At 35.6% G+C, this 115,343-nt stretch carries 107 protein-coding genes and 1 other RNA gene (2 of these 108 only partly in view); 68 read left to right on the plus strand and 40 right to left on the minus strand.

Translation table 11 applies throughout. The features are described from left to right. From BUE24_RS02000 to BUE24_RS23565, 5 genes are all read left to right on the plus strand, one after another. Positions 1 to 1,774, plus strand: partial view of a M16 family metallopeptidase gene (locus tag BUE24_RS02000; protein WP_073313191.1) — the 3' portion only. Its footprint begins 1,208 nt before the window's first position; only the last 1,774 of its 2,982 coding nucleotides appear in the window; its start codon lies beyond the left edge, outside the window; its stop codon occupies positions 1,772 to 1,774. Positions 1,775 to 1,893: 119 nt separating this feature from the next. Further along, entirely contained in the window at positions 1,894 to 2,640 is a 747-nt protein-coding gene (fabG, locus tag BUE24_RS02005; RefSeq protein WP_073313194.1) for a 3-oxoacyl-[acyl-carrier-protein] reductase, read from the plus strand. Positions 2,641 to 2,678: 38 nt separating this feature from the next. After that, positions 2,679 to 4,709, plus strand: coding sequence for a vWA domain-containing protein (locus BUE24_RS02010; RefSeq protein ID WP_073313196.1), 2,031 nt, complete (start codon positions 2,679 to 2,681; stop codon positions 4,707 to 4,709). A 21-nt stretch (positions 4,710 to 4,730) separates the two neighbouring features. Then, complete coding sequence (locus tag BUE24_RS02015; protein ID WP_073313199.1) at positions 4,731 to 5,546, plus strand: prohibitin family protein; 816 nt, start codon at positions 4,731 to 4,733, stop codon at positions 5,544 to 5,546. Positions 5,547 to 5,734: 188 nt separating this feature from the next. Continuing rightward, complete coding sequence (locus tag BUE24_RS23565) at positions 5,735 to 9,529, plus strand: T9SS type A sorting domain-containing protein (protein ID WP_084549356.1); 3,795 nt, start codon at positions 5,735 to 5,737, stop codon at positions 9,527 to 9,529. A 147-nt stretch (positions 9,530 to 9,676) separates the two neighbouring features. Here the strand turns inward: BUE24_RS23565 and BUE24_RS02035 are convergent, their stop codons facing one another. Together BUE24_RS02035 and BUE24_RS02040 are read right to left on the minus strand one after the other, a co-directional pair. Further along, entirely contained in the window at positions 9,677 to 10,207 is a 531-nt protein-coding gene (locus BUE24_RS02035; RefSeq protein WP_073313202.1) for a hypothetical protein, read from the minus strand. A gap of 12 nt (positions 10,208 to 10,219) precedes the next feature. Next, positions 10,220 to 11,143, minus strand: coding sequence for an OmpA family protein (locus BUE24_RS02040; protein WP_073313206.1), 924 nt, complete (start codon positions 11,141 to 11,143; stop codon positions 10,220 to 10,222). A gap of 341 nt (positions 11,144 to 11,484) precedes the next feature. On the opposite strand from BUE24_RS02040, the gene hisG reads away from it, so the two are divergent. The 23 genes from hisG (at position 11,485) to pdxH (ending at position 34,956) form a co-directional block, all read left to right on the plus strand. Beyond that, positions 11,485 to 12,342 carry an ATP phosphoribosyltransferase gene (gene hisG, locus BUE24_RS02045; RefSeq protein WP_073313209.1) on the plus strand — a complete coding sequence of 286 codons (858 nt, stop codon included), beginning with the start codon at positions 11,485 to 11,487 and terminating at the stop codon, positions 12,340 to 12,342. A gap of 24 nt (positions 12,343 to 12,366) precedes the next feature. Beyond that, positions 12,367 to 12,786, plus strand: coding sequence for a GNAT family N-acetyltransferase (locus BUE24_RS02050; RefSeq protein WP_073313212.1), 420 nt, complete (start codon positions 12,367 to 12,369; stop codon positions 12,784 to 12,786). A 28-nt stretch (positions 12,787 to 12,814) separates the two neighbouring features. Next, the gene (hisD, locus tag BUE24_RS02055; RefSeq protein WP_073313215.1) at positions 12,815 to 14,104 is read left to right on the plus strand and encodes a histidinol dehydrogenase; all 1,290 of its coding nucleotides are present in this window, start codon (positions 12,815 to 12,817) and stop codon (positions 14,102 to 14,104) included. 10 nt (positions 14,105 to 14,114) lie between these two features. Continuing rightward, positions 14,115 to 14,954 carry a DUF3667 domain-containing protein gene (locus tag BUE24_RS02060; RefSeq protein WP_170864528.1) on the plus strand — a complete coding sequence of 280 codons (840 nt, stop codon included), beginning with the start codon at positions 14,115 to 14,117 and terminating at the stop codon, positions 14,952 to 14,954. Between the two features lie 9 nt (positions 14,955 to 14,963). Next, a complete protein-coding gene (gene hisC / locus BUE24_RS02065) occupies positions 14,964 to 16,013 on the plus strand; it encodes a histidinol-phosphate transaminase (RefSeq protein ID WP_073313220.1) in 1,050 nt (349 codons plus the stop codon). Positions 16,014 to 16,052: 39 nt separating this feature from the next. Continuing rightward, positions 16,053 to 17,189, plus strand: a complete 1,137-nt coding sequence (hisB, locus tag BUE24_RS02070; protein ID WP_073313222.1) for a bifunctional histidinol-phosphatase/imidazoleglycerol-phosphate dehydratase HisB — start codon at positions 16,053 to 16,055, stop codon at positions 17,187 to 17,189. 35 nt (positions 17,190 to 17,224) lie between these two features. Then, a complete protein-coding gene (gene hisH, locus BUE24_RS02075; protein ID WP_073313224.1) occupies positions 17,225 to 17,806 on the plus strand; it encodes an imidazole glycerol phosphate synthase subunit HisH in 582 nt (193 codons plus the stop codon). Next, entirely contained in the window at positions 17,803 to 18,531 is a 729-nt protein-coding gene (gene hisA, locus BUE24_RS02080) for a 1-(5-phosphoribosyl)-5-[(5-phosphoribosylamino)methylideneamino]imidazole-4-carboxamide isomerase (RefSeq protein WP_073313227.1), read from the plus strand. Before hisH ends, hisA begins: the two co-directional genes overlap by 4 nt. A gap of 2 nt (positions 18,532 to 18,533) precedes the next feature. Beyond that, entirely contained in the window at positions 18,534 to 19,052 is a 519-nt protein-coding gene (locus BUE24_RS02085) for a DinB family protein (RefSeq protein WP_073313230.1), read from the plus strand. Next, positions 19,052 to 19,807, plus strand: a complete 756-nt coding sequence (gene hisF / locus BUE24_RS02090; protein WP_073313233.1) for an imidazole glycerol phosphate synthase subunit HisF — start codon at positions 19,052 to 19,054, stop codon at positions 19,805 to 19,807. The genes BUE24_RS02085 and hisF overlap by 1 nt, the downstream gene beginning before the upstream one ends. A 96-nt stretch (positions 19,808 to 19,903) precedes the next feature. Next, positions 19,904 to 20,500, plus strand: coding sequence for a bifunctional phosphoribosyl-AMP cyclohydrolase/phosphoribosyl-ATP diphosphatase HisIE (gene hisIE / locus BUE24_RS02095; protein ID WP_073313235.1), 597 nt, complete (start codon positions 19,904 to 19,906; stop codon positions 20,498 to 20,500). A gap of 99 nt (positions 20,501 to 20,599) precedes the next feature. After that, the gene (locus tag BUE24_RS02100; protein ID WP_244548104.1) at positions 20,600 to 23,410 is read left to right on the plus strand and encodes a T9SS type B sorting domain-containing protein; all 2,811 of its coding nucleotides are present in this window, start codon (positions 20,600 to 20,602) and stop codon (positions 23,408 to 23,410) included. A gap of 3 nt (positions 23,411 to 23,413) precedes the next feature. Further along, complete coding sequence (locus BUE24_RS02105; RefSeq protein WP_073313237.1) at positions 23,414 to 24,328, plus strand: PorP/SprF family type IX secretion system membrane protein; 915 nt, start codon at positions 23,414 to 23,416, stop codon at positions 24,326 to 24,328. Then, entirely contained in the window at positions 24,329 to 26,407 is a 2,079-nt protein-coding gene (locus tag BUE24_RS02110) for an OmpA family protein (RefSeq protein ID WP_073313241.1), read from the plus strand. 119 nt (positions 26,408 to 26,526) lie between these two features. Continuing rightward, complete coding sequence (locus BUE24_RS02115) at positions 26,527 to 27,243, plus strand: hypothetical protein (protein ID WP_073313244.1); 717 nt, start codon at positions 26,527 to 26,529, stop codon at positions 27,241 to 27,243. A 153-nt stretch (positions 27,244 to 27,396) separates the two neighbouring features. Continuing rightward, the gene (locus BUE24_RS02120) at positions 27,397 to 28,758 is read left to right on the plus strand and encodes a TlpA family protein disulfide reductase (protein WP_073313247.1); all 1,362 of its coding nucleotides are present in this window, start codon (positions 27,397 to 27,399) and stop codon (positions 28,756 to 28,758) included. A gap of 218 nt (positions 28,759 to 28,976) precedes the next feature. Continuing rightward, positions 28,977 to 30,776, plus strand: a complete 1,800-nt coding sequence (gene rpsA, locus BUE24_RS02125; protein WP_073313251.1) for a 30S ribosomal protein S1 — start codon at positions 28,977 to 28,979, stop codon at positions 30,774 to 30,776. A 146-nt stretch (positions 30,777 to 30,922) separates the two neighbouring features. After that, positions 30,923 to 31,462: a bifunctional pyr operon transcriptional regulator/uracil phosphoribosyltransferase PyrR gene (pyrR, locus tag BUE24_RS02130; RefSeq protein ID WP_073313253.1), complete on the plus strand. Its 540-nt coding sequence runs from the start codon at positions 30,923 to 30,925 to the stop codon at positions 31,460 to 31,462. A 37-nt stretch (positions 31,463 to 31,499) separates the two neighbouring features. Then, complete coding sequence (locus tag BUE24_RS02135; protein WP_073313257.1) at positions 31,500 to 32,429, plus strand: aspartate carbamoyltransferase catalytic subunit; 930 nt, start codon at positions 31,500 to 31,502, stop codon at positions 32,427 to 32,429. A 3-nt stretch (positions 32,430 to 32,432) separates the two neighbouring features. After that, on the plus strand, positions 32,433 to 32,765 hold the full coding sequence (locus tag BUE24_RS02140; protein WP_073313260.1) for a ribonuclease Z: 333 nt from the start codon (positions 32,433 to 32,435) through the stop codon (positions 32,763 to 32,765). Between the two features lie 52 nt (positions 32,766 to 32,817). After that, entirely contained in the window at positions 32,818 to 33,279 is a 462-nt protein-coding gene (locus BUE24_RS02145; protein ID WP_084549357.1) for a thioredoxin family protein, read from the plus strand. Positions 33,280 to 33,336: 57 nt separating this feature from the next. Next, positions 33,337 to 34,242, plus strand: a complete 906-nt coding sequence (locus BUE24_RS02150) for a ribonuclease Z (RefSeq protein ID WP_073313263.1) — start codon at positions 33,337 to 33,339, stop codon at positions 34,240 to 34,242. Between the two features lie 69 nt (positions 34,243 to 34,311). Beyond that, entirely contained in the window at positions 34,312 to 34,956 is a 645-nt protein-coding gene (gene pdxH / locus BUE24_RS02155) for a pyridoxamine 5'-phosphate oxidase (RefSeq protein WP_073313266.1), read from the plus strand. 1 nt (position 34,957) lies between these two features. On the opposite strand, the gene BUE24_RS02160 is transcribed toward pdxH, so the two are convergent. Next, positions 34,958 to 37,159, minus strand: coding sequence for an OmpA family protein (locus tag BUE24_RS02160; RefSeq protein ID WP_073313269.1), 2,202 nt, complete (start codon positions 37,157 to 37,159; stop codon positions 34,958 to 34,960). Positions 37,160 to 37,542: 383 nt separating this feature from the next. Here BUE24_RS02160 and BUE24_RS02165 point away from each other — a divergent pair, with 383 nt between their 5' ends. From BUE24_RS02165 to BUE24_RS02180, 4 genes are all read left to right on the plus strand, one after another. Then, positions 37,543 to 38,028 carry a SixA phosphatase family protein gene (locus BUE24_RS02165; protein ID WP_073313272.1) on the plus strand — a complete coding sequence of 162 codons (486 nt, stop codon included), beginning with the start codon at positions 37,543 to 37,545 and terminating at the stop codon, positions 38,026 to 38,028. A gap of 2 nt (positions 38,029 to 38,030) precedes the next feature. After that, positions 38,031 to 40,133 (plus strand): polyphosphate kinase 1, encoded by a 2,103-nt coding sequence (gene ppk1, locus BUE24_RS02170; RefSeq protein WP_073313274.1) that lies wholly within the window; start codon positions 38,031 to 38,033, stop codon positions 40,131 to 40,133. A gap of 5 nt (positions 40,134 to 40,138) precedes the next feature. Further along, entirely contained in the window at positions 40,139 to 41,038 is a 900-nt protein-coding gene (locus tag BUE24_RS02175) for a Ppx/GppA phosphatase family protein (protein WP_073313276.1), read from the plus strand. A 64-nt stretch (positions 41,039 to 41,102) separates the two neighbouring features. Then, on the plus strand, positions 41,103 to 41,660 hold the full coding sequence (locus BUE24_RS02180; RefSeq protein ID WP_073313297.1) for a porin family protein: 558 nt from the start codon (positions 41,103 to 41,105) through the stop codon (positions 41,658 to 41,660). A 52-nt stretch (positions 41,661 to 41,712) separates the two neighbouring features. On the opposite strand, the gene BUE24_RS02185 is transcribed toward BUE24_RS02180, so the two are convergent. After that, positions 41,713 to 42,354, minus strand: a complete 642-nt coding sequence (locus tag BUE24_RS02185) for a Crp/Fnr family transcriptional regulator (protein WP_073313299.1) — start codon at positions 42,352 to 42,354, stop codon at positions 41,713 to 41,715. A 249-nt stretch (positions 42,355 to 42,603) separates the two neighbouring features. Here BUE24_RS02185 and BUE24_RS02190 point away from each other — a divergent pair, with 249 nt between their 5' ends. From BUE24_RS02190 to BUE24_RS02215, 6 genes are all read left to right on the plus strand, one after another. Beyond that, positions 42,604 to 43,149, plus strand: a complete 546-nt coding sequence (locus tag BUE24_RS02190) for a YybH family protein (RefSeq protein WP_073313302.1) — start codon at positions 42,604 to 42,606, stop codon at positions 43,147 to 43,149. 130 nt (positions 43,150 to 43,279) lie between these two features. Beyond that, positions 43,280 to 44,557, plus strand: coding sequence for a type III PLP-dependent enzyme domain-containing protein (locus BUE24_RS02195; RefSeq protein ID WP_073313306.1), 1,278 nt, complete (start codon positions 43,280 to 43,282; stop codon positions 44,555 to 44,557). Between the two features lie 3 nt (positions 44,558 to 44,560). Continuing rightward, positions 44,561 to 44,839: an acyl carrier protein gene (locus BUE24_RS02200; RefSeq protein WP_073313309.1), complete on the plus strand. Its 279-nt coding sequence runs from the start codon at positions 44,561 to 44,563 to the stop codon at positions 44,837 to 44,839. Between the two features lie 46 nt (positions 44,840 to 44,885). Continuing rightward, positions 44,886 to 46,451, plus strand: a complete 1,566-nt coding sequence (locus tag BUE24_RS02205) for a class I adenylate-forming enzyme family protein (protein WP_211483301.1) — start codon at positions 44,886 to 44,888, stop codon at positions 46,449 to 46,451. Between the two features lie 3 nt (positions 46,452 to 46,454). Next, positions 46,455 to 47,351, plus strand: a complete 897-nt coding sequence (locus tag BUE24_RS02210; protein WP_073313313.1) for an alpha/beta fold hydrolase — start codon at positions 46,455 to 46,457, stop codon at positions 47,349 to 47,351. Further along, positions 47,338 to 48,066, plus strand: coding sequence for a DUF6733 family protein (locus tag BUE24_RS02215; RefSeq protein ID WP_073313315.1), 729 nt, complete (start codon positions 47,338 to 47,340; stop codon positions 48,064 to 48,066). Before BUE24_RS02210 ends, BUE24_RS02215 begins: the two co-directional genes overlap by 14 nt. Before the next feature lie 41 nt (positions 48,067 to 48,107). Here the strand turns inward: BUE24_RS02215 and BUE24_RS02220 are convergent, their stop codons facing one another. The 4 genes from BUE24_RS02220 to BUE24_RS02240 all read right to left on the minus strand — a co-directional run bounded on the left by BUE24_RS02220 (position 48,108) and on the right by BUE24_RS02240 (position 51,713). Continuing rightward, positions 48,108 to 48,689: a MiaE family protein gene (locus BUE24_RS02220; RefSeq protein ID WP_073313318.1), complete on the minus strand. Its 582-nt coding sequence runs from the start codon at positions 48,687 to 48,689 to the stop codon at positions 48,108 to 48,110. A gap of 186 nt (positions 48,690 to 48,875) precedes the next feature. Next, positions 48,876 to 49,553: a hypothetical protein gene (locus BUE24_RS23660; RefSeq protein WP_139241894.1), complete on the minus strand. Its 678-nt coding sequence runs from the start codon at positions 49,551 to 49,553 to the stop codon at positions 48,876 to 48,878. A 12-nt stretch (positions 49,554 to 49,565) separates the two neighbouring features. Beyond that, complete coding sequence (locus tag BUE24_RS02235) at positions 49,566 to 49,775, minus strand: hypothetical protein (RefSeq protein WP_139241895.1); 210 nt, start codon at positions 49,773 to 49,775, stop codon at positions 49,566 to 49,568. A gap of 120 nt (positions 49,776 to 49,895) precedes the next feature. Beyond that, entirely contained in the window at positions 49,896 to 51,713 is a 1,818-nt protein-coding gene (locus tag BUE24_RS02240) for a DNA polymerase III subunit gamma/tau (protein ID WP_073314407.1), read from the minus strand. Between the two features lie 106 nt (positions 51,714 to 51,819). Here BUE24_RS02240 and rnpB point away from each other — a divergent pair. Together rnpB and bshA are read left to right on the plus strand one after the other, a co-directional pair. After that, positions 51,820 to 52,121, plus strand: an RNA gene (gene rnpB / locus BUE24_RS02245) — RNase P RNA component class A. 149 nt (positions 52,122 to 52,270) lie between these two features. Continuing rightward, positions 52,271 to 53,398 carry an N-acetyl-alpha-D-glucosaminyl L-malate synthase BshA gene (bshA, locus tag BUE24_RS02250; protein ID WP_073314409.1) on the plus strand — a complete coding sequence of 376 codons (1,128 nt, stop codon included), beginning with the start codon at positions 52,271 to 52,273 and terminating at the stop codon, positions 53,396 to 53,398. A 34-nt stretch (positions 53,399 to 53,432) separates the two neighbouring features. Here the strand turns inward: bshA and BUE24_RS02255 are convergent, their stop codons facing one another. Further along, the gene (locus BUE24_RS02255; RefSeq protein WP_073313330.1) at positions 53,433 to 53,921 is read right to left on the minus strand and encodes a hypothetical protein; all 489 of its coding nucleotides are present in this window, start codon (positions 53,919 to 53,921) and stop codon (positions 53,433 to 53,435) included. A gap of 78 nt (positions 53,922 to 53,999) precedes the next feature. Beyond that, positions 54,000 to 54,812 (minus strand): DUF1338 domain-containing protein, encoded by an 813-nt coding sequence (locus BUE24_RS02260; RefSeq protein ID WP_073313333.1) that lies wholly within the window; start codon positions 54,810 to 54,812, stop codon positions 54,000 to 54,002. A gap of 159 nt (positions 54,813 to 54,971) precedes the next feature. On the opposite strand from BUE24_RS02260, the gene BUE24_RS02265 reads away from it, so the two are divergent. Beyond that, positions 54,972 to 55,457: an Lrp/AsnC family transcriptional regulator gene (locus BUE24_RS02265; protein WP_073313354.1), complete on the plus strand. Its 486-nt coding sequence runs from the start codon at positions 54,972 to 54,974 to the stop codon at positions 55,455 to 55,457. Continuing rightward, the gene (locus tag BUE24_RS02270) at positions 55,447 to 58,374 is read left to right on the plus strand and encodes an FAD-binding and (Fe-S)-binding domain-containing protein (protein WP_073314411.1); all 2,928 of its coding nucleotides are present in this window, start codon (positions 55,447 to 55,449) and stop codon (positions 58,372 to 58,374) included. Before BUE24_RS02265 ends, BUE24_RS02270 begins: the two co-directional genes overlap by 11 nt. Here the strand turns inward: BUE24_RS02270 and BUE24_RS02275 are convergent. Further along, positions 58,364 to 59,662, minus strand: a complete 1,299-nt coding sequence (locus tag BUE24_RS02275; RefSeq protein WP_084549359.1) for an esterase-like activity of phytase family protein — start codon at positions 59,660 to 59,662, stop codon at positions 58,364 to 58,366. The genes BUE24_RS02270 and BUE24_RS02275 overlap by 11 nt on opposite strands. Before the next feature lie 48 nt (positions 59,663 to 59,710). Continuing rightward, positions 59,711 to 60,562 (minus strand): UDP-2,3-diacylglucosamine diphosphatase, encoded by an 852-nt coding sequence (locus tag BUE24_RS02280; protein ID WP_073313357.1) that lies wholly within the window; start codon positions 60,560 to 60,562, stop codon positions 59,711 to 59,713. A 196-nt stretch (positions 60,563 to 60,758) separates the two neighbouring features. On the opposite strand from BUE24_RS02280, the gene gndA reads away from it, so the two are divergent. The 4 genes from gndA to BUE24_RS02300 all read left to right on the plus strand — a co-directional run bounded on the left by gndA (position 60,759) and on the right by BUE24_RS02300 (position 66,742). Continuing rightward, the gene (gene gndA / locus BUE24_RS02285; protein WP_244548105.1) at positions 60,759 to 62,723 is read left to right on the plus strand and encodes an NADP-dependent phosphogluconate dehydrogenase; all 1,965 of its coding nucleotides are present in this window, start codon (positions 60,759 to 60,761) and stop codon (positions 62,721 to 62,723) included. 3 nt (positions 62,724 to 62,726) lie between these two features. Further along, positions 62,727 to 64,070 carry a GntP family permease gene (locus BUE24_RS02290; RefSeq protein WP_073313359.1) on the plus strand — a complete coding sequence of 448 codons (1,344 nt, stop codon included), beginning with the start codon at positions 62,727 to 62,729 and terminating at the stop codon, positions 64,068 to 64,070. A gap of 181 nt (positions 64,071 to 64,251) precedes the next feature. Further along, on the plus strand, positions 64,252 to 65,316 hold the full coding sequence (gene aroC / locus BUE24_RS02295) for a chorismate synthase (RefSeq protein ID WP_073313362.1): 1,065 nt from the start codon (positions 64,252 to 64,254) through the stop codon (positions 65,314 to 65,316). Between the two features lie 100 nt (positions 65,317 to 65,416). Then, positions 65,417 to 66,742 carry a dicarboxylate/amino acid:cation symporter gene (locus BUE24_RS02300; RefSeq protein ID WP_073313364.1) on the plus strand — a complete coding sequence of 442 codons (1,326 nt, stop codon included), beginning with the start codon at positions 65,417 to 65,419 and terminating at the stop codon, positions 66,740 to 66,742. 7 nt (positions 66,743 to 66,749) lie between these two features. On the opposite strand, the gene BUE24_RS02305 is transcribed toward BUE24_RS02300, so the two are convergent. Further along, complete coding sequence (locus tag BUE24_RS02305) at positions 66,750 to 67,631, minus strand: LysR family transcriptional regulator (protein ID WP_073313367.1); 882 nt, start codon at positions 67,629 to 67,631, stop codon at positions 66,750 to 66,752. An 87-nt stretch (positions 67,632 to 67,718) separates the two neighbouring features. Between BUE24_RS02305 and BUE24_RS02310 the strand changes: the two genes are divergently transcribed. Further along, the gene (locus tag BUE24_RS02310) at positions 67,719 to 69,191 is read left to right on the plus strand and encodes a pyridoxal phosphate-dependent decarboxylase family protein (protein WP_244548106.1); all 1,473 of its coding nucleotides are present in this window, start codon (positions 67,719 to 67,721) and stop codon (positions 69,189 to 69,191) included. A gap of 83 nt (positions 69,192 to 69,274) precedes the next feature. Beyond that, on the plus strand, positions 69,275 to 69,679 hold the full coding sequence (locus tag BUE24_RS02315) for a hypothetical protein (protein ID WP_073313370.1): 405 nt from the start codon (positions 69,275 to 69,277) through the stop codon (positions 69,677 to 69,679). Here BUE24_RS02315 and BUE24_RS02320 read toward each other — a convergent pair. Further along, positions 69,676 to 71,559, minus strand: a complete 1,884-nt coding sequence (locus tag BUE24_RS02320; RefSeq protein ID WP_073313373.1) for a DUF4139 domain-containing protein — start codon at positions 71,557 to 71,559, stop codon at positions 69,676 to 69,678. The genes BUE24_RS02315 and BUE24_RS02320 overlap by 4 nt on opposite strands. Positions 71,560 to 71,800: 241 nt before the next feature. On the opposite strand from BUE24_RS02320, the gene BUE24_RS23800 reads away from it, so the two are divergent. Next, complete coding sequence (locus tag BUE24_RS23800) at positions 71,801 to 71,974, plus strand: hypothetical protein (protein WP_170864529.1); 174 nt, start codon at positions 71,801 to 71,803, stop codon at positions 71,972 to 71,974. Positions 71,975 to 72,459: 485 nt separating this feature from the next. Here BUE24_RS23800 and BUE24_RS02325 read toward each other — a convergent pair whose 3' ends face one another. The 3 genes from BUE24_RS02325 to gcvT all read right to left on the minus strand — a co-directional run bounded on the left by BUE24_RS02325 (position 72,460) and on the right by gcvT (position 74,914). Beyond that, positions 72,460 to 72,873, minus strand: coding sequence for a thiol-disulfide oxidoreductase DCC family protein (locus BUE24_RS02325; RefSeq protein WP_073313377.1), 414 nt, complete (start codon positions 72,871 to 72,873; stop codon positions 72,460 to 72,462). Positions 72,874 to 72,931: 58 nt separating this feature from the next. After that, positions 72,932 to 73,747, minus strand: coding sequence for a sugar nucleotide-binding protein (locus tag BUE24_RS02330; protein ID WP_073313380.1), 816 nt, complete (start codon positions 73,745 to 73,747; stop codon positions 72,932 to 72,934). Positions 73,748 to 73,831: 84 nt separating this feature from the next. Further along, positions 73,832 to 74,914, minus strand: a complete 1,083-nt coding sequence (gene gcvT, locus BUE24_RS02335) for a glycine cleavage system aminomethyltransferase GcvT (RefSeq protein WP_073313382.1) — start codon at positions 74,912 to 74,914, stop codon at positions 73,832 to 73,834. A 229-nt stretch (positions 74,915 to 75,143) separates the two neighbouring features. Between gcvT and BUE24_RS02340 the strand changes: the two genes are divergently transcribed. The 7 genes from BUE24_RS02340 to BUE24_RS02370 all read left to right on the plus strand — a co-directional run bounded on the left by BUE24_RS02340 (position 75,144) and on the right by BUE24_RS02370 (position 83,754). Then, entirely contained in the window at positions 75,144 to 75,560 is a 417-nt protein-coding gene (locus tag BUE24_RS02340; protein ID WP_073313385.1) for a DUF3052 family protein, read from the plus strand. Between the two features lie 62 nt (positions 75,561 to 75,622). Next, positions 75,623 to 76,027, plus strand: coding sequence for a lipocalin family protein (locus tag BUE24_RS02345; protein ID WP_073313388.1), 405 nt, complete (start codon positions 75,623 to 75,625; stop codon positions 76,025 to 76,027). A gap of 217 nt (positions 76,028 to 76,244) precedes the next feature. Next, positions 76,245 to 76,820 (plus strand): RNA polymerase sigma-70 factor, encoded by a 576-nt coding sequence (locus BUE24_RS02350; protein ID WP_170864530.1) that lies wholly within the window; start codon positions 76,245 to 76,247, stop codon positions 76,818 to 76,820. A gap of 58 nt (positions 76,821 to 76,878) precedes the next feature. Further along, positions 76,879 to 77,853, plus strand: a complete 975-nt coding sequence (locus BUE24_RS02355; protein WP_073313390.1) for a FecR family protein — start codon at positions 76,879 to 76,881, stop codon at positions 77,851 to 77,853. A 140-nt stretch (positions 77,854 to 77,993) separates the two neighbouring features. Then, the gene (locus BUE24_RS02360; RefSeq protein WP_084549361.1) at positions 77,994 to 81,467 is read left to right on the plus strand and encodes a SusC/RagA family TonB-linked outer membrane protein; all 3,474 of its coding nucleotides are present in this window, start codon (positions 77,994 to 77,996) and stop codon (positions 81,465 to 81,467) included. A gap of 13 nt (positions 81,468 to 81,480) precedes the next feature. Next, a complete protein-coding gene (locus BUE24_RS02365; protein WP_073313392.1) occupies positions 81,481 to 82,968 on the plus strand; it encodes a RagB/SusD family nutrient uptake outer membrane protein in 1,488 nt (495 codons plus the stop codon). A gap of 198 nt (positions 82,969 to 83,166) precedes the next feature. Continuing rightward, positions 83,167 to 83,754, plus strand: coding sequence for an NUDIX domain-containing protein (locus BUE24_RS02370; protein ID WP_073313395.1), 588 nt, complete (start codon positions 83,167 to 83,169; stop codon positions 83,752 to 83,754). Here BUE24_RS02370 and BUE24_RS02375 read toward each other — a convergent pair. The 4 genes from BUE24_RS02375 to BUE24_RS02390 all read right to left on the minus strand — a co-directional run bounded on the left by BUE24_RS02375 (position 83,747) and on the right by BUE24_RS02390 (position 87,512). After that, positions 83,747 to 84,904: a peptidase MATCAP family protein gene (locus BUE24_RS02375; protein WP_073313398.1), complete on the minus strand. Its 1,158-nt coding sequence runs from the start codon at positions 84,902 to 84,904 to the stop codon at positions 83,747 to 83,749. The genes BUE24_RS02370 and BUE24_RS02375 overlap by 8 nt on opposite strands. Before the next feature lie 79 nt (positions 84,905 to 84,983). After that, positions 84,984 to 85,814 carry an N-formylglutamate amidohydrolase gene (locus BUE24_RS02380; RefSeq protein ID WP_073313401.1) on the minus strand — a complete coding sequence of 277 codons (831 nt, stop codon included), beginning with the start codon at positions 85,812 to 85,814 and terminating at the stop codon, positions 84,984 to 84,986. Next, positions 85,807 to 86,838, minus strand: coding sequence for a glutathione synthase (gene gshB / locus BUE24_RS02385; RefSeq protein WP_073313403.1), 1,032 nt, complete (start codon positions 86,836 to 86,838; stop codon positions 85,807 to 85,809). Before gshB ends, BUE24_RS02380 begins: the two co-directional genes overlap by 8 nt. Before the next feature lie 89 nt (positions 86,839 to 86,927). After that, positions 86,928 to 87,512, minus strand: a complete 585-nt coding sequence (locus tag BUE24_RS02390; RefSeq protein WP_073313406.1) for a hypothetical protein — start codon at positions 87,510 to 87,512, stop codon at positions 86,928 to 86,930. Positions 87,513 to 87,609: 97 nt separating this feature from the next. Here BUE24_RS02390 and BUE24_RS02395 point away from each other — a divergent pair, with 97 nt between their 5' ends. Beyond that, complete coding sequence (locus tag BUE24_RS02395) at positions 87,610 to 88,494, plus strand: M28 family metallopeptidase (protein WP_073313409.1); 885 nt, start codon at positions 87,610 to 87,612, stop codon at positions 88,492 to 88,494. Positions 88,495 to 88,527: 33 nt separating this feature from the next. Here BUE24_RS02395 and thrC read toward each other — a convergent pair whose 3' ends face one another. From thrC to thrA, 4 genes are read right to left on the minus strand one after another with little or no spacing between them, the layout of a single operon-like run. Next, the gene (gene thrC / locus BUE24_RS02400; RefSeq protein ID WP_073313410.1) at positions 88,528 to 89,817 is read right to left on the minus strand and encodes a threonine synthase; all 1,290 of its coding nucleotides are present in this window, start codon (positions 89,815 to 89,817) and stop codon (positions 88,528 to 88,530) included. An 11-nt stretch (positions 89,818 to 89,828) separates the two neighbouring features. After that, entirely contained in the window at positions 89,829 to 90,197 is a 369-nt protein-coding gene (locus BUE24_RS02405) for a RidA family protein (protein WP_073313412.1), read from the minus strand. Then, complete coding sequence (locus tag BUE24_RS02410) at positions 90,197 to 91,126, minus strand: homoserine kinase (RefSeq protein WP_073313414.1); 930 nt, start codon at positions 91,124 to 91,126, stop codon at positions 90,197 to 90,199. The genes BUE24_RS02405 and BUE24_RS02410 overlap by 1 nt, the downstream gene beginning before the upstream one ends. A gap of 5 nt (positions 91,127 to 91,131) precedes the next feature. Next, a complete protein-coding gene (gene thrA / locus BUE24_RS02415; protein ID WP_073313417.1) occupies positions 91,132 to 93,576 on the minus strand; it encodes a bifunctional aspartate kinase/homoserine dehydrogenase I in 2,445 nt (814 codons plus the stop codon). 350 nt (positions 93,577 to 93,926) lie between these two features. On the opposite strand from thrA, the gene BUE24_RS02420 reads away from it, so the two are divergent. Both BUE24_RS02420 and BUE24_RS23805 read left to right on the plus strand, forming a co-directional pair. Continuing rightward, positions 93,927 to 95,459, plus strand: a complete 1,533-nt coding sequence (locus tag BUE24_RS02420; RefSeq protein WP_073313419.1) for a bifunctional ADP-dependent NAD(P)H-hydrate dehydratase/NAD(P)H-hydrate epimerase — start codon at positions 93,927 to 93,929, stop codon at positions 95,457 to 95,459. 210 nt (positions 95,460 to 95,669) lie between these two features. Beyond that, entirely contained in the window at positions 95,670 to 95,840 is a 171-nt protein-coding gene (locus BUE24_RS23805; RefSeq protein WP_170864531.1) for a hypothetical protein, read from the plus strand. Between the two features lie 49 nt (positions 95,841 to 95,889). On the opposite strand, the gene BUE24_RS02425 is transcribed toward BUE24_RS23805, so the two are convergent. The 3 genes from BUE24_RS02425 to xerD are packed head-to-tail and all read right to left on the minus strand — an operon-like array spanning position 95,890 to position 98,683. Continuing rightward, positions 95,890 to 96,837 (minus strand): leucine-rich repeat domain-containing protein, encoded by a 948-nt coding sequence (locus tag BUE24_RS02425; RefSeq protein WP_073313422.1) that lies wholly within the window; start codon positions 96,835 to 96,837, stop codon positions 95,890 to 95,892. After that, the gene (locus BUE24_RS02430; RefSeq protein ID WP_073313424.1) at positions 96,830 to 97,783 is read right to left on the minus strand and encodes a hypothetical protein; all 954 of its coding nucleotides are present in this window, start codon (positions 97,781 to 97,783) and stop codon (positions 96,830 to 96,832) included. The genes BUE24_RS02425 and BUE24_RS02430 overlap by 8 nt, the downstream gene beginning before the upstream one ends. A gap of 3 nt (positions 97,784 to 97,786) precedes the next feature. Further along, positions 97,787 to 98,683, minus strand: a complete 897-nt coding sequence (gene xerD, locus BUE24_RS02435) for a site-specific tyrosine recombinase XerD (RefSeq protein ID WP_073313427.1) — start codon at positions 98,681 to 98,683, stop codon at positions 97,787 to 97,789. Between the two features lie 165 nt (positions 98,684 to 98,848). Here xerD and BUE24_RS02440 point away from each other — a divergent pair, with 165 nt between their 5' ends. The 6 genes from BUE24_RS02440 to BUE24_RS02460 all read left to right on the plus strand — a co-directional run bounded on the left by BUE24_RS02440 (position 98,849) and on the right by BUE24_RS02460 (position 102,117). Further along, positions 98,849 to 99,439, plus strand: a complete 591-nt coding sequence (locus BUE24_RS02440) for a porin family protein (RefSeq protein WP_073313429.1) — start codon at positions 98,849 to 98,851, stop codon at positions 99,437 to 99,439. Between the two features lie 237 nt (positions 99,440 to 99,676). Continuing rightward, positions 99,677 to 99,997 (plus strand): porin family protein, encoded by a 321-nt coding sequence (locus BUE24_RS24440; RefSeq protein ID WP_425290156.1) that lies wholly within the window; start codon positions 99,677 to 99,679, stop codon positions 99,995 to 99,997. After that, positions 99,924 to 100,217: a hypothetical protein gene (locus BUE24_RS23665; RefSeq protein WP_139241896.1), complete on the plus strand. Its 294-nt coding sequence runs from the start codon at positions 99,924 to 99,926 to the stop codon at positions 100,215 to 100,217. The genes BUE24_RS24440 and BUE24_RS23665 overlap by 74 nt, the downstream gene beginning before the upstream one ends. A gap of 121 nt (positions 100,218 to 100,338) precedes the next feature. Next, a complete protein-coding gene (locus BUE24_RS02450; RefSeq protein ID WP_073313432.1) occupies positions 100,339 to 100,968 on the plus strand; it encodes a porin family protein in 630 nt (209 codons plus the stop codon). After that, entirely contained in the window at positions 100,965 to 101,381 is a 417-nt protein-coding gene (gene aroQ, locus BUE24_RS02455; RefSeq protein ID WP_073313435.1) for a type II 3-dehydroquinate dehydratase, read from the plus strand. The genes BUE24_RS02450 and aroQ overlap by 4 nt, the downstream gene beginning before the upstream one ends. A gap of 4 nt (positions 101,382 to 101,385) precedes the next feature. After that, the gene (locus BUE24_RS02460; RefSeq protein WP_073313437.1) at positions 101,386 to 102,117 is read left to right on the plus strand and encodes a Dph6-related ATP pyrophosphatase; all 732 of its coding nucleotides are present in this window, start codon (positions 101,386 to 101,388) and stop codon (positions 102,115 to 102,117) included. A 69-nt stretch (positions 102,118 to 102,186) separates the two neighbouring features. Here the strand turns inward: BUE24_RS02460 and lpdA are convergent, their stop codons facing one another. The 5 genes from lpdA to BUE24_RS02485 form a co-directional block, all read right to left on the minus strand. Then, positions 102,187 to 103,578 carry a dihydrolipoyl dehydrogenase gene (gene lpdA / locus BUE24_RS02465; protein ID WP_073313440.1) on the minus strand — a complete coding sequence of 464 codons (1,392 nt, stop codon included), beginning with the start codon at positions 103,576 to 103,578 and terminating at the stop codon, positions 102,187 to 102,189. Positions 103,579 to 103,763: 185 nt separating this feature from the next. Beyond that, positions 103,764 to 104,261, minus strand: coding sequence for a hypothetical protein (locus tag BUE24_RS02470; RefSeq protein WP_073313443.1), 498 nt, complete (start codon positions 104,259 to 104,261; stop codon positions 103,764 to 103,766). A gap of 27 nt (positions 104,262 to 104,288) precedes the next feature. Next, positions 104,289 to 104,684 (minus strand): peptide-methionine (R)-S-oxide reductase MsrB, encoded by a 396-nt coding sequence (gene msrB / locus BUE24_RS02475; protein WP_073313445.1) that lies wholly within the window; start codon positions 104,682 to 104,684, stop codon positions 104,289 to 104,291. Beyond that, positions 104,684 to 105,172, minus strand: coding sequence for a peptide-methionine (R)-S-oxide reductase MsrB (gene msrB / locus BUE24_RS02480; RefSeq protein WP_073313448.1), 489 nt, complete (start codon positions 105,170 to 105,172; stop codon positions 104,684 to 104,686). Before msrB (BUE24_RS02480) ends, msrB (BUE24_RS02475) begins: the two co-directional genes overlap by 1 nt. A 71-nt stretch (positions 105,173 to 105,243) precedes the next feature. Further along, on the minus strand, positions 105,244 to 106,104 hold the full coding sequence (locus BUE24_RS02485) for an alpha/beta fold hydrolase (protein WP_073313450.1): 861 nt from the start codon (positions 106,102 to 106,104) through the stop codon (positions 105,244 to 105,246). 175 nt (positions 106,105 to 106,279) lie between these two features. Between BUE24_RS02485 and BUE24_RS02490 the strand changes: the two genes are divergently transcribed. Continuing rightward, entirely contained in the window at positions 106,280 to 107,800 is a 1,521-nt protein-coding gene (locus BUE24_RS02490) for a DEAD/DEAH box helicase (RefSeq protein WP_073313452.1), read from the plus strand. Here the strand turns inward: BUE24_RS02490 and BUE24_RS02495 are convergent. From BUE24_RS02495 to BUE24_RS02515, 5 genes are read right to left on the minus strand one after another with little or no spacing between them, the layout of a single operon-like run. Beyond that, entirely contained in the window at positions 107,797 to 108,837 is a 1,041-nt protein-coding gene (locus tag BUE24_RS02495; protein ID WP_073313455.1) for an NADP-dependent oxidoreductase, read from the minus strand. The two genes, BUE24_RS02490 and BUE24_RS02495, sit on opposite strands and share 4 nt — an antisense overlap. 12 nt (positions 108,838 to 108,849) lie before the next feature. Next, entirely contained in the window at positions 108,850 to 109,545 is a 696-nt protein-coding gene (locus BUE24_RS02500) for an aspartate/glutamate racemase family protein (protein WP_073313458.1), read from the minus strand. A gap of 14 nt (positions 109,546 to 109,559) precedes the next feature. Next, the gene (locus tag BUE24_RS02505) at positions 109,560 to 110,354 is read right to left on the minus strand and encodes a PhzF family phenazine biosynthesis protein (protein WP_073313461.1); all 795 of its coding nucleotides are present in this window, start codon (positions 110,352 to 110,354) and stop codon (positions 109,560 to 109,562) included. Next, positions 110,354 to 110,956: a short chain dehydrogenase gene (locus BUE24_RS02510; protein WP_073313464.1), complete on the minus strand. Its 603-nt coding sequence runs from the start codon at positions 110,954 to 110,956 to the stop codon at positions 110,354 to 110,356. Before BUE24_RS02510 ends, BUE24_RS02505 begins: the two co-directional genes overlap by 1 nt. A 41-nt stretch (positions 110,957 to 110,997) precedes the next feature. Continuing rightward, complete coding sequence (locus BUE24_RS02515; RefSeq protein ID WP_073313465.1) at positions 110,998 to 111,306, minus strand: ArsR/SmtB family transcription factor; 309 nt, start codon at positions 111,304 to 111,306, stop codon at positions 110,998 to 111,000. A gap of 260 nt (positions 111,307 to 111,566) precedes the next feature. On the opposite strand from BUE24_RS02515, the gene BUE24_RS02520 reads away from it, so the two are divergent. After that, positions 111,567 to 112,781 (plus strand): class I SAM-dependent rRNA methyltransferase, encoded by a 1,215-nt coding sequence (locus BUE24_RS02520; RefSeq protein ID WP_073313467.1) that lies wholly within the window; start codon positions 111,567 to 111,569, stop codon positions 112,779 to 112,781. A gap of 58 nt (positions 112,782 to 112,839) precedes the next feature. Here the strand turns inward: BUE24_RS02520 and BUE24_RS02525 are convergent, their stop codons facing one another. Together BUE24_RS02525 and BUE24_RS02530 are read right to left on the minus strand one after the other, a co-directional pair. Beyond that, positions 112,840 to 113,247 (minus strand): DUF2541 family protein, encoded by a 408-nt coding sequence (locus BUE24_RS02525; RefSeq protein WP_073313470.1) that lies wholly within the window; start codon positions 113,245 to 113,247, stop codon positions 112,840 to 112,842. A 142-nt stretch (positions 113,248 to 113,389) separates the two neighbouring features. Next, on the minus strand, positions 113,390 to 114,223 hold the full coding sequence (locus BUE24_RS02530; protein WP_073313473.1) for an OmpA/MotB family protein: 834 nt from the start codon (positions 114,221 to 114,223) through the stop codon (positions 113,390 to 113,392). A 337-nt stretch (positions 114,224 to 114,560) separates the two neighbouring features. Here BUE24_RS02530 and BUE24_RS02535 point away from each other — a divergent pair, with 337 nt between their 5' ends. Then, a protein-coding gene (locus BUE24_RS02535) for a peptidoglycan DD-metalloendopeptidase family protein (RefSeq protein ID WP_084549365.1) crosses the window boundary here: on the plus strand, positions 114,561 to 115,343 show its 5' portion. 198 nt of this gene lie beyond the right edge of the window; only the first 783 of its 981 coding nucleotides appear in the window; it begins with the start codon at positions 114,561 to 114,563; its stop codon lies beyond the right edge, outside the window.

Here is a 115,343-nt window from a genome sequence, read left to right on the forward strand (position 1 = left end):
TGGTACACCAAAAAATGGACAAACTTTGGATGAAGTAAAAGATCTGATCTTAGGAGAAATAGAGAAACTGAAAAAAGGAGAGTTTGAAGATTGGATGATGTCAGCGGTAATTAATGATCTTAAATTGTCTCAAACTAGAGAGTATGAGAATAATACTGCATTAGCAAGTGCGTATTATAACGCCTTTATTCATCATCAGAATTGGGAAGATAGGGTAAAGTTCCTTGATGATCTTAAAAAAATTACTAAGCAAGAATTAGTTGATTTTGCAAATAAATTCTATCAGGATAATTATGTAGTCACTTATAAGCGTAAAGGAGAAGATAAAAATGTTACTAAGGTAGAAAACCCAGGGATCACTCCGGTTGAGCTGAATAGAGATAAACAATCTAAGTTTGTTTCTGATTTTTACGAGATTGAAACATCTCCATTACAACCAAAGTTTATTGATTATAAAACAGCCATTAAGCAAACTAATACAGAGAATGGTTTAGAGGTGTCTTATATCAAAAACCCAAACAACGATCTATTTAGTTTGAATATCATCTTTGATATGGGTAAAGATAATGATCGTAAAGCCTCTCTTGCGGCAGGATACCTTGATTATTTGGGGACAGATAAATATTCTCCGGATGAGCTTAAGAAAGAGTTTTATAAGTTAGGGATTAATTATAACGTAAGTGCTGGTTCTGATATCACTTATGTTGGATTGTCTGGACTTAAAGAGAATTTGGATGCTGGTTTAGCGCTTCTTGAGCACCTTTGGGGTAATGCTGTAGCAGATCAAGAAACGTATAATAAATATGTAGATAAAATAGCTAAGGCTCGCGATGATAACAAAACTCAAAAAGGAAATATCTTGTGGAATGGTTTGATGAACTACGGGATTTACGGAGATAACTCTGCTTTACGTAATATTTATACCATTGCAGAACTTCAAGAAATAGATCCAAATGAGTTAGTAACAAAGGTGAAAGAGCTAAAAGGATTTAAACATCGTATTTTCTATTATGGTAAAGATGTTGATGCGGCTATTGCTTCATTGAATAAAAACCATGTTTTGAACGGAGATCTTGCAGATTATCCTGAAGAAACGACCTATCTGGAAAAAGAAACAGGAGGAAATGTATACTTTGTAGATTATGATATGGTGCAAAGTGAAATGGTATTCTTGGCCAAAGGATCACAATTTGACCCATCAAAACTAGCTGCTTCTAGACTTTTTAATTCCTATTTTGGTAGTGGTTTGTCTTCTATTGTTTTCCAAGAGATTAGAGAGTCCAAATCATTAGCATATTCTGCATTCTCTGCCTATTCGAACGCATCAGAGAAAGATAAATCTAACTATATCTATGCGTACATCGGTACACAAGCGAATAAAATGCCTGAGGCTGTGGATGCAATGATGGATTTAATGACCAATATGCCAGAAGCAGAAAAACAATTTAATGCAGCCAAAGAAGCAACACTAAAGAAAATTGCTGCAGAAAGAATTACAAAATCTAATATTTTCTGGAGTTATGAAGGTCTTAAGAAAAGAGGTATTGATAACGATAATCGTGAGGAGATGTATAATACCATCAAAAATATGACTCTTGAGGATCTGAAAAAATTCTTTAATGAAAATATTAGCGGAGAGACATATAATGTGTTAGTGATTGGTAATAAGAAGGATGTAGATATGAAAGCGCTTTCTAAACTTGGAAAGGTCCAGGAAATGGATGTTGATTTCTTATTTAATTACGAGAAGAAAAAAGAAGATATTAAATTATAATATCATAGCATTATAGATTGCAAACCCCGTGATAAAACACGGGGTTTATTCTTGGTCAGCAGTTTGTAATTCTTATATTTGATATCACAATATATAAACAACAAAATTTTATAGCGCTAATGAATCTCTTACAAGGTAAAACAGCAATTATTACTGGGGCTACTCGTGGTATAGGAAAAGGAATAGCTGAAGTTTTTGCTCAAAATGGAGCAAACGTGGCTTTCACCTACAGTTCTTCTGTAGAAGCGGCCAAAATATTAGAAAAAGAACTAAACGACTTAGGAGTTAAGGCAAAAGGATATCAAAGTAATGCTGCTGATTTTGAGCAAGCGCAAGAGTTGGTAAAGGATGTGTTAGAAACTTTTGGAAGTATTGATGTTCTTGTCAATAACGCTGGTATTACCAAAGATAATTTATTGATGAGAATGGGAGAAGAGGATTTTGATAAAGTGATCGAAGTAAACCTGAAAAGTGTTTTTAATATGACCAAAGCAGTACAACGTACTATGCTTAAGCAAAGAAAAGGAAGTATTATAAATATGAGTTCGGTTGTTGGTGTAAAAGGAAATGCCGGACAAGCAAACTATGCAGCTTCTAAAGCCGGGATTATAGGCTTTTCTAAGTCAGTTGCACTCGAGTTAGGTTCGAGAAACATAAGAAGTAATGTGGTGGCACCTGGTTTTATAGAAACTGAAATGACACAAAAGCTTGATGAGAAGGTAGTAGAAGGGTGGAGAAATGCTATTCCTTTAAAAAGAGGTGGTACTCCAGAGGATATTGCTAACACATGTCTGTACTTGGCAAGTGATCTAAGTGCTTATGTTACAGGGCAGGTGTTAAATGTGGATGGAGGAATGCTTACCTAAAAATGAGTGAGGTAAGATAAGAACTGTAATGTCTTTCAATGCAAACAGAAACAATTTTATTGATCATAGCGGCCTTTATAATCTCTTTGATTGTATCGTTATATCAGTATTTATATAAAGCAAAGAGTACAACCAAAAAGAGTGTATTCTTTGCTTTTTTACGTTTTTTAAGTGTGTTTGCAATTTTATTGTTGTTGATCAATCCGTCTTTCAGAAAAAAAACCTTTTTTACGGAAAAGCCAAAATTGGTTGTTGCTATAGATAATTCATCGTCTATAGCTTATCTCAAACAAGAACAACAGGTAGTCTCCTTTGTAGAGCGTATAAAAAATAGTAAGGAAATTAATGATCGTTTTGATATTAATTACTATTCTTTTTCTGATAATTTAAAAGACTCTCTACGGCTAAGTTTTGATCAAAAACAAACGAATATCTCCAGAACTCTTGAGGATTTAAGTCAGATTTATAAAAGTTCGACTGCACCAACGATATTGGTAACAGATGGAAACCAAACGTATGGTAAAGATTATCAATACAGTAGTTCTAGATATAAGCAACAAGTATATCCTGTTATCGTTGGAGATACTATTACAGTAACAGATACTAAAATTGCACAATTAAATGTCAATCGATATGCTTATTTAAAAAACAAATTTCCTGTAGAAGCTATACTCACATATTCTGGAGATCAAAGTGTGAGTTCCAGATTTCAAGTATCCTTAGGAAATGCAGTAGTATTTAGTCAAAATATTACATTTACAGAAGAAGAAAACTCCAAAGTTCTCAATTTTACCTTGCCAGCCACTCAAGTTGGAGTAGTGCAATACAATGCCAGATTGATTCCTTTAGAAAATGAAAAGAACAAAGTAAATAATGCCAAAGCCTTTGCGGTTGAAGTAATTGATCAAAAAACTAATGTATTGCTTATCAGTGATATGGTACATCCTGATTTGGGAGCAATCAAAAAAAGTGTTGAAAGTAATGAAAGACGAAGCATTACGATCCAGCGAACATCTGAAGTAAAAAACATAGATGATTATCAGTTAATTATTCTATATCAACCCAATAGTAGATTCAGAGGGGTTTACGAAAAAATAAGTACTGCGCGAAAGAATTATTTGACTATTGTAGGGTCTAAAACAGATTGGGTATTTTTGAACAAAACACAAAATAAGTACTATCAGGAGATCACCCGGCAGACAGAATACTATATCCCAAGGTTTAATCCTAATTATAGTACTTTTTTGTTTGATGATATAGGTTATGAAGGGTACCCACCATTGATTGGTAATTTTGGAGAGATTAGAATTTCTTCAAATCACGATGTGCTATTGTATCGTGCCATTGGGAATATCCAAACCGAAGAACCTTTATTAGCTACTATAGAAGAGGACGGTATTAGAGAGGCTATACTTCTTGGAGAAGGTTTTTGGAGATGGAGAGCTCAGAATTTTCTGGATACCAAAAACTTTGAGAGTTTCGACGATTTCTTTTCTAAGCTGATTCAATATTTGGCAACAAACAAACCAAAAAGTAGATTGAATACCATTTCAGAATCCTTCTACTATGGTAATGCAAATATTAAGATCAAAGCAGAATACTTTACGAAGAACTACGAGTTTGATAATAGAGGAAGCTTACAAATTAGTTTGAAAAATAAGGATACCGAGGAGACTCAAACCATTCCAATGCTACTGAAAAATAATTTGTACGAAGTAGATTTGAGTAACCTGAAAGCTGGAAATTATGATTTTACGGTAACTGTTTCTGGAGAAAATATTTCACGATCAGGAAGTTTTACAGTGTTAGAATATAATGTAGAACAACAATTTTTGAATGCACATGTAACAAAGTTGAAGCAGGTAGCTACTAATACTAAAGGAAAGTCATACTTTATAGGGCAAAACGAAAAATTAATTCAGGATTTAATTCAAGATCAACGTTATCAACCTATTCAAAAAAGCAAAGAAAATGTGGTATCTTTAATTGACTGGAAATATCTTTTGGTCATTATCATCCTGTTACTAGGGATAGAATGGTTTGCACGTAAGTATAACGGACTTATTTAAAATTAAAAACTCAAAATTATTATGGAAAAATTACCAAAAATAGGATTACCAATATTGATCCTTATTGTGTTAAGTATCGTTTTTATCTCTAAGTCTACTGTGACTATTGGTTCTGGAGAGGCTGGAGTATTATATAAGACTTTTGGGGGAGGTGTTGTAACAGAAAAGCCGCCATTAGGAGAAGGGTTTCATCTTGTGGCTCCTTGGAACAAAGTGATTGTTTATGAAGTAAGACAGCAAGAAGTATTTGAGAAAATGCAAGTATTATCATCTAATGGATTAGAGATTAAATTGGATGCCTCGGCGTGGTTCCAACCTGATTATGAGAAATTGGGACTATTACACCAGCAAAAGGGAGAGAATTATGTAAATAGAGTGCTGTTACCAACAATTAGATCTGCTGCTCGTAGTGTTGTAGGTAGATATACTCCAGAACAATTGTATTCTAGTAAGAGAGATGCTATTCAAAAAGAAATTTTTGAGGAGACCAAAAAGATTGTAGGCAATCAATTCATACAGCTTAATGAAGTTTTGGTTCGTGATGTAACTTTACCTCCTACGATAAAAGAAGCGATAGAAAGAAAGTTAAAGCAAGAGCAAGAAGCATTGGAGTATGAATTTAGACTAGAAAAAGCAAGGAAAGAGGCTGAAAGACAAAAAATTGATGCTGAAGGTAAAGCAACGGCCAACAGAATTTTGAATGAATCACTTACCGATAAAATTCTAAGAGAAAAAGGAATTCAGGCTACTTTAGAACTTTCCAAATCACCTAATGCAAAGGTAGTAGTGGTAGGGTCCGGAAAAGACGGAATGCCTTTAATTTTGGGAAATCAGTAGATATATAGTACACAAAATTCAGTTGTCAATTTGATAACTGAATTTTGTTATTTTCAATATATCTGATTTTAATTCGGGGATTTTATTAAATTCGCAATTCATATGTTAAGAAATGGGGTTTAAGGTGTTAATATTTGGTTAATTACCGTAATTCTTTTACTTTTAAGCCATAAACTCAACTTATTAATATGAAAAGAAAATTATTTCGCCCCATTGCACTGGGCCTAGGCTTGGTGGTTACACTTCTTATTTATACACTAACCGCCCCAAAAACAGAAAAATCCCAAAATCAAAATGATGACATTGTAAATTTGAGAGCACAACATGCAGAGCATTTGTCAAACAGTCCTTTCAAAAACACCTTACAATTATCAAAAAAAGAACGTAAAGCTCAAGGCTTACCTCCTAATAGGTATTTTGAGCAAATGTGGGAGTTAACGATGAACCCAAAAAGTGGTCGTACTCACCCAGAGAACATTTTTTCTCTTCAAGAACAGCTAAAAGCGAAATTTGCAAAAAGAGCTCCTGGAGATGATCCTAACAATCCATGGATAGAAAGAGGTCCTAATGATATAGGAGGTAGAACTCGTGCTATCATGTTTGATCCTAATGATTCATCCAACCGTCGAGTATTTGCTGGTGGTGTAAGTGGAGGTCTTTGGGTAAATGATAATATTACCTCGTCTACGTCTCAATGGAGTAGAGTACAAAATGTGCCAGGAAATCTATCAGTTACTTCGATTACTGTAGATCCAAGAAACTCCAATATCTGGTATGTAGGTACAGGAGAGCAATATACTGCTGGAGATGTGGTAGGTAACGGTGTTTATCGATCTACAGACGGTGGTAATAGCTGGCAGGCACTTAGTATTCCTGCTGCCGGAGCTGCTACTTTTAGTTTTAATGCAAATAACTTATTCCTTTCAGGGTTGTTTTATGTAAATGACGTTGTAGCTTGGAATAATACATCACAGAATCGTACCGAATTATTTGTTGGAGTTGGTGCTCATGTGTATGGAGATGCTAGTAACCCTTCAAATTGGTTAGGTTTACAAACTGCAGGTTTATATAGATCTGTAGATGGAGGTTCTACCTGGAGTCGTATTGAGTCTTCAAACTTAGCATTTGACTTCCAGGGAACGAACTATTATATGATCCCTAATGATTTTGAAGTAGGAGCAGATAATACATTATGGATGGGAACCATCACAACTCCAGGTATTGGAGGTGGAGGTGGAGGAAGAGTCTTCAGTTCTACTAATGGTGGTACTTGGACCGAAGCAGCTGCCTCTCCTTTAACAGATTCTAATCGTGTAGAAATTGAGGTTTCTGCAACAGATGCTAACAAATTGTATGCACTTACACAAGGATCTACAGACCCAGTACATATTTATAGAACAACAAATAAATTTGCTTCGGTTACTGAAACTGCGCTACCTAATGATGCAGATGGTGGTATCCCAGCAAACGATTTTACCAGAGGACAGGCATTTTATGATTTAATGATCGAGGCTGATCCTAATAACGATGATATTGTTTATGTAGGAGGTATTGATTTATTTAGATCTACCAATAGTGGTAACTCTTGGAGTCAAATTTCAAAATGGTCTAACAATTCTGGGTTAGCAAGTCTTAGTGTATCACTTGTACATGCTGATCAACATGCAATGACCTTCAGACCAGGAAACTCTAACCAAGCGATTTTTGGTAATGATGGTGGAGTATATTATGCATCTGATTTATCTCGAGGTTCTACTTCAAGTGTATTTGGAGCTAGAAATAGCAATTTCAATGTAACACAGTATGTAAAAGCAGGTATCGGTCCAAACGGAACAAATGATGTTACTGGTATTTTTACTGCAGGTGCGCAGGATAACGGTTCTCAAGCGTTTAGAAATGCTTCAGCCGGAATTAATGGTTCAGAAGAATTATCTGATGGAGATGGATTCTATACGTTTGTAGATAAAGATGGGCAGTACATGACTGCAACTTTTACAAATAACGTAATTTATAGATATAACTTACCATGGGATGGTAGAGGAAGAAGACAAGGTGGAGCGACTACTATTCTTAATGAAAGAACAACAGGAGATTTCGTAAACCAAATGGGATACGATAGTGATGCTAATTTCTTATTATCGAATGCATCTTCAGGTGGTTCGTTCTCGATCAAAACTATCGACGTTGCTCGTAATCGTAACGATAATATTACCAATACTGTTTTAACAGCAAAACCAACGGCATTTATTGCTTCTCCTTTTGCTAATAATACTTGGTATGTAGGAGCAGCAGATGGAAAATTATTCAGACTTACTAATGTTGGTTTGGGTACAGCTTCTTGGACAGAGATTACTACACCATTTGTAGGTTCGGTTTCTTCGGTAAGATTAGGAGCTACTGCAAATGATATCATGGTATCTATCCATAACTATGGTGTAACCAGTGTTTGGTTCTCTAATGACGGAGGAGCAAATTGGTTGAATAAGGAAGGTAACTTACCAGATATTCCAGTTAGAGATATCCTTCAAAATCCATTAGATAGAAATGAAGTCATCCTAGCTACACAATTAGGTGTTTGGGTAACAACTAACTTTAATGAAGCTAACCCAAACTGGGAGCAAGCGTATAATGGAATGAGTGACGCAAGTGTAACTTCATTTGATTATTGGGCTAAAAATGGAAATGATAATGATAATGTAATAATTGCATCTACTTATGGTAGAGGAGTGTTCACTGGATCATTTACATCTAATGCAGTTGCAGATACACAAGTCCCAAGTACTCCAACAGGTTTATCAGCTTCAAATATCGCTGAAACTACTTTGACTTTAAGTTGGAATGCTGCTACGGATAACGTTGGAGTTGTAGGGTACGATATCTATCAAGGAAACTCTGTTTTAGGATCAGTTACTGGAACAACTGCTAATATCACTGGGTTAACAGCGAATACTGCATATCAATTCAGAGTAAAAGCTAAAGATGCTGCTGGTAATGAGTCTGGTTTCAGTAATACAGCTTCTGCTACCACAACTGGTGGATCAACAGGAGGTTCTGGTTGTGTGTCAGGAATTTCTTCATTCCCATACAACGAAGGATTCGAAAACACGATTGGATCATGGAGCCAATCTACAGCAGATGACCTAAATTGGACTGTAGACGCAAGTGGAACTCCATCTAGAGATACAGGACCATCTTCTGCTACTCAAGGAAGCTTCTATATTTTTGTTGAGGCTTCTGGTAACGGAACAGGTTTCCCAAATAAACAAGCAATAATTACTTCCCCTTGTTTTGATCTATCTGGACTTAGTGCTGCTACGTTCTCATTCAGCTATCATATGTTTGGAGCTAATGATATGGGGAGTATTTCGTTAGAAGTAAGTGACGATAACGGTTCTTCTTGGACAAGTGTTTGGAGTGAGACGGGTAACAAAGGAAACTCTTGGTTAAATGCAAGTGTGGACTTAGCATCCTACGTTGGAGAAAGTATTCAAGTACGATTTAATAGAATTACAGGTGGTACATGGCAAGCGGATATCGCTATAGACAATGTTTCTATATCTTCTGGGGGAGGAACATCTACACCACCAGCAGATATTTGTGCGGGAGTTGCAGAATATGATAGTTCAAGAGCTTACAGTGCCGGAGACCAGGTAACATTTAGAGGATCGTTGTATGAAAGAACAACTACAGGTTGGATTAACTTGGGTACTTGTGGTTCGACTACAGCAGCGGTAGCCGGTACTTTTGTGGATCTTAATGATTTTGATATGTCATTAGCAATTACCTTGTATCCAAACCCGGCTAAGAATAACTTATTCATAGCAAGTGCAAACACCAATACTAAAGCATACAGCATCTTTAACACGCTAGGGCAACTAGTTGACGAAGGAAATGCTGAAAATGCTATTGATGTTTCACAACTTCAAAATGGATTATATACTATAGTAATTAATGGACAAACTCAACGATTTATTAAAAACTAACATATAGTGTACTAATTATAGTAGGAAAGCCTTGAATACTTGTATTCAAGGCTTTTTCATTTGTACTCATTTATCTTCTGAAATGAGGAATAAAAAAAGCCTTCATGTATCATGAAGACCCAGCGAAATAGGTAATGGTTAGTGTTACTATTTCTGCTTTAATTTTTCTGCTTGTTTGGTCCAATGATCTCTCTCAATTCGACCGGGGAAAAATTGAATAAGTTGTGTAACTGTTTCAATATCCTCGGCGGTAAATCGGCTAATTTGATCAAACGTGTAAATCCCTATTCCGTTTAATTTTTCCTCAATAAATGGACCAATACCACTTATTAACTTCAAATCATCCTTTTGAGAAGCATCTGCTTCACCAAAACTAGCAAAATTCAATTTAGGTTGCTCTCCTGTATGAGCTGGTGTACTCGAAATAGGAATACCACCTTGATCTCTGGTTTTAATCGCTTTAATTTCAGTTTCTGAAGAAGCTTTGTTCGAGAATGTCGATTTGGCTTTAGTATATTCGGCATTTTTCAATATCGAATTTTGTCGTTGACATTCTTCGAGTTCAGCTTTGTATTTATTTTTTAGTGCCCATCGGGATAATAGCCATCCTAACAAAAATGCTAGGAATAGTAGTAAAAGCAGACACCACCAATTGGCTTCGTTTAAAAATTCTAACATAGTTGTGGTTATTTAATTTACAATGATTTCTATTCTTCTGTTTTTTGCTCTGTTTTCTTCACTGGTATTAGGAACAATAGGATTAGATTCTCCTTTTGAAGTAGCCTTTACCTTATTAGCGTCGATTCCTTGAGATATTAAATACTGTCGTACATTATTGGCGCGCTGTTGTCCAAACCAGAGATTAGCTTCCTCGTCTCCAACATCATCGGTATGCCCAATCACGCGTACGCTTTTATCTGGATATTTGTTGAGATAGCTCTTCAATTCCAGAGTGTAGTTAGATAACGTAGCATCAGGTTTGAATGTCTTCTCACCAAAATTGGAATATAAGGTTCTGTTAGCTACACTTTTCTCTACTTCAACAGTACGTTCTTCGGTTAATGTTTTAAAAAGTAATGAAATACCTCCTGTATGATTACCATCAGCATTGTATTCATAATCTTTTACCTCGCTAGAAGTACTTATTCTATCAGAATTAATCCCTGATTTTATGAATAAGTCTTTCATAAAAGTGGCTCGAGCCAATCCAAGTTCATCTTCTGTGTTGTTTTCCTCTGAGGTTTCATAACCAGTAATCAAAAGTTCTTTGTTTTGATTTTTTCCGAGATAATCCGCAACCAAATCGCCAATATCAGCAACGGCATCTGGTATAAATACATCACCGTTTTTGTTATTGATTTGAAGTTGACCTTTGAGAGTTAGTGCATCTTGATCGTCATCATCTTTGATAACAAAATTGAGTTTCTGTTGTTCGATAGCGGCAATGCTATCTTCGTAAGCTTTCCTTGCAGCAGCTTCGCGTTCGAGTCTAATTTTCTCCTCGTTTTTTAGGTTTTGTCCGGTTTCCCGAGCGCACCAATCGCAAGAATAATACCACCACATTGCCAGCCATGCGAATAGCAAAAAGATAAGAAATGAAATGATTTTTTTCATAAGTTGTTGATTAGTATTGTCTTTTAAAGTTATAAAAATGTTTATAATCAACCTATTACGCCAAATAATTATTGAAGATTTATGCTGATAAAAAGATTAATAACAAAAAATTAAGTTGAAATGCATTTTGAAAACATATTTTTTTATAAATTCGCGAAGTATTAGAAAACAATGAGAAACATATTTATACATCATCACCATTCAAACATATTCGCTCAGGCGTGGTAGGTTTGGTATGTGTATATAACAAATAAATAAAAACCCGTTTGAGCAATTCAAACGGGTTTTTTGTTTTCTATCAACTCGTTTGGTTTGATCTAACACAACAACAAAAAATTAAAATGTCAAAAATTAAAATTGCTATTCAGAAAAGCGGTCGGCTTAATGAAGACTCTGTAAAAATTCTAAAAGATTGCGGTATTTCAATTGATAATGGGAAAGATCAATTAAAAGCACAGACTCGCAATTTTCCTATGGAGGTAATGTTTCTTCGAAACGGAGATATCCCTCAATATTTAAGAGATGGAGTAGTGGATATTGCTATTATAGGAGAAAATGTGCTGATAGAAAAAGGACAGGATATTTCTATAGCTGAACGTTTAAATTTTTCTAAATGTAAAGTTTCTCTGGCGGTACCCAAAGAATTTGAATACAATTCTATTCAGGATTTGGATGGTAAAAAAATTGCAACTTCTTACCCCAATACAGTAAATCAATTCCTGGCACAAAAGGGAATCACTGCAGAGCTTCACCAGATATCTGGATCTGTAGAAATTGCACCTAATATTGGTCTTGCAGATGCAATCTGTGATATCGTGTCTAGTGGTAGTACCTTGTTCAAAAACAATCTAAAAGAGGTAGAAGTAATGTTAACTTCTGAGGCAGTACTAGCAGTTTCTCCAAAAATTTCTGAGGAGTCTAAAAAGATTTTGGAAAAACTACAATTCAGAATACAAGCAGTTCTAAAAGCACGAAATTCAAAATACGTACTGTTGAATGCTCCTAATGAGAAAATAGAAAATATCGTTAAAATATTACCTGGAATGCGAAGTCCAACGGTATTACCATTGGCGGAAAAAGGATGGAGTTCGATACATACCGTAGTAGAAAAGAATAAGTTCTGGGATATCCTCGACGAACTAAAATCTGAAGGAGCTGAAGGAATATTGGTTTGCCCAATAGAAAAAATGGTGCTTTAATAATCACAATAGACTTAGATCATCATGTACACCATTTCCTTAATACCAAATAGCAATATAGATAGTATACTACCACTCCTACAAGAGTTGAATCCTAAAGTGGAATTGAAAACCTTAAAGGCTCGTTTAGACGATATGCTACAATCTAATTATGAGTGTGTTGGGGTTTATGATCAAAATAAATTAATTGGTGTTTCTGGTTTGTGGTTCTTAACCAAGTATTATGTGGGGAAACATGTAGAACCAGATAATGTTTACATTCTTCCAGAATACCAAGGCAAAGGAATCGGAAAGTTATTGATGAATTGGATATTTGATTATGCCAGAAGTAAAGGATGCGTAGCTTCCGAACTAAACTGTTATGTAAATAATACTTCTGGACAGAAGTTTTGGTTGGATCAAGGTTATGAATTGATAGCCTATCACTATCAAAAACAATTATAAATTCGACCAATTAATAGTAAAAGAACAAATGAAAAAAATATATAATCCAGAAATAAAAGAGTGGGGAGAACTATTAAAACGACCTACTCAAACTATAGCAGATATTGAAGACACTGTCTTGCAGATTTTTGATGAAGTAAAAGCTGAAGGGGATGAAGTTATTAATGCGTATACTCAAAAATTTGACAAGGTGGCTATCCAAAACATCTTGGTTACTCCTGCTGAAGTGGAAGAAGCAAAGATGCTGATCGATGAGGAACTCAAAACGGCTATATTATTGGCAAAATCCAATATCGAAGCATTTCATAATGCACAAAGAACAGAGCGAGTAGCAGTAGATACGACTGATGGAGTTTCTTGTTGGCAGGAAAAGAGGGCAATACAAAAAGTAGGACTTTATATTCCTGGGGGAACAGCCCCTTTATTTTCAACGATTTTGATGCTCGCTGTTCCGGCAAACTTGGCAGGATGCAAAGAGATTGTGTTGTGTTCTCCACCAAATGCTGAAGGTAAAATCCACCCCGCAATATTATTTACTGCAGATTTGTGTGGTGTAACAACAATCTGTAAAGCAGGTGGAATTCAAGCCGTAGCAGGGATGACGTTTGGAACCCGATCTATTCCTAAAGTTTATAAAATTTTTGGTCCGGGTAACCAGTTCGTTACCGTAGCCAAACAACTGGCAACCAAATTTGGTGTGGCCATAGATATGCCTGCTGGCCCTAGTGAATTATTAGTGGTAGCTGATGATAGTGCAAATCCTGCTTTTGTTGCTTCGGATTTATTGAGCCAAGCAGAGCACGGTAAGGACAGTCAGGTTATTTTGGTATCTACTTCAAAAAGTATGATCGAATTGGTAGAAAAAGAAGTGGCAGGGCAATTAGAAAAGTTACCGAGAAAAGAGATTGCAACGGCAGCTATAGAAAACTCTAAATTGATTTATGTAGAAAATGATCAAATAGCCTTGGACTTAATTAATGAATATGGGCCAGAACACTTTATTGTTTGTGTAGCGAATGAAGATTTCTATGTAGATCAGATCGTTAATGCAGGATCTGTTTTTATTGGTAATTATACACCAGAGAGTGCAGGGGATTACGCTTCTGGAACCAATCATACCTTGCCTACAAATGGCTATGCAAAGCAATATAGCGGTGTGAACCTGGATAGCTTTATGAAATCCATGACATTTCAAAAAATATCAAAACAAGGAATAAAGAACATAGGAAATGCTATTGAGTTGATGGCTGAAGCAGAGGGGCTTCAAGCACACAAAAATGCAGTCACTTTGCGACTACAAAGCCTATCAGAAAATTAAAATTATTGGGATGAATTGTAAAAATTGTGGACATCAATTAGAAGAAGGATTAGGGTACTGTAATAATTGCGGAGCCAAGGTGATTAGTGAAAGGATTACTTTGAAACAATTGCGAAACGATTTTTTTAATGATGTTTTGGGATTGGATAATCTGTTTTTAAGAACCATAAGAATTTTTGTAGTAGCACCATATCAGGTGATTTTGGATTATGTTGCTGGTACAAGAAAACGATACATTAATCCATTTGCTTTTTTAGCGATTGTAGCCGCGATTTCAACATTTGTATTTAATACTTTTTCAGAGGAGTACATTAGTCGGATAGATTTAACTCAAGATGAATCGATGTATGAAGACATATTTGCCATGATCAATCCAGGAAGGGATAAAAACTCTGCAGAATATCAACAAGAGTATATTGAGTATAGAGATTCTTCTATTGAAGCAAGTAGAAACATGTATACCTTATTATTACGTTATTTTAATATTTCGGTGTTCTTGTTTACACCGGTATATGCTCTTTTAGCTTTTTTGGTGTTTGGCAGCAAACCATTTAATTATGGAGAACATTTGGTAGCAAATGCCTACCTGGTGGCCTTTGGGTTGTTGATAGGAACTTTGTTTTTCTTGGCTTCTGTCGCAATACATCCATCTATATATATGTATAGCTCGATTATCACCATTGCATATTATTTGATTAGTTATAAAAAAATAGCAGAACTATCCATTAAAGGAATCCTGTTTAAATTTTTAAAATTCATTTTATTGAGTATTGGGTTTTTAATCGTGATTGGTTTTGTAGCTGTTATACTAGGGTTTTTAGGAGCATTAATTTATAATAAGTTATCGTAAAATACGACAATGAAAAAAATAGAATTTGATATAAACAGAATTGTAAGAGATAATGTAAAAGGCTTACTGCCTTACTCATCAGCAAGAGATGAATATGTTAGTGATGGGTCAGATATGATTTTTTTGGATGCCAACGAAAATCCTTACGAAAATGGAGTGAATCGTTATCCGGATCCTCAGCAGCGCAGTCTTAAAGATGCTTTGGCAACTCAAAAAGGAGTGTCGAGTAATCATATGTTGTTAGGTAATGGCAGTGATGAAGTGCTGGATCTTATTTTTAGGGCATTTTGTGAGCCAAAAAAAGATAATATCATCACATTACCACCGACATATGGGATGTACAAAGTATTAGCTAATACCAATGATATAGAGGAAAAAAGAGTGTTGTTAACAGAGGATTTTCAGCCTGATCTACCCGGAATTTTTGGTGCTGTAGATGAAAATTCGAAGATCATCTTTTTGTGTTCACCCAATAATCCTACAGGAAACTCTTTTGATCCTAAAAAAATAGAAACTATTCTAGAATCATTCAATGGTTTGGTAGTAGTTGACGAAGCTTATATTGATTTTTCTAAAAAGGAAAGCTGGGTGTCAAATCTTACAAAGTATCCCAATTTGATAGTTACACAAACTTTATCTAAGGCTTATGGTCTTGCTGGGATACGTTTAGGGATTTGCTATGCCTCTGAAGAGATTGTCCAAATTTTAAACAAAATAAAACCGCCTTATAATGTCAATGAATTGACACAGCAAAGGGCTTTGGATCGTGTATTGGATCAGAAAAAAGTAAAAACAGAGATCAGCAATATCCTAGAAGGAAGAGAAAGCCTGGTTAGGGCTCTGTCAGCTGTAGCTTTTGTAGAGACTATATATGATACCGATGCTAATTTTGTTTTAGCAAAAGTTGATGATGCTGACAAGCGATATGCGCAATTATTAGCAAAAGGTATCGTAGTTAGAAATAGAAGCACACAACCTTTATGCGAAAATACCCTGCGGTTTACAGTAGGGACTGAAACAGAAAATAAAAAATTAATTAAAACCTTGCAAAACTTGTAAAGTAACATTTCAGATTTAAGCTTTACATTATATCTAGACATGAAAAAGAAAGTATTATTTATAGATAGAGACGGAACAATCATAAAAGAAACAGTAGACGAGCAAATAGATGCATTCGAAAAGATGATCTTTTACCCAAAGGCATTTACTTATTTGGGGAAAATTGCTAAAGAACTGGATTATGAGCTAGTAATGATTACCAATCAAGATGGTTTGGGGACAGATGTGTTTCCAGAAGATACCTTCTGGCCAGTACATAATTTTATTTTGAAGTCTTTTGAAAACGAAGGAGTAGTATTCAATAAAGTGTTTTTGGATAGAACATTCCCGCATGAGAATGCCAATACCAGAAAACCAGGTACTGGGTTACTTACGGAATATTTTTCGGATGATTATGATCTGGAAAATTCCTTCGTGATAGGAGATCGCCTTACCGATATGGAATTAGCCAAAAATCTAGGCGCCAAAGGGATATTTATAAACGATAATACCAACTTGGGAACTGGAGAAATAACCATCAATACAAAAGAGCTTGACGAGTATATTGCTTTAGAAAGTAATGATTGGCAACGTATTTACGAGTTTCTAAAATTAGAGGATCGCGTCGCAGAAATTGCTAGAAAAACCAATGAGACGGATATTTTTATTCAGTTGAATTTGGATGGTACTGGAAAGAGTGATATCTCTACTGGATTAGAATTTTTTGATCACATGTTAGATCAGATTGCTCGCCATGGGCAAATGGATTTGGTCATCAAAGTCAAAGGAGACCTGGAAGTTGATGAGCATCATACTATTGAAGATACTGCTATTGCATTGGGAGAGGTTTTCTCAAAAGCGCTAGCGGATAAATTAGGTATCGAACGTTATGGGTTCTGTTTGCCAATGGATGATTGCCTGGCACAGGTTGCTATTGATTTTGGAGGACGGAACTGGTTAGTTTGGGAGGCAGATTTCAAAAGAGAAATGATCGGTAAAATGCCAACAGAGATGTTTTTCCATTTCTTTAAGTCTTTTACAGACGGTGCAAAAGCAAATTTAAATATCAAAGCCGAAGGGGTGAACGAACACCATAAGATTGAAGCTATTTTTAAAGCTTTTGCCAAAGCCATTAAAGTGGCGGTAAAAAGAGATCCGGAAAAAATGATTTTGCCAAGCACAAAAGGAATGTTGTAAAACAAAACAAGCTGTATAATCTTTTTGATAAACACATGAAAATAGTAATTATAAACTACGGGGCTGGAAATATTCAATCTATAAAGTTTGCAATTCAACGATTGGGATATGAAGCAGTTTTAAGCAATGATCCCGAAGAGATACAACAAGCCGATAAGGTAATTTTTCCTGGGGTAGGAGAAGCAAGTAGTGCTATGCAAAAGCTTAAAGAATCTGGGTTAGATACTTTGGTTCCAAAATTGAAACAACCCGTATTAGGTATTTGTTTGGGGATGCAGTTAATGTGCAACTATACCGAAGAAGGAGACACCAGGGGGCTAGCAATTTTTGATACCAATGTGTTACGATTTAACCACGGGGTGAAAGTGCCTCAAATTGGCTGGAATCAAATAGAAGAATTGAAATCACCATTGTTCAAAGATGTTACTGAAAAGGAATACATCTATTTGGTGCATAGCTATTATGCACCTATTACTGAAGAGACGGTAGCACAATCCACTTATGGAATAGCTTACAGCACTGCATTACAGAAAAATAACTTTTATGGAACCCAATTTCACCCAGAAAAGAGTAGTGATGTTGGTGAACAAATATTAAAGAACTTCTTAGAATTATGAGAATTATACCAGCTATAGATATTATCGAGGGCAAATGTGTTCGTCTTTCAAAAGGCGATTACGCAACCAAAAAGATATATAACGAAAATCCACTTGAAGTTGCAAAAATGTTCGAAGACCACGGAATACAATATTTGCACTTAGTAGATTTGGATGGAGCCAAATCAAAACATATTGTAAACCACAAAGTCTTAGAACAAATCGCAACCAAAACCAATCTGAAAATTGATTTTGGAGGAGGATTAAAAACAGACGAAGATCTTAGAATAGCCTTCGAAAGTGGTGCGAATCAAATCACAGGAGGGAGTATTGCGGTAAAAGATCCAGATACTTTTACCTCTTGGTTACAGCGTTTCGGAGAAGACCGCATTATTCTGGGTGCCGATGCTCAAAATGAGAAAATAGCTGTGAGTGGATGGCTGGAAGAAAGCAACAAGGAGTTGATTCCTTTCATCAAAGAGTATCGAGAAAAAGGAATTACTTATGTGATTTGTACGGATATTAGTAAAGATGGAATGTTGCAAGGGCCTTCTTTTGATCTTTATGAAAAAATCTTAAGTGAAACCGAAGGAGTGAAATTGATTGCTTCTGGTGGTATTTCTGATTTTGAAGAACTCCCTAGACTAGCTGAACTAGGAAGCGAGGGAACTATCATCGGTAAGGCGATTTATGAGAATAAAATTAGCCTTACTCAATTAGAAAATTTCATTCTTTCAAGAGCATAAATATGGAAGAGAAAGTCGCAAAAGAATTCGTAGAACAGATCATCTATAGATGGGATGAAAGTACAAGAATGATCGGATTAAGTTTTGAACAACTTGATAAAGAAGATATTTGGAAAAAACCAACATCAAACTCAAATAGTGTTGGTAGCCTCATACTTCATTTGTGTGGTAACATTACCCAATATGCAATTTCTTCTTTGGGAAATACTGAGGACCAAAGAGCAAGAGATGAGGAGTTTGCCGCCAAAGGAGGGGTAAGCAAAGACGAATTGTGGAGTAAGCTACAAGAAACTGTTGAAAAGGCTAAACAAACACTTCGTAACATTTCAACATCAGAATTGCTTAGAGAGCGAGAGGTGCAAGGATTTACGTTTTCGGGAATAGGTATTGCAATTCATGTTGCTGAACATTACTCGTACCATACAGGACAAATAGCGTTTTGGACGAAACAACTCAAAGACAAATCCAACTTAGGGTTTTATGATGGAATAGATTTGAATATTAAAAACAAAAATGACTGATGCTTACTAAAAGAATAATTCCTTGTTTGGATATAAAAAACGGAAGGACAGTAAAGGGAGTAAATTTTGTAGACCTAAGAGATGCTGGTGATCCTGTTGAATTGGCAGATGTATATTCAAAAGCTGGTGCAGATGAATTGGTTTTCCTAGATATTTCTGCTACAGAAGAAAGGCGTAAAACCCTGGCCGATTTGGTACTTCGAGTAGCAGAGAAGGTGAATATTCCTTTTACAGTAGGAGGAGGGATATCGTCTATAGAGGATGTAGATATTTTATTACAAAATGGAGCAGATAAGGTTTCTGTTAACTCTTCGGCAGTGAAAAACCCTGATTTGATCAATGAATTGGCTGGTAAATTTGGGAGTCAATGTATAACAGTAGCTATCGATGCAAAAAAGATTGACGGGGAATGGAAAGTGCATTTGGTAGGAGGAAAAGTACCTACAGAACTTAATCTTTTTGAATGGGCTAAAGAAGTAGAACAAAGGGGGGCGGGAGAGATCTTGTTTACCTCAATGGATCATGATGGTACCAAAGATGGATTTGCCAATGAAGCTTTGGCCAAATTGTCTGAAGAATTGAATATTCCAATAATTGCTTCAGGTGGAGCGGGTAACATTTTACACTTTGTAGACACCTTTAATAAAGGGAAGTCTGATGCAGCTTTGGCAGCAAGTGTTTTTCATTTTAAAGAAATAGAAATCAGTGATTTAAAGCAGGAATTAAAAAACAATGATATTCCGGTTAGAATTTGATCAAGTGACCTTTTAAGAGAAAAATAGGTGTTGTCGCAAAAAAATAAATTAAAAATTTAGAAAAAATGCTGCATACGCAGCTAGTAATAGTAAAGCATGGAAATAGACTTCAATAAAAATAGTGATGGATTAGTGCCAGCAATCATTCAAGATGCAAAGACCAAGAATGTTTTAATGTTGGGATATATGGATCAGGAGGCTTATGATAAAACGATTACACTTAAAAAAGTTACTTTTTTTAGTAGATCAAAAAATAGGTTATGGACCAAAGGAGAAGAGAGTGGTAATTTTTTGCATCTAATCGATATAAAAGTGGATTGTGATAAGGATACGTTGTTAGTGTCTGTTAAACCAGAAGGTCCAACTTGTCATACCGGTACAGATACTTGTTGGAACGATAAGAATGTTCAAAAGTATGGTTTCTTAACAGAACTGGAAGAAGTAATTCGAAATCGAAAGGAGAATCAGGATAATGAAAAATCGTATGTAGCCTCATTATTTAAAAAAGGAATTAATAAGGTAGCTCAAAAAGTAGGAGAGGAAGCAGTAGAGGTGGTCATCGAAGCTAAAGATGATAATGAAGAACTGTTTTTGAACGAAAGTGCAGATTTACTCTTTCACTATTTAATATTGCTACAAGCCAAAGGATATAAATTAAATGATATAGTAAACGTTTTGCAATCAAGAAGTTGAGTATTTTGACCTAAACAATCGATTAAAAGCAAAATTTACCGACAAAAACTTGTTTTGTTAACAAAATGTTATAATTTCGTAGACCTAAACCAACTAATTTTGAAACATAACAAAGGTGAATTACAGTATGTTTTTGGGAAACCTATTGTAAAAATACTCTTAATCGGGCTGTTGTTTTTTGCCCAACGTTCTTTTTCCCAATGTGTCAATCCAGGGCTCATTACCATAGAGAAATGCGATATGGAAACTATCGATTTTGATATGAATGGTGATCCGGACGGAATTATTAATATCTATGATGAAACCGGTACTACACCAGCAGATGGTACTTGGTCTATAAGTCCTAGATTTAGTGTGGCTTTCGATGCTACTACTGGTAACCTGTCTACTTGGGATTTACAATTTTCTACAACAGCAACAACACCAAATAACTATTTTTTCGAACTAAGAAATGCAGTTTGCGGGGATGTGCCTATTCGCACAGCCAGATTGTTTTTGGGGCCATATTCAGGAGTTACTTTGGCTCCTTTTGGTACACTGAATGTAAATGTAGAGGCGTGTGATAATGAAACTTTTGATTTGTTTAATGCGCTTACTTCAGATGCACTTAATCCACCTCCTCATCTTAACGGAGAATGGATATATAATGGGAGTAGTCCAAATTTCTTATCGCTTAGCGGTTCCATGTTTGCTGCAAGAATACCTTATCAACCCGGACTTCCGTTGGTAGATCAAGAAGTGTTTGAATTTACTTATCGAGTACCGGGATTAACACCGTGCGATCCTTCTGAAGAAACTACAGTACGAATCTCAATGATACGCCAGGTAGATTCTGGAGGATCAGATACCACAGAAATTTGCGAGTCTGATGTATTAGCAGGAGTATATGACGCTGATATCGATTTAAGAGATGATCAGTTTTTATTAGGAGAGGATATAGAAGGGTATTGGAGTATAGCGGATCCAACTGGGCAAATAGCAGATGAAAACGACTCTATGGTAAATCTTAGAGCTGTATATGAGCAAATTGTAGATGGAGGAAACAACCTGCGATTTGGTTGCGAAACTGTAGACTACACCTATAATGTAGATCAAAGATCTGGAGTGTGTACTGATAGAAATACCTCGGTGTCTTTTACTTTTTATGAACAGTTGAGATCATTTAGTCAATCTGCTGCAGCTCCAAGATTGTGTAGAAATACTTCTGGAAGCCTTAATCTATTTGACTTGTTAGAATTTACTAACGAAGGAGGTTTTGACTTCACATATGATAATAGTTTTTATGTAAACTGGAGATTGGTTTCTGGTCCGTCATCTTTGGGTTTAATAGAACAGCCAGATTTGTTGATAGATTTCGATACCAGTATTGATTATTACCTGGGGACTGTTAATTTATCATTAGCACCGCCAGGAGTGTATACTTTCGAATTTGGAGTAACACCAGATATTAATTGTCCTTCTCCGGATCAAATTTGCGATCCTTTTATTACGGATCCATTAGATCCGACCTTCTCTAATAACCCATGTGCTATTTTAACAACACAGGTGGTTATAGAAGTATTGGCTTTTGATTATGCAGGTGAAGATACCGATGATATTGATCTTTGTGCCTCTCTGGGACAGGTTGATCTTATTAGTCTTTTGAATACTAATGGTACAGATACTGTGGTGGATACAGGAGTTTGGACAGATGGATCGGGTGCTACTATTAATAATGATTTTGTTTTTCCAGATATAGCAGTATCTCAGGTTTTTAATTTTACATATACAACGACGAGTAGTTCGGGATGTGTTGAGCAAGCTGATCTAGAATTTACGGTGTACGCTGTGCCTGATGCTGGCGAGAATAACGAGTTTCGGGTTTGTTCTGATAATCTAAGTCTTTCTCTTTTTGATTTACTAGGGGGTACTCCAGATACAACCGGTACGTGGACAGGTCCTTTTGGATATGTTTCTACCGATCATTTAGGAACTTTTGATATCAATGATGAAACCTTGCCAATATTGGGACCAGGAAATTATACCTATACTGTACCTGCTAATCCTGGATGTCCAGATGAAGATACAGCGATTGTAAGAATTATTGTTGTAGAGCCTCAAACGATTGGAAATGACAGGGCAGATAGCTTTTGTAAAATTGATGGAAGAGTAAATTTATTTACTCTTTTGGATAGAGATACTCCAAGAACCGGAGTTTTTGAAGATACAGATGGTACAGGAGCGCTTTCGCCAGAAGGAGTTTTAGAATTCGAGACGTTGACTAACGAGATTTATAACTTCAGATATGTGGTAACCAATGCAGTGCCTTGTGATGAATCATCGCTTAATGTTGCTGTTCAAATTGTGGATTTGCCAGAACCGAATGTTCCGGATCAGGAATTTTGTATTCTGGATGCAGCTAGATTAGATGATATCGAAGTAGATGTGCTTAATTTTAATTGGTATACTTCGTTAGAAAGTGATATGCCAATTATAGATAATCCAATCCTATTAGATAATCAATTGTTGTATATCGCCAATGTGGATGTGGACAATTGTGAGTCTGAAAGAGTGGCAGTCAATATTAATATCTTAAATACAGGTGAGCGTTCTTCTAGTGGAGAGTTATGTACTCTAGATTTTCAGGACGGGGTTTCTCCTAATGGAGATAATCAAAATGACACTTTTGACCTTTTTATAGAAGATGTGTATAACATCCCTGAAGCGTTTCCAGATTTTGATCTCAAGATCTATAACCGATACGGAAGTTTGGTATACGAAGGCAATCGGGATACCGAAGAATTTAGAGGAGAAAGTAACACTTCGGTACGACTAGGAGATGATCTTCCATCGGGAACATACTTCTATATTTTTACACCTAATTTTGAAAACAATTTACCAATACAAGGTAGTTTCTACCTAAGCAGATAATCAATGAAAAAAATAATTTTTAGTTTGGCCTTGGTTCTCTGCTCGGTAGCGTATGCACAGCAGGAACCTCAGTATTCTCAGTACATGTATAATATGAGTACAGTAAATCCTGGGTATGTAACCAATCAAAGTGGTTTGATCTCTACGGGATTACTATATCGCAGACAATGGACAGGGATCGAAGGAAGTCCCGAGACTACCAATGTTTTTGGAAATATCCCTTTGAGTGAAAAAATTGAATTAAGTGTCAATTATGTAAATGATAAAATTGGAGATGCTATTCCGGTAGTGAATGATTATATCAATTTGGATTTTGCATACATCACCAGAATATCTGATCAGGCAAAGTTGTCCTACGGGCTTAAAGCAGGGATAAATAATTTCAGAATAGATCCTTCAGGGTCTGATGTGGCCGATGATCCCGCGTTTAGAGATAATACCTCTACGACTCAATTGAATATTGGAGCTGGAGTCTACTTGTTTACTAGTAATTTTTATGCAGGTCTTTCTTCTCCAAATTTGTTGCCGAGTGATATTGATATTGATGGGATAGGAGTATCGCAAACCAAAACACATATTTATGGTATTGCAGGTTACGTTTTTGATTTTGTAGACGAAGTAAAGCTAAAACCCTCTTTTGTAGTAAAACAGGTTATTGATTCGCCACTTACGTTTGATATATCCTTAAACTCTTTGATTTATGATAAGTTTGAGCTTGGGGTTTCGTATCGATATACAGATTCATTTATAGCTCTTGCCGGATTTAATATTACTCAGAACCTCAAAGTGGGGTATTCTTATGATTTTAGTGTAAGCGAATTAAGCGGATTTAATAATGGAAGTCATGAAATAGTATTGTTATATAATTTCGACCTTCTACGATTTGGTAATCAACATACTTCACCAAGATTTTTCTAGATGACAAAGACAAAGATATTTATACTGCTACTAGTAACGTTTCAATTTGCTTTTTCTCAGAAAAAAAGTAGAGCAGATCGTTTTTTTGAACAAGGTGATTATATAAACGCGGCCTTGCAATACGAACAACAGCTTAATCAAGAAGGATATACCAAGCACATATTAAATAATATCTCTACATCTTATTACCGTACTTTTAAGTTTAGAAAAGCCTATCGGTATTTAAAGGTGCTTACTTCTGGAAAGTTTTATGATCGTGATAAAACCTATGATAATAAGTACAATTTTATGATGTATCAGGTATTGTCTGCTTTAGGAGAATATGATAAGTCTATTCCTTATCTGAAGTTGTATGCTGGTAATAACTCTGATGATACCGTTGATAAAGAGGATGTGATCTCAACGATAGAGAATTTTAAGTTGAAGGATGACGATTATAAGGTAAAGTCAGTGTCTTTTAATTCTGATGCAGCTGATTTTGGAGCTGTCAAAAGGGATAGTATTGTCTATTTCGTTACCGATAGAAGTCCTCATAGTGCACTTGATAAAAATTATAAATGGACACATCGTCCTTTCTTGGATATCTACCAGATTGCAGTTAATGAGAAGAATATCCCAACAAACGAAGCAACGACACTATCCAAAGAAGTAAACTCCAAGCTGCATGAGGGTAATTTTTGTTTTACCAAGGATGGAAATACGATGTATCTCTCCAAAAGTAATTCAGAAAAAGGGAAGAAAAAATTTGATAGTGTACGAAAAAATTCAGTGCACTTATACAAGGCTAATAAAGTAGATGGAACCTGGTCTACACCAGAAAAGTTAGTATTCAATAATGTAAATTATTCTATAGAGCACCCGGCGTTATCTCCTGATGGGTCTAAATTATATTTTGCGTCCAATATGCCTGGTGGTTACGGTGATTTCGATATTTATTATGTAGATGTTGATGTTGACGGAACCTATGGAAAGCCCGTGAATTTGGGCCCTGTTATCAATACCAAAAACAGAGAGCAATTTCCTTTTATTTCAGACAAAGGCCATTTATTCTTTGCTTCAAATGGTCATTTAGGACTGGGGATGATGGATAATTTTGTTTCAGAATTAAAGAAAGAAGAGTTTACCAAACCTATCAATCTAGGTGCGCCTATTAATTCTAGCTATGACGATTTTTCTATGGCGTATTATAACGAAACTGATGGTTTCTTTGCATCCAATAGAAAAAAAGTAGGAGATGATATTTATTCATTTTCACAAATAGGGGAAATATTTCCAAAAGAATACATAGCTCGCTTTGAGGTTAGGGATTATGCATCTGAGAGTTATATCCCTAATGCAGAGGTGATTTTGTATGATGAAGATAATGAGAAGTTGTATGAAAGTCAGTTAGATTCTATTGCAGGTTTTGAAATGAAACTCTTTTCTGGGAAGTACAATTTCAAAGCATCTGCCTTTGGTTATAAAACGCGAACAAAGCCGGTTTTGGTAAAAGAAAAGCAGAGCGAAACCTATGTGGTCTATCTGGATAGGGATAAGCAACGAGAAAAAATTGCAGAGAACACCGACCAGATAAGCGTAAAAGACAGTATCAATATCAGAAATCAAAATACGGTAACCAGTAGTAATACCCGAACCAAAGAAGAAGAGATTTCTAAAGAAAAACTTAGAGAACTGTTATTAAATGATAGTGAAGGCCCTCCTGTAGTTGAAAAAAATGGGAAACTGTATTTTGAAATGCCGCCAATTTATTTTGACTACGATAAGTGGAATATCCGATCAGATTCTAAAAAAGTACTGGACAAACTAGCACAGAAACTAGAAAAGTATAAGACCGTATATATTAAAATTAGTTCACATACCGATAGCCGAGGTACCGCATCATATAATCAACTCCTATCAGAACGAAGGGCAGAGTCTACACGTAACTATTTGGCGTTGATCGGATATGTAAATGCCAGAAGAATGCAATTTGTTGGTTTTGGAGAATCCGTTCCTTTGATCAGTTGCGAGGATAAGGTTTGTACTGAAGAAGAGCACCAAACCAATAGAAGAAGTGAGTTTGAGATTGTGAAATACTAGAAGTAACGCTTGTAGAAAGATAATCAGATTTATGAAATTGATATAAGACTGTTTTTTGCTGGTGGGAAATAGATTTAGTTTTGAGATAAATAGAATTACAAAACTTAAAATTAAAATCTATGAATACTAAATCAATTAAAGTTGTATTGCTACTTTTATCATTTGTTATAATTAGTTGTCAAGTAGATAACGATGAGAATGAAATTATATCCAGTGATCTACAGGAGTTCATTGTATTAAACAATCTAGAACCATTAGAAAAAGGTAGCTCTGAAGCCATAAAATTTAATTCCATTGAAGAAGCACAAAAGTTCGTGGATGATTTTAGAAAAAGTACGAGATCTATCGATGTTTCTAAAATTGTTACTACTGCATTTAGCGGGGGCAATTTAGGTAGTTCAAAATCTTCAGGACCTTTTAAAGCTCTTGGTTCGGTAACAGTAGAGCTGTATAAAGCTCCACTTCCTTCACTATTTAAGATAGAAGCGGATATCGTTTATCCTTATTGCACAGGTGATGGGGCTATTTTTAATGATTTGGCAAATTTTAGCGTAAATTCATATTTAACGGGAACTACGATAAATACGACTTGGGACCCAACAACCGAAGTGGCAAACTACCGTACTACGAGATCTATGTTTTATACAGTTAAGGGTAATTTAATAATAGAAACAGAGGTTATGGGAACCACATTAAGAGTGTCCGAACGACTCGGGTTTGTTAATGGAGTGGCAGGAAATCCTCAATTAGGAGATAATAGTGGTAGTTGTGAGCCACCTACGGGAGGAGATGATGGTCATGGTGGAGATTGTCCAAACGGTAGTGAAACACGTTAATACTCTTTTCAATATATTTTATTCCTACCAAAGAAGAAGAGGACCAAACCAATAGGAGAAGTGAGTCTGAAATTATGAAATATTAGATCATATTAACTATAAGATTAAAACAATAAATGTATTTTTATAGGTAATAAACAAAAACTTACTCTCATGAATAAACTATGGATGCTTTTGATATGCATTGTCTTTGTGGCTTGCCAAAAGGAAGTAAAAAAGGATTACGCTCTATTTTCTGGCAAGGTAATAGGAAACGCTGACGAAGTTAGAATTTTTGGTAACGATTTTGAATATAAAATTCCAATTGCAGAGGATGGTACTTTTTCTGACACTTTGAAAATTGATGTAGAAGGATACTACGATTACAACATCGGTAAAGAATATTCAGCTATATATCTTACCAAAGGAGCTGATCTAAACTTAACCATCGATACTAGTCAATTTGACGAATCAATTGCCTACACAGGAGTAGGGTCGGGTGAAAATAACTTTTTGGCCGAGAAATACTTGAAGATTGAAGAGATGACAGCAGATATGAAAGCGTTCTTTTCTTTAGAGCCTGAAGCGTACAAAAAAAAGTCTAAAGCACTTAAGAATGAGATCCAAAACTTATTAGATAGTAAGAGAGAATTGAATGTTGATTTTGTTCAATCAGAAACCTTAAGTAATACATATACTCACGTAGGAAGGCTTTTTGATTATGAAGGGGGGCATAAATACTATACCAAAAAAGAGGAGTTAGAGCTTCCTGAAGATTTTTTTGTAGAAGCAAAGGAAATAGATTTTACTGATGAGAATAAGTATCAAACCTTACCTCAGTACAAAAATTTAGTAAGAGGATATCTTCAACGAAGCCTGTCAGATTTAGAGAAAAAATATGACGATGATACACCAAAAGCATTACAAGAATTGGTAGGAGGAATGCCAGCTGATAGCAAGATAAAAGAAGCTTTCTTGCAAAACATGTCATTTTATATGGCGTATTCAGACAAACTTGATCAATTGTACGCGGTATTAAAAACTACTCCAAACCAAGAGCATCAAAAAGAGTTTGAAAGACAATACAAGATCTATAAAACGCTGGTCAAAGGAAAACCTTCACCTTCTTTTGAATATGAGAACTTTAAAGGTGGGTCTACAGCTTTGGGAGATCTAAAAGGGAAATACGTGTATATGGACATTTGGGCAACCTGGTGCGGTCCTTGCAAAAAGGAAATTCCATTTTTGAAAAAATTGGAAGAGAATTATCACAATAAAAACATAGAATTTGTAAGTATTTCTATCGATCGCAAAAAGGATTATGATGCTTGGAAGCAAATGGTCGAGGACAAAGAACTTGGCGGTATTCAGTTAATTGCGGATAAGGATTGGAAATCTGATTTTGTAATGAACTATGGTATAAAAGGTATTCCTAGATTTATTTTGGTGGATCCCGAAGGAAAAATAGTGAGTGCCAACGCGCCAAGACCGTCTAATCCAAAGTTAATCGATCTATTTGATGAACTAGAAATATAGCTTTCTAATCCATCAGAAAATATATAGCCCGAAATATTCGGGCTTTTTTTATAATCTTTGTTCTAGTGTGTTGTTTTATAATATATTAAATTGTACTTTTGCACTCCTTTTTGGCGAGTAAGAAAGTAGAAAAGGATTTTTATAAAACGAATTATAACGCTTCTGTGAAGTTTTCGCTTTAACTTTCAAATATTTACAGAATACAAATTTTATCTTCAATGTCTGAAGAAACAAAAAACACAGACGTTCAGGAAGTTTCTCCGCAACAAGCGAATCCTGAGCAATTTCTAAAAGAATTTAACTGGCACAACTACGAAGAAGGAATCGATCCTATTGCTGACTCTAAATTAGAAGAGTTTGAAAAATTGGTTGCTGAAAATTTTGTAGATACTTTAAATGATGAAGTAGTAATGGGAACAGTAATCAACATTACTGATCGTGATGCTATTATCGACATCAATGCCAAAAGTGAAGGAGTTATTTCGTTAAATGAATTTCGTTATAACCCAGATTTAAAAGTAGGTGACAAAGTAGAAGTATTAATTGATGTACGTGAAGACGCTACTGGTCAGTTGATCCTTTCTCACCGTAAAGCTCGTGTAATCAAAGCATGGGATAGAGTAAATGCAGCTCATGACTCTGGTGAAATCGTAAATGGTTTCGTAAAGTGTAGAACTAAAGGAGGTATGATCGTAGACGTTTTCGGAATCGAAGCGTTCTTACCAGGTTCTCAAATTGATGTGAAGCCAATTAGAGATTATGATGCATATGTTGGAAAGACAATGGAATTCAAAGTGGTAAAAATCAACCACGAATTCAAAAACGTTGTTGTTTCTCACAAAGCGCTTATCGAAGCTGATATCGAAGAGCAGAAGAAAGAAATTATTGGTCAATTAGAAAAAGGTCAAGTATTAGAAGGTACTGTTAAGAATGTTACTTCTTACGGTGTATTCGTTGATCTTGGAGGAGTTGACGGACTTATCCATATTACTGACCTTTCTTGGTCAAGAATTAACCATCCAAACGAGATCGTTGAGTTGGATCAGAAATTGAATGTTGTAATCTTAGACTTTGATGAGGCTAAGACTCGTATTCAATTAGGTCTTAAGCAATTGAAGCCACACCCATGGGAGGCTCTTGACAAAGATCTTAAAGTAGGAGATAAGGTTAAAGGAAAAGTAGTAGTAATCGCAGATTACGGTGCATTTATCGAAGTAGAAGAAGGAGTAGAAGGATTAATCCACGTTTCTGAAATGTCTTGGTCAACTCACTTGCGTTCGGCTCAGGATTTCGTAAAAGTTGGAGATGAAGTAGAAGCAGTAGTACTTACTTTGGATAGAGAAGAGCGTAAGATGTCTCTTGGTATCAAGCAATTGACTCCAGATCCATGGACAGATATTACTACCAAGTACCCTGTAGGATCTAAGCATTCTGGTATCGTACGTAACTTCACTAACTTCGGTGTATTCGTGGAGCTAGAAGAAGGAATCGATGGATTGATTTATATCTCTGACCTTTCTTGGACTAAGAAAATCAAACATCCATCAGACTTTACTAATGTTGGTGATACTCTTGATGTAATCGTTCTTGAATTGGATGTTGAAGGTCGTAAATTAAGTTTAGGACACAAACAAACTGAAGAGAATCCTTGGGATAAGTACGAAACTGAGTTTGGTTTAGGTACTAAGCACACTGCTAAGATTGCTGAAATCGTAGACAAAGGAGCGACTATCGATTTTAACGAAGATATCGTTGCATTTGTTCCTTCTCGTCACTTAGAGAAAGAAGATGGAAGCAAACTTAAAAAAGGAGAAGAAGCAGAATTCCAAATCATTGAATTCAGTAAAGAATTCAAGAGAGTAGTTGCTTCTCACACCGCTTTATTCAAGGAAGAAGAAGCTAAGATTGTTAAGCAAGCGGCTAAGAAAGCTGCCTCTAGTGCGGCAGAAAAGACTACGCTTGGTGATATCGACGCTTTAGCAGATCTTAAAGCTAAAATGGAAAAAGGAGGAAACTAGACTTTTCTTACTTTTTAAATCATAAAAGGCTGTTCGTAAGAGCAGCCTTTTTTCTTTACCATATATTTATCATAAACTCTGTGGTTATCTCATGATTAATTGCAAATTTTCATTATTTTTGTATCCCAAATATCCTTTTGGAGAATATGAGTCAAAAACTACTACTTAGTGCAAAAGAAATAGATATCATACTGCACCGTTTGGCTTGTCAATTAATAGAAAATCATACCCATTTCAAAGACACCGTGCTTATTGGTGTGCAACCTAGAGGTACTTTCTTAGCAGACCGAATAAGACAAATACTATTAAATGATTATCATCTGGATACCGTAGATTTAGGGTATTTGGATATTACATTTTATAGAGATGACTTTAGGCGAGGAGAAAAGCCTTTGGCAGCAAACTCTACGGATATTGATTTTGTGGTTGAAGACAAGCGAGTGGTGTTTATTGATGATGTGTTATATACTGGAAGAAGCATTCGAGCCGCGCTTACCGCTGTTCAATCCTTTGGTAGACCATCAGAAATAGAACTATTAACACTAATCGATAGACGATTTAGCAGACATTTACCTATTCAGCCTAACTATAGAGGGAGACAGGTGGATGCGATCAATCAGGAAAAAGTAAAGGTGCATTGGAAAGAAAATGAAGGAGAAGATGCCGTTTATCTGGTTGGTAAATAAATATCAAAAGTACTTTAGAATAGCAATATAAAATACTATGAGCGAATTAAGTGTAAATCACTTACTGGGAATAAAATACCTAAATAAGAAAGATATTGATCTTATTTTTGAAACGGCAGATCATTTTAAGGAAGTGATCAACCGCCCCATCAAAAAAGTCCCTTCATTAAGAGATATTACCATTGCTAATTTGTTCTTTGAAAACAGTACCAGAACAAGATTGTCTTTCGAACTTGCCGAAAAAAGACTCTCTGCAGATGTTATCAATTTCTCTGCAGCCTCTTCGTCGGTAAAAAAAGGGGAAACCCTTATCGATACAGTGAATAATATACTTTCGATGAAGGTAGATATGGTAGTGATGAGACATCCTAACCCGGGGGCTGGAGTTTTCCTATCAAAACATGTAGATGCGAGTATTGTTAATGCTGGTGATGGTGCACACGAACACCCTACACAGGCCCTCTTGGACTCTTATTCAATAAGAGAGCGTTTGGGAGAAGTGGCAGGTAAAAAAGTGGTAATTGTAGGTGATATTTTGCATTCCAGAGTAGCACTTTCTAATATTTTTGCCCTTAAATTACAGGGAGCAGAAGTAAAAGTTTGCGGACCAAAAACCTTGATTCCTAAATATATTGAAAAACTAGGGGTAGAGGTAGAAACAAATTTGCGAAAAGCACTGGAATGGTGCGATATTGCAAATATGCTCAGAGTACAGAATGAAAGAATGGAAATTAGTTATTTCCCTTCTACTCGAGAGTATACCCAACAATTTGGAGTGAATAAAAAATTACTTGATAGTCTTAATAAAGAAATTGTAATAATGCATCCAGGACCCATCAATCGTGGCGTAGAAATCACGAGTGATGTAGCTGATTCAGATCAAGCCATTATTTTGGATCAGGTTCAGAATGGAGTAGCAGTGAGAATGGCAGTGATTTATCTGTTAGCTTCTAAAATTAAACGATAACTTATGATTTTTAATAAAGATGGTTCTACAACCATAATCACACAAGAAAAGACTACCATAATCGAATTTGTCAAGGGTCTTGAAGGTAAGTATGAAACGCTTAAAAACGATAATCTTATTATTAATTTATTTTCATTAAAGGATCTTTCTGTGGCAGATGTGAATGAGTTCTTGAGAATATCTAATCAACATAAGGCCGGAAAACATTCATTCGTTATTGTTACCGATAGATTGTCTTATGAGGATGTGCCTGAAGAGATTACCATAGTTCCTACACTTCAGGAAGCTTATGATCTGGTAGAGATGGAGGAAATCGAACGAGATTTAGAGTTTTAAGAAATTTTTATATTTTTTGTAATGTTTTGTTTAGCATTGCGTCTTAGTTAATATGAATAAACTAGCCCCTTTTTTCGTATTTATATTTTTTTTAGGTTTCAGTTTCAAGGGTAACGCTCAGGACTGGAAATATGATCTGGATGAAGCTTTGGCAGTTGCTAAAGAAAAAGATCAAAAAATCGTTTTATTTTTTACTGGATCAGATTGGTGTCCTCCTTGTATCAAACTGGAAAAGAAAATTTTATCTACTCAAGAATTTGCAGATTTCACTCAACAAAAATATGTTTGGTTAAAAGCAGATTTCCCCAGAAGAAAGAAAAACAGAATTTCTAAAGAACAAAAGCAGAAGAATAAAGCACTTGCCAGCCGATATAATAAGAAGATGGTCTTTCCTGCTATTCTAATTCTTAATAAAGAAGGTGTTGTATTAGGAGCAACGGGTTACAGAAGAGATTTGGATGTACACGGTTATATTTCATTACTTACCTCTTTTGATTCTTTTGATCAATATTGATTTCTAATTGAGATTACGCTATATTCACGCTTTGATAATACAATAGTGAAATAAATTTTGAAACTTACAATATTAGGGTGTTACTCTGCTACACCAAGAACATTTACTAATCCTACGTCTCAGGTACTTGAAATAAACAATCATATCTTTTTAATTGATTGTGGAGAAGGAACACAGGTGGCGTTGCGAAGAAACAAAGTCAAGTTTTCAAGAATCAAGCACATTTTTATTTCTCATCTGCATGGGGATCATTTTTTTGGTCTCATCGGTTTGGTTTCTACGTTTAGATTGTTAGGTAGAGATACTCCTTTGCATATTTATGGTCCACAAGGAATTAAAGAAGCGATCACTTTGCAGCTGAAACTATCTAATTCCTGGACTGATTTTCCGTTGCACTTTCATGAATTGACTCATACTGGTCCGGAAATAATATTTGAGGACGAAAAAGTAACGGTGCAAACTATTCCACTTCAGCATCGAGTATATTGTAATGGGTTTTTATTTCGGGAAAAGCCGGGAGAACGACAGTTGGTTTTAAGTAAGGTTCAGAATTATGATATCGATATTGCATATTACCGTTCTATTAAAAAAGGAAAGGATGTAGTTCTGGAAAATGGAGAAGTAATACCAAATTCAGAATTAACTCTAGATCCAAGACCTGTAAAAAGCTATGCTTTTTGCAGTGACACCCGGTATGATGAGGCCAAAATTGAACAAATCAAAGAGGTGACGGTATTATATCATGAATCTACATTTCTCGAAAGTCATAAACATTTATGTGCCAAAACTGGGCATAGTTCTGCGATCGAAGCAGCTACAATAGCTCAAAAAGCTAATGTAGGCACTTTGATCTTAGGTCATTATTCTACACGATATGAAAATATCGAAATATTTAAGGATGAAGCTAATACCGTTTTTGATCATGTAGAAGTAGCTGACGACGGGAAAGTCTTCGAATTTTAAAGAAATAATAAGAATTGTTGTTAGCGCTGATTCTATAAAATAGGTAACTTGCGCCTATAAATTGTTATTATGAATAGGGATCTGACCAATTATCGTAAGTCTTACGAAAAACATACACTGGAGGAAGAAAACCTTCAGGATTCACCATTTCAGTTATTTTCGGATTGGTTTAAAGAGGTAGAAGAAAGTGGAGGAGTAGAGGAGACCAATGCAATGACTTTAACTACATTGGGACTAGATGGATTCCCAAAAGCCAGAGTAGTTTTATTAAAAGAATTTGATCACAACGGTTTTATTTTTTACTCCAACTATGAGTCAGAGAAAGCCAAGGCTATGGATAGTAATAATAAAGTATGTATTTCCTTTTTTTGGCCTAACCTGGAGCGACAAGTAATCATAAAAGGTAGGGTAGAAAAAGTATCCGAAGAAAAAAGTGAATCCTATTTCAGATCAAGACCAAGAGGCAGTCAATTAGGTGCTTGGGCTTCACGACAAAGCGAAATCATCAATTCAAGAACGGTACTAGAAAACCAATTGCAGTCATTGGAAGACAAATTTGAAGGGAAAGACATCCCTAAACCCTCATTTTGGGGAGGTTATCAAATTATTCCTTCAGAATTCGAGTTTTGGCAAGGTAGAGCAAATCGTTTACACGATCGCATTCGTTATCAAAAAGAAGGTGATCAGTGGATGACCAAAAGGCTTTCTCCATGATCTAATCCATAATTACAAAATTTGATCTTCTGTTTTTGCGATACTCTTCTTCGTTACAATCTTGACCATCAAGACAATCGTTAACCGGACGAGTTTCTCCAAACCCAACATAAGATAAAATTCTATTTCTGGAAACGTTTTGACTTACTAAATAGTTGTAAATAGACTCCGCTCTTTTTTGGGATAAATCAAGGTTGTAATCATGATTACCTCTACTATCAGAGTGAGTTTCGATCTTGATCACCATATCAGGATATTCCTTGGTCATCAATTCAACAATTTTATTTAGTTCTAGTTCTGCTCTTTCAGTAATATCCCATTTATCAAATTCGAAATAGATCTCATTCAAATTAATAAGATCATTTATGGTCTTATCTAGTTTTGAATTTGCTTCCAAATCTGTTTTTGGTGGAGTAGAACTTTGCACGATATCACCAGGTGTAATTCCTCCACTTTTAGTATTCGAAGATTTGTCTGTTTTATCAAAATCACCAGGAGTAACCTGAGCAATGTCGTGATCTAGTTTCTTCTTTGGTATAGCAACCAGGCTGCTAGCATTAGGACAATTTAGTGTGCTTATGTCGATTGCCAATTTGAACTGATAGTAGTCTGGCAAGTCACATTTGTTAATGTGATTATATCCTTTAGAGTACTTTATCGTTTCATTTAATGATCCATTAAACTCTGCTGTAACAGGTTGGTCAACTACGGTAATGTCGTCTATGGTTTCAATAGATTCGCAACTGGTATCTACTGTTACATTATAAGATATATGGAAAGGTTCGCTATCTATTTTCACCATTTTATTAGGAATAGTGAACAAAATAGTTCTGGAGTTCTTATCGAATTTCGCTTTAACACGTTTAGGTAGCTCTAAAGACTTTTCAGAAAAAATAACATTTTTGGGAAGAACGTCTTTAATAATGGTATTCTTGGCGTCATCATTACCTTCGTTATGAACAGTAAGTTGATAGGTAATCTCTTGCTTAGGCGCTAATACGTCTTCTGGATGGATATATCTGTTGTTATCGGTAAACTTAGACCTTTTAATAATATGTATAGCAGGTTCGTAGATGTCTACACTAAAAGCCACAGCCATCACAGAGTATCCATCATTATCAGTCTTTAATCGAAACTTAGCTTCCGTTTGATTATTACCTATAATACTGTTTCTTACATTTTTAATATCGAACAAATCTGCATCATATCCAAGGGTGTTCTGACTAGCAGGAACCCTGGTTTTAACATTCCTTCCATTCTCAGTAATATTCGCATTAAAGAAATTATTCATAGGGTTTGTGCCGTCCGCAAGACTCTTGTATTTGTTCGTCTCGTTAGACATTACTTGAAAACGATCTCCTCGAATTCCTTTATCTCCTTCGTAAGCAATTACACCAATTTTTCCATGAACCGCACCATTAGGTATCGTTTGGAAGTTGTTGAATGAAAAAGCAACTGGTTTAGATTTAGAATCTATATTTACGAAACCATCATAGACATAAAACCTTTTTCTAGGTTTGGCATGGTCTTCGTAAATTACAACCATAGTCCAACCTCCTGCTAATCCATTTCCTAGAGTTGCATCGTCATTTACTTCAGAAGTAGTGGCAGGAATATTAGCTAGGGTATAGGTTCCCAGCGGATTATTTAAGTTTAGTACATCTTCTGTTATATCCTTATAACATGAATATTGTTTAAATAAAGCTTCAGAATCGTTGTAATAATCATGAATAATTTTACCGTCCGTAATAGTAGCATATTCAGTTTGTCCCGGATATTTAATTTTTATGGAAGTAATATCTTCAGTTCGATTTTCGTCAGCATATGAAGCAGTCCAATAAAGGCCAACGTGTCTTATAGTGCTACATTCTGTGTCAATGATAAGATCTGCACTACTGGAATTAAAAGTGGATGGATCATTATCAATATCGATAAATCCCATTCTGAATTGATTATTCAATCCACCATCATTGTAGCTTTTGTTGGGGTCAAAAACCCCAGTTCCATCGTCATTACTGACTTTTCCTAATATTGTATTGGAAACAAACTTAAAATCCCCCTTGAAAGTAAATTCGGCCCTTTTTTCTAAAGGAACCTCTACTTGTCCATACATAGGTAGGCTGCAAAAGATTGCAGTAACCATTAGTAGGCTTAAGCTTTGTAATCCAAAAAGATTTCCTTTCTTCATAATCTCTTTTTCCACTTTTCTAGTTTTTTAGCCCTTGCATTTTGACTTAATTCGTGTGAGTTTTGCTTGGGGGGAAGCACTCCTAATTAAGGGAAAACCGTATGTAAATTTAGATTTTAACATTTACATAAATAAGAAAAAACACAGGTTTTCGATGTAAATACAATTTTTATCGATCAAAACCAGTCCTCTATCGACTTCATATTCACTTGTTTATCTCGCTTCATTACTTCATGTTCTTGACTTTTTACTACAATTCATCGTTATATCAGAATAAAACAGATCAAATTAATTTTTTGATTTAACCGTTATTTTATTCTAGGTTATAACAATTATTGAATGCGAATTAGTAAACTTGTATTACATAACTCATTTTTGCCATTTATAGTATAGAAATCATGAAAACTTTATATATCATTCGACATGCCAAATCTTCTTGGGATTATGATGTTCCCGATGACCAAAGACCATTAAGTAATAGAGGACTCAGAGATGCTGAATTGATTGGAAAACATCTGAAAACCCTAGTAAAACCTATAGATTTGGTACTAAGCAGCCCTGCAGAGCGGGCTTATAAGACTTCACAAATTGTTTTGGATAATCTGTCGATCGATAAAAGTGTATTTCGTTTAGAACCAGATCTTTATGATTTTGGCGGAAACAAAGTTTTGGAAGTAATTAAAAATTGCAAGAATGAGATCAATACGCTTCTTATTTTTGGTCACAACCATGCATTCACTTCGATAGTAAATTTATTGGGGGATCAGAGCATTGATAACTTACCTACTGCTGGAGCTGTTGGTATTGAGTTTGAAGAGGAGCAATGGGATCAAATTTCTGTAGGAAAAATCTTTCTAATGGTTTTTCCTAAATCTTTACGATAAATATGGAATTAATTAACAATCAGTATATTAATAGAGAGTTAAGCTGGTTGCAGTTTAATGCAAGAGTATTACAGGAAGCTGCAGATGATAGTGTTCCTTTGGTTGAACGTCTACGTTTTATTGGGATATTTTCTAATAACTTAGATGAATTCTTTAAAGTACGCTATGCTACGATCAAAAGGATCGATTTGGCTGGAAAAGATGGTAAGAATGTCTTGAAAGGAACCACGGCAAGTAATCTGTTAGAAAGAATCACCAAGATTGTAATCAAACAACAGGCAGAGAGTCTGAAAACCATTGATACGATTGGTAAAAAGCTGGAGTCTCATAATATCTTTATTATAAATGAAGATCAAGTGAATGAGGATCAAGATCAATTTATTCGTAATTATTTTGTGAGTAAAGTAAGTCCCGCCTTGGTTACCTATATTTTGAATGACCTTGAAGAGTTCCCCCATCTAAAGGATAGTGTTGCGTATTTGGCAGTAAAACTTGTATTGAAAGAACGAATTCCCAAAGAAGGAAGAATTTCCAAGATTTTGCAACAAACAACCAAAGAGAAGATATATGCGCTTATAGAAATCCCTAAAAACATGGATCGATTTGTGGTCTTACCAGAAAAAGATGGGAAACAGTATATTATCATTCTGGATGATTTGATTAGGTACTGTATGCGTATTAACTTCAGTATTTTTGACTATGTAAGTGCATCTGCACATATGATTAAAATCACAAGAGATGCGCAGTTAGATTTTGATAATGATCTTAGTAAAAGTTTTATCCAAAAAATATCTAGTAGTGTAAAATCCAGAAGGGATGGAGAACCTGTTCGATTCGTTTATGATAAAGAGATCGAAAAGGATACGTTAGAATTCCTGATGGAGAAAATGGAAATTGATAATACCGATAGTATTATCCCTGGAGGTAGATACCACAACCGAAGAGATTATATGCGTTTTCCTGATTTAGGAAATCCAGAACTCATTTATCAAACCATGCAACCTCTTACCATTCCTGGTCTACCATTGCAAGGTAGTTTGCTAGATAAGATTGCGAAAAAGGATTTTCTTCAATACACCCCTTACCATACATTTTCTTATACAGTAAAGTTTTTAAGAGAATCTGCTATTGATCCCAAAGTAAAAAGCATAAAGATCACTATATACCGGCTGGCTAGTATTTCTCATATCGCCAGTTCTTTGATTAATGCTGTAAAAAATGGGAAAAAGGTGACGGTGCAAATTGAGCTGCAGGCCAGGTTTGACGAGGCAGCCAATATTAGATATGCAGAACAGATGCAACGAGAAGGCGTACATCTTAATTTTGGAGTTACCGGACTTAAAGTGCATTGTAAAGCCTGCGTTATAGAACGTGAAGAAAAAGGAAAGACCAAGAGATACGGCTTTATAAGCACCGGGAATTTTAATGAATCTACGGCCAAGATATATACAGATTATACCTTATTTACCACCAATGAGGCAATTCTTAAGGAAACCAATCGGGTATTTAAATTTTTTGAAATCAATTATAAGGTGAATAGATACAAACATCTCTTGGTATCCCCGCATTACACGCGATCTTCTTTGGTAAAATTGATTAATAATGAAATCACGAATAGTAAAAATGGATTGCCGGCAAGAATACGATTGAAACTCAATAGTCTTAGTGACTATGATATGATTGATAAGCTATATGAAGCAAGTAGAGCAGGGGTAAAAATAGATTTAATTATTCGCGGAATTTGCTGTTTGATTCCTGGTATTCCCGGAATGAGCGAAAATATAAGAGCCATCAGTATAATAGATAAATTTTTGGAACATCCACGATTACTAATTTTTGAGAATGGGGGGGATCCTAAAGTGTATATTTCATCAGCAGACTGGATGACTCGAAATCTAGATCGAAGAGTCGAAATCTCATGTCCTATCTACGATGAAGATATCAAATTGGAACTTATGGAAACTTTTGATATCTCCTGGAACGATAATGTAAAAGCCAGGATTCTTTCTAAAGATCAGGATAATGCTTACATTCGAAACGAAAAAGAAAAAATAAGATCACAGGTTGCAGCCTATGATTACTATTTACAGAAACTAGGAAATTAATTATTTTGTTGACAATAGAAAAATACGGAGCCATAGATATCGGTTCCAATGCAATTAGATTATTAATCAGTAGTGTCCACGAAGAAGAAGGAAAGACCACTAGATTCAAAAAAACTAGTTTAGTTCGTGTTCCGATACGATTAGGAGCTGATGTATTTAAAGATAAAAGAGTTTCTGAAGCAAATATCGCCCGAATGCTCGATACCATGCAAGCGTATCAATTACTCATGAAAACACACAAAGTAGTTCGATATAAGGCTTGCGCTACTTCTGCAATGCGTGAAGCAGAAAATGGAAAAGAACTTGTGCAATTGATAAAAGATCAAACAGGAATTCAAATTGATATTATTGATGGAAAAGATGAAGCCGCAATTATTGCGATGACAGATCTTCATCAGTTGATCAATACTGATGCATCTTATCTTTATGTTGACGTAGGAGGGGGGAGTACAGAGTTTACGCTATATCATAACGGAAATACAGTGACTTCCAGATCCTTCAAGTTAGGAACGGTGAGATTGCTCAACAACCTGGTTCCAGATCAAACCTGGAATGAAGTCCAAAATTGGATACAAGAGATTACCCGAAATTATAATCGGATATCTTTGATCGGTTCTGGTGGGAATATCAATAATATTTTCAAGAATAGCGGAAAAAGCATGGGGAAACCCTTATCATTCTTATACCTCAGTTCGTATTACAAACTTTTGAATTCGTTGACCTACGAAGAACGGATATGGGAACTTAATTTGAATCAGGATAGAGCCGATGTAATTGTGCCCGCAGCGAGGATTTATCTATCTGCTATGAAATGGAGCGGAGCCAAAGATATTTACGTTCCAAAGATCGGATTGTCGGACGGGATCATTAAATCCTTGTACAATGAAAAATTGAAAAACAAATAATTCTATAAAATCTGTATATTTACGGTCAGACGTACCCCTGATATTGAAACTAAATCTATTTATGATGAAAAAAAAATTACTTTACATTGGAGTTCTTTTACTAACCGTTTCTGGAATAATGGCTCAAGAAAAAACATATGGAGTTCGTCTTGGAGCAAATCTTAGTTCGATAAGTTCTGATGATATTCCAGAAAATCTGGAAGATAATCGATTTGGAGTTGTAGTTGGTTTTCTGGCCGAGTATCCAATTAAAGATCGGTTAAGCTTTCAACCTGAATTTCAATACTCCTCTCAAGGGAATGAGGATGAAGCACTTCGCGTGGATTACCTAAAACTTCCTTTATTTCTTAAGTATAACTTTACTGATATTTTTAATGTTCATATAGGGCCACAGGTAGGACTCAAAATATGGGAATGGGAAGACAATGCCGGTATAGATGCTAACTTCAATACTTTTGATTTTGCTGCTGTTGCCGGAATCGGAGTAAACATTACCGAGAATTTCTTTGCAGATCTTCGTTATGACTTTGGATTGTCTAATGTTTTTGATGATGAAGGTGTAACTGGAGGCGCTGATGGGAATAACAGTGTTATACAACTTTCCTTTGGATACAAGCTTTAGGCTATCCATATTTACAATATATTATTTAATTCTTATTAGATTATTGAGTGTTTTAAGAACTGTAAAAGCTTTTGTTGAGTATTATTCGGTTCTTAAGACATTCTATTTGTAATGATCTTTTGAGATCATTAAACATCTTATTAGTGATCACCCTTGATGCTCTAATGTAGTTCGCAAATTCTTCTTGATTAAGAGGACAATATAACGCAATACGGTATTCATCCGCTGATGAAATCTCAAAGTTCTTTTGAAAATCTAATAAGGTTTCCTTTACTCTGTTTTCCACAAACCTGTTCTGTAGGATTCGAATTCGTCTTTCCAGAAGACAACATTCTATTCCAATCAAACAAAATACTTCAGTAGGTAGAATGATTTTTTTCTGAAGCATAGATTGTATCTGATGTATTTCAAATTCATAAACTATTGTTTTTGCCTGAAGTGCTTGATACGTATAATTTAGAGTATCCTCTGCAATGATTTGACAACTTCCAAAAAATTGATTTTCAGCTAATATTATAGATATGAGTAATTCTCCAGATTCGTTGGGGTAACTTAACTTAATGGCACCACTTCTTACCAAATAAAGTCTTTTCCGGTTGGTCTTGTGATAAGGTCTAATAATTTCATTTTGATCATACGTGTTACAATGATGAATCCCTTGTTTTACCAAAAGATCAAATAATTTAATAGTCATGTTTTTGTTTGTTGGTTTTAAGTTGCTTCTTCCTGACTATTAATATTTGCTAAGTAACTTTCGTATTAACATTCCGTTAGTACATTTATTATAATTTTGACGCATTTTTTCTGCGTAAACAACATAAAAAGTGCTAATTCTTAGAAAATAAATTAAATTTTGGTGTTAGAATTTTTATATCGATTGAGTTTGAGTTGGAATAATTTCGGTTTTCACAATCATGATAATTAACTCTTAAAACCAAAACTCATGAAATTTTTTAATTCTAAAGCGTTAGCTATAGTTGGTATAGCAATGCTAGGAGGTCTTTTATTCACTTCGTTTATAAAGTCTTCCCCAAATCAAAATGTTGAAATTAGTTACAAGAATTCTGTAGTTAGCTATTACGGAAGTACTTCGGTGACCAAAGCTGATCTGGTATCTCAAGCCAAACTTATTGATATTGCCGATCGTAGGTTCGAAACCAAATGGGTAAACAAAGATCCCAAAGGAATCTCAGAAGAATACACTCGCAAGGGAGCCGTATTTATGAAACCTGGTAAAAAACCCAGATTGGGAAGAAATGAGATCGAGAAAGAATTTTCTGAAAGTGTACAGGTTATAGACCGTGTAGAATTCTTTCAGGATGAACTGCAGTTTTTTGGCGACATGGATGTAGCTTTCCAACGCTGTCATATGTTGGGATATAAAAATACCAGTTCTTCTCCGGTATTTGAAGGGTCTTATGTAATTCTCTGGAAGAAAGAAAAAGGAGATTGGCTCATAGAGTATGATATGTTTAACGCTGATAAATAGCAGATAAACGTACTATAACAAATCTTAGATCATTCAACTTTTTAAAAATGGTATAGTTACATAGTTATGCCTAATCACAAACGTTCCCTTCTTTGAAGCTAAAGAGGGAAATGCATTTAATCTCAACATAATGAAAATTAATACATCAGATATTTTATCTGCAGTCAACCAATATGGAACCCCAGCATACATCTACGATGGGGAACAATTGGTATCTAATTACAAAAACCTGAAAAATGCGCTGCCCAACTTTGTAGATGTCTTTTATGCCTTAAAAGTGAATCCTAATGTTTCTTTGGTAAAACTGTTACGATCTCAAGGCGCTTGTACAGAAGTATGTTCAATTACTGAACTGGAAATTGCACTCAAAGCTGGTTCAACCCCAGAAGATATTATATACCTGGGCCCTTGTAAAAAAGACTATGAACTTAAAAGGGCCATCGAATTGGGGATTTATGCTATTGTCATAGAATCCGAAACGGAATTAGAAAGAGTTTCCAGTTTTGCTAATAATGCCGGAGTCACTGCAAATGTGGCTATTCGGATCAACCCCGATTTTTCTGCAGAAGGTTCTCCATGGAAAATGGGAGGTAGACCTACTCATTTTGGTATTGAGGAAAAACAAGCCATACAAAACTTTGGAAGTTACCTTGCTACACCAAACATACATGTACAGGGAATACATGTATACAATGGTACAAATATTCTGGAAGCTCAATCCGTATTCGAAAACACCAGCTACATTCTGAATCTTTATGATCAAATTTCGCAGAAATATCATTACCATTTTACCATGGTAGATGTTGGAGGAGGAATGGGAGTGCCTTATTTTCAAAATCAGGAACCCTTAGACATTACAATGTTTAAAGAGCTCATGGTGCCTTTGTTTACTTCATTTCATGACAAATATCCTGATACCCGAATTATTATGGAATCTGGTCGATTTATAATCGGGACAGCAGGCGCTATGGCAGTACAAGTGAACAATTTAAAATCAAATCATGGAAAGCTCTTTGCGGTTACCGACGGAGGAACGAATTGCCATTCTGCAGCAGCTGGATCGGGAAGAGTAGTCAAAAGAAATTTCCCTATTCAAAATATATCCGCGGGTTCTGACACTGCGAAAAAAATGTATCAGGTGTCTGGGCCATTGTGCAGTCCTGATGATATCATAGGGCGTAATATTGAACTTAACGAAATACATCTGGATGATATTTTGCTGGTTAAATTATCAGGAGCGTATGGTCCAACATCGTCACCTGTTCTGTTTCATAGTCATGGATACCCTGCAGAGATATTATTGTATCAGGATGAATCATTTCTTATTCGGGAAAAAGACACTTCTATGGATATTATTAATAAACAAATAGAAGTTGATTTCAAACACACTAAACTCATAACAAATTAGCACATGGATACTCTTAAAATATTAGATACAATCAAAGATGGATTACTGGACAGTATTCCGAATATCGCAAAAGAACAAATTCAATTAGAGGCTCATCTCAAAAATGATCTGGGGATCGATTCTCTTTCGTCAATGTTCTTTCTTACTTATTTAGAAGATCATATTCATGGTTTTGAAGTCAATGCCGATACTATAGAAGCCAGGCATTTTAATACGTTGCAAACCATTTATGACTATGTACTGTCAGAGCTAAAAGTGAACACCTCTGTCTCGGTGCATTAATATACACTTCTAATACATTTTAAATACAATAATGATGATACCAAAAATGCAAAACTTTTTGGAGGAAACCGTATGTCTTTATCCCAAAAAGACTGCGGTGACTTTCTCCGGAAATTCATATACATTTTCAGATATAGAAGAACAATCCAATAGTTTGGCTTCTTATCTGCAAAAACAGGGTGTTCAAAGAGGAGACCGTGTAGTAATTTTATTAGGCAACAAGATCGAAACCATTGTTTCCTTCTGGGCAATCCTAAAAGTAGGCGCAATTGTCATTCCTGTAGGGATGGAGCTGAAATCTAGTAAAATAGAGTATATCCTCCAAGATTCTGGCGCTGTTGTACTTATCACTACTGCAGAAATAGCGGCAAAAAATGCTTCCATTCTTCAACAATCCTATCTCAAAGAAACGTTGATTGTAGATGGTCCTACAAATACAAAGGGACAAGTGGATTATGATGAGATTCTGAAAGATAATCATGACTCTCCACAGTCCAGTGGACTCATAAGTAAAGATTTGGCAGCGATTTTATATACTTCTGGTTCCACAGGTGAGCCAAAAGGAGTGATGCTATCTCACGAAAATATGATAGCCGCCACTCATTCTTTGAATGCTTATTTAACATATACAACCGAAGATAAAGTGCTTTGTGCTTTACCCTTATCATTTGATTATGGGTTATATCAAATGATTATGAGTGTTTCCAAAGGAGCTACATTGATATTGGAAAAAGAATCGACCTGGCCCATCTTTTTACTTAAGAAAATACTACAGGAAAAGATCACCATATTTCCCGCCGTACCAACCATGGTTATGTTATTGCATGAGCAAAACAAAAAATATCAATTCGATCTTTCCAGTATTAGAAAAGTGACCAATACGGGAGCAGCACTAACTCAAAATAACATTCAAATGGTTCAGGAACTGTTTCCTCATACTGAAATATACTCTATGTATGGACTTACCGAATGTAAACGGTGTACGTATTTACCACCTTCTGAAATTGATAAAAAACCAGATAGTGTAGGCATAGCGATCCCTAATACCGAATTGTGGTTGATAGATGAAAATGACCAGAAAATTACAACACCACATGCGGTAGGGCAGTTGGTGATCAGAGGGGCGACGGTAATGCAAGGGTATTGGAATAAACCTGAAAAAACCGCTGCCAAACTCAAGCCTGGTTTACATTCTGGAGAGAAAGTACTTTACACTGGAGATTTATGTGCTTTGGATGAGGATGGGTATCTCTATTTTAAAGGAAGAATGGATCATATGATCAATTCGAGAGGAATCAAAGTCAGTCCAAAAGAAGTAGAGGATTACTTAGTTAGCATTCCATCAATAAATGCAGCAGTAATCACCGCGATTCCTCATGAAGATTATGGAGAAGCGTTATTTGCTTTTGTGGTGCTAAAAGAAGAACAGATTACCTCTGAAAAGGAAATCTTATCCCTTTGTGCTACACATCTAGAAGCTTACAAAGTACCAGGATTTGTGGAGATACTTTCGTCTATCCCGAAGACTCCAAATGGAAAATATGATCTTATTACCTTAAAAGAAAGAGCTTTACAACTGGCAAACGTAGAAACGAAAGCATTTTTAACCTAAGGTATGGATATAGAATATGAAGTAGACGGGTTAGTGCTGAGAGCAAAAACCTGGGGAGACAAAAAGGGTTATCCAGTATTAGGGCTTCATGGCTGGTTAGATAATGCTTGTACGTTTGACAGGATTGCACCCTTGCTTTCGCCAGATATCTATTTTATTGCGATTGACTTGGCTGGGCATGGCTTATCGGATCATAGGGATGCCAACAGTTCTTACTACTTATGGGATTATGCGGCAGATATTCTAAAAGTATTAGATGCGCTTGGATACAAAAAAATTAGTGTCATAGCACATTCTATGGGGACGGGTATCGCCTGTATTTTGGCAAGTGCTATACCCAACGTAGTAGAGAAAATGGTCTTTATTGATGGTTTAGGGCCTCCATTTGTGGCTCAGAAAGAAGAAGAAGTCGTTGTTAACTTTTATAGGGCAATTCGACAGTTACGAATGGCAAAAAAGACGAAGTTTTTTGGTTTTTCTTCACCAGAAACAGCACAATTCTCATCGGTAGCAGCTGCGATAGAAGAACGGGTAGATAATCCTATAGGTAAGATATCTAATAACGCAGTGGTTAATCTCTTGAATAGAGCTTTGATCAAACTTCCCAATGGATATCGATGGAGTCATGATCCCAGAATTGTATTGCCAGAACGCTATCGAATTACAGAATCTCAGGCACAAGCTTTTATCCAGGCTATTACTTGCCAAACCCAGATTATTTTGGGAAAACAAGGACTGTTTTCCAAAGGAATGTTTAAAGCTCGGTTAAGCAAATTTCAGCAAAGCAAGATCCATTGGATGGAAGGTGGGCATCATCTTCATTTGGAAGAGCCACATGATAAGATCGCTTTATTAATTAATGAATTTTTACAAAAAGAAATAAATAATGAAAACTATTAAATGTACAATACTGCTATTTATGCTGGTAGGAGGGTATGTTTTTTCTCAAGAAAAAGAAGAACAAACTAACAAAACTACTTTTGCGACTAAGATTATTCATAACAGTGTAGCAGGATTCTATCCAATTTTCTTGGGAAATTTTGAAACCAATAAGAACTATGATATTACCTTCTATACTATTTTTTGGACTAATCCTTCTTTTGGGAATCTTCCATCGGGTAGTGATTTGTTATTAGAGACTGCGGTAGGACTTGGGTTTAAATTTTTTGATAACTCATTGTATGTAAATCCTTCTTTTGGAATTACAAGTGGTAAATTTTCTTCGAATAGTACAGGAACCAAAATCGCCGAAGGAATTGTACCGAGCTTGTATGTCAACTATCAGACCAACCTTATTGATTTTGAAGGGTATATTTCTTATTACAAATCGATTCGCGAAGACGACGATATCCTTACCAAAGATTATTTACTAAACTGGATAGCTCCAGGAATACATGTAAGCAAACGGCTGGTCACTGGTCTGTTTTATGAGTCGTTTGGAGTGACTCGACAAGAGGAAGGGGATCCGTTGCTAGTGTATCAATGGCTAGGAGGGTCGTTAAAGTTGAAATTCGATAAAGGTATTGCGTTTAGAATATCAATGGGAGCTACTTTAAATACTGATGCCGGCACTTCGGATGAGTTTTATAAGGTGTCAGCTTTTATTCCCTTGTAGAGCGGATATAAATAAAAAGAGGGTCAAACTGACCCTCTTTGTTAACCGTGTATCGTTTCTTTTGTACCGAGATCTTTCATGATTTCAGCTTCAAATTCAAGAAGATCTTGCCATTTTTTATCTACTTCTTCTCGTTTTCCGTATTTACGGGCAAAATTTAGAAACATCGTATAATGATTGGCTTCGCTTACCATAAGGTCTCTATAGAACTTGGCTAGCTCTTGATCTTCAAGTTCTTCAGAAAGCAATTTGAATCGCTCACAACTTCTGGCTTCAATAAGCGCGGCATATAATAAGCGATGTACCAAGTGAGTTTCTCTACTTCCTCCTTTTGGGAAAAACTTCAGTAATTTGTTGACATACTCATCCTTTCTATCTCTACCTAAAGTCCATCCCCGAGCAATAATTTTGTCGTGTACCATTTTGAAATGACTAATTTCTTCTTTTACCAATTTGGTCATTTCTTGAACCAAGTCAGTATATTCGGGAAAACTTACAATTAATGAAATTGCAGTTGAAGCAGCTTTTTGCTCACAAAACGCATGATCCGTTAAGATTTCTTCAATATTTTTTTCAACAATGTTGACCCATCTTGGATCGGTAGGAAGTTTTAAACCTAGCATTTATTCGTTCTTTTGATGTATCTGATTGAAGTCAGGAATATGTTAAGATACAAATATACTTATATTACCACGTAGTTGGAGAGAAAATTAAGAAGTTATTATGATTAAAAACAAAGTCAAGAGATGCCTTTATCCCTTGACTTTGTATTGAGTTTTTTGATGTTTTAAAAAATCGAAAGAACGGATTTAATTTTCTTTCTTTTCGGTATTAAGCTTTATTAATTTCTCTTCTCCTTTAGAAATACCAGATTTTATCTTAGTCACGCGTTCTTGATGCTTTTTTAGCTTTTCTTCAACCTTGGCTACCTTTTCCATTTTGGCAGTATATTCTTCTTCTGTTATTTCTCCAGCTTCTTTTTTGGCCAGTAATCGTTCTTTCGTTTTTTGAATTTTGTCGTTACCTTTAGTATTTCGATTTTCCATAAAGACCAAGCGCTCTTTTTTGTTTTCAATTCGATCTTGAATTGCGTTGGCTTTTTCGTTCTTGAATGCGACTCTTTTCTCTTTGAGTTCCTTTCTTTTTTCTTTAGTCGACTCCTTATACGCGTTTAGTTTTTCTTTCAATTCTGGATTAGCTTCAAGATATGCTTTCTTTTCCTCGGCAGTCATTTCTTTCATTTTTTCATGGTGCTCACCCAGAATGGCTTTTTTGCCTTCTTTAAGTTCTTTTTTGACTTCTTTTATCTCACCTTTTTTTGCCTTCATTTCTTCCTTCATTTCTTCCTTCTTTGCCTTCATTTCTTCACGCTTTTCTTTCCTCTGTTCTTTGCGTTCTTTGGCAACTTCTTTAGGTTTTTGAGCGTAGGAAACACCGGTGATTCCAAGGATAAAAACAAGTATTAATAGTTGTCTTAAAAGTTTCATAGGTTAGTTTTTTTAGAGGTTGTCTAATTCGTTTATTGCATTATCCAATTCTTCAGCTTCTTTTTCCAAAGATTCGAAGTCTTCATCTATTTCTTTGTCGATGGCTTCCATTTTTTCATTGAGTTCTGTAGCTTCTGCAGCTTTTTTCTCTTCTTCTGCTTTTTTATCGACACATGCGATAAAGAAAACCATGACAAAAATGATTAAGAATGTTTTTTTCATGAGATAGTTAATTAGGTTAGTATTATTCCTAAATATACTCAATTTTAAACAGTTATAAGAATTAGTTAGGAGCCATTGTTGCTCCTTTTAGAAATTAGGACAGAAGCCATAAAGTAAGGCTTAGATATCTAAATCGAACAACGATCGTAGCTTATCAATAAGTGGGTTTTTCTCTTTTAATTTCTCGTATTTATCCTGAGGAGTAAAAGCATATTTTTTGGAAGCTTCTTCATTAACATGAATAACAAGTTCGATGCTATAATTATTTAATTTTCTATATAAGAATTGAAATAAGCCAGGAAGGGCATTCTCCAAATCTACTTTCATGGATTGATTAGGAAGCTCTACTTGTATTTTACCTTCACTATTCATGGTAGGTATATTCATCGCAAACATAGAACCTATAATACGCTCTCCTTTTTTATCTTGCAATTTACCATATTCGATCCAGGCATCTTTCATTTCAGATTCTGTAAACTCATCATGTGGTAAAGAGTTCGGATCTACAATACTGTCTACTTTCTTTTCCTGATGTTCTTTCTTTTTACGAATACTACTCAAGGATAAACCTGAAGTCTTTTTACGAGGAGAAGATATAGAAAGATTATTTTTGGTTTCAGTGGCAGGTGTTTGGGTAACCACATCACTTTCTGTACTACTTACTTCTTGATCTATGGTTTGAACATTTTCTTTTTCCTGAATATTACTATCTGTTGTTTCTACTGAAACAGGAATGGGTTCAGGAGTTGAACTTTCAATAGAAAGAGGTTTCGTTTCAACCTTCTCTTTAATCTCTTGATTAATTTTGATAGGTTGGATACCTTTTTCTTTGAAATAAGAAGGAGGAATTATGTAAGGTTTGTCATTTTTTTTTTCTCCATCCGGAGTAAGGATAGAGGCAAGCTGCATCAAACATAGTTCAACCAGTAATCTTTGATTACGACTGGTTTTATACTTCAGGTCACAATCATTGGCCAATTCAATTCCTTTTATAAGAAAGGCGTGTGATGCTTTTTGAGATTGTTCTAGATATTTTGCTTTGGTTTGTTCTCCTACTTCCAGAAGATTAATGGTCGCTTGATTTTTGCATACCAAAAGATCTCTAAAATGGGAGGCTAATCCTGCAATAAAATGGTGCCCGTCAAATCCTTGAGCTAGAATATGATTAAACTCAATAAGTAATTGAGGAATATTATTTTGTAAAATCAAATCGGTAGCCTTAAAATAGGTCTCGTAATCCAGTACGTTCAAATTTTCGGTTACCGCTTGTCTTGTTAAGTTTTTACCGCTAAAACTTACAACCCGATCAAAAATAGACAAGGCATCTCTCATTGCTCCATCTGCCTTTTGCGCAATAATTTGCAACGCATCTTCATCGGCATTAATTCCTTCTTGGGCAGCAACCTGCATTAGGTGATTTTTGGCATCAGTTACCGTGATTCTTTTGAAATCAAAGATTTGACATCTCGATAAAATCGTTGGAATGATCTTATGCTTTTCTGTGGTAGCTAATATAAAAATAGCGTGCTTTGGAGGTTCTTCTAATGTTTTTAGGAACGCATTAAAAGCAGCTTGCGATAACATATGAACCTCATCAATGATATAGACTTTGTATTTTCCTACTTGTGGAGGAATACGTACCTGATCAATAAGATTTCGAATATCGTCTACAGAGTTGTTGGAAGCGGCATCAAGTTCAAAAATATTGAATGCAAAATCTTCATCTGGATGTTCGTTTCCATCTTGATTGATTGTTTTTGCCAATATTCTTGCACATGAGGTTTTACCAACTCCTCTCGGACCAGTAAATAGCAAAGCCTGCGCCAAATGGTTGTTTTCTATAGCATTCAGCAAAGTATTGGTAATAGCCTGTTGCCCTACAACATCCTTGAAGGTTTGAGGTCTATATTTCCGTGCAGATACTATAAAGTGTTCCATCGTTACAAAGTTAAAAATTGCAGGCATAAATTACATTTCAGGATTTGGTTTTTATATTTAGTTATTAACAGCTGTTATACTTATTGAATTTATGATATTTTTGCAGCAAGCAGATCACCTTATCGCGACGCTGTCGAGGAAAGTCCGGACACCATAGCGCAGCATAGCGGGTAACGCCCGTCCGTTGTAAGACGAGGACAAGTGCAACAGAAAGAATGTACAGGTAATGCTGTAGTGAAATCAGGTAAACTCTATGCGGTGCAACGCCATGTAAACCAACTTTTGAGGGTTGCGCGCCCAACGTTGGAGGGTAGGCGGTTGGAGCTAGTGAGTAATTACTGGCCTAGATAAATGATAAGGCCCGTCTTTTAGACGGTGACAGAATCCGGCTTATGATCTGCTTTTTTATTTTAGTTTTTGTAAATAGTGTTTCTTACACAAAAGCTTAGTTTCATTCATACAAATGCTCCGCGTCAAGGTCAAATAAGTTTTAAAACTACTTTAACAATAGGCTATACTAAATTTCTTGTACCTTGTGCGACAAAGAAATTGACCCTATGAAAATTGCGATTGTTTGTTACCCTACTTTTGGAGGTAGTGGAGTAGTGGCTACCGAATTAGGCATAGCCTTGGCAAAATTGAACCATGAAGTTCATTTTATAACCTATAAACAGCCTGTACGCTTGGATTTGTTAAATCCTAACATTCATTTTCATGAGGTTCATGTTCCAACTTATCCGCTTTTTTTATATCAACCCTATGAGTTGGCTTTATCCAGTAAGCTTGTCGGTATCATTAAGAAACATAATATAGACGTTCTACATGTACATTATGCAATACCACATGCCTATGCAGGGTACATGGCCAAAAAGATGCTAGAGGAAGAAGGAATTTACATCCCGATGCTAACCACGCTTCATGGTACCGATATAACATTAGTAGGTAATCATCCAAATTATAAACCAGCGGTTACTTTCAGTATTAATAATAGCGATATTGTTACTTCGGTTTCACAAAGTTTAAAAGACGATACTTTACGTTTGTTCAATATCAAACAGGATATTAAGGTAGTTCCAAACTTTATTGATGTAAGCCAACAGAAAACAAGCTTTACCGATTGCCAAAGAGAGGTTATGGCATTACCAGAAGAACGTATTGTGACCCATATTAGTAATTTTAGACCAGTAAAAAGAATTACAGATATCATTGATATCTTTTATAATATTCAAAAAGAAATGCCAGCCAAATTGTTGATGGTTGGAGAAGGACCAGAGCGCAAACCAGCAGAACAGAAGTGTAAAGAGTTTGGGATTAAGGATAAGGTGATCTTTCTTGGTAATAGTAATGAGATTGATAAGATTTTGTGCTTTTCAGATCTATTCTTACTACCTTCAGAACGAGAGAGCTTTGGTTTAGCGGCCTTAGAAGCTATGGTGAATAAAGTGCCTGTCATATCCAGTAATGCAGGAGGAATTCCGGAAGTAAATCGCCATGGGGTATCAGGGTACCTAAGTAATGTTGGTGATATTGAAGAAATGTCAGCAAATGCGATTAAAATTCTTAAAGACGACGATGTACTGGAACAGTTTAAGGAGAATGCATACAAAGAAGCAAAAACATTTGATGTAAACGAAATCGTTCCTAAATACATTGCTTTATACGAAGGTGCATTAGCAATGACTTAGGAACGATTTATATTGTTTTGTTATCTTCTTTCTATTAGAACTGATAACGAATTCCTAACCCCAGGTCAAAATCCAAATCATCATCATTGTCTCCAAAACCTATTTCTGGTCTAAAATCAAGAGATATGAGTATCGGGATATTAAAGTTGTATTCTATACCGATGTCACCGGCTATAAATAGATAGGTATCACTATCATCTCCACCAGGGAAATTATCATCCAGATCTACATATACAAATCCTCCACCAGGACCTACATACCAATTAAATCCTTTGTCCAGATTAAATACCCATTGGTATAGCCCTGTAAATTTGATAGCATCTCCAAAATCGAAATCTCTCCATCCCAAATCAAACTCAAGTCGATTGTTTCCGCTTAAGCCTAATTGATAAGATATTTCTGCACCAAAACCATCATCATCTCCCAACCTCAAACCTAATGCATGCTTAGAAATTTCTTGTGATTGAACTGTACTTATCGACGCTACAATAAAAGCTACAATAAATAAAATACGTTTTGTCATAGTTAAATAGGTTTTTTAGATTTATGATATCAAATATAACGTTCCATATCTACTTTTAATGTATTTAGTCGACATTTATTATGATTTTTGTAGCAGCATGTCAGTGCTTTCAAAGATTTTGTCAGCGGAGTTTGCTATAAATCCGGTAAATAGCGTTCCGTCTTGTTTTGGGTAGCGATAAGCAAATTCATAATAACATGAAGTGATGTTTTGCTTTCCTTCTTCAAACTCGAATTCAATTTTATCTGCCAGTATGCTGGATTGTTCCAAAAGTTGATCTGCAGAACCTTTAATTTCTCCACCCGAGGTATTCATCTGGAAACCATTGTCTTTCAAGAAATGATTTACCTGCTCTAGCGTATCAAAAGAACTCAATTTGTTTACATCTACGGTGAAGTGATTTGAGCAAAAACCATTAACATACATCCATGCGGCATATTCAGATTCTTCAAGCAATGTAGTATAGGTAGCATGCGAAGGAGTTTTCCAAACTCTACCTTTCAAAATCAGATCATCTTGCAAGAATACTTCTTGATCAACTCCATCCAATAGTAATTTAACAATGTTTTGTAATTGTACAGAACATTCTTCCAACAACAATTGACTGATAAAAATTTTTGGAGCATTTGGATCCTCTTGATGTTCAAAATGTTTTGCATATAGTTTTTTAGCTTCAAAACGATATTCTCCTTTTGAGACATATCCCATCTTTATAAAAACACGGGAAAGTACATCGATGTTTATTCGTGGATCATTGAATGTTCGTATTGCAATATGATCATTGAAAACAGTATTCCCTTCCTCCTCAAATAGAGATTTTACCTTTTGGGCAGAGGGAGCCTTGGTAGTGTATTGTTTCCACAATTCATTAAAAAAATCAGTAGTATTCATAACGTCTTGTTTTTTGATGTAAAATTATTAGTTTTGACTTTAATAAGGGTTGTATGTAGTCTATTTAATCTTGTTAGGTTTATTTTTGTGTTAAACTAACAGTAAACTATTTGAAAATAACTCTGTTTTGAATAATTCCATTTAAAAAATAATACTGTCATGCATCATTTTGATTATATCGATCAGCAAATTTTGTTACAGATTAGGGAGGATGCAAGAAAACCTTTCTCTCAAATAGCAGAAGACTTGAAGATTTCCAATTCACTGGTACATCAACGTATACGAAAGCTAAAAGAACAAGGAGTTATTGCCAAGGCAGAATTTGTCGTGGACGAGAAAAAGATTGGTTTCAGAACAAAATCATATGTGGGCATCCGTCTTAGAGAAGCGCGATATGCTGAACAAGTGGTAGCAGGATTAAAAAAAATACCAGAAATTTTAGAATGTAATTTTGTATCCGGTAATTATGCTATTTTCATTCTTATTTTTGCATACGATAACCATCACCTAAGAAAAATTCTATATGAGCAAGTTCATCATATCGATGGAGTAGCAGGAACTGATAGTTTTATTTGTTTTGATACCAATTTCAAAAGACCCGTATCGTTAGAAGCTTTAACGAAGAAAGATGTTTATGATCAATAATACATTACTTCACCGATTTCAAAATACGCTAGAGGGCGAATTTAAATTGGATTCACTCTCCAAGCGGTTATATGCTACAGACGCTTCTGTGTATCGAAGAATACCCATAGCCGTGGCATTTCCAAAGACGACATTAGACTTAAAAAAAATAATAGCTTTTGCTGAAGAACGTAGAATTGGCATTATTCCCAGAACAGCAGGAACTTCTCTTGCTGGTCAATGTGTTGGAGAAGGAATAGTGGTGGATGTATCTAAGCATTTTACCAAAATTGTTGCTGTAGATGAAGCCAATAAAACAGTTACCGTTCAGCCAGGTGTAGTTCGGGATGATTTAAATAGATATCTAAAACCGTACGGACTTTTCTTTGGTCCCAATACATCAACCTCTAATAGATGTATGATTGGAGGAATGGTAGGTAATAACAGTAGTGGTACCACCTCCATACAATATGGTGTTACTCGTGATAAAGTGCTGAGCATGCAAACAATTTTATCTGATGGTAGCGAAGCTTCTTTCTCTAATGTATCTCCAGAAGAGTTTCATGCAAAACGGCAATTATCTTCATTAGAAGGTTCTATTTATCAAACTATTTATGATGAACTTTCTTCAAAGGAGGTACAGGCACAAATCAAAGCCAATTTTCCCAAGTCCGAGATTCACCGTCGCAATACAGGATATGCGATCGATGAATTGATTGAATCTGAAATTTTCTCTGATAAAAGCCAACCTTTTAATATGTGTAAGCTGTTATCGGGTAGTGAGGGAACACTTGCTTTTACTACAGAAATTACATTACAGTTGGATGAGCTCCCGCCAGAAGAATCCTCTATGATTGCTGCACACTTTAATAGCATAGAGGATTGTATGAATGCAGTTAGCCCCGTTATGCAACACAAGTTGTTCACTTGTGAGATGATGGATAAGACAATTCTTGACTGTACTCTGAACAACATAGAGCAATTAAAAAATCGATTTTTTATTGATGGTGATCCTCAAGCGATATTGATGTTAGAGTTGAGAAGCAGTAGCAAAGATGATCTGGAAATCCAGGAAAAACAATTGCTTGCAGAAATTCAAGATTCAGGGCTTAGCTATGCAAACCCTATACTGAGAGGTAAAGAAATTGATCAGGCCCTAGAACTTCGGAAAGCAGGCTTGGGATTGTTGGGTAATATTGTTGGTGATAAAAAAGCCGTTGCCTGCATAGAAGATACTGCAGTGGCTATTCCTGATTTAGCTTCATATATTTCTGAATTTACTGAGGTGATGAAATCTTATGATCAGCAGGCGGTTTATTATGCGCATGCTGGGGCAGGAGAATTGCATTTACGCCCCATATTGGATTTGAAGAAAAGCGAAGATGTAACACTCTTCAAGAAAATTACAGATGATGTCGCTGCTTTGGTAAAAAAATACCAGGGATCCATGAGTGGGGAACATGGAGATGGTATTGTAAGAGCCAGTTACATTCCTTATATGATTGGTGATGATAATTTTGAAATCGTAAAGCGAATCAAAAAACTATTTGATCCTAACGCTATTTTTAATCCAGGAAAGATTGTTGATGCATATGCAATGGATGAGAAGTTGCGATATGAAGTGGATCGAAAGGAACCAGATATAGATACGTTACTTGATTTTTCAGATTCGTTAGGAATTCTAAGAGCCGCAGAAAAGTGCAATGGGAGTGGCGATTGCAGGAAATCGGTAGAAGCTGGAGGGACGATGTGTCCAAGTTATCGTGCTACAAAAAATGAAAAAGATACAACTAGAGGAAGAGCCAATGCGCTAAGAGAGTTTCTTACTACTGGCGGTAAAGAAAACAACTTTGGTCACAAGGAATTAAAAGAAGTATTCGATTTATGTTTAAGTTGTAAAGGATGTGCAAGTGAATGTCCTTCTAATGTAGATGTAGCTGCACTAAAGGCAGAGTTTGAATATCAATATCAAAAAGAAAATGGTATATCACTAAGAACAAAGCTATTTGCACACAATAATCGTTTGAATGAGTTAGGACGAATAAGCACAGGTATTACCAATTTCTTTTTTTCAAATAGTTTTACCTCAGGAGTTTTGAAATCTGCCTTAGGAATTGCTAAAGAAAGGCAACTCCCAAAGCTGAGCAAGCTACCTTTACGGAAATGGTGTGATCAAAATCTTAAAAATTTACAACCTGAAAATCCCATTAAATCTGTCTACCTTTTTGTGGATGAGTTTACGAATCACCTGGATACTAGTATAGGAATTGATGCAATAAAATTACTGACGAAGCTGAATTATGCGGTCAAAATTGCAGACCATAAGGAGAGCGGTCGATCGTATATTTCAAAAGGGATGTTGCATCATGCCAAGAAGTTTGCGAATCAAAATATAGATCTTTTCGCATCTTTTATATCTGATGATACTCCATTGATAGGGATTGAACCTTCTGCTATTCTTACATTCAGAGATGAATATCCACGATTAGCTAAGGATATGAACAAGGCAAAAGAGCTAGCCGCGAATTCTTATTTAATTGATGAATTTTTAGCTTCAGAAATTGAACTAGGAAATATAAAACAAAGCCAATTTTCTACTGATGATAAAGTAATTAAGTTACATGGACATTGCCATCAAAAAGCCTTGTCTGGAGTGCATCATACATTCACTGTTTTGAATTTACCAGAAAACTTTAAGGTAACTATTATCCCTTCGGGATGTTGTGGTATGGCCGGATCATTTGGTTATGAAAAGGAGCACTATGAAATCAGCATGAAAGTAGGGGAGCAAACCTTACTTCCAGCAGTAAGAAAGGCTCCAAAAGATACGCTTATTGCTGCTGTAGGGACAAGTTGCAGACATCAAATAAAAGACGGAACACAGCGCGAAGCACTGCATCCTGTCTCTATATTGTATGATGCTCTGATTAAAAATTAGCTTTAATCATATAGAGCGAACTGGCATCTATTGTAGGTGTAGTTCCTGGAAGTATTTTTTGTTCGATAATGCCATTATCGTCCTCATCGGTAACGGCAAAATCATCATCATTAATGCACCCTAATGTATGGTTATCGATAAGCCAAATACCCTCAAGTTTATCATGAGGATATCCAGTTTTATTCACCAAATCCGTAACTAGAACTTTAGAAACTGGTTGAATACCTGCGGCTTCCAATTCTTCCCAGCTTGACTCTTCCAAGGTTTTCTCATTAATCAAGAGCCCGAACTCCTCATTGTCATTTGCGGCGCTAACATCGGTGGCATTAGAAACATCAATCTTGTAGATGTGCTTTTGTACTGGTCCGCTTCCAGAGAATTTCCCATCTCTTTCTATGACCAAGAACTCGGTATTGGATAGGCCTACGATCTCAGAATTGGACAAATTAGCATCTTCTTGTCTGTACAGAAACTGTTTGGTTGTACCTGTTTGTAAGTCAAAAAACAAAATACGAGTAAGGTCAGTTCTGATTCGTACAGGATTGTACATAGTAGATTGCATGATACCCACCAATGTAGATTCATCAGGAGTAATTCCCAAACCTTCCATTCCTCGATTTGGTCTTCGTTTACCAAATACTGCTGGTATTTTTCTACCTCTATTCCCTTCATTAATACCGATAGGAGAAATACGTTCCAATTCAATACCATCTTCAGAATAGTGCACAATATGCGGCCCGTATTCATCGGAGATCCAAAAAGTACCGTCGTGTAGAGCTACAATACCCTCGGCATCCAGCCCAAAATCATCAAATGGCAATTGATTTCCATCAATATCGTAAGGGATTTCTCCGGTTGCACCTTTCCCTTCGGGATTAGGGATTCCTGAAATTGGGTTTCCATGAGGGTCTTTGAGTAAGATTTCTTTTTTGAGGATAATATTCCCTTCAGCAGTAACAGCAAATAACCCAATTCTTGGAGTGTAACTGGCTACAGGGAATTTTTTTCCATCAAGAAAATCTGTATTGGGGCCACGATCGGTAATTGCATAAAATTCTCCTTTTTTTGTTGGGTGAGCGGTAGCACCAGATCCGTATCCTCCATTTCTTATCTCTACACCTTCGGTAGTTGTGGTTAGCACCTCAAAAGGTAATTCGTATTGCGTATTTTCTTCTAAGACTAATTGGGGCGGAACAGATATTGGACCTCCGGTATAATCATCGAGGTAATGGCAAGAATACAAAAGTAGTATTGCTACAAAAGGTAGCAAGGTTTTTAGAGTTTTCATAAGGTTTAGATATTAATAAGACGTTGTGTGGTTAGAAGTCAATAAAGCTTATATCTTTTTGTTCAAAATTGAGTTCATCAAAAAGGAAGGCTGTAATTCTTCCAAATCCAATCCGATATTTTCAATCTCTTCTTGAGGTTCTTCATAAGATTCCATTAATTCTTGTTGGTAATGAACCAATTTCCACTCTTGATCATGATACTCTAAAGAGGTTAAATTCTCTATCCAATCTCCAGAATTCAAATACATGCACGATCCATTTTTATCTGTATATGTTCTCATTTGTGGTTGATGAATATGTCCGCAAACCACAAATTCGTAGTTGTTTTTTACCGCCAATTCTGCAGCAACATCTTCAAAATCGCTAATGTATTTTACTGCTTTTTTTACGCTATTTTTGATTTTCTTTGATAATGAGAATTTCTCCTTTCCGAATTTTACCAAAAACCAGTTGATCGATTGATTTAAAAGAATCAACATATCATATCCCCATCCTCCTAATTTTGCCAACCATTTTGCATTTTGGATAGACGCATCAAAAATGTCACCATGAAAAAACCAGGCTTGTTTTCCATCAAGCTCTAGCACCAATTTGTCTACCAGCTTAAAGCTTCCCATTTCGGTATCACTAAACTTTCGGAGCATTTCATCATGATTTCCTGTAATGTAGATCACTTCAGTTCCTTTTGAAGCAAACGAAATGATCTTCTTAATCACCTTGAGATGAGGTTTAGGGAAATAACGTTTCCTAAATTGCCAGATATCGATGATATCCCCATTCAGAATCAACTTTTTGGGTTTGATACTGTTCAAATAATGAAGAAGTTCTTTGGCGTGACAACCATAGGTGCCCAAGTGAACATCGGAAATAACAACAAGATCAACAGCACGTTTTTTCATAAAACAGGACTTATTCCTGCAAATAAAACATTCTTGAGTTAAAGTATAATTAACTAATTATAAGGAGATTGTTACCAGTAATTAAAGATTTAAACCTCGTATTACGTAAACATTACGTAAAAATTATTATCAAAAAGTTCTTAACATTCCATGGATACTATTTAATTTTAGATAATTCGTCTATATAACTCAAATAATGAACTCTTATTTAGAAAGTAACTCAGCTTTTAGACAAGGGGAAAATAGAGATATGATTACAAAACCGGTGTTTATTGTTTATGGAGTTTCTGGAAGCGGAAAGACAACAATCGGCTCAGCATTGGCCAAAAAAATGGGGGTTCCATTTTATGATGCTGATGATTTCCATCCTGAAAGCAATATCCAAAAAATGGCCAAAGGTTTTCCTCTTAATGATACAGATAGAGCTCCGTGGTTACAGGATTTGGCAAATAACATTTCAAAATGGAGTAGTGATCAAGGTGCAGTTTTGGCTTGCTCTGCTCTCAAGGTGAGTTATCGTAATATATTAGCTTCTGTTGTTCCAGAAGCCATCAAATGGATTTTTTTGAAGGGGAGCTATGAGCTGATCTTTGAGCGAATGCAGTCCCGAAAAGATCATTTCTTTACTTCAGAAATGCTTCAATCACAGTTTGATGCTTTAGAAGTTTGGAAAGATGGAATTTCAGTAGATATTGATCAGGAAATACAAAGAATTGTAGAGGAAATTGAATCAAAACTTAAGATGCAAAAATCAGAAATAGGAGTAATCGGTTTGGGAGTGATGGGTAAGAGTTTGGCAACAAATATATTATCCAAAGGATTTCGTTTGTCAGTTTTTAATCGTCATCTGGCAGGAAAAGAAGAAGATATTGCCAAGAATTTTGTAAGTGAGCATTCCAATATTCCACAAGGGTTTGATGATTTGTCATTGTTTGTGGCATCATTAGCCCAACCCAGAACGATTTTAATGATGGTCAATGCAGGACCAGCGGTTGATGTGGTGATAGAACAATTATTACCTCTGTTGGACGAAAATGACTGCGTGATCGATGGCGGTAACTCGCATTACAAAGACACCTTGACCAGAGAAGCAAAACTCAGAAAAAAAGGAATTTTATATGTTGGAGCAGGAATATCCGGAGGAGAAGAGGGGGCGCTTTATGGTCCGTCGATTATGCCTGGCGGTTCTAAAAAAGGATATGAGAATTGCGGTCCATTTCTGGAAGCTATTGCCGCCAAAGATGAAAAAGGAAATCCGTGTTGCTCCTATATTAGTCCGGATGGAGCCGGTCATTTTGTAAAGATGGTGCACAATGGGATCGAATATGCAGAGATGCAATTGTTGGCCGAAATTTATCATTTTCTTCGATTTCATTTGGGCAATACACCTGATGCTATCCATGAAATTTTTACGTCCTGGAGATCCAATAGCAAAGACAGCTATCTTTTGGAAATTACAGCAGATATTCTTCAGAAAAAGGAAGGAGAAGATTTTTTAATCGATAAGATTTTGGATAAGGCAGGGCAAAAGGGTACAGGAGGATGGTCCACACAGGCAGCGTTAACATATGGTATCCCCGTTTCTACGATTTCTGAAGCGGTAATGACCAGGTGTTTATCAGCAAAAAAAGAAGAACGTATTGAAGCATCAAAAGTGTATGCTAGATCTTTTAGTACAGTAAAGACTGATCCATCTATTGTGGAGATGTTGGAGCAGGCATATTATGCAGCTAGTTTGGTTAATCATGCCATCGGTTTTGACTTGATGAAACAAGCTGCCAAAGAAAATAAGTGGGAGCTAAACTTCTCAGAAATTGCCAGAATATGGACTAGAGGATGTATCATAAGAAGCGATCTGATGGAGAACCTCACACTATTTTTTGAAGATAGTAACAATACTCCACTATTGATGCTTTCAGAAGTTGTAGAAACTCTTGACAAAAGTATAGATGCATTGACCACAGTAGTGTCAAGAGGTATTGGCATGAAATGTCCTTTGCCTGTATTATCAGCTGCTGCTAATTATTTGTTGAATTATACTTCGGAAACAATGTCTGCCAATATGTTACAAGCACAGAGAGATTATTTTGGGGCTCATACGTATCAGCGGGTGGATAAAGAAGAAGGAGTGTATTTTCATACAGATTGGAAAAATATATAACACATGGATTACAATTTATTGATTGCAGTAGGTATAGGCGTTTTTGCATTACTTTTTATGATATTGAAATTAAGAATGCAGGCCTTTATTGCATTGTTAATTGTATGTATAATAGTAGGGATCGGGGCAGGATTATCCCCAGATGTAATTTTTGAGAGTATCAAAAATGGAATGGGAAATACGCTAGGGTTTGTAGCGACAGTAGTAGGTTTGGGAGCACTCTTTGGTGGATTGCTAGAAAACTCAGGAGGTGCGCGAGGCTTAGCAACTTATATCCTGAAATTGTTTGGAGATAAAAATGCTTCCTGGGCTTTGATGGTTACGGGTTTTATTGTGGCTATTCCTGTTTTTTTTGATGTTGCATTCATTATTTTGATCCCTCTGGTATACGCTATAGCAAAAAAGACCGGAAAATCCTTGTTGCTGTATGCTATTCCTTTGCTGGCGGGATTGGCGATTACCCACAGTTTTATACCTCCAACACCTGGTCCTATTGCGGTGGCAGATATATTAGGAGCAAATTTAGGATGGGTAATTGTATTTGGTTTTATCGTTGGTATCCCAGCGGCAATCATAGGAGGGCCTCTCTTTGCAAGTTATATTTCAAAACGAATAGAAGTAGTACCTCCAGAGATGAATTTGGTGGTTGATGAAGAGGTTACATCTCCTAACCCTTTTACCATAATTGGTATTATTGTTCTACCGATTCTTTTGATAGTTATAAAAACTTTGTTGTTGGGAGACTGGTTTGATCACGAGTCTTTACCCAAACAAGTAATTTATATTGTGTCTTTGTTAGGGCATCCTTTTTCTGCCTTATTAATAGCTAACTTATTGGCATGGTATGTATTGGGAGTTCGGAGAGGTGTAGGTAAAGATGTGCTCTTAAAACTTTCTATGGAATCTTTTAAACCGGCTGGGGCGATTATTCTATTGACCGGAGCTGGAGGAGCATTCAAACAAATTTTGGTCGATACCAAGGTGGGAGAATTATTGGCTTCTACCTTACAAGATGCAGCGATACATCCTTTGTTGTTTGCATTTATTATTGCTTCATTAATCAGAGTATTACAAGGATCGGCAACCACAGCAATGATTGCCAGTGCAGGGATTATGTCTCCTGTCATTGCTTCAGGTGATTTCAGTCCGGCTCAGATTGCACTTACAGTAATTGCTGTAGCTTCTGGGTCTACAATTTTATCTCATGTTAATGACAGTGGGTTTTGGTTGGTAGGGCAATATTTGGGACTCACAGAAAAGCAAACCTTTCGTTCCTGGACGGTAATGACCACCTTGATCGCTTTAACTGGGCTGTTTACTGCTATGATTTGTTGGTATTTGTTCTAAAAACTATTGTAGGTATCGACATACTAATCCCTTTTGAGACTCATCTAATGTCAGATTTTCAAAAAAAATAAAGCTAAATTGAAATTGATTTAATTTAGAATAGACATTACCCATTTTTTCTGTCATATTACTAGCGGGTTTTTAGAGATTAACAATTACATTTGTTGAAAATAAGAAATGCATGGCAGGAAATACATTTGGAAACCTTTTTAAACTCACCACCTTCGGTGAATCTCATGGGGTTGCAATTGGTGGTATTATTGATGGTTGTCCATCAGGAGTTACATTAGATTTAGAAGCAATTCAGCAAGAATTAGATAGAAGAAAACCGGGGCAATCAGCAATCGTAACACAGCGGAAAGAACCGGATACGGTAGAGTTCTATTCTGGGATTTTTGAAGGGGTTACTACAGGAACACCTATCGGCTTCGTGATTAAAAATGCAAATCAAAAGTCTAAAGATTACTCCCATATCAAAGATTCTTATCGACCTTCGCATGCAGATTATACCTATGACCAAAAGTACGGGATTCGTGATTATAGAGGAGGAGGAAGGTCTTCGGCAAGAGAAACCGCTAGCAGAGTAGTAGCTGGAGCTATTGCAAAGCAAATCTTATCGGATGTATCTATTAATGCATATGTAAGTAGTGTAGGTACTTTAAAATTGCAAAAAAGTCATACCGAATTGGATTTATCACAAACGGAAAGCAATATTGTTCGTTGTCCTGATCCGGAAATGGCTGGTGAAATGGAACAATACATCAAACAGATACGAAAAAATGGAGACACGGTTGGTGGGATTGTAAGTTGTGCGATCTCCGGAGTACCTGTTGGATTAGGAGAACCTGTTTTTGATAAGTTACATGCAGAATTGGGTAAAGCCATGCTTTCGATCAATGCTGTAAAAGGTTTTGAGTATGGTAGTGGATTTGATGGAGCTGCCTTAAAAGGAAGTGAGCATAATGATTTATTCAATACAGATGGTAGTACAAAAACTAACCTCTCCGGTGGTATTCAAGGAGGGATTTCTAACGGAATGGATATCTATTTTAATGTAGCCTTTAAACCTGTAGCCACCATCATGAAAGATCAAGAAACTATTGATAAAGATGGAAATACTGTAACCATGCAAGGAAAAGGAAGACATGATCCTTGTGTAGTGCCTAGAGCAGTGCCCATTGTAGAAGCTATGGCCGCTTTGGTATTGGTAGATTATTGGTTAATGAATCGCACAATAAAAAAGTAAATACAAAATAACAGTATTATTAATTACGGTAATCTTAATAGGGTTACCGTTTTTTTGTATTTAATTCATATATTCGACCCACTTTATACAAATTACTTTTATGAAAAAGCTAGCACTGCACTGGAAAATTATGATTGGAATGCTATTGGGGATAGTATTCGGATTTATAATGACAACTGTTTCTTGGGGTAAAGGATTTACTGGAGATTGGATAGCTCCCTTGGGAACTATCTTTGTGAACCTTCTTAAATTGATTGCAGTGCCTTTAATTTTAGCATCATTAATCAAAGGTATTTCTGATCTGAAAGATATTTCAAAATTCAAGGCGATAGGTGGAAGGACCATTGTGATTTATATTCTAACAACCGTGGTGGCTATTACGATCGGACTGTTGATCGTAAATGTGGCAAAACCTGGGGATGGAATTACCGAAGCTACTATTGAAAAGTTAACCAATGAGTATGCAGGAAATTCAAAGATTTCTGAGCGTATTGCTGAAGCTGGTAGACAGAAGGAAAGTGGTCCGTTGCAATTTATAGTGGATATGGTACCACAAAATGCGGTGGCTGCGATGAGTAATAACAAGTTAATGCTGCAGGTGATATTTTTCGCTATTTTCTTAGGGATAAGTATGTTGTTGGTTAAACCGTCAGAATCTGAGCCACTGAAGAAGTTTTTTGATAGTTTGAATGAAGTTGTGCTAAAAATGGTCGACTTGATCATGCTTACAGCACCATACGCAGTGTTTGCTTTGTTAGCCAATGTGGTAGTCACCTCTGATGATCCGGATATCTTATTAGCGCTATTGAAGTATGCAGGAGTGGTGTTGTTTGGGTTATCTTTAATGATTGTTTTTTACTGTATTTTGGTTGCTGTTATTACTAAAAAATCTCCTCTTTGGTTTTTAAAACAAATAAGTCCAGCACAATTATTGGCGTTCTCTACCAGTTCTAGTGCTGCTACGCTTCCTGTTACCATGGAGCGAGTAGAAGAACATATCGGAGTAGATAAGGAAGTTTCCAGTTTTGTATTGCCAGTAGGAGCAACTATTAATATGGATGGTACCAGTTTGTATCAGGCTGTAGCCTCTGTTTTTATTATGCAGGTGCTGTGGCCAGAAGGGTTAACATTCAGTAATCAAATTACTATTGTACTTACTGCTTTACTTGCTTCTATAGGATCAGCTGCAGTACCTGGTGCGGGTATGGTGATGTTGGTGATTGTTCTAGAAGCTATTGGATTTCCTTCGGACAAGTTACCGATAGGATTAGCATTAATCTTCGCGGTAGATCGACCGTTAGATATGCTTCGTACTACCATTAATGTAACTGGTGATGCCACGGTATCTATGATTGTAGCCAAATCTGTTGGAAAACTAGGAGATCCACATGTTAAAGATTGGGATGATAATTATCCTGGAGAATAAAGAGATGTTACTCCACAGACCAATTTTTTAAAAGTTCAAACAGGATAGGATATTCTGATTCTCTTTCAGGATTCCATATCATGGTCAACTTGGCTTTTTGCGCAATGTTATCCAATTCAATACTTTTTATTGGGAAATTGTGGTCATGCAGTGAGGATATAGGCTCTAAAGATATTCCTAACCCAGCTTCAACTAATCTAAAACTGGAACTAGCAGAATCTGTTTCGTGAACTACCTTAGGATTGAAACCTGCATCAATACATATAGATTCTAGAATATGTACATAGTTGGGGCCATCGGCAACTGATGGGAAAATAAACTGATCAGTAGAGAATACAGAGAAATTTGTATAGTTGGATATCGTTACAGGATGATCTTCTGGCAAGAGCACTGCAAAATTATCAATATGTAATACTTTACTGGTTAGGTTAAAAGGGATCAAGGGGTTGGTGGCAAATCCTATATCCAATTCATTTTGTTGCAACGCTAAGTACTGATCCCGGTTATTCATTTCTCGTAAAACGGTTTTTATTCCAGGGATTTGAGCATTCATGGTTTTCAATATGCTAGGTAATATGGTTTGCATAATAGAGTGTGTAAAACCAATTCTAATCTCTCCCACATCTCCATGATGAATATATGCAGCCTGTTTAGTCATCCTATCTGCATTGGCAATGAGCTTTTTTGATTCTTTTACAAAGTATTCTCCTGCCGGAGTAAGCGCTACATTACGTTTATCTCTTTTAAATAATATAGCTCCAACTTCATCTTCTAACTGTTTGATTTGTCTACTTAGAGCGGGTTGAACAATATTGAGTTCCTCTGCAGCTCGGGTAAAGTTTAATTTTTCTGCTAGCACGATAATATTTCGTAAAGTCTGAATATTCATTAATACATTTTTGTTATTATTCTATCAAAATTAAGTATTTTTTATTATAAATAATGATGATTAATTTTGAAAACGAATAGATGTCTAATGGGAAAGATTTTTGCTATGAAAAAAAATGTTTTGGAGAATGTGTATGACCCATCAGTTTTTAGAACAATAGGGCATGAGCTTATTGATTTGCTTGCAGATCATTTGGAAAAAGTACAAAGTGACAGAGAACACCCGGTACTACCGTATAAAGATCCAGAAGTGGTTCTAGATTATTGGAAAAAAGATTTCTCTTCGGATACCGGAGTTATGGATATGTTTGGGAACATTTTGTCCCAATCGATCAATGTGCATCACCCAAGATATATTGGCCATCAGGTAGCAGTACCTGCATTTATTTCGAGTTTGTCGGGATTAATATCTGACGTGATGAGCAATGGAACAGGGGTTTATGAGATGGGAATGGCGGCTAATGCTATAGAACGAATTGTAACCGATTTGGTAGCTCAGCGAATAGGATACGATCAAAATGCCTCGGGATTGCTTACTTCGGGAGGAAGTTTAGCTAATCTTACTGCTTTATTAGCAGCTAGAAAAGCAAAAGCGCCTTCTTCGGTATGGGAAAAAGGACATCAGGAAAAGTTAGCGATACTGGTTTCAGAAGAGGCACATTACTGTATAGATCGAGCGGCAAGGATTTTAGGGTTAGGAGAAGAAGGCATCGTCAAGGTACCAGTAAACGGTGATTATAGTATCGATACTTCAAAAGTGGCTGGTTGTTTGGAAGAAGCCCAATCAAAAGGATTACACGTTATTGCTATTATCGGTTGCGCATGTTCTACCGCAACGGGATCTTACGACGATCTCGATTATTTAGGAGATTTTGCGGATAAACATAACCTATGGTTTCATGTAGATGGAGCTCATGGTGCCGGAGTTATTTTTTCAGAAAAATATAAGCATATGGTAAAAGGAATTGCAAAAGCAGATTCTGTAGTTTTGGATTTCCATAAGATGTTGATGACACCTGCATTAAATACCGCTCTGATATTTAAAAATTCAATAGACTCGTATCGCACCTTTGAGCAAAAAGCACAATATTTATGGGATTCTCAGCATTCTCAAGAATGGTATAATTCTGGAAAGCGAACTTTTGAGTGTACCAAATTGATGATGTCTATAAAAGTTTATGCGATTTTGAAAGCATACGGAGAAGAAGCTTTTACTCAAAATGTAAATACGCTGTATGATCTGGCAGAGACATTTTCTGAAATGATAGACAAACAAGAAAGTTTTGAGCTTGCTCATCATCCACAAGCAAATATTGTGAATTTTAGATATGCTCCGGAACAGGTCGATATTGATTTAAATACATTGAATAATAACATACGACAAGCTCTTATTCAATCGGGTAAATTTTATGTTGTACAGACTACCATAAATGAAGAAAAATATCTACGTACAACAATGATGAATCCTTTAACAACCAAGGATGATTTAATAGCATTGATAGAAGAGGTACATCATCTCGGAACTACATTTGTAAAAGAAAAAGTATCTAATTCATTCTAATTTTTAACATTTAATAACGCAACGAACACTAAAAGGTCTTCATCTACAGTTATATAGAAAGAATTAACCAAAACTTATTACAAATGAAAAGGGTACTCTATATAACGATATTAATCATAGTATTAGGATGCAGTGGAGATGACGATACTAATGTTATAATCCCGCTAACTGGTGTAGATGGGGTCTGGAATTTGATAAATGTTACAGGTGGTTTTGTGGGTACAGATCATGATTTCGAAAGTGGGTTAATTACCTGGGATTTTGAAGAAAGTAGCCAAACCGTCACTATTACCAACAACAATACTGATAATACGTTGGAGGATTCTTTCCCCTCAGGGACCTATACGTATACGATCATTACTGCTCAAGGAGGTAATCAAGAAATGCTGGTTGATGGACGCAACATCGGTAATTTTGAACTCACCAGCAATCAATTTACCTTAGATGAGACTTTTAGAGACGGTTTTCGTTTTATATTTCGACGTTAAAGACTAATTCTTCTGCTACGTGGATGTTTTACCTGGTACGAAAACTGTTTCTCCAGTTTTTGGTTAGGTTGCATATCCAGCTTCCAGGTCATTATTCCTTTTTTTGAATCGTAAACTGCTTGATCGGTTTGAATTTCATCTAGTTTGATATCTTTATTTTGGGAAACCGGGATACGATCTTCAACCGTGATATTTATATTGCTTTTCTTGTTGTTTTTAATGGTGATTGTATACGCTCGATTTACAATTTTACTATTACCAATAAAGTTTTTGCTTTTGAAGTCTTTGAGTTGTTCTCTTTTTACCACAATATTAGGATCAACACCTAAAGAGACAGTCAAAGTGTCTGTAGTATGCAATGGATCTATATTTGTTTTGCCTGCATAACTGCCTTCAAAGTAGATGTTGGCTTCTCCAGCAAGTAAATTGAACTGTTCCCAATTGGCAAGTTTTGCAGTTAGAAATACATTTTCGTTTAATTCTGGAGCAACATAGTGATTGTAATCTGTTCGGATTTCAAAATTATCGATTTCTATTATGGTAATATCGGCATTAGAAGGTATGCTGTATTTTTTCTTGATTTTGAATCGAGTGTTGGTAATTCCTTCTTCTTTCACCTCGACCACTTCATTATAATACTCTTTTTTTTCCTTTTTTCTGGCATAACTAGATCTTGGAGAATAGCGACCAGATGACCCAGAAGTCGAGTACCCTGTAATTATCACTTCATCTAAAACGGAAGCGTCTTCTTCAAGAGAAATATTCATCACCGAAGAATAAATAGGAAGGGATTGAGACGAGAACCCTACGTACGAAAATGAAAGCTCTCTACCGTCAGCAACTTCTAGTGTGTAACGGCCATCAAAATCAGTTTGTGTCCCATTAGAGGTTCCTTTTTCAATAATGTTCACCCCTGGTAATGGTAATCCGTCATCATCCAGAACGATTCCGGTAATGGTTTTTACAGTTGGATTGTATTGATAACCGTATCGTTTTATTGCATTTTGCTGTCGGTTAATACCATAGCTAAAGTTTAAGTATTTTGGCGAAACGTTGGGTTTGATATTATTAGTGTTTGGATCACCCGTGGATAATATAATGTTTACATTATTCCAAGGAGTTCCTGTTTGCTGATATACATTAGCTTTGTAGGCCATTTTGATAGGATCCTTTATACTTTGGGATTTGATATCATATAGGGGAAACCATCCCGCTTGGGTAACGTTGTATTGTACTACAAGATCTAAAGTTGTAGCTACCGGTGCATCTAGTTTTACCTTGATTTCTCCTCGTTGTTCTTTGGTATCATCGTCCAACTTGTCTATTTGTTGAGTAATTGCAGATATTTCATCAGATAGGCGATCTATCTTCTGTGTATGCGTATAGGTTTCATTCTGAATCTCAATTGCTCTATCTCTATAATAAGCTGATATTTCTTTTACTTTTTCCAAAGAAAGCGATTCTGTTGTACTCGCGATGCGCTGATTGTTTTCTAACAATTTTTTTTCCTGACCAAGTCCAGTTATGATATTTTCTAGCTTGTTTTTTTCAAGTAATAATTGATCTAACTGTTTTTGAAGAACCGTTAACTCTTCTGAAGTTTTTCTTTTTTTCAAATAGTCGATTCCAAAGTTTATCGATAATATAGAAACGTTTTTAAGTCCTGAAATCTGAATGCTATTCTCATTAATTGTAGGAGATAGATCATGGATTAAAATTTCGTTAACCCCTGGTTTTAAAGAAATGTCAGCGGTTCTTTTTATTCGAGCACCAGTAAGGTAAACAGTGACTTCTTCAATATTTGATGCAGTCTTTTTTCCAGTATTTGCAATCGCAGGGTTGGCAATCAAAAGTAGTATAGATAGTAATATGGCTCTCATAGTGGTATAATTTTTGGTTACTATACGAATGTATCCTAATCTATACCCATATGAAATGTAAAATGAGTGAAGTAGTATTTTTATTGAGTAAACATGATCATTGCTTAAACGTTCAAGAATACATAGAATAGAGCAGGGGGATTTTCCCCTCCCTAATTTTAGTTAAACTCCCCTTACATCGTGTTTACCTAATCTATACTTTTGAAACATCACTTTATCACACTAATAAACAAAAATAATTATGAAACGGCTTTTACTTCCTTTAGCGCTTATTGCATTTGCTGTTATATGTTTGAGTATTGTACATATAGACAATGTAAATAAGCTTGATGCACAATCTGAAGAGTTGCGAAAGAAAATAAATTCTGAAAACGGAACAGAACAATTACATACCGATACTCCAGAAATGAAATGAATAGATAAGGACACCATTCTTATTAATGAGTAGGGCTTATTATGTTTTATATTCGTCCAGTATCACGTTATTTAATATATACTGTATAAATAAAAATTTAGTTAATATTACCTAAATTATAATCTGTTTGTATTTAGCAGGTTACATGATTTTACTATAAATCCAACTACATAGACTTAGCTAGATTGACGAATTCTAGTTCATGCTCTACGAATACTAAAAGTCGAAATGGGAATTAAATATTGGTTTTACTTTTATACCGTAAAAAAAGTAAGGTCTTTTTTTGTTCCAAATTGTTTTAATCCCAAAATAAAATGAAAAGGTTACTACTACCAGTATTATTAATTTGCTTTGCTATCTTTTGTTTATCCTATATACATATTGATAATATGAACAAGATAAACGAGGAGAAAGCTGCTATAGAGAAGCAAAAAGAAGAGGCCCTTCTTCTTACGGAGTAATCAACGAATAGGTTACCCTTGTTCTTATTGGTCGATGAATAGTGCTTTAAGCTCAGGGGTAGGAATCATACAACTATCCTTTTTACCAAACCATTTGTATCTATTTCTGGCGATAATATCGTATACCCAGTCTCTTAAAAATGTGGGAAGTATTAAAAAAACAGACAAAAGGGGATACCCACCTTTTAGGTGTTTTGCGATTTGCAATGCTGCGGTAGATTTATGATAATACGCAACTCCTGGATCAATCAATAGGATAGAATCTATTTCCTGGGTATTAATATTTCTTTCAGCAATTAGTTTTTGACCGATTTCACTTTGCAAAGAAGCATACACAAACACTTTGTGTTTGTCACGTTTGATGATAAAATTAATAGCTCCGTTGCACAAATTACAAACACCGTCGAACAGAATGATTTTTTTCCCTTCTTCAATCATAATGCAAAGATACGACGAATAATTTAGTGGCTTTTGGGCTTTAGTATTTTGTTATGTATTATTTTACAATCACGGATTCAATAACTTCTTGTGTAGTTATTTGAAGGTTTTTAGGGAGTTTGTTGTCTTTAGGGAGTACAGCAAGATATCTATCGTTATTAGAATCGTATACCTGTTTAAAAACAGGATCTTCTAGAACCATAGACTCGCATAATTCTTTGATCAAATCAAAATGATATGATAAATCATTACTCCCAAGATGAAAGATCCCTTTTTTATTTCTATTGATGATATAATGGATTTGCTGAGTCAGTTTAGAAATAGTAGTAGCATTAATAATCACATTGGGAAAGACCTCTATCGGCGCTTTAAGGTCGCACAAGGTTTTTAGCTCTTGAATTCTTGGAGTAGCAGGCCCAAAGATCATGGGCACTCTGGCAATTACATATTTGGAAGTAGGAAGACGCATCAAAGCATTTTCGATCTTAATCTTAAATCTACCAAACACACTATTACTTAGCGTTTTATCAAATTCGTAGGATGGATAGTTGCTAAAAGAATCAAATACATTCGCACTCGACATAAAAATTAATCTCGATCGATGCGTTTTGATCCAGTTGATGATCCGTTGATGAGCATCTAATTGCGAATTGAAATTTCCTCTAATCGCAGAAATGATAATCGCAGGTTTTAAATTATCCAGAAGAATAGAAATATCCTCTAATTCCATATCATATTGGAAAAATTTTTGATTTTTTTCAAAGAACGTATTGTCCTTGCAATAGGTTCCATAGGTATCATAATAGGAATTAAGCTCTTTGTATAGAGCATTTCCTATAAAACCACTGGCTCCTATGATCAGAATTTTTTTCAAAATGAAATGATGCTAAAAAAATTAAGTTTCAAACATTACAGATCTGTAACCTTGAAACTTAATCCTATTACTTTTATTATATAATTATCCTTTGTAAAAAGGTAATTTAACTACCGTAGCAGGAATTGCCTTTTTACGAACCTGAATATTAATTTTGCTATCCGGTTTGGCAAAAATGGTAGGAACATATCCTAATCCTATACCTTTTCCTAAAGAAGGAGACATCGTACCTGAGGTTACATTACCGATAACATTTCCATTGCCATCTACAATATCATATCCTTGTCTTGGGATTCCTCTTTCATCCAATTCAAAACCTACTAATTTTTTCTCTGCTCCTCGTTCTTTCTGCTTTCCTAATTCTTCGGCGTTGATAAAATCTTTGGAAAACTTGGTGATCCATCCTAAACCAGCTTCAATAGGGGAGGTGGTGTCGTTAATATCATTACCATAAAGACAGTACCCCATTTCCAGACGTAGTGTATCTCTAGCTGCCAATCCAATAGGTTTGATTCCAAAATCAGCTCCAGCTTCTAGTACCTTATCCCAGATTTGTTTTACTTCTGTATTTTTACAATAGATTTCAAAACCTCCACTTCCTGTATATCCTGTTGCTGAAATGATTACATGTTCAATACCAGCAAAATCAGCTACTTCAAAAGTGTAGAATTTTAAAGCTTCGAGATCTACAGAGGTTAGAGATTGCATAGCAGCAGCTGCTTTTGGTCCTTGGATGGCCAATAAGGAGTAATCCTCTGACAAGTCACGCATTTCTGCACCCATACTATTATGACTACTAATCCAATCCCAATCCTTTTGAATATTAGAAGCGTTAACCACCAATAGATATTTTTCGTCTGCTATTTTATAAACAATTAAGTCATCAACAATACCACCTTTATCATTGGGTAAACAACTATATTGTGCTTTACCATCAATTAGTTTTGATGCATCATTAGAGGTTACTTTTTGGATAAGATCCAATGCGTTGGGTCCGGTGATCAAAAACTCTCCCATGTGCGAAACATCAAAAACGCCAACCCCATTTCTTACAGTTTCGTGTTCTATATTCACACCTTCATAGGATACAGGCATATTATATCCTGCAAAAGGAACCATTTTGGCGCCAAGAGCGACGTGAGTTTCTGTTAAAGCAGTATTTTTCATTGTTAGCAGCTTATTTAATTGAAGGCCGAATGTAAAAAACTTTGGGTAGCTACACAATGCTTTTTTGTTATAATCTTGATAAATTGTTAACCAAAGTGCTTCCCTTTTATTGCTGCTTATGATATTTGTAATTTTCTTACAACTATCTCAATGATTATATATTTTGAACGGCCCTAACCAAACTTTTAATATCTTTAGAAAACATACGTAACCTTTAAATTGTTTGATCATGCCAACAGCAGGATATTCTGGAACACCCCTCGCAAAGAAACTTGGTATAAAAAAAGGGAATGCTATATTGTTGTATAATACTCCTAAATACTACTATAAGCTTTTTGCCGATTTTCCCGAAGATGTAACAGAACTTAACGCTGTTGCAGAAGAGGTTGCTGATTTTATACATGTTTTTTGTACCTCTTTTGAAACACTTAAAGAAGTCATACCTCAATACCAATCTGCTTTAAAAAAGAATGGAATGCTATGGGTGAGTTGGCCAAAAGGAAGCTCCAAAATAGCTACGGATCTTAAAAGAGATCCTATTAGAGAGTACCTCTTGAATATTGGATTGGTAGATGTTAAAGTAGCTGCTGTAGATGAAGATTGGAGCGGATTAAAGTTCATGTACCGAATAAAAGACAGAAAGTAAAAACAAAGAACAACAAGCAACCTTTTTCTTTGTAGATCATCTCTTTATAAAAGATCAATACCATGAAAAAGTATATCATCATTCTATTATTAAGTGTTGCCTTTGTTTCCTGCTCAAACGACGATGACAATCAGAGTCCTGAAGCAACAGTTATTGGTAAATGGAAATTGGTCGAAGCATTGGTTGATCCTGGAGATGGTAGTGGAACATTCCAACCTGTAGAAAGTAATCAAACCATCACTTTTTTTGAAACTGGTAGCGTGGTGTCAGAAAACGGATCACTTTGTAATATTTTTTCTGAATCTGCGGAGACAAGTACCGGTACGTTTTCGTTTGAAACCAATACCTTGGAAATTGGTTGTGTGGATGATGTGATTACACTTACCTTTGAGCGTACTACTTTAAATCTAATTATTTATTACCCTTGTATTGAAGGATGTGCTTTTAAGTATATAAGGGTCGATTAGGGCACAAGATACCTTCAAAAAACATAATGTTTGCAAATTATTTCTACATTGATTTTACAACCAAAACGTTTTTTGACTTAAAATTTTGCTGATTTCCCATAAATCAAATTAAATAATAATAGGATTCATGAAAATTGAACATCTTTTATTAAATGATTGTTGGTAAAATGTTAAGAAAACAAAAAAATATTTACCTTTATGATGTATTATTGTATCGTTGGAAAGGGAAATACACATAAGAAACAGTTACTTTATTAAAAGTATTAATGAAGGAAACAAAGAGGCTTTTAAAGTGCTTTTTGAGCTTTATTATGGCAAATTGTTATTTGTGGCCAGTAGCTATATTTCCAACAAAGAAGATGCTGAAGAGATCGTACAAGATGTTTTTGTAAAAGCGTGGAAAAAAAGAAAAAATATTTCTTCAAATATTAATGGATACCTCTTCAAAATCACCAAAAATAAATGTTTAGATTATTTAAGATCTAAAAAAGGAAAGCTAAGTGCTTTGGCTAATAATGCCTCACAAATTGAGACTTTTATCAATCATCAGGCATTATCAGATCTCGATTCGAATACAATTATCGAAAAAGAATTAGAACTTCAGATACAAGCAGGAATCGATTTGCTACCTGAAAAGTGCAAAAAAGTTTTTGTGAAAAGCCGAATTGAAGGCTTGAAAAACAAACAAATCTCTGAAGAATTGGAGATATCTATCAAAACTGTAGAGAACCATATGTCTAAGGCTTTAAAGCATATGAGACTACATCTTCGCGAATTTTTATCTTTTTTTTAAACTTTGAATAGGGGGTAATACTTTTTTTCTCGTCTTTATATATATAACACATATATAGATGCAGGAAAAGGAACTCATAAAATATATAAAAGGTGAAGCTAATCCAGAAGAAGTAAAGGAAATCTTAAAATGGATTAGAGAAAACAAAGAACACCAAAAACGATATGCTATTCTTAAAGCCAAATACGTTGCTTCCAATCTTGGTTGTTTGGATCATGAAGATGTAGACTTAAGTTATAAGAAGTTTTCTTCCAAAAGAAACAAGAGGAAAAGTGTATGGTATCAAACAGCCGTTGCAGCGGTATTACTTCCTTTGTTGATTTGGCAATCTTATACTTATTTTCAGAATGATGGTCTGATTGTAAATCAAGATAAAATTTCTACCGTTGTGGTAAAAAATATTGCCACAAATTATGGTGGACAGAAAACCATCAACTTACCAGATGGATCTACAGTAATATTAAATTCGGGAAGTTCGATTTCTTATCCCGAAAACTTTACGGATACCTTGCGGCAAGTAACCTTAAAAGGGGAAGCATATTTTGATATCGAAAGAGATGTCACAAAACCTTTTATAGTGCAAACAGATCACTTAAAAGTAAGAGTGCTAGGAACTTCTTTTAATGTAAAATCATATCCTAAGGATGATAAAATAGAAACAACTTTAGTTTCTGGTAAAGTAGAGGTGATTCAAGAAGAGACTGAAGCGCCTGTTGTATTAACTCCTTCTCAAAGAGCCACATTTCATAAAGAAGAAAGTGATATCAAAGTCGATCAAGTAGATTCTGATAAAATTGTTGCCTGGAAACAAGGAAAATTGGTGTTTGATAAAACTCCACTAAAGCAAGTAGTTCAGGATCTAAAGCGAAAGTATGATGTTGAATTTGTAATAGAATCTGATTCTCTATTGCATTATCGATACACAGGAGAGTTTGATAACTTAAGTTTAGAAGATGTTCTGGAGCTGATCAAACTTTCTTCATCAATAGATTATAAACGTAAAAACAATAAAATTATGCTAAACTCAGAATAGGAAAAAAAAGAGGGTGTTGCAGCACCCTCTTCATATCGGTCATTTAATTAAACTCAGAATTGAAATAATTAAAATCAAACAAAATTATGAAAAAAAACCGTTCGGGAGTTTTCTTGTCGAGAAAACATCTCATAAGAATTATGAAAATCTACTCGCTACTTATTTGTATTACCCTATCGAAGTTATTTTCATTCAATACTTATTCCCAGAATATTTCGATTTCGTTAAAAGAAGTTACACTAAAAGTAGCGATCGAAGAAATTGAAGAAAAGAGTGAATTTCGTTTCTTTTATAACAACAGTTTGATAGATATCTCCAAAAAGGTATCACTTACGGTGAATAACGAAAAGGTAAAAAGAATCCTAAACGATTTGTTTACAGGAACAAATATTGATTTCAGTATTTATAAAAATCAAATTGTACTTTTTCCGCACGATGGAAAAACTTCAGAGGAAACCTTCAAAAAGGTTTTGGATTATATTAAAAAGAATGCAGAGAGTTCTATCAAAAGGTCTACGATCCCGACTAATTTCAGTTTTGCTCAAAATCGAATTAGAGGGACAGTAATCGGATCAGATGGTGTTCCTCTACCAGGTGTTAATGTTGCTATAAAAGGAACTAATAGAGGGGCATTAACCGATTTTGATGGGAACTACGAACTGGATGCCAATTTCGGAGAAACCATGGTATTCTCATATGTAGGATTTGTTACTCAAGAAATTAGTGTTGATAAGAATAGGATAGATGTCACCTTGCAAGAAGATGTTAGTACCCTTGATGAAGTTGTGGTGGTAGCTTATGGTACGGCTAGTCGATCTTCTGTAGTGGGGTCAATTGCACAAATCGAATCCGAGGATATAGAAAGAAGACCAGTAACTAATGTACTTACCGTATTAGATGGGGCAGCTCCTGGGGTAAAGATTACTCCAGCAAATGGGCAGCCAGGATCTAGTCCTGCTATACGAGTTAGAGGTTTTGGTTCTATTAATGCATCTAATAGCCCATTAATCGTGGTTGATGGTGTCGAATTTGTAGGTAATTTTTCCAGTCTTAATCCAAATGATATTGCCAACGTTACTATACTTAAAGATGCAGCATCTACCTCATTATATGGGAGTAGAGCAGCCAACGGAGTGGTAATTATTACTACTAAAAAAGGTAAGAAAGGAAAAGATACTTTTTCTATAGATATAAGTCAAGGTGTAAGTACAAGAAGTATAGGAGAATACGATAGATTAGATCCGGCTCAATATTATGAAGCCATGTGGGAAGCATTGCGAAATAGTCTCTCTATTTCTGGTAATACCCCTCTAGCAGAAGCAAATCAACAAGCAACCGATGAGATTTTTGATGAACTGGGGATCAATCCATTTAATGTGCCCAACAATCAAATTGTATTACCAGATGGGAATATCAATCCAAATGCCAGTTTGCGATATGATGATCTGGATTGGCAAGAACTTTTGGTACGCACAGGATACCGCTCAAACTTGAATTTTTCTTATAGTGGTTCTAGTGAAACTACAGATTACTTTGCGTCCTTAAGCTATTTGGAAGAGGATGGATATATCATCAATTCAAATTTTGAAAGAATTACAGGTAGGATAAATATAAATAGTCAACTACATAAAAATTTTAAAACAGGGATCAATTTATCAGTAGCTTCGTCAGAATCGAATAATGCTAACGATGGAGGAAATACCAGTTTAGTAAATCCGTTCCGTACAACGAGATTAATTGCACCGATATATCCTGTGTTTTTACACGATGCTGATACAGGAGCATTTGTTTTGGATGAAAATGGAAACAGACAATTTGATAGTAGTAATAGTAGGGTAGGAAGTTCTGCAGGAAGAAATGTAATTCAAGAAACGATATTGAATAGGGATTCTGATAAGATATTTTCGGTAAATGCCAGAGCCTATACAGAGTTTAAGTTTTTGAATGACTTTACTTTTACATTTAACGCTGCTATGGATAAACGTTTTTTTAGCAATATCCAGTTCAACAATCCAATAGTTGGAGATGGAGCTCCGGATGGAGTTGCGGAAAAAGATGAAATTACAAATACAACCATCAATTATAATCAACTTTTGCGGTACAACAAAAACATTGGTGAACATGGTATAAGTGTACTTTTAGGACACGAAAGTTTTGATACCGAAAGAAACTTTTTTACCGCAAATAGAAGAGGGCAAGTAGTGGATGGTAATATAGAATTGATCAATTTTACAACCACTCAAGATGTAGACTCCAACACTCGAAGATTAACACGAGAGGGATATTTCGGGAGTTTTAACTACGACTATCGGAATACGTATTATTTATCCGGTTCGTATAGAAGAGATGCCTCCTCAAGATTTAGCGATGGTAACCGATGGGGAGATTTCTTTTCAGTTGGTGCCTCATGGAGATTGGATCAAGAAGCATTTGTTAGTAATGTAGATTGGATTAATTTATTAAAACTAAGAGCTTCATACGGGGAGGTTGGTAATGATAACCTGCTAGATGCAGCTGGAGTAAGTGATTTTTATATTAGTCAAGGATTATTTGACCTTGGATTTAATAATCAGTTAGAAGGAGGTATTTTATCGGCTACTACAGGTAATCCAGATATCACCTGGGAAACCAATATTCAATCTGATGCTGCAGTAGAATTTGGATTTTTGAATAACAGAATTTCAGGAACGATCGAATATTATAGAAGAAAATCAAAAGACTTATTATTTCTAGTGCCAATTCCAACAGCTTCTGGTTTGGATACTAAACCCGATAATATCGGTAGCATGGTCAATAATGGTTGGGAGTTTGATTTGAATTTTGGGATCATCAATAGTGCAAATTTTGATTGGAAATTAAATATAAATGCTGCTACAATAGCCAATGAGATTACAGAATTACCACAAGAAGAAATCATTAATGGTACTAAAAAATTAGTCGTAGGTGGCGATATTTTCGCCTTTTTCCTTAGAGATTGGTATGGGGTAGATCCAGATGATGGCTCTGGTTTGTTTGTGTTAGACCCAGAACTTGGTGCTGTTGGAGATAGTGATGTTCGAACAGCTACGGATGGAACCATTGTGACCACCAATCAAAATAAGGCTTTGCGAGATTTTGTTGGAACTGCTGTTCCAGATTTGTTTGGAGCATTTACCAATACGTTTAGATATAAGAATTTTGATCTTGGATTTACATTTACCTACCAAATAGGAGGACAGACCTATGATACAAACTATGCTAATCTTATGGAATCTGGTGAGTTTGGAGTAGCATTAAGTACTGATATCTTGAGACGTTGGCAACGGCCAGGAGATATTACCGATGTACCTAGATTAGATGCAAATCAAACAGCTGCTTTTGGTGCGGCGTCTGATAGATGGTTGGTGAAATCCGATTTTCTTGCGCTACGACAAGTGAATATGTCTTACAATTTTGACAAGGATTTGGTGAACAAATTGGGACTTGCAAATGCTAGAATATATGTAAGTGGAGAAAATATTTTTGTAATTAATGAACGTAAAGGTCTTGAACCTGGTCAAAGGTTTAATGGTACTACATCAAACCGATTTACTCCTTCAAGAGTAATTTCATTAGGATTCAACGCAACATTTTAAAAAAAAAGAAATCATGAAAACATATAGAAGATTATTGATGTTCAGTATGGTTTTATCCGGTCTTGTATTTAATTCTTGCTCAGAGGATTTCTTGGATGAAACACCCACAGAATCAGTTTCTATAGAAGAAGCTACTGCAACAACTACCAACTTATTTACCATTGTTAATGGTATACATAGATCATTGTATATTAGGTATGGCTCGCAAGGGAGAACAGGAGTAGGAGCACTTATGTTACAAAATGAAGTGCTCGGGGATGATTTTGTAATGACTTCAAGAGCTAATGGTTGGTTTATAAATGCATATCAGTGGAATGATCATACTAATGCTGCAGATGCCGATGATTTATTTCCTTATAGAACTTATTATAGAATTATTAGAAATGCTAATACAGTAATCAACGGAGCCGACAATGCTATGGGACCGGACGAAGAAAGAAATGCGGCCAAAGGGCAGGCTTTGGTATATAGAGCTTGGGCACATTTTCAACTCGTCCAGTTATATGGCATTCGATACCAAACGGGCCAAGTAAATGATCAAATGGGTGTACCTATTGTATTAACTACTGCATTTGAACCCTTACCACGCTCTACCGTTGAGGAAGTGTATACTCAAGTCAACGAAGATCTGGATGAAGCTATCATACTTTTGGATGGATACGGTAGACCAAATAAATCTCACTTGGATCAGAGTGTAGCACAAGGATTAAAAGCTAGGGTGGCATTGGTACAAGGAAACTATGCTATTGCTGCGGATTTTGCTGAAATGGCCAGGGCTGGGTATCAGTTGATGTCAAGAGATGACTATTTTAATAATTTTAGTGATTACGAAAGTAATGAATGGATGTGGGGAAGCCATATCGTAGAAGATCAAAGTGATACCTTTGGTAATTTTGGAGCCTTTATTTCTCGAAACTTTAGTTCTTCTAACATACGGGGTAATCCAAAGGCTATTAATAGTCTATTATATGATACCATGTCTGATACTGATGTACGAAAATCATTGTTCGATCCTACCGGAGATCATGATGTATTACCTCCTGGAATTGTAATTTCGTCAAGACATCGTAAACGACCATTTACAAGTCAAAAGTTTATTGCTGAAGGAGTAGGAGATAGTAGGATGGATGTACCCTATATGCGAGTTTCTGAAATGTATTTGATTGAAGCTGAAGCAAAGGCGAGATTAAATGATCCTACAGCCGCAGATGTTCTTTTGATTATTGGTGCTGAACGTGATCCTTCATATGCAAGATCAGTAAATACAGGAACAGCTTTGGTTGATGAAATTTTGCTACATAGGCGTTGGGAATTATGGGGAGAAGGTTTTAGGTTTTATGACTTAAAACGAACAAATGCCGCGCTTAATAGAAATGGTGCAAACCATTCTACAACTCTGGCAGTCGTTTTTGACGTACCTGCTGGAGATAATAGATGGCAGTGGCTTATTCCTCAACGCGCATTGGATGCTAACCCTTTATTAAGGCAAAATCCATTGTAATTAAGCCTTAATTAATAAACTGAATTATATAATTGTTTAGTTTGTGTTAGCCTTTTGTAATGAGTTCAATTGTTTTGTAAAAAACATTGGACTCATTATCAAAGTATTTTGATGATTAAAGCATTGCTTTATCCATATGCTTTTAAAAAACAAAGATTTTTTTAGATCTCTGGATGAATTAATCTGTACTTTTAAAATATGAAATTTCATATTCTAAAAGAGATGACTGTTTACCAGGATTTTTTGAGAATAAAAAAAGCTTGGATCAAACACGACCGTTTTGACGGAGCAAGTAGTGTTACGTATGATCGAGAATGCTTGGATAAAGGAGATTTTGCAACGGTATTACTATTTGAAAAAGATACTAAGCAAATCATTCTCGTTAAACAATTTCGATATCCCAGCATTCATCATGGTGATGGTTGGGTTTTAGAAATTCCAGCTGGAGGAATAGAAGTAGGAGAGGATCATAAAGAATGTGCTATTCGAGAAGTATATGAAGAAACGGGATATGTAACCAAAAATCTTGAGCATATGGTTACCTGTTATACCTCACCTGGAATTACTAATGAGCGCATGATTCTGTATTACGCAGAGGTAGATCAAAATGATAAAACTGGTGAAGGAGGGGGAAACACAAATGAAGATGAAGATATTCAGCTGCACAAATACAATATCTCCGAAATCAAACAGCTTTTACTATCAGGAACTATCAACGATGCAAAAACAGTCATTGCTTTGCAATGGTATTTACTTCATAAAATAGGAGATAGATATACTATTTGAGATTGGTTAGGATAAAATCCAGCTTTTTATTAGTATTCAAATTTTGAGCAAAAGAGTCAGTAACATGCTTACTGCGATTGGCGAGTCCCAGTTCCTGTAAGCGTAAGATACTATCTTTATTTTCTAAGGTCACTTTACCGGTAAGTAATAGATTCATATCTTGCTCAGAGTGGTAGTAATCATATACTTTCTTCAATCCGGTAAGGTATAAGTAATCTTTGGTAAATCCACCTCCTCGATGCACTCTGAGTGTAATCTGCCAGGCAGCTTCGCGATCTAATTTGTATTGACTATATAACAAATCAAAAGTACCTTTAAAATCGTATCCTTTGATCAGACTATCAGCAGCAATAACTCTATAGGCTAGTTCTTTCATTCTTTTCAAAGTCAAACTTCCTGACATGTATTCGCTAAATACTGCTAGCCCTTCCTGAGTTTCCGTATTGTTTACAAAACCATTAGAGAAAACTTTTAGGGGCTGACTTTTTCCATTAAAAGTAGTGACCATATGTACTCCAATTTCATGATTGGCCAAAACGTTTAACTCGTTTTCACTGAATTTGTAATTCCTTTTTAATACCAACGTTTCAGAAGCGTTTAGTACCATGGCTGAAGCCGAGATATGCGTAGATTTTTTGATGTTAAAATCAAAATCATATCGTTCTGAAAACTCATTGAAATAATTTTCAGCTTCATCAACAGAGTACTTCTTGATCATACTGTCAGGAACAGGTTCGTCCTCAAAATGAAGAATAAAACGAGCATTTTCTACATCACGCTCCTTAGGTGTTCCAAATACTTTTAAAGAATTGTAGTAAAAATTCTTTCCGCTCCCTATGGTTTCTATGCATTGTATCAGGCCAGAATATTCATAAATAATATCCTGATATAATTTTCTGATCTGTCTATCCTCGATACGCTCTAATTTTTGATCAAAAAATAAGCGCTGCATTTTATAAGGGTTAAACTTGATCTTGCGATACTTAAAAGTGGGATTTTTACGGTATTTGCTAGTAAAAAACAGTTTTTTTTCCTGCTCAATATTCAAAGGATTAAGAAAATTGAGTAATTCAATATTCTTAACCAGAAGATCCAAATTTTGATCGATCTTAAAAAGATCACTATAGGTAGCTACAACATCTTCAATCATTATCTTGTCGTTGATTCTTTAAGGATTCGAGAATCACAAACTAACTGCAAAAAATGCAGATTAACAAATAGGTTGGCATTTAATCAATGAATCGGTCAAAAAATGATTTTGCGTGATCGGGGAGTATAGTTTTTAGCTGTGTTTCTATAGCGTGAACTACTTCAGGATATAGAATGTAATTTAGCTCATCGCAATATATTTTCGAAAATTCTGTAGCCAACACCAAGGTATTCTCAAAGTTTGCGGTAATGTATTTTAGAAAATAACCATTTCCTTGAAAAGTGTCATTTATAGCTGCAGATGTTTTCTCAATATGTGGTAGCTTAATGTTAGACAGTACATTACACCAGGTTTGGGCAAAAGCATCATATTTGGTGTGATCAATATTTTTGGTCCCCAAGTTAATAATAGGTACTTCTCGATCCCATCGCCGCCAGTTGTACGAGTGCATATCATAAACGATTGCAGCTCCGTGTTTTGACTCGATTTTTGAAATCAAAGCCTGAACAACTTTGTAAAAATTATGATGCTTTTCAAGAGATCTGTGTTTTACCTCTGCAGGTAATGGTGTTTTCCAAAGTTTTTTGCCCCATGCATCCTCATAAACTGCAATTTCAGGAGATCTGTTTAAATCATATTCAAATCTTGAGTCACATCCAGCAATAACAATAGGATGACTTTGCACCATTTGTCGGGTAGCAGGATCCTCTTCATACCAACGATCGTATTCAGAATGTAGGCAGTACTCCCAAAGTTCTTTTCGAAATTGATGTCCATCGTGTACGGCTGCACACACATAATAGTCATAAGCCTCGATTTTCAAAGTAAAAGAATAGTCGTTGGAAACAGCATGGAAAGGTTCTTCCCGGTGTATTTTTTCAATAATATCCTCGATGGATAGTTTAAGCATCATCTACAGTTTTTCTGAGTTTCGCTTTGCGATCGAATCTGTTTACGCGTTGCACTACCTTATCTTCGATAAAATCAACTACCTTTTCTTGTAGTCGTACTTTATATTTTTTATTGATATAGGTGATTCCTCCAGGACTCATCACATTGACTTCAACCAACATTCCATTAATAACATCGATCCCTACAAAATACAACCCATCCTTAACCAATTTGGGTCCAATCTTTCTACATAGTTCTTTTTCGGTCTTTGTTAATGAGTGTTTTACTACAGAACCTCCGGCGGTTACGTTAGATCGGTGATCATCTTCCCCTGGAATTCTTCGCATGGCTCCAATAGGTTTCCCGTTGAGTAGTAGTATACGGACATCACCTTGATCGGCACCTTCTATATAATCTTGAAGAATTACATAGTTACTAGATCCATCTTTGTTATCAATGTAGAAATCCAATAGAGATCTGAAACTACTCATCGCTCCTTTTTCGATCAGAATAACTCCAGAGCCACCAAAACCATTCAAAGGTTTCAATATCATCTTATCGTTAGAAGCTTCTTTGATCATCTTGATCAAGTACTCCTTATTTTTAGTAACATGAGTTTTAGGAATAAAATGAGTTTCCAAATCGTCGAATGCCGCCGTATACAATTTATTATTTGCTCTACGGATACCATCAATATCATTCATGATAAAAACATCATCTTTTACCGAATCCAAAAAGTTTAGCATGATCATATCTAGTGGAGGATTACTTCGTAAAATAATCACATCAAATCCTGCTAGTGGAAGCATTTCATCTCTAAAAGAGGTTTTTGCATGAAAAGATTTCATCGAAGAGGAAATCTTTTCGGTTCGATTGATCACTTTACAAAATGAATAGGTGACACTATCCCTAATCGTCAAATTATAGGGAGTAGCAAGAGCAACACCATGTCCTCGTTTAGCACATTCATGAATAAGTGTTAGGGAAGTATCATTTTCAGGATCTATTTCTTCCCATGGATACATTAAAAAGCAAACATTCATTATAGACGATTTTTGAATGTGAAAATTTACGTTTTTTATTAGAAAATCAAGAAAAAACCTAAAATAAAGTTTCTTCTCCTTTCAAACTATTATTCGCATTTGATATTAACCTCCACTTTATTTAATTTTTTCCATACCGGATGACTTGTAGGTTGCGGTGAAATATCAAAACGTACTAAATGTTTGTTTTCCTTTTGACAGGTTGTGTGATTTACTATAATAAAAAGCTCAACGGGTTGTTTTGTAATAAAAGCATCATAAGTTAACACTTTACCGACAAAGGTTGTTTCATTGATTTTTTCGAAAAAAGCCTTGGATTTTGGGATTTGATTCTCATTATCGTTGGATTTTGCAATGACATTCATGAGTCCGTCGTAATACATTTCAAGCTCTTTTTCTATTTTTTTTGTGGTTAAACTTGGATTTTGATCAATTTCCCACAAAAAAACATAAGAAAAATAATCCTTTGCTTCTTCGGTTCCCCATCCAGGAGCAAATTCTACATACTCTACACCTGTATATGCTAATGAAGGCGCAAAATCTAAGGGAAGTTGGAGAATTTCACTTCTCCAGCCATCTGGTGCAGAAAGCTTGTTTTTGACAGATTTTTCTGGGCTACATTGTAAGAATAATAAAAAAAATGTAAAAAAAGGTATGGTTTTTGTCAATTTCATTTTTGAAGTATTATTTTAGTGCTAAAAGTACTAAATTGTATTATTATAGAATTTTCATAAATTTGTGTTAAAGCAAATGGAATACAAAACCTACAAAATGAATTATTATAGAACATTTTTACTATTACTCTTTTTCGTGATTCAGGTGGCCCCAGCTCAAACTGAACAGGATAGAAGAGAAGCCGAGATCATTAATATCCAAAGGGATATCGTTGCCAAACTTACTGGGCACGAACCTATTAAGGGTAAAAAGAAACTAAGCAGTAGATTTACCAATGCCGAGAGAAAAGCAACGGCCGACTATTTAGTAAATTCTTTAAAAGACATTGGTTTAAAACCAGTGAAGGAAAATTATAACGTTCAAGACAAAAAGGGAAATCAATATAACGGAAATAATGTTTATGCAGAAATTCCTGCTACAAATGGTAGCGACGAATGGGTGTTGATTTGTGCACATTATGATACAGTAGAGAAAAGCCCTGGTGCAGTGCATAACGCAACAGGTGTTGCAATTGCTTTTTATGTGGCTAAAAAAATTGCAGAACTAGATGTTCGAAATAAAAACTTTATGGTCGTATTCTTTGATCATTGGAAAAGTAATATGATTGGTACTAGAATATTTACCAAAAAATTACAAACTGATGGATATAACGTACACTCTATGCACAGATCAGATTATATGGGATGGGATAATGACGAAGATCGTGCGATAGAACTATTGGCGTCTAGCATTAGCTTGGAATCCTTATATCGTATCGAATCTCCTGTACCTGTGTATAAGCGTGAAGTAGCTACTCCAGAAAGTAGATTCTTTTCTAACTTTGGTTATGAAACTGTTACTCTTACAGCAGAATTAAAAAATGCAGATAATTCTCCTTTTGTTAGACAAAGCGAAGACAAGTATACGACGGTTAATTTTAAATATTTGGCGTCAACTACAGAGATTACCTATAATGTAATGAAGGCATTAGCCACGGAATAAGAAAGATCGGAAAATTTTATAACGAAAGAGTTCTTACTGAAGTAAGAACTCTTTTAGTTTTTGATAACTATCTATAGGAATACTTTGCTTTTCTTTATCAAGAACACTTTGAATTTGCTCAGGAATGTCAACAGTAACATCCAAGGTATCTTCCACTATATCAAGGAATTTTACCGGATGAGCGGTCTCCAGGAAAATGCCGTAATCTGTTCTATTTAATTGATGTTCCTTTAAACCTAAATATCCTACAGCACCATGAGGATCTGCGATATACCCACTAGTGTCATATACGCTTTTCATTGCTTCTTTGGTTTGTTGATCATCAAAACTATAGGCGGAGAAGAATTCCTTTAATACTTCAAAATTATTGTCAAACAACTCCTGAATTCTAATAAAATTACTTGGATTACCTACATCCATTGCATTTGATATGGTTGCCTTTGAAGGTTTAGGCTCATACTTTTTGGTTTTCAAATACGAAACAACGGTATCGTTGATGTTGGTAGAAGCGATAAAATGCTTTACCGGGAGACCTAATTTCTTAGCGACAATACCTGCACAAATATTTCCAAAATTACCACTAGGTACCGAAAATGTAATTTCCTTTCCTTTATGTTTTACTTGCTTATAGGCAAACAAAAAATACAACAATTGTGGAAGCCACCTGGCTACATTAATTGAATTTGCAGAAGTTAGTTGAACACTATCAGTTATACTAGTGTCTAGAAATGCGGTTTTAACCATATCCTGGCAATCGTCAAAAACGCCATCAACTTCTAATGCAGTAATGTTTTGACCTAGAGTAGTTAACTGCCTTTCCTGAATGTCACTTACTTTACCTTTGGGATAGAGAATTACAACGTCGACTCCCTCAACTCCTAAGAACCCTTTTGCAACGGCTCCTCCTGTATCGCCAGAAGTCGCTACCAAAACAGTAACCTTGTTTTTATTATGTTGGTTAAAATAACCCAGACACCTTGCCATAAAACGAGCACCTACATCTTTGAAAGCCATGGTTGGCCCATGAAACAATTCTAATGTTCCTATATTGTCCTGAATATCTACTACAGGGAAATCAAAACTCAAAACATCCATTAAAATATCTTTGAGTTCTTCTTCAGGAATTTCATCACATACAAATTGTTGGATTGCCCGAAAAGCAATTTCAATGTTATCCAACGTATCAATAGTTTCAAAAAAACTATTGGGCAGGGGAGTTATGTTTTCTGGAAAATACAAGCCCCTATCTGGCGCCAAACCTTTGATAACAGCTTCAGAAAAAGAAACCTTTGGTGCGTTATGATTTAAACTATAATATAACATTTGTTTGTCGATTAATGGTTGAGTACGGCCGAAAATTCAATTTCGACCAAAATTTCGGGATCAATGAGTTTAGATACTTCTACAAGAGTAGCAACAGGTCGTATTTCTTTAAAAAATTCTCCATGTGCTTTTCCTATCAATTCCCATTTTGAAATATCGGTACAGTACATCCTAGTGCGTACCACATTGTTAAGGTCTGCTCCAAGATCCTTTAATGCTTGTTCGGCAATTTTGATAATACCTACAGTTTGTTCATATTCATTTGCTCCACTGGCTGTAGTTCCAGAAATTTCAATAATATCTCCTATTTTGATAGCTCTCGAATATCCTACAATATCTTCCCAGGGAGCTCCAGTACTTATTTTCTTTATTTCTTTCATTATGAATCGATTATTTTAACGCCTTGATCATTGATTTTTGAGACATGGATATCAAACGCAAGTCCCGTGGTATCATACACTTCTCGAATTGCAGTAGCAACATGATTAGCTGTTTCAGTTCCTTTACTAAGCGCAAAAATCGAAGGTCCGGATCCTGAAATCCCACACCCAAGAGCTCCTTTACTCATTGCAGCTTCTTTCACTGCATTAAATTCAGGGATCAGAATGGAGCGCAATGGCTCAATGATTACATCCTCCAGACTACGACCAATAAGACCATAATCCTCAGTATACAATCCAGCAACAAGCCCACCAACATTTCCCCACTGCCGAATCCCATCCTTGAGGGTGATATTAGTTTTAATTACAGAACGAGAATCTGAAGTTTTTACCTCGATTTGAGGATGAATTACGGTCATCATTAAATCTTCTGGAGTATATAATTTAATCACATCGAGAGGAGTGTAACTACGTACCAGGGTGAAGCCGCCTAAAAGGGCAGGGGCCACATTATCTGCATGTGCATTACCACTTGCCAGTTTTTCTCCTTCCATAGCAAAGGCAACAAGATCCTGAGGCGAAAAAGGATTGCCTAACAAATGATTAACCGCCCAAACAGCTCCGGCACTACTGGCAGCGCTACTACCAATACCACTTCCTGCTTTTATTTTTTTGTAAATCTCTATATCTACTCCCGGGGGTTGATCGTACTTTTTAAGCAAAGCTTCGACAGCAACACCCGCTACATTTTTGTGTGTCTCGAGAGGGAGATCAGCACCTTCAATTTTGGTGATTTTTACACCTGGATCTTCATGCAAGGAAATCACCATTTCGTCACCTACAGTATCCAAACAACATCCTAGCACATCAAATCCACAGGATAGATTGGCTACAGTAGCAGGAGCGAATATTTTAATACGTTTGTTCATCTCCACTATTTTTTACCTATTCTAATGATATCTGCAAAAATTCCCGAAGCAGTTACATCCGCTCCGGCACCTGCTCCTTTAACAATAAGAGGCTGTTTTGGGTACCTGTCTGTATAAAAAAGAACAATATTATCACTACCCTCAAGGTTGTAAAAAGGATGATCTGCAGGAATGAATTGTAATCCTACTTTTGCCGTACCATCTTCGTATTGTGCTACATATTTTAATCGACTATCTTTTGCATTTGCCTCCCCAAGAATAGATTTAAAATGAGACTCATTTCCAGTTAGGGAGGTGAAAAAATCTTCTACGTTATTGGTTTCCAAACTATCAGCAGGTAAGAAAGAATCATTTTCAATATCTTCTAGTTCCATGATTTTACCACTTTCTCTGGCTAGAATCAGAATTTTGCGAGCTACATCGACACCGCTTAGATCAATTTTTGGATCAGGCTCGGTATATCCTTCTTGCTGTGCTTGTTTTACTATATCATGAAAGGTAACACCTTCTTTGTAATTATTGAAAACAAAATTGAGACTTCCAGATAAGACCGCCTGTATTTTGTGAATATTATCTCCTGAAGCAATAAGATTATTGAGTGTATCTATAATCGGCAAACCAGCACCTACGTTGGTTTCATATAGGAACGAAGCATTAAATTTTCTGGACAAGTTTTTCAACTCTTCGTAGTTGTTATACTCGTCGGCACAAGCAATTTTATTACAGGTTACTACTGCCATACTTTCGGCTAGATAGTATTTATAGATTTTTGCAATGTCTGGGTTAGCTGTATTATCAACGAATATAGAGTTCCTTAAGTTCATCTCCTTTGCTTTTTCAAAAAATGCCTTGGCATCAGCCTTTTCTCCATTAGCCAGTTCTTTTTCCCATTGGTCTAAAGCAATACCTCCTTCATCAAAAATCATTTTCCGGGAATTCGACATACCGACCACTCTAATTTTTAGTCTTAATTTATCTTTAAGATATTTTTTCTGCTGATCTAGCTGTTCTAATAATTTGCTTCCTACATTTCCAACACCGGTAATAAACAAGTTTAATTGTTTTGTTTTCACTTCAAAGAACCTTTCGTGTAAGGTATTTAGCGCTTTTTTGATGTCTTTTTCTTCGATGACCACAGAAATATTTTTTTCTGAAGCTCCTTGGGCAATGGCTCTAATGTTGACATTGTTTTTACCTAAAGTGCTAAACATCTTACCACTCAATCCCTGATGAGAATACATATTATCTCCAACCAGGGCAACAATGGCTGCTTTGTTTTCAATTTTTACAGGATCTAATCTCTTTTTAGCAATTTCAAATTCAAAAGTGGTATCCAAAACTGTTTTGGCTTTTGAAGCTTCAGATGCTTCTATCGCCAAACAAATGGAATGTTCTGAGGATGCCTGAGTGATGAGAATCACATTGATGTTATTAAGAAAAAGCGTTTCGAACAAACGTTTTGAAAAACCTGGAATACCAACCATACCACTACCTTCCAAAGAGATAATGGAGATATTATCAATATGACTAATCCCTGTAACTGGTTTTTCCCGATCCGAGACTTCTCTTGTGATTAATGTGCCTTTAACTTCGGGTTCGAAAGTATTTTTGATAACTATAGGAATATTTTTATCCAGTACTGGGTGAATAGTAGGAGGATAAATCACCTTCGCCCCAAAATGAGAGAGCTCCATAGCTTCATGATATGAAATATGAGCTACTGGTTTGGCTTGTTTTACCAATTTTGGATTAGCAGTATACATACCGCTTACATCTGTCCAGATTTGTAACTCATTGGCATCTATTGCAGCGGCCAGAATTGCAGCCGTAAAATCGGATCCTCCTCTTCCTAGAGTAGTGGGTTCTCCATCTTGTGTTCTAGCCACAAATCCAGGAAATAGGCACACTTTGTGTTTTGTAACCGATGCAAACTCCTTGATTCTTTGATTAGTTTCTTTATAATCTATAGAAACTTTTGAGTTTACCGTTTTGACAATCAGGTCTCTTGAATCCTTCAAAACAATATCAAGCCCTTTTACTTTAGCCGCTTCAGATATAATGTAAGAAGACAACATTTCACCAAAACTTGAAATTACCGAAGCAGTTTTTTCAGACAATTCACTTAATAGAAAAACTCCTTCACAAAGAGATTCAAGTGCATTAAGTTCAGTTTTTACTTTACTGATAATGGCACTTTGAGAAGTAATAGGAATTAACTCTTTTATGGCATCAAAATGTCTTTGCTCGATAGTGGCAAGCGTTTGTTTATATGCTTCATTATTGTTTGAAGCTTCTTCTCCTGCTTGTAATAATAGGTCTGTAATTCCTCCCATTGCGGATACTACCACATACAAAGGTGTGGTAGAAGATTGGTTTTCAATGATATGAATTACCTTTTCTATGGTAGCCGCATTGGCTACAGACGAACCTCCAAATTTTAGAACGTTCATAATATGTTTTTTAGATTGAAATAAAAGTGATAAAGCTTAATTTTCGGTAGCTTAATCTTAATAAACTACGTACTCTTTCTGTGGTGATATATAATGTATTAACCCCTAGGGGTAATAATAGTACCCGTGATAGAAGTTCTCCCAGAAAGGGTAATCATTTCTAACCTAATCCATGAAGCCGAGATGTAAACGGTACTTAACATTAGTTTGCTTTATATTATAAGTTCAAATGTATAATTTTTTACTTTTAGAGAAAATTAAATTAGAACTATCCTTAAACTTTTGTTAATTCAATAATATAGGTATAGTTTCGTTGTAGAATTCTCAAAAAAAATAAGCAAAGTAAGCTCATGAAAATATTTTCGGCATCACAAATGCGTATGGCAGACGAAGTTACCATAAAATCAGAGAAAATAAGCTCTTTAGAATTAATGGAACGGGCCGCAAGTCAAATTTTTAATCTTTTGCATCATCGATTACAGGGGGCGCAAATACCTATCCATGTGTTTTGTGGTATAGGGAATAATGGAGGAGATGGATTGGTAATTTCAAGATTATTAGTAGAACATGGTTATAATGTAAAAACTTATATCGTTAACTTCAGTGAGAATCGATCTAAAGATTTTCTGGTAAATTATGATAGATTAAAGGAAATAGCAAAAGAATGGCCTTTCCAGATTAAATCTGAGGAAGATTTTCCTACTGTTCAATACCAGGACATGGTGATAGACTCCATTTTTGGGATTGGATTAAATAGACCATTGGTGCCTTGGGTGACCCAACTTATTAAGCATATCAATAATGCCCGGTGTTTTACACTCTCTGTTGATATTCCTTCTGGTCTGTATGATTACAAAAAACCTGATGATGCTGAAGGAGTAATTTTTGCAGATGTAACGGTTACTTTTCAATTACCTAAGTTGGTTTTTTTCTTACCGCAAACCGGAGGGTATACCAAAGAGGTGGAAGTAATTGATATTGGGTTAGATCGCAATTTTTTACATCAAACACCTGGTATCGCAGAATTGATTAACAAAAATGAGGTAGTCCCTTTATATCGTTCCCGTCATAAATATAGTCATAAAGGTACTTTTGGACATTGTGTATTGATTGGGGGAAGTTACGGTAAGATAGGAAGTATGGTATTGGCCACCAAAGCAGCTTTAAAAATGGGAGCTGGTTTGGCTACTGCTTATGTTCCCGAATGTGGATATGAAGTATTACAAACTACTGTACCAGAAGCCATGGTAATTACCGATAGCGATGATGAGTTGGAAGAGATCAATTTGGATTTTGAACCATCCGCAGTTGGTATAGGAATGGGATTGGGAACCGATGAGAAAACGATTAAAGCGTTTGAAGAGTTTTTGAAAGAAAATAAGGCTCCTATGGTTATTGATGCTGATGCCATCAATTGTATGGCTAAGAAACCTGAGCTTTTAGAACATCTTCCTTTGCAAACTATTATTACACCGCACCCAAAAGAATTGGAACGACTTATAGGGAAGTGGGAGGACGATTTTGATAAAATAAGAAAAGCACAAGAGTTTTCTGCTAAATATCGCTGTGTCCTTGTGGTTAAAGGAGCTAATTCTCTAATTATTTACGAAGATCAGATATATATTAATAATTCTGGGAATCCTGGCATGGCTACGGCTGGTAGTGGGGATGTATTGACAGGAATGCTTACTGGACTTTTGTCACAGGGATACGATCCAATTCGTGCAGCAGTATTGGGAACGTATTTGCATGGTAGTGCTGGAGACCTGATCGCTCAAAAGAATGGTTTTGAAGCATTAATCGCTGGAGATATCGTGAATAACATTGGTCAGGCATATCTTGAGTTATTTAGACAACCGCAACAGCAAGAACAAAAGTCATAACACAAACAGAGCATACTCTTTTCATGATGAACTGCTATATCTTGTAGGAATATTTAAAAAAATCTTAAAATTGGAAAAATAACGTAACGTTTTGAGTTTTGAGAACATTCTATTAGGAACACTATGCTTAAAAAGCCAATAGTATGTTCAAGAGACAAAGACCTTGATTGTCTTTAAATGTTCAAGGAACTCTAATTAAAACCTTACGATATGAAAAACAAGAAAGCATTAGGTCTAGACCTAAAGAAAATTGTAATTTCTGAATTACAAGCTAAACAAGTAAAAGGAGGAGGTGCCAAAAATGGGCAATATACAAGAATCTCTGATTGTAAAAGATGTGGGCAAGCGCCTAGTCAGAGACCTACATGCCAGCACGAGTAATATTGCGTTGATAAAAGATGATAACCACTCTAGAGAAATTTAGGGTGGTTTATTTTTGTTCAAAGGATAGCAGAAAAAAGCCTTTGAATAACTCTTGGGCTTTTTCTTTTTCCACCCCAGAGATTGGATTATTATCTAATAGTAATCCCGCTAAGGGATATTTTTCAGTGCTATAAACCTCAGGAATCATGGTTATTTGATTGTTATTCATATGTACCATAAACAATCCAGGGATTTCGGTAAAAACCGGAGGCAACTCTTCGAACTTATTGTATCCTCCGTGAATCACCCATACCTTTCTCATGTCTTTCATCGTTGTAGGTAACTGCGATAATTCATTATGATCTATATACAGGAAACGTACTTGATCAAGTTTTCCTATGGTTTCTGGGAGTTCTTTTATTTCATTATGATCTAACCATAGCGAATATAGTTTTGGAAGTTTTGCTAAGAATTCAAAATTTTGAGTTCCTTCTAAATGATTGTAGGAAAGGTTGAGATCTTTAATCGATTTTAGCTCCACTATATTTTCTGGTAGCGTTTTGATATTATTTCGTTTCAGATTGAGAAAATCTAAAGGAAGTGTAGATAATACATTAAAGGACTGCTTCCAATCAAGATTTGGATTGTTTACCAACGATAGTTGAGATAGTTTAGTAAGCTTTTCTAAGGATTTGGGTAATCTATCGATATCCATACTATCCATAATTAGAATGCTTAGTTCTTTATTCTCAGTGATTGTTTTGAATACTTCCTCAAGATCCAGATTCGGATTATTACTGATGTTCAGCATTCTTAGGTTTGATAATCCTTGGACCTCTTTGGGAAATACATTTAAGTTTTGACCACTTAAATCAAGTCTATAGATCTTTTCTGGTTTACTATTTTCTGTAATGGAATAGTGCGTTTTCTTATAGAAACTTTTGTAGGTATTACAACCACTTAGTACGGATAATAGACCGAGAATTAAAAGATATGTATGCCTAACCTTAATCATTCGTTACATTTTTGTATAAAGCGTTTCCTGAAACTTCTATATAAATTTTGTCTTTGGTATCCACTGTCCAAGGGAAACGAGGATTCAAACCTATACCATCGTGTAAGGTATTTTGAATAAAAGCACCTGCCTTTTGACTGTTGATTCCTAGTTTGGAGTGTACACTATAATATTTATCCTGATACGTTCCATATGCGTATAAATTTCCATAAAATAAATCTTTGAAAGGAGGTAAGGTATACCAAACATTTTTGCGGCCATCATCAGAGTTTATAGGATTTCTTGGCGATCTGCTATAATCGGGACGAGCCGTGAATATATCTACACCCAAACCGACCTGATAAATGGTATTTGGATCTTCAATCTTGGTAAATCCAACGTTTAAACTACCAGTTACTCCATAATCTGTTCCAGCACCATTAAACCATCCGATTTTAAAATCATTCATAAATGCAAAATGAATATTATGATTAGCATTACTAAAGCGCATTAGTAGTGCACCTCGCTTTAACCCGTAGGATTTTAATTCTTTGGGTAAATAATCTTTACTGAAACCAAAACCTAATCCGTTAAAGCCTCCTTTTCCTGTGGGATTGAAGATGATCGCAGTATTTGTGTTAGAAACTGCTGATCCTAATAAATTGGTGTTTTTACCAATACCTCCCAAACCAAAAAACTCATAAGAATAGGCCAATCCAGAAGTTTTTTTGGTGTGTCTTTTTATGAATTGATAGGTTGTAAGAGAGACACCGCTTTCTACAGAAAGATCACCATAATTGATAGTTCCAAATGCAAATACGCCAAGCTTTAACCATTGATTCTGGTTTCCGAGTGTAATCTCTGCCTGTAGTAGGACTCCGCCATCAATATTTAGATTTTGAGCGTATAGCGATTTATTTAAGAGAATAAAAAAGAGTACTATAAATCTTAAATAAATCACTTTCATAAATTATCTTCTGGGATGGAAATTATTCATTACTTCACTTAAATGACTACGATCAACATGCATGTATATTTCTGTAGTCGTAATACTTTCGTGACCTAACATTAATTGTATGGCTCTTAAATCTGCTCCATTTTCTAATAAATGGGTGGCAAAAGAATGCCTAAAGGTGTGAGGGCTCACTTTTTTATGAATACCAGCTTTTTCTACCAAACGTTTAATAATTGTAAAAATCATGGCTCTGGTTAGTTGTTTTCCTCTTCGATTTAGGAATAATGTATCTTCATGGCCTTTCTGAATATTGATATGATTGCGTATTTCCTTGTGATAAATATTGATGAATTTTTGAGTGGTCTCACCAATGGGTACAAATCGTTGTTTATCTCCTTTTCCTATTACACTTATATACCCTTCGTTAAAAAAGAGGTGAGATAACTTTAACTCGATGAGTTCGGTAACCCGAAGTCCACAACCATATAAAGTTTCTATTATGGCTCTATTGCGTTCTCCTTCAGGTTTGCTTAAATCAATTTGTGAAACGATCAAATCGATCTCCTCCACAGATAGGGTGTCGGGTAGTTTTCTTCCTGTTTTAGGAGACTCAATCAACTCCATTGGATTGGATTCCCGATAATCTTCAAACACTAAATAATTGAAAAAACTTTTTAACCCAGAGATGATTCTTGCTTGGGATCTTGCATTCACCAATTTTGCGGTCTCAAAAACAAACTGTTGTAAGATTTCTTTGTCTATAGATAGTGGAGAGGTTTCTATTTTTGAATTTTCAAGAAAGGATAATAAACGTCTGATATCCAGTGAATAATTGATTATTGAGTTTTCCGAAAGTCCTCTTTCTATTCTAAGATAGTGTTGATAATCCTTTAAGGCGTGTTCCCATTTCATTAGCATAAAAATAATAAAGAAAAGCATCTTTATGCAAACTGTAAGCGATTAAAATGTGAGTTGTTTTCTTCTTCAAATTTGTAGTGAATGATCAGAAGAAAAATAAAAGTGGCAAGGTCTTTGTTTTATCAGGTTCTGTAAATTTTAAATAAACAAACATTAATTATGAAAAAAATTTTAGCATTTATCGCGATTGCATTTATCGGGGTTAGTATGAACGCACAAGAAGAGTCAATTCGTTTTGGAGCCAAAGCGGGTGTAAACTTCAATAATGTAAAAGGAGATAATGAAGGAACAGATAATCGTACCGGTTTCCATATCGGTGGACTTGTAGAAATTCCGATCTCTGAAAAATTCGCGTTTCAACCAGAATTACTGTATTCTTCTCAGGGAACTCAGGTAGATGAGGATGGTTTTGAATCTAAAACTAAATTAGATTACTTAAACATTCCTTTAATGGCTAAATTTTATGCAGCAAAAGGATTTAGTATCCAGGCAGGTCCTCAGATTGGGGTCTTATTATCTGCAAATTCTGAAGGTACTGATCTAGGACAACCATTTGATGACGATATCAAAGATCAATTGAGGTCTGTAGACTTTGGTCTTAATTTTGGTGCAGGATATCAATTGGATATGGGACTGTTTTTTGAAGGTCGTTACAACTTGGGATTATCCAATATTTTTGAAGAAGATGTAATCGGAGATGATAGTGTCCAAAATTCGGTATTCCAAGTTTCTGTGGGGTATAAATTGTAATCCTTAGAAAAAGATTAGTATAAAGGGCGTTATGTGGATCATAACGCCTTTTTCTTTGATAGCTGTAACATATGTTCCTTGAAGATCGTTTTGAGAAACATATCTCCTCGATAATGAAACAATGATGCTATTTGCAGTGTCATTTTGAAAATAGATTTGCTTTCTAAACTAAATCAACAAATAATAATGAAAAAAGTTTTTTTAGCAATCTGGTTATTGGGTGTTTCATGTCATCTTATGGCTCAAGTAGAAAAAATTCGTTTTGGTGGTAAAGCAGGGGTTAATTTGTCAGAGATTCGAGGCTCTACTGATTATAGAACAAGTTTTCACGTAGGTGTATTGACCGAAATTCCAGTACTAAATAAGATATCAGTCCAACCAGAATTGGTATATTCTTCTCAAGGAGGAGAAACTGTAACCTCTGATTTCGAAGCAATCTTTAAGCTTGATTATCTTAATATTCCGGTCATGCTTCAACTTTGTCTTGGCAAAAGTTTTAATTTTCAAGTGGGGCCGCGTAGGGTTTTTACTGTCTGCCAGAAGAGAAGCGATAGATAGCTTTGGAGGTGTTACAGAAACATTTGATGAGGATATTAAATCATTCTTATCAGACGTTGATTTTGGATTAAGTTTTGGATTAGCGTATCAATGGGAAATAGGTGTCTTTATAGATACAAGATACAATCTTGGTGTTACCGATATTTCAAAAGTAGAATTTAATAATTCTGGTATCAAAAACGGAACCTTTCAGTTTTCTCTGGGATATATGTTCTTATAATAAGTAAAAAATAAAGATTAAAAAGCTTCTTAGACACAGTAACAAGAAGCTTTTTTCTTTTATAGATGTACTTATGTTTAAAAATAAAACTACATTTGAGTACGTTTTATAGAATAAAAAAATGAAGAAAACATTCTTTTTGCCCCTAATTGTACTGTTTGCTACTTTTTCATCCTATGCACAGGATGAGGAACCTTTGTATACCAGAGCAGGTTTTAAAGCCGGACTTAACTATGCCAATATCGGTGGAGATGTGGAGGATACCGATGCTAGAATTCGAATGCACCTTGGAGCCGTAGTAGAGTTTCCGATTACACAACAAATTTATATACAAGCAGAAATACTATACTCTGCACAAGGATATACCATTGAAGAAAATGGTGAAGAAAATAAGATCAGCCTAAATTACCTAACCCTTCCTTTAATTTCAAAGTTTTATTTCGGAAATCATTTTAGTTTAGAAACAGGTCCTCGTTTTGCTACTTTGGCTAATGCTACAGAATCTGATGATGATACTCCAGAAGAGTTTTTTGATTCTTTTAATAATTTTGATTTTGGTTGGATTGCAGGTGTAGGGTACAAGTTCGAAAGCGGATTGTTTATTCAAGCTCATTATAATCTAGGACTTAGCGATGTGATTGATACCAATGTGCTGGATGTATCCACCAATACTTCTTTAGTCCAGTTATCCGTAGGCTATTTATTTAAGACCAAAAACAACAGAAGACAAGAACCAGCAGTACAAGAATGAAATTGTTAATAATCAACGGACCAAATTTAAATTTACTGGGCAAAAGAGAGCCTGGTATTTACGGAGATCAGACTTTTGAAGGCTTCTTTAAACAATTGCAAGAACAGTTCCCTTCTGTTGACTTGTCGTATTACCAATCCAATATTGAAGGAGAATTGATCGATAAAATTCAAGAGGCAGACGATGTTGTAGATGGTGTAATTCTTAATGCCGGTGCATATACACATACTTCTATTGGCATTGGAGATGCGATTAAGGCCATTGCTACTCCTGTAGTAGAAGTACATATATCCAATACTTTTGGAAGAGAAGCGTTTAGACATCAATCTTATATTTCGCCAAATGCAAAAGGGGTTATTTTGGGCTTTGGGCTACAGAGTTATGAATTAGCCATACAAAGTTTTTTAAAATAGCATAATGCATAAGACCTATTTTAATTGGAGCAGCGGGAAAGATTCTTCCCTCGCACTATACCATGTGCTTCAAAATAAAGAATTTGACATCTCGCAATTGATCACCACGGTAAATAGAGATTATAACCGAGTTTCTATGCATGGTTTGCGTGTAGAATTATTGGATCGACAAACGGAAAGCATAGGGATTCCTTTACATAAAATTGAATTTCCTGCACGAGTGTCTATGCAAATTTACACCGACACCATGAGAAGAGAGGTAGAACAGCTGAAAAAGCAAGGATATTCTCATTGTGTTTTTGGAGATATTTTCTTGGAAGACCTCAGGAAATATCGTGAAGAACAATTAAATGAAGTAGGAATACAGGCTTCTTTTCCATTATGGAAACAAGATACCAAAAAACTACTTCGAGAATTCATTGATCTGGGCTTTAAGGCCATAACCGTTTGTGTAAATGCAAAATATCTGGATGAACATTTTTGTGGTAGAGTATTGGATCACAGTTTTATTGAAGAGTTACCTGCAGAAGTAGATCCTTGTGGAGAGAATGGAGAGTTTCATACTTTTGTGTATGATGGTCCTATATTTAAATCACCAATAGATTTTGAAATAGGAGAGAAGGTACTGCGTGGCTACGAACCCGCATCCGATCAAGATGACGATGACTGTTTTAAAGATGATGCAGATAAGAATTGGGATACCTCTTTTTGGTATTGTGATTTGATTCCTAAATAATAGTTTTAAAAAATAAAAAACCTCAAAGTGTTTACTTTGAGGTTTTTTTTATGATAATTTGAAAATTTATTACAAATGAATCACCTCGTCGTAAGCATCAGCAACTGCTTCCATTACTGCTTCACTCATGGTTGGGTGTGGGTGAATCGCTTTTAGCACTTCGTGTCCTGTAGTTTCTAATTTTCTACCTAAAACTGCTTCAGCGATCATATCGGTTACTCCAGCACCAATCATATGACATCCTAACCATTCTCCATATTTGGCGTCGAAAATTACTTTTACAAATCCATCCTTAGTACCGGCAGCACTTGCTTTTCCAGATGCAGAAAATGGGAATTTTCCGATCTTCAATTCATAACCAGCTTCTTTAGCTTGCTTTTCTGTCATTCCAACACTTGCGATTTCAGGAGTAGCATAGGTACAACCAGGAACGTTTCCGTAATCGATAGGTTCTACGTGCATTCCAGAAATTTTCTCAACACAGGTAATAGCTTCTGCGGTAGCAACGTGTGCTAGGGCAGGACCAGGAACCACATCTCCAATAGCATATACGCCAGGGATATTAGTTTGGTACCAGTCATTTACTACAATCTTATCTCTATCGGTAGCAATACCCAATTCTTCTAAACCTATGTTTTCGATATTACTTTTAATTCCTACAGCTGATAATACGATATCTGCTTCCAGAACTTCTTCTCCTTTTTTAGTCTTTACAGTAGCCTTTACACCATCTCCACTGGTATCTACACTTTCTACAGAAGAATTGGTCATTACCTTGATTCCAGATTTTTTAAAACTTCTTTCGAACTGCTTTGAAACTTCTTCGTCTTCAAGAGGGACAAGATTAGGTAAGAACTCTACAATAGTTACTTCGGTTCCCATGGCGTTGTAAAAATGTGCAAACTCAACACCAATAGCTCCAGATCCAACTACAATCATTTTCTTTGGTTGTTCTGGCAAAGACATGGCATCTCTATAACCAATCACCTTTTTACCATCTTGTGGCAGATTAGGTAGTTCTCTTGATCTTGCACCAGTAGCAATAATTAGGTGTTTTCCTTGGTAATCTGTTGCTTTACCATCTGCATCTGTAACCGTGATGGTGTTGCTTGATTTTAGTTTACCAAAACCTTCAATTACATCAATTTTGTTCTTCTTCATTAAGAATTGAACTCCTTTGCTCATTCCTTCAGCAACTCCTCGGCTGCGTTTTACAACCGCTCCAAAATCCTTGTCAAAATTCTCTACAGTAAGCCCATAATCTGATGCATGTTTTAAGTAATCAAAAACCTGTGCACTTTTTAATAATGCTTTGGTAGGAATACATCCCCAATTTAGGCATACACCACCTAAACTTTCTTTTTCTATAATTGCGGTTTTAAACCCAAGTTGTGAAGCTCTAATCGCGGCAGGATAACCTCCAGGACCACTACCTAAAACAATGATATCATATGTGCTCATAAATGTCGATTTTTTTGAAGTCACGAATTTAAGGATAATTCGGCGATTCTAAAAAGGAATTAGATTTTCCTTAAAACAAGGTTTTCATGTATTTAAGCATAAAAAAAACACTATCCCAAGGATAGTGTTAATTTTTTGTGCGATTTATCGTGTGTTCTGTGATATATTAGTTTTATATCAAATCTTTAGAACTCTAGTTTTAAAGCTGTTTTTACCGCTTCCAGGTTGTTTAAATCTACAGGAGGATTCTCTGCAAATGCAGAAGGTACAACTACAATTCTAAATACCTGATTGTCGGTAATATCTGCTGCTAATGCTCCCAGATCGTCACTTTCTAAAAATATTTCTATACTAGCGATACTTTGCTCTGCATCGAATATGAAATTAAATTGAAACTGAGCAAAACCACTAGGTGAGAAGAAGAATGTTCTTGGTAGTGGCTCCCACACATCTAATTGTGCAGTAGATCTTGTAGGATCTAATATATATACAAGTGCCACATCAGCGTCGAATACATCTACATTGTCGGGTACAACTGCCTCTACGGTGAAGTTATTAGCAGGATTAAAACTTCTGGTAATTTCAAAAGTACTTCCAATAGTATCAAAATCTGTATCATCATCACTGGTACAAGAAGTAATTAATAAGGTAGAGAAACAAAGTAATGCAATAATCTTTTTCATAAATTCTAAGTGTTTATTTGTTGTAAATTATTTTTTGTCAAAATCGATACTAACCGAATTCACACAGTACCGTTGTCCGGTTGCCGTAGGTCCATCATCAAAGACATGACCCAGATGGCTTCCGCAATTTGTACATACTATTTCGGTTCTTATCATCCCATGCGAAGTATCTCTTATATATTCGATACTTCCCTCTATCGACTCATCAAAACTTGGCCATCCGCACCCAGAGTCGAATTTAGTGTTGCTATGAAATAGGGGAGCATTACAAGCCATACAGGTGTACGTTCCTTTTTCGAAATGCATGTTGTACTTACCGGTAAATGGTCTTTCCGTTCCTTTTTGACGCAATACAACATATTCATCTTCAGAAAGTCGTTCTTTCCACTCTTGCTCGGTTTTCTCTACAGGGTATTTTTTCATTATTTGGTTTTTTCTGGTACAAATATTAGTGCATCTCCATTGATACAATGTCTCCATCCAGTGGTTTCTCGTGGTCCATCATTAAAAGCATGTCCCAAATGACCACCGCAGGTTCCACATTTTAATTCTACCCTTGCATATCCTATTTTATAGTCAACGTCTTTTTCAATATTTCCTTTTACTGCTCTGTCAAAACTTGGCCAACCTGTTCCGCTGTCAAATTTATACTTGCTTTCATACAAAGGTGTATCACAAGCGGCGCAGTGAAAGGTCCCATCGTCATATACTTTGTTCAATATACTAGAATAGGGTCGCTCTGTTCCTGCTTGTCTCAAAATATAGTACTGTTCTGGTGTTAAAATCTCTTTCCACTCCTCATTAGTTTTAGAAACAGCATATACTTTCTTTTCCTTTTTGACATTTTTTTGAGCGTTACCTGCACAACCTACTACTAAAGCTACAAAACATAATACAAATAATCGTTTCATATTTTTTAATTAAAATTAAATAAAGTTTTAGTAATAGTCGTACAAATTCGTTTTCAATAACGTATCAACAATTATTCCAAAATAAATTTTACAATTTGGGAAATGACTTTTTGGTCTCCAAGAATTTTGCGATGCCCCAATTGTTCGGTTAATAATAGCTCTCCATTTTCTAAGGCGTCAGTAATCTCATGAGCCGAGCTATAATGTACATCCACATCGTTTTTATCATGAACCACAAGCGTTGGGATTTTGATTCCTTTTGCTGATACAGCTCCAGAATAATTATTAAGATCCTCTCCGTATCGATGATCAAAATAAGATTTAAGCAATGTCGCTACTTTTTCAGTTAACTGCAGATTTTTAGCAAAGTTTTTGGTGATTGCAGTTATACTATTGGCGGTACCTATAATAACTAGTTTTTGAATGTTGAGTCCATGTTTTGTACTTCGCAATAAAGACATACCTCCCAGAGAGTGACCAACTGCAGCTTCAAAAGGACCATATTGTTCTTCGAGGTAATGTATGGCTTCAATAAAATGAGGTAAAAGGGTTCTTTTTCCTGGAGATTTTCCATGAGCGGGGGCATCAAAACTCACCGTGCTATATCCCTTAGCTAATAATTGATCTGCAATTTTTGATAATTGTGTTCCACTACCGGACCATCCGTGTACCAAAAGTATTTTTTTTGGAGTGTCTCCATAATGATACACCATAATGTCTCGATTGATGGAGCTTACTCGAACCAACTCTTTTTTGCTTTGCTCATACATGCTTTTTTCCCGTTCCGGCATTTCGTAACCGAACGGAGTGAGAAAAATGCGAGCGGCAAATCGAGAAGCGAGAAAAGGAGAAATCCAATTCAGTATTTTGCCAGTATATAGAATGGGTTTTGGTATAAGTAACGCCTGAACAGGAATTAGATCTTTTTCCACGTGCTATTTAGATATTGTTTGGGCACTAAAATTAAAACAAGAGATACTTCTAAATGAAAGAATTATCAATAATTAACATTTCATAACGACAATAGTGAAGAAATATATTTTAAGATTTGTTTCGTATAACCTGATAAAGTGCTTAATTTTGTAGCTTATTTTTAACCAAAGCTGCATGGGATTTTCCCCCACCGAAACAAAAAATACAGGAAAAAAGGTCTTATACGATTATCAAAAAAGAGATATCGATAAAATCTTTGGTCGTTTAGAAGAATTTCCTGAAAAATATAATCTTTTGTACCAACTTCCGACAGGAGGAGGGAAGACCGTTATTTTTTCTGAAATCGTAAGACGATATATTGAAAGTACCAAGAAAAAGGTAGTGGTACTCACGCATCGTATAGAGCTATGTGGTCAGACCTCTAAGATGCTAAGCGAGTTTAGGGTAAAAAATAAGATCATTAATAGTTCTGTAAAGCAGTTATATGATCAGGATGAGTATATGTGTTTTGTGGCCATGGTCGAAACACTGAATAATCGTCTGAACGATGATCAATTAGAACTGAATGATATCGGAATGGTGATCATTGATGAGGCGCATTATAATTCTTTCAGAAAACTGTTTAGATTCTTCAAAAATTGCTTTATTCTTGGGGTAACGGCGACGCCTTTAAGCTCCAACATGAAGCTCCCGATGAAGGACAATTACAATGAACTTATCGTTGGGGATACCATTAATTCTTTGATTGGAAATGGGTTTTTGGCTAAGCCAGTTACGTATACCTATGACGTAGGTTTGGGATCCTTAAAAATAGGAATGAACGGAGATTACACCGTAAAATCTTCTGAGGAACTGTATACCAATATGCTGATGCAGGATAAACTGCTTAGAGCATACGAGGAGCGCTGTAAAGGTAAAAAGACCTTGGTTTTTAATAACGGGATCAACACTTCGATTTATGTGTATGATACGTTTAAAAGAGCAGGTTACCCCGTACGTCATCTGGATAATACGCATAGCAAGCAAGAACGAGAAGATATCTTGAAATGGTTTAAAGAAACTGATGACGCTATTCTAACATCGGTAAGTATTTTAACTACTGGTTTTGATGAACCTACCGTAGAAACGGTTATCCTAAATAGAGCTACAAAATCACTCACGTTATATTTTCAAATGATTGGTAGAGGATCTAGAATACTGCCCACAAAACCAGAGTTTTCGATCATTGATTTAGGAAATAATACAGCAAGGTTTGGATTGTGGAACTCTGATGTAGACTGGCAATCTATCTTTAGGTCTCCAGATTTTTATTACGATAATCTGATTGGAGATGAAGAAATTGAAAGAAATTTCAAGTATGTCATGCCGGATGATATCCGAAAAGAATTTGCAAACTCCACGGATTTTGACTTCGATATAGAAGAAGAATATTCAAAAACAAAAAAATACAATCTACGAAGCTTGACGGTTTTGGAAAAATCTATTGAACAACATGCTCGTATGTGTGTAGAGAATAGCGAAGATGTTTTTGATGCGAGAATCCTCAGTAAACTGCTGGCTTCGGATATCGAATATAGAGTTCGTAGATATTCTTATTGTATAAGTAAAAGTACAAAGAACTACAGGGATTGGTTAGAAGAAGACTATAAACGGAAACTAAGATCCAAGATCAATCAATTGTTTATGGATAACTAGATTGTGGACTTGACCATTAGTTTTCCTTTATTTTTTCCATGAAATAACATATTCAAAGCAATGGGTAGGTTTTCAAAACCATCTATTATGGTTTCTTGATACTTTAAACTTCCGTTTTTAGTCCAAGGTGTCATTTCTGAAAGCATTTCATCCATCCTGTCATTATAATCTCGAGCTAAAACCCCTTGAATAGTCGCACGTTTGTATAATATGTGATGTAAAAATCGTGGCCCCATTTCTGGAGTATCTAATCCTCCGGAATACTGAGATATTTGTCCACAAACAATAATTCTTGCTTTGTGGTTAATTAATTCAAAGATCGCATCTGTAATGAAACCACCTACATTATCATAATAGATATCAATGCCTTCTGGACATGCCTCTTTAATCGATTCTTTAATTTTCTGATGAGATGGGTATTTTTTGTAATTGATCACTTGATCCACACCGAGTACGTTTTTTAAATACGCTAATTTTTCATCTGATCCAGCAATACCAATCACTTTGCATCCTTTGATTTTTGCAATTTGAACAACAATTTGTCCCACAGCTCCCGAAGCACCAGATACTGCTACCGTTTCTCCTTCCTTAGGTATTCCGGCTTCGATCAATCCAAAGTATGCAATGCGCGCTGGCATTCCTAATATTCCAAGAGCAGTGGTTACAGGAACTTCGTTGGGGTTCAGTTTTCTTAATTCACTTGTTTTAGTAACAGCATATTCTTGCCAACCCGTATAGGATAATACCCAATCTCCAGTTTTTATATTGGATTTGGGATCATTACATACAAGGACTTGACCTACTACAGCGCCACCTTGAACAGTATACAAAGGGTGTGGTGCCTCCCAGGTATTATGCTGAGATTGCTGAATTCTCATATATGGATCTACACTCCAATATTTTGATTGCAACAAAGCTTCTCCTTCTTTAATCGTTGAAGTATCTATAGTTGATTCTTTTAATGTATAGTGCTCATTAGTAACTATAGATTGCGGACGCTTGGTATAGATCCATTGATGGTTTTTTAGTAAGGCCATAGGTGTTTGTATCTAGTTGTTTAGTGCCAATTCTACAGCACGCTCCGCATGAATTTTTGTGGTATCAAATACAAATATGTCGACATCATCTGGTTTGATCAATAAAGGAAGCTCTGTACATCCTAGAATTACACCTTGCGCACCTTGCTTTTCTAAGGTCTTGATGATTTTTTTTAAGGTTTCTCTGGATTCATCAACAAGGTTACCTACTACTAATTCTTTGTATATGATGTTATGAACAATTTCTCTATCAGTTTCGTTAGGAATGATTACGTCCAAACCAAAATCCTGTTGCAAAGTATTTTTATAAAAATCTTTTTCCATAGTGAATTTAGTCCCAAGCAGCGCTATTTTTTGCAATCCTGAAGCTTTTATTTTCTCACCAGTTGCTGTAGCGATATGCAAAAAAGGAATGGAAACATTGCTGATAATCTCAGGACTGGTTAAATGCATGGTGTTGGTGCAAAGTACAATAAAGTCAGCTCCGGCATTTTCTAATTGTTTTGCAGCGTCTACCATTAATTCATTAAGAGTTTCCCAATCTCCTTGACGTTGCAATTTTTCGATCTCTGCAAAATCAACAGTTAGTAATATACTCCTGGAAGAGTGTAAACCGCCAAGCATATTTTTTGTGTATGTATTCATGATTTGGTAGTACATAGCTGATGACTCCCAGCTCATTCCTCCAATTAAGCCTATTGTTTTCATATGTATGATGTGTGTTATTTTGAATTCACTTCAAGCTCTCCTGTTAAATACGGTACAGCGTATCCGGTAAGGAATACACGGTCGTTTTCTAATCTACATTGCAATTCTCCTTTTCTGTCGGATAATTGAGTCGCTTTTAGCTCAGTTTTGTCAAGTATGTTAGCCCAATAAGGAACAAGCATCGTGTGTGCCGAACCGGTTACAGGATCCTCCAAAGGGATCTCCGGATTAGCATCAAATACTCTGGAAACAAAATCTGCTTGTTCTCCCTTTGCAGTAATAATGGTACACAAATAGGGGAGTCCCTTCAGTTTGAAAAGATCCGGAGTTACATTTTGTATTTCGGCTTCAGAAGAAGCGGTGATCATTAAATCTCTACCTGCAAAAGCTTTCAGGGGTGTTATATCAAATGCGTCATACACTTCTTTCGGGATATCAATTTCTTGTGGTGGGTTAGCTGGGAAATCTAAAGTGATACTTCCGTTTTCTTCTTTTTTTGCTTTCAGAATACCACTTTTTGATGAAAAAGTAACTTCATCAAGATGTGTGTCGATATGATTAAAGATAACATATGCCGCTGCCAGAGTTGCATGACCACAAAGGTCAATTTCTTCGTATGGCATAAACCAGCGTATTTCAAAATGATCTTCTTTTTTTACAAAATACCCGGTCTCCGCCAAATTATTTTCTTTGGCAATGTTTAATAGTGTTTCATCATCCAACCATTCTGGCAAATGACAAATTGCGGCTGGATTACCACCAAATAATGTTTTGGTAAAAGCGTCGATTTGATAGATAGGAATTTTCATTACTCGTAAATTTTTAAGATTTGACCTGTGCTGTTTGTTTCTATAGTTTTTTTGTATACTTCAATGACTTTCTGTATGTCTACAGGGTAGTAGCCCGCAAATTTTTGGTTTTCTGGAAAATCTCCGGCAATTGCACCGGGAGCTACAACATTAAGTCTAATATTATTTTTTAACTCGTTGGATGCCGATTGTACAAAGCTATGAATAGCCCCATTTACTAATGACAACGCGGTAGCTTTGGATTCATAGTGCTCTGCAAGGATTCCTGTGGTTAGTGTAATAGCTCCATTGTTGTTTAAATAATCCTGAGCAATACGAACCAAATTAACTTGCCCCATTAATTTACTTTTTATTCCGATATAATAATCTTCTTCAGTAAGGTCTGAAAAATGCTTCCAGGTTGCGGTTCCTGCTGCATTAATGACAATATCTAATTTAGGAAGTTTTTCAAATAGGTTTTTAATGGATTGGCTATCGGTTATATCAACAGGGAAGGAAGTGCTCTTGCGATGAGCTGCATATACTTCTTTGTATTGTTTTTTTAGCGAATGATAAATTTCTTTTCCTATAGTGCCTGTGGCACCAATTACTAATATATTCATAATTATATATTTAATTTTATAAATATGTTGTTGTAAATTTTTTATAATTCTCGTAAAGAATTCAAATACTCAGCTATCATCTTCTCGTTTCTTTTGAAGTAGGTCCATTTTCCATGCCTGGTGGTTATCAACAAACCAGCTTTATGCATTCCTGATAAATAATGAGAGATAGTTGGCTGAGATAAACCAGACTTATCCTGAATGTACTGCCCACAAACACCATCATCAAAATGTCCTAATTCCTGATGAGGAGGAAAATTAGCTTCAGGATCTTTTAACCACCTCAAAATATCCAATCGAGTAGGGTTAGATAGTGCCTTGTTGATCTCTAGTATTTTACTGTTATCCATGGGTCAAATATACATATTTAATTTTATAAATATGTTAAAATTATTTTTTTTAGTTTTTGATGTAACGAAATTGGGATTGTTTCGTCTAGTAAGTAAAGGCTATTAAAGTTAGTATATACCTAAACCCTAGATAGTTTTAACGATACATCTGTAGAGCGCCTATCCTGATATTTCTTGGGATAGGTGCTTTCTTTTTATAGGATAAGAAACTTAATTTTATTGTATGATAGCTACCAAAATATTCTTATTCTTGCCAACGTATGAATATTACACCACAATTAGAGATCAAAAGGATAGCGATCAAACTTAAACCTGCTGTAGAGAAGAAGGTAAGGCAAGAGCATCCATGGGTTTTTGAAGATAGTATTGTAAAGCAGAATGTAGCTGGAGACCCTGGTGATCTGGCGATTATTTATGATCACAAAAAAAATAGTTTTCTGGCATGTGGTTTATATGATCCTTATTCTCCTATTCGTATAAAATTGCTTCAGTTTAAAAAATCTGCTCAGATCGATGGTGCTTGGTTTTCAGATAAAGTAAGAGCTGCCTTTGATACCCGTAAACCATTATTGGCTACCGATACCAATAGTTATCGATTACTTTTTGGCGAAAATGATGGATTACCGGGGTTTATTGCAGATGTTTATGATCGGGTTTTGGTTATCAAATTGTATTCCCATATATGGTTTCCTTATCTCAATTGGATCATTCCAGAGTTGATTAAAGTTTCTGGAGCTCAAACAGCGGTAATGCGATTCAATCGATTGATTCAATCCAAAGGAGAAACTTATGGATTGCATGATGGTCAGGTTATCTATGGGGATCTGGAAAACGAGGTGGTTGTATTTAGGGAACATGGGGTACTTTTTTCTGCAAACGTGATTAAAGGGCACAAAACTGGATACTTTTTGGACCATCGACATAATAGAAAACGTGTAGGGGAGCTTTCAAAGGGAAAAACCGTGCTAGACGTTTTTTCGTATGCTGGTGGTTTTTCGGTTCATGCATTAAGTCAAGGAGCTAAAAGTGTTACTAGTTTGGATATCAGCAAACATGCTTTGGAAATGGCTACAGAAAATGCATCTCTAAATATTCACGCCGGGATGCACAATATAGTTGTAGCGGATGCATTTGAAGGGTTACAAGATTTTATTAATCAGGGACAACAATTTGATATTGTAGTAATCGATCCTCCTTCTTTTGCCAAGAGAGAAAGCGAAATCAAAAGAGCAGAGAAAAGTTATGCAAAATTGGCTGCTTTGGGAGCCAAATTGGTAGCCCGTAATGGAATTTTGGTATTAGCCTCTTGTTCTTCAAGAGTAAAGGCTGTAGATTTTTTCAGGATTTCAGAAGAACAAATTACTGCTTCAGGGAAACCATTTAAAGTACTAGAGAAAACATTTCATGACGTAGATCATCCAATTACTTTTCCAGAAGGAGCTTATCTTAAATGTAGTTACTATCAAATACAATAAAAAAAACACCTGATATGCTACACATATACAGGTGTTTGTCATAAAGTTTAGTGATATTTTAATGTCTGCCAAAGACATGTACTTTTGCTCTCTTTTTCGATAAGTTTTTGGTGTCGTAAAAAAATGTAATATCTCTTATCACTCTTTTTCCTCCTTCTAAATCAATAAGTCGCGTAGCGCTCTTTCTTGAAAAATTGTATCGTAGCGGAATGATGTCTTTTTTACCGTTACCGTATTGAACGACCATTTTATGCATGTTTAAAGAACCTCCTGTTACCTTAACTTTTAGTTTGGTAAATCCTCCCTCTCTTGCGGTTACCTTGATCACATCTTTATCCAATCTATAATTTACCGTTCTTGATCCTAGGTGTTCCCAACGTACTATTTTTGTTGTAAAACTGCTACCAACAAATAGGATTACTAGTAGCGTAGCTATAACCGAACTTTTTGTAATTGCATTTTTCATAGTCTAAGTATTTGATTCAACATCTATTTGACTATGATGTGGTAAAAAGGTTTAAATCCGACTTGTTTTTTACGAATTGGGGTATAAAAAAAGGATAGCTATTAGTTAGCTATCCTTTAGTATGTCAATAGTTAGTGTGTGTCTAGTTAGCAGATAATAATGCAAAGAATTTATCCATATTCGGTAAAAGAACGATTCTGGTACGTCGGTTGATGGCCATATTTTCCTCAGTATCATTTTCTACGATAGGCTTGTAACTACTTCTTCCTGAAGCAATTAATTTTGATGGGTCTACATCATAGCTGGTCTGTAATTTTCTTACAATAGAAGTTGCTCTTTTAACACTCAAATCCCAGTTATCCTGAAGTACTGCAGTGCTAATGGTTCTAGGATCTGTATGTCCTTCTACCATAACTTCTAAGCTAGGTTCAGAATTGATAACGTCTGCAAGTTTTTGTAAAATACCGTCTGCCTTGTTACTCACTCTGAAACTTCCGCTATTGAATAACATTTTGTCAGAGATAGAAATCATTACTACCGTATTGTCAATATCGATAGAAATATCTTCATCTTCTTTTAAATTGTCATCAAGTGAATTTTTAAGATTGTAAGAAACTGCCAAGTTCATAGAATCTTTTAGGGAAGTAGCTCCTTGAAGTTTTTGAGCATCCACTTTGCTTAATGTTTGCTTCATTTTTTCTTTGGTAACATTAGATATCATTGCAATATCATCTACCATCACCATTTTTTCATCGTTAGACTCTCTTAACGAGTTGATTTTGGAATTGTAATCTGCTACTCTGGCTTCGATTTTTGCAAACTTTTCCTCCAATTCCTCTTTTTCCACGACAGTCTTTTGCAAAGAGCTACGGGTGTCTTGTAACTCTTGTTCTAAAGCCACATACTTTTTCTTTGATACGCAGGAGGTTAACAATAAAGCTCCTGAGAAAACGATTAATGTGAATGATTTTTTCATGGTTATTTAATTAATATTTTATGCTTTTTTAACTGGTTCAACTCATATTTATTGCTCCTACGATTACTAATTTTTTCACATCAATTTCTTAAAAAGTGTTAATAAATACCCTTAAAAATGTAGTCCCGTAATTCTTTTATGGTTGCAGAGTATTTTTGGATTTATTTAAAATTTTGATTTTCAAAAGAGTAATAAGAATGACGAAAAAATGAAAGAATTTAATTCTATTTTAAATTATCCTTATATTGCAACGTTGTATTATTTTTACGGTCATTTGTTGTAAAAGATACCTCATAGCCCAGATTTACCTATAAACTAGAAAAAAGAAGTAACATTAATGTTTATAATTAATAATAGGCGAGTATCTTATTATATTCTAACCGTGTCCATAACTCTGTTATCCTTACAGGGTCTATACAGTCAGCAAGAAATTCATAGTATAAAATACAAACCGCTAGCCAGTAACGGTAAGATCATCTATTTACCGATAGTTCCAGAACATAAAGTGATCACTGCAGATAGTATCTCAAATCATATTGAAGATGACCTTGCATATAATGTATATGAAGATCATTGGGATAATGTTCGTTTTAATCCTTATGGTAATGAACTTCTGGATTTCCCATTGGAACTTCATTTTAAGGATGAAAATTTTGCCGCCCCGGTTAATCGTAAGATGGTAGTAACCTCTAGATATGGTTGGCGAAGAGGTAGGCCTCATAGAGGTATTGATATTGACTTAGTGGTTGGAGATAGTGTAAATACGATCCTTGATGGTAAGATACGCTATATAGGATATCACGGGGGACATGGAAAAACTGTGGTAGTAAGACACAATAATGGATTAGAAACAGTATATGCACATTTATCGAAGTATTTGGTAGAAGAGAATCAAGAAGTTAAAAAAGGTCAGGCAATTGGTATTGGCGGTATCACTGGAAATTCTAGGGGAAGTCATTTGCATTTGGAAGTTAAATATCGTGGAAAAGCCATACACCCGGAATATGTCTTTGATTTTTCTCCAGACACCAAGGTACGAGCCGAAACCGTTTTTATAACACGCAAATGGGCAGTAGCTCGATATCATAGATCTACTAGAAAGAGTAATATCGACTTAATT

Source organism: Aquimarina spongiae, from assembly GCF_900141785.1.
Lineage (GTDB): Bacteria > Bacteroidota > Bacteroidia > Flavobacteriales > Flavobacteriaceae > Aquimarina > Aquimarina spongiae.

Bases quoted from the DNA above. Each gene is read 5' to 3' on its own strand.
- BUE24_RS02235 (WP_139241895.1), bottom strand. From the start codon at position 49,775: ATGAAAAAAACATTCTTAATCATTTTTGTCATGGTTTTCTTTATCGCA.
- BUE24_RS02500 (WP_073313458.1), bottom strand. From the start codon at position 109,545: ATGAAAACAATAGGCTTAATTGGAGGAATGAGCTGGGAGTCATCAGCT.
- BUE24_RS02405 (WP_073313412.1), bottom strand. From the start codon at position 90,197: ATGAAAGAAATAAAGAAAATAAGTACTGGAGCTCCCTGGGAAGATATT.
- BUE24_RS02265 (WP_073313354.1), top strand. From the start codon at position 54,972: ATGCATCATTTTGATTATATCGATCAGCAAATTTTGTTACAGATTAGG.
- BUE24_RS02195 (WP_073313306.1), top strand. From the start codon at position 43,280: ATGAAAATTAATACATCAGATATTTTATCTGCAGTCAACCAATATGGA.
- BUE24_RS02370 (WP_073313395.1), top strand. From the start codon at position 83,167: ATGAAATTTCATATTCTAAAAGAGATGACTGTTTACCAGGATTTTTTG.
- gcvT (WP_073313382.1), bottom strand. From the start codon at position 74,914: ATGAAAAATACTGCTTTAACAGAAACTCACGTCGCTCTTGGCGCCAAA.
- BUE24_RS02205 (WP_211483301.1), top strand. From the start codon at position 44,886: ATGCAAAACTTTTTGGAGGAAACCGTATGTCTTTATCCCAAAAAGACT.
- BUE24_RS02145 (WP_084549357.1), top strand. From the start codon at position 32,818: ATGAATAAACTAGCCCCTTTTTTCGTATTTATATTTTTTTTAGGTTTC.
- BUE24_RS02420 (WP_073313419.1), top strand. From the start codon at position 93,927: ATGAAAATATTTTCGGCATCACAAATGCGTATGGCAGACGAAGTTACC.
- BUE24_RS02390 (WP_073313406.1), bottom strand. From the start codon at position 87,512: ATGAAATTGACAAAAACCATACCTTTTTTTACATTTTTTTTATTATTC.
- BUE24_RS02430 (WP_073313424.1), bottom strand. From the start codon at position 97,783: ATGAAAGTGATTTATTTAAGATTTATAGTACTCTTTTTTATTCTCTTA.
- BUE24_RS23565 (WP_084549356.1), top strand. From the start codon at position 5,735: ATGAAAAGAAAATTATTTCGCCCCATTGCACTGGGCCTAGGCTTGGTG.
- gshB (WP_073313403.1), bottom strand. From the start codon at position 86,838: ATGAATGTTTGCTTTTTAATGTATCCATGGGAAGAAATAGATCCTGAA.
- BUE24_RS02255 (WP_073313330.1), bottom strand. From the start codon at position 53,921: ATGACAAAACGTATTTTATTTATTGTAGCTTTTATTGTAGCGTCGATA.
- BUE24_RS02380 (WP_073313401.1), bottom strand. From the start codon at position 85,814: ATGCTTAAACTATCCATCGAGGATATTATTGAAAAAATACACCGGGAA.
- BUE24_RS02215 (WP_073313315.1), top strand. From the start codon at position 47,338: ATGAAAACTATTAAATGTACAATACTGCTATTTATGCTGGTAGGAGGG.
- hisA (WP_073313227.1), top strand. From the start codon at position 17,803: ATGAGAATTATACCAGCTATAGATATTATCGAGGGCAAATGTGTTCGT.
- BUE24_RS23800 (WP_170864529.1), top strand. From the start codon at position 71,801: ATGAAACGGCTTTTACTTCCTTTAGCGCTTATTGCATTTGCTGTTATA.
- BUE24_RS02325 (WP_073313377.1), bottom strand. From the start codon at position 72,873: ATGATTGAAGAAGGGAAAAAAATCATTCTGTTCGACGGTGTTTGTAAT.
- ppk1 (WP_073313274.1), top strand. From the start codon at position 38,031: ATGGAATTAATTAACAATCAGTATATTAATAGAGAGTTAAGCTGGTTG.
- BUE24_RS02320 (WP_073313373.1), bottom strand. From the start codon at position 71,559: ATGAGAGCCATATTACTATCTATACTACTTTTGATTGCCAACCCTGCG.
- BUE24_RS02180 (WP_073313297.1), top strand. From the start codon at position 41,103: ATGAAAAAAAAATTACTTTACATTGGAGTTCTTTTACTAACCGTTTCT.
- BUE24_RS02530 (WP_073313473.1), bottom strand. From the start codon at position 114,223: ATGAAAAAATCATTCACATTAATCGTTTTCTCAGGAGCTTTATTGTTA.
- BUE24_RS02425 (WP_073313422.1), bottom strand. From the start codon at position 96,837: ATGATTAAGGTTAGGCATACATATCTTTTAATTCTCGGTCTATTATCC.
- BUE24_RS02300 (WP_073313364.1), top strand. From the start codon at position 65,417: ATGAAAAAGCTAGCACTGCACTGGAAAATTATGATTGGAATGCTATTG.
- msrB (WP_073313445.1), bottom strand. From the start codon at position 104,684: ATGAAAAAATACCCTGTAGAGAAAACCGAGCAAGAGTGGAAAGAACGA.
- rpsA (WP_073313251.1), top strand. From the start codon at position 28,977: ATGTCTGAAGAAACAAAAAACACAGACGTTCAGGAAGTTTCTCCGCAA.
- BUE24_RS02315 (WP_073313370.1), top strand. From the start codon at position 69,275: ATGAAAAGGGTACTCTATATAACGATATTAATCATAGTATTAGGATGC.
- thrA (WP_073313417.1), bottom strand. From the start codon at position 93,576: ATGAACGTTCTAAAATTTGGAGGTTCGTCTGTAGCCAATGCGGCTACC.
- BUE24_RS02495 (WP_073313455.1), bottom strand. From the start codon at position 108,837: ATGGCCTTACTAAAAAACCATCAATGGATCTATACCAAGCGTCCGCAA.
- BUE24_RS24440 (WP_425290156.1), top strand. From the start codon at position 99,677: ATGGCTCAAGTAGAAAAAATTCGTTTTGGTGGTAAAGCAGGGGTTAAT.
- BUE24_RS02115 (WP_073313244.1), top strand. From the start codon at position 26,527: ATGAATACTAAATCAATTAAAGTTGTATTGCTACTTTTATCATTTGTT.
- BUE24_RS02185 (WP_073313299.1), bottom strand. From the start codon at position 42,354: ATGACTATTAAATTATTTGATCTTTTGGTAAAACAAGGGATTCATCAT.
- BUE24_RS02340 (WP_073313385.1), top strand. From the start codon at position 75,144: ATGCCAACAGCAGGATATTCTGGAACACCCCTCGCAAAGAAACTTGGT.
- BUE24_RS02410 (WP_073313414.1), bottom strand. From the start codon at position 91,126: ATGAACAAACGTATTAAAATATTCGCTCCTGCTACTGTAGCCAATCTA.
- BUE24_RS02365 (WP_073313392.1), top strand. From the start codon at position 81,481: ATGAAAACATATAGAAGATTATTGATGTTCAGTATGGTTTTATCCGGT.
- hisH (WP_073313224.1), top strand. From the start codon at position 17,225: ATGAAAATAGTAATTATAAACTACGGGGCTGGAAATATTCAATCTATA.
- hisC (WP_073313220.1), top strand. From the start codon at position 14,964: ATGAAAAAAATAGAATTTGATATAAACAGAATTGTAAGAGATAATGTA.
- BUE24_RS02355 (WP_073313390.1), top strand. From the start codon at position 76,879: ATGCAGGAAAAGGAACTCATAAAATATATAAAAGGTGAAGCTAATCCA.
- BUE24_RS02460 (WP_073313437.1), top strand. From the start codon at position 101,386: ATGCATAAGACCTATTTTAATTGGAGCAGCGGGAAAGATTCTTCCCTC.
- BUE24_RS02035 (WP_073313202.1), bottom strand. From the start codon at position 10,207: ATGTTAGAATTTTTAAACGAAGCCAATTGGTGGTGTCTGCTTTTACTA.
- BUE24_RS02490 (WP_073313452.1), top strand. From the start codon at position 106,280: ATGGGATTTTCCCCCACCGAAACAAAAAATACAGGAAAAAAGGTCTTA.
- pdxH (WP_073313266.1), top strand. From the start codon at position 34,312: ATGAATAGGGATCTGACCAATTATCGTAAGTCTTACGAAAAACATACA.
- BUE24_RS02110 (WP_073313241.1), top strand. From the start codon at position 24,329: ATGACAAAGACAAAGATATTTATACTGCTACTAGTAACGTTTCAATTT.
- thrC (WP_073313410.1), bottom strand. From the start codon at position 89,817: ATGTTATATTATAGTTTAAATCATAACGCACCAAAGGTTTCTTTTTCT.
- BUE24_RS02395 (WP_073313409.1), top strand. From the start codon at position 87,610: ATGAATTATTATAGAACATTTTTACTATTACTCTTTTTCGTGATTCAG.
- BUE24_RS02135 (WP_073313257.1), top strand. From the start codon at position 31,500: ATGAGCGAATTAAGTGTAAATCACTTACTGGGAATAAAATACCTAAAT.
- hisG (WP_073313209.1), top strand. From the start codon at position 11,485: ATGTCAAAAATTAAAATTGCTATTCAGAAAAGCGGTCGGCTTAATGAA.
- BUE24_RS02305 (WP_073313367.1), bottom strand. From the start codon at position 67,631: ATGAATATTCAGACTTTACGAAATATTATCGTGCTAGCAGAAAAATTA.
- BUE24_RS02260 (WP_073313333.1), bottom strand. From the start codon at position 54,812: ATGAATACTACTGATTTTTTTAATGAATTGTGGAAACAATACACTACC.
- BUE24_RS02310 (WP_244548106.1), top strand. From the start codon at position 67,719: ATGGGAAAGATTTTTGCTATGAAAAAAAATGTTTTGGAGAATGTGTAT.
- BUE24_RS02525 (WP_073313470.1), bottom strand. From the start codon at position 113,247: ATGAAAAATGCAATTACAAAAAGTTCGGTTATAGCTACGCTACTAGTA.
- BUE24_RS02010 (WP_073313196.1), top strand. From the start codon at position 2,679: ATGCAAACAGAAACAATTTTATTGATCATAGCGGCCTTTATAATCTCT.
- BUE24_RS02085 (WP_073313230.1), top strand. From the start codon at position 18,534: ATGGAAGAGAAAGTCGCAAAAGAATTCGTAGAACAGATCATCTATAGA.
- BUE24_RS02470 (WP_073313443.1), bottom strand. From the start codon at position 104,261: ATGAAAAAGATTATTGCATTACTTTGTTTCTCTACCTTATTAATTACT.
- BUE24_RS23805 (WP_170864531.1), top strand. From the start codon at position 95,670: ATGAAAAACAAGAAAGCATTAGGTCTAGACCTAAAGAAAATTGTAATT.
- bshA (WP_073314409.1), top strand. From the start codon at position 52,271: ATGAAAATTGCGATTGTTTGTTACCCTACTTTTGGAGGTAGTGGAGTA.
- gndA (WP_244548105.1), top strand. From the start codon at position 60,759: ATGAACTCTTATTTAGAAAGTAACTCAGCTTTTAGACAAGGGGAAAAT.
- BUE24_RS02190 (WP_073313302.1), top strand. From the start codon at position 42,604: ATGAAATTTTTTAATTCTAAAGCGTTAGCTATAGTTGGTATAGCAATG.
- BUE24_RS02505 (WP_073313461.1), bottom strand. From the start codon at position 110,354: ATGAAAATTCCTATCTATCAAATCGACGCTTTTACCAAAACATTATTT.
- BUE24_RS02520 (WP_073313467.1), top strand. From the start codon at position 111,567: ATGAATATTACACCACAATTAGAGATCAAAAGGATAGCGATCAAACTT.
- BUE24_RS02120 (WP_073313247.1), top strand. From the start codon at position 27,397: ATGAATAAACTATGGATGCTTTTGATATGCATTGTCTTTGTGGCTTGC.
- BUE24_RS02210 (WP_073313313.1), top strand. From the start codon at position 46,455: ATGGATATAGAATATGAAGTAGACGGGTTAGTGCTGAGAGCAAAAACC.
- lpdA (WP_073313440.1), bottom strand. From the start codon at position 103,578: ATGAGCACATATGATATCATTGTTTTAGGTAGTGGTCCTGGAGGTTAT.
- BUE24_RS02275 (WP_084549359.1), bottom strand. From the start codon at position 59,662: ATGAAAACTCTAAAAACCTTGCTACCTTTTGTAGCAATACTACTTTTG.
- BUE24_RS02515 (WP_073313465.1), bottom strand. From the start codon at position 111,306: ATGGATAACAGTAAAATACTAGAGATCAACAAGGCACTATCTAACCCT.
- hisD (WP_073313215.1), top strand. From the start codon at position 12,815: ATGAAAAAAATATATAATCCAGAAATAAAAGAGTGGGGAGAACTATTA.
- BUE24_RS02040 (WP_073313206.1), bottom strand. From the start codon at position 11,143: ATGAAAAAAATCATTTCATTTCTTATCTTTTTGCTATTCGCATGGCTG.
- BUE24_RS02200 (WP_073313309.1), top strand. From the start codon at position 44,561: ATGGATACTCTTAAAATATTAGATACAATCAAAGATGGATTACTGGAC.
- hisB (WP_073313222.1), top strand. From the start codon at position 16,053: ATGAAAAAGAAAGTATTATTTATAGATAGAGACGGAACAATCATAAAA.
- BUE24_RS02360 (WP_084549361.1), top strand. From the start codon at position 77,994: ATGAAAATCTACTCGCTACTTATTTGTATTACCCTATCGAAGTTATTT.
- BUE24_RS02220 (WP_073313318.1), bottom strand. From the start codon at position 48,689: ATGCTAGGTTTAAAACTTCCTACCGATCCAAGATGGGTCAACATTGTT.
- BUE24_RS23660 (WP_139241894.1), bottom strand. From the start codon at position 49,553: ATGAAACTTTTAAGACAACTATTAATACTTGTTTTTATCCTTGGAATC.
- BUE24_RS02050 (WP_073313212.1), top strand. From the start codon at position 12,367: ATGTACACCATTTCCTTAATACCAAATAGCAATATAGATAGTATACTA.
- hisF (WP_073313233.1), top strand. From the start codon at position 19,052: ATGCTTACTAAAAGAATAATTCCTTGTTTGGATATAAAAAACGGAAGG.
- BUE24_RS02510 (WP_073313464.1), bottom strand. From the start codon at position 110,956: ATGAATATATTAGTAATTGGTGCCACAGGCACTATAGGAAAAGAAATT.
- BUE24_RS02280 (WP_073313357.1), bottom strand. From the start codon at position 60,562: ATGAAAAAACGTGCTGTTGATCTTGTTGTTATTTCCGATGTTCACTTG.
- BUE24_RS02440 (WP_073313429.1), top strand. From the start codon at position 98,849: ATGAAAAAAATTTTAGCATTTATCGCGATTGCATTTATCGGGGTTAGT.
- BUE24_RS02375 (WP_073313398.1), bottom strand. From the start codon at position 84,904: ATGATTGAAGATGTTGTAGCTACCTATAGTGATCTTTTTAAGATCGAT.
- BUE24_RS02140 (WP_073313260.1), top strand. From the start codon at position 32,433: ATGATTTTTAATAAAGATGGTTCTACAACCATAATCACACAAGAAAAG.
- BUE24_RS02450 (WP_073313432.1), top strand. From the start codon at position 100,339: ATGAAGAAAACATTCTTTTTGCCCCTAATTGTACTGTTTGCTACTTTT.
- BUE24_RS02240 (WP_073314407.1), bottom strand. From the start codon at position 51,713: ATGGAACACTTTATAGTATCTGCACGGAAATATAGACCTCAAACCTTC.
- pyrR (WP_073313253.1), top strand. From the start codon at position 30,923: ATGAGTCAAAAACTACTACTTAGTGCAAAAGAAATAGATATCATACTG.
- msrB (WP_073313448.1), bottom strand. From the start codon at position 105,172: ATGAAACGATTATTTGTATTATGTTTTGTAGCTTTAGTAGTAGGTTGT.
- hisIE (WP_073313235.1), top strand. From the start codon at position 19,904: ATGGAAATAGACTTCAATAAAAATAGTGATGGATTAGTGCCAGCAATC.
- aroQ (WP_073313435.1), top strand. From the start codon at position 100,965: ATGAAATTGTTAATAATCAACGGACCAAATTTAAATTTACTGGGCAAA.
- BUE24_RS02105 (WP_073313237.1), top strand. From the start codon at position 23,414: ATGAAAAAAATAATTTTTAGTTTGGCCTTGGTTCTCTGCTCGGTAGCG.
- BUE24_RS02345 (WP_073313388.1), top strand. From the start codon at position 75,623: ATGAAAAAGTATATCATCATTCTATTATTAAGTGTTGCCTTTGTTTCC.
- BUE24_RS02270 (WP_073314411.1), top strand. From the start codon at position 55,447: ATGATCAATAATACATTACTTCACCGATTTCAAAATACGCTAGAGGGC.
- aroC (WP_073313362.1), top strand. From the start codon at position 64,252: ATGGCAGGAAATACATTTGGAAACCTTTTTAAACTCACCACCTTCGGT.
- BUE24_RS02165 (WP_073313272.1), top strand. From the start codon at position 37,543: ATGAAAACTTTATATATCATTCGACATGCCAAATCTTCTTGGGATTAT.
- BUE24_RS02015 (WP_073313199.1), top strand. From the start codon at position 4,731: ATGGAAAAATTACCAAAAATAGGATTACCAATATTGATCCTTATTGTG.
- xerD (WP_073313427.1), bottom strand. From the start codon at position 98,683: ATGAAATGGGAACACGCCTTAAAGGATTATCAACACTATCTTAGAATA.
- BUE24_RS02060 (WP_170864528.1), top strand. From the start codon at position 14,115: ATGAATTGTAAAAATTGTGGACATCAATTAGAAGAAGGATTAGGGTAC.
- fabG (WP_073313194.1), top strand. From the start codon at position 1,894: ATGAATCTCTTACAAGGTAAAACAGCAATTATTACTGGGGCTACTCGT.
- BUE24_RS02290 (WP_073313359.1), top strand. From the start codon at position 62,727: ATGGATTACAATTTATTGATTGCAGTAGGTATAGGCGTTTTTGCATTA.